98 protein-coding genes (2 of these 98 cut by a window edge) are annotated in these 113,267 nt (G+C 74.8%); 45 read left to right on the top strand and 53 right to left on the bottom strand.

The annotated features are described in order from the left end of the window. The 5 genes in view from ACGFXC_RS07385 to ACGFXC_RS07405 are tightly spaced (at most 5 nt apart) and all read right to left on the bottom strand, a layout consistent with a single transcriptional unit that may run on beyond the window. A protein-coding gene (locus tag ACGFXC_RS07385) for an HAD family hydrolase (RefSeq protein WP_393710409.1) crosses the window boundary here: on the bottom strand, positions 1–559 show its 5' portion. The gene continues 161 nt to the left of window position 1, outside the view; only the first 559 of its 720 coding nucleotides appear in the window; its start codon is at positions 557–559; its stop codon lies beyond the left edge, outside the window. Then, positions 556–1,650: an ABC transporter ATP-binding protein gene (locus tag ACGFXC_RS07390; RefSeq protein ID WP_393710411.1), complete on the bottom strand. Its 1,095-nt coding sequence runs from the start codon at positions 1,648–1,650 to the stop codon at positions 556–558. Before ACGFXC_RS07390 ends, ACGFXC_RS07385 begins: the two co-directional genes overlap by 4 nt. 5 nt (positions 1,651–1,655) lie before the next feature. Then, a complete protein-coding gene (locus ACGFXC_RS07395; RefSeq protein ID WP_393710413.1) occupies positions 1,656–2,570 on the bottom strand; it encodes an ABC transporter permease in 915 nt (304 codons plus the stop codon). Beyond that, positions 2,558–3,460, bottom strand: a complete 903-nt coding sequence (locus ACGFXC_RS07400) for an ABC transporter permease (protein ID WP_393710414.1) — start codon at positions 3,458–3,460, stop codon at positions 2,558–2,560. Before ACGFXC_RS07400 ends, ACGFXC_RS07395 begins: the two co-directional genes overlap by 13 nt. Then, the gene (locus ACGFXC_RS07405) at positions 3,460–4,632 is read right to left on the bottom strand and encodes an extracellular solute-binding protein (protein ID WP_393710416.1); all 1,173 of its coding nucleotides are present in this window, start codon (positions 4,630–4,632) and stop codon (positions 3,460–3,462) included. The genes ACGFXC_RS07400 and ACGFXC_RS07405 overlap by 1 nt, the downstream gene beginning before the upstream one ends. A gap of 248 nt (positions 4,633–4,880) precedes the next feature. Here ACGFXC_RS07405 and ACGFXC_RS07410 point away from each other — a divergent pair, with 248 nt between their 5' ends. Then, entirely contained in the window at positions 4,881–5,633 is a 753-nt protein-coding gene (locus tag ACGFXC_RS07410) for a GntR family transcriptional regulator (protein WP_393710418.1), read from the top strand. A gap of 59 nt (positions 5,634–5,692) precedes the next feature. Here the strand turns inward: ACGFXC_RS07410 and ACGFXC_RS07415 are convergent, their stop codons facing one another. After that, complete coding sequence (locus ACGFXC_RS07415; protein WP_393710420.1) at positions 5,693–6,604, bottom strand: NAD-dependent epimerase/dehydratase family protein; 912 nt, start codon at positions 6,602–6,604, stop codon at positions 5,693–5,695. 80 nt (positions 6,605–6,684) lie between these two features. Between ACGFXC_RS07415 and ACGFXC_RS07420 the strand changes: the two genes are divergently transcribed. Continuing rightward, positions 6,685–7,575 (top strand): LysR family transcriptional regulator, encoded by an 891-nt coding sequence (locus tag ACGFXC_RS07420; protein WP_393710928.1) that lies wholly within the window; start codon positions 6,685–6,687, stop codon positions 7,573–7,575. Here the strand turns inward: ACGFXC_RS07420 and ACGFXC_RS07425 are convergent. Further along, entirely contained in the window at positions 7,572–8,429 is an 858-nt protein-coding gene (locus tag ACGFXC_RS07425) for a hypothetical protein (RefSeq protein WP_393710422.1), read from the bottom strand. The two genes, ACGFXC_RS07420 and ACGFXC_RS07425, sit on opposite strands and share 4 nt — an antisense overlap. 160 nt (positions 8,430–8,589) lie before the next feature. Here ACGFXC_RS07425 and ACGFXC_RS07430 point away from each other — a divergent pair, with 160 nt between their 5' ends. Beyond that, entirely contained in the window at positions 8,590–9,021 is a 432-nt protein-coding gene (locus tag ACGFXC_RS07430; RefSeq protein WP_393710424.1) for an STAS domain-containing protein, read from the top strand. 93 nt (positions 9,022–9,114) lie between these two features. On the opposite strand, the gene ACGFXC_RS07435 is transcribed toward ACGFXC_RS07430, so the two are convergent. Next, positions 9,115–9,846 carry an ABC transporter ATP-binding protein gene (locus ACGFXC_RS07435; RefSeq protein ID WP_393710426.1) on the bottom strand — a complete coding sequence of 244 codons (732 nt, stop codon included), beginning with the start codon at positions 9,844–9,846 and terminating at the stop codon, positions 9,115–9,117. A 187-nt stretch (positions 9,847–10,033) separates the two neighbouring features. Here ACGFXC_RS07435 and ACGFXC_RS07440 point away from each other — a divergent pair, with 187 nt between their 5' ends. From ACGFXC_RS07440 to ACGFXC_RS07455, 4 genes are all read left to right on the top strand, one after another. Further along, complete coding sequence (locus tag ACGFXC_RS07440) at positions 10,034–13,297, top strand: FtsX-like permease family protein (RefSeq protein ID WP_393710428.1); 3,264 nt, start codon at positions 10,034–10,036, stop codon at positions 13,295–13,297. Next, positions 13,294–16,131, top strand: a complete 2,838-nt coding sequence (locus tag ACGFXC_RS07445) for a hypothetical protein (protein ID WP_393710429.1) — start codon at positions 13,294–13,296, stop codon at positions 16,129–16,131. The genes ACGFXC_RS07440 and ACGFXC_RS07445 overlap by 4 nt, the downstream gene beginning before the upstream one ends. Continuing rightward, positions 16,128–17,102, top strand: coding sequence for an ABC transporter ATP-binding protein (locus tag ACGFXC_RS07450; RefSeq protein ID WP_393710431.1), 975 nt, complete (start codon positions 16,128–16,130; stop codon positions 17,100–17,102). Before ACGFXC_RS07445 ends, ACGFXC_RS07450 begins: the two co-directional genes overlap by 4 nt. Positions 17,103–17,222: 120 nt before the next feature. Continuing rightward, complete coding sequence (locus ACGFXC_RS07455) at positions 17,223–18,689, top strand: condensation domain-containing protein (RefSeq protein ID WP_393710433.1); 1,467 nt, start codon at positions 17,223–17,225, stop codon at positions 18,687–18,689. Here ACGFXC_RS07455 and ACGFXC_RS07460 read toward each other — a convergent pair. Further along, positions 18,679–19,923, bottom strand: coding sequence for an RNA polymerase sigma factor (locus ACGFXC_RS07460; RefSeq protein ID WP_393710435.1), 1,245 nt, complete (start codon positions 19,921–19,923; stop codon positions 18,679–18,681). The two genes, ACGFXC_RS07455 and ACGFXC_RS07460, sit on opposite strands and share 11 nt — an antisense overlap. Before the next feature lie 69 nt (positions 19,924–19,992). After that, positions 19,993–20,349, bottom strand: a complete 357-nt coding sequence (locus ACGFXC_RS07465) for a YciI family protein (RefSeq protein ID WP_393710437.1) — start codon at positions 20,347–20,349, stop codon at positions 19,993–19,995. Positions 20,350–20,615: 266 nt separating this feature from the next. Between ACGFXC_RS07465 and ACGFXC_RS07470 the strand changes: the two genes are divergently transcribed. Continuing rightward, a complete protein-coding gene (locus tag ACGFXC_RS07470) occupies positions 20,616–21,008 on the top strand; it encodes a hypothetical protein (RefSeq protein ID WP_393710439.1) in 393 nt (130 codons plus the stop codon). A 136-nt stretch (positions 21,009–21,144) separates the two neighbouring features. On the opposite strand, the gene ACGFXC_RS07475 is transcribed toward ACGFXC_RS07470, so the two are convergent. The 3 genes from ACGFXC_RS07475 to ACGFXC_RS07485 are packed head-to-tail and all read right to left on the bottom strand — an operon-like array spanning position 21,145 to position 23,348. Continuing rightward, positions 21,145–21,414: a hypothetical protein gene (locus tag ACGFXC_RS07475; RefSeq protein ID WP_393710441.1), complete on the bottom strand. Its 270-nt coding sequence runs from the start codon at positions 21,412–21,414 to the stop codon at positions 21,145–21,147. A gap of 51 nt (positions 21,415–21,465) precedes the next feature. Further along, positions 21,466–22,710, bottom strand: a complete 1,245-nt coding sequence (locus tag ACGFXC_RS07480; RefSeq protein WP_393710443.1) for a Dyp-type peroxidase — start codon at positions 22,708–22,710, stop codon at positions 21,466–21,468. Continuing rightward, positions 22,707–23,348 carry a molybdopterin-dependent oxidoreductase gene (locus ACGFXC_RS07485; protein WP_393710444.1) on the bottom strand — a complete coding sequence of 214 codons (642 nt, stop codon included), beginning with the start codon at positions 23,346–23,348 and terminating at the stop codon, positions 22,707–22,709. Before ACGFXC_RS07485 ends, ACGFXC_RS07480 begins: the two co-directional genes overlap by 4 nt. Positions 23,349–23,582: 234 nt before the next feature. Between ACGFXC_RS07485 and ACGFXC_RS07490 the strand changes: the two genes are divergently transcribed. From ACGFXC_RS07490 to ACGFXC_RS07510, 5 genes are all read left to right on the top strand, one after another. Beyond that, positions 23,583–23,921 carry a thioredoxin family protein gene (locus ACGFXC_RS07490; protein WP_393710446.1) on the top strand — a complete coding sequence of 113 codons (339 nt, stop codon included), beginning with the start codon at positions 23,583–23,585 and terminating at the stop codon, positions 23,919–23,921. Positions 23,922–24,065: 144 nt separating this feature from the next. Then, positions 24,066–25,277 (top strand): cytochrome P450, encoded by a 1,212-nt coding sequence (locus tag ACGFXC_RS07495; RefSeq protein WP_393710448.1) that lies wholly within the window; start codon positions 24,066–24,068, stop codon positions 25,275–25,277. Positions 25,278–25,282: 5 nt separating this feature from the next. After that, the gene (locus ACGFXC_RS07500; protein WP_393710450.1) at positions 25,283–25,477 is read left to right on the top strand and encodes a ferredoxin; all 195 of its coding nucleotides are present in this window, start codon (positions 25,283–25,285) and stop codon (positions 25,475–25,477) included. Positions 25,478–25,589: 112 nt separating this feature from the next. Further along, on the top strand, positions 25,590–25,943 hold the full coding sequence (locus ACGFXC_RS07505) for a DUF1304 domain-containing protein (protein WP_393710451.1): 354 nt from the start codon (positions 25,590–25,592) through the stop codon (positions 25,941–25,943). A 119-nt stretch (positions 25,944–26,062) separates the two neighbouring features. Continuing rightward, the gene (locus tag ACGFXC_RS07510) at positions 26,063–26,599 is read left to right on the top strand and encodes a TetR family transcriptional regulator (protein WP_393710930.1); all 537 of its coding nucleotides are present in this window, start codon (positions 26,063–26,065) and stop codon (positions 26,597–26,599) included. Positions 26,600–26,641: 42 nt separating this feature from the next. Here ACGFXC_RS07510 and ACGFXC_RS07515 read toward each other — a convergent pair whose 3' ends face one another. Both ACGFXC_RS07515 and ACGFXC_RS07520 read right to left on the bottom strand, forming a co-directional pair. Continuing rightward, a complete protein-coding gene (locus ACGFXC_RS07515) occupies positions 26,642–26,848 on the bottom strand; it encodes a cold-shock protein (protein ID WP_393710453.1) in 207 nt (68 codons plus the stop codon). Positions 26,849–26,960: 112 nt separating this feature from the next. Further along, positions 26,961–27,329, bottom strand: coding sequence for an HGxxPAAW family protein (locus ACGFXC_RS07520; RefSeq protein ID WP_393710455.1), 369 nt, complete (start codon positions 27,327–27,329; stop codon positions 26,961–26,963). Positions 27,330–27,419: 90 nt separating this feature from the next. Between ACGFXC_RS07520 and ACGFXC_RS07525 the strand changes: the two genes are divergently transcribed. Beyond that, a complete protein-coding gene (locus ACGFXC_RS07525) occupies positions 27,420–27,914 on the top strand; it encodes a MarR family winged helix-turn-helix transcriptional regulator (RefSeq protein WP_393710456.1) in 495 nt (164 codons plus the stop codon). Between the two features lie 186 nt (positions 27,915–28,100). Next, on the top strand, positions 28,101–29,606 hold the full coding sequence (locus tag ACGFXC_RS07530; protein ID WP_393710458.1) for a DEAD/DEAH box helicase: 1,506 nt from the start codon (positions 28,101–28,103) through the stop codon (positions 29,604–29,606). A 69-nt stretch (positions 29,607–29,675) separates the two neighbouring features. On the opposite strand, the gene ACGFXC_RS07535 is transcribed toward ACGFXC_RS07530, so the two are convergent. The 6 genes from ACGFXC_RS07535 to ACGFXC_RS07560 form a co-directional block, all read right to left on the bottom strand. Beyond that, the gene (locus ACGFXC_RS07535) at positions 29,676–30,614 is read right to left on the bottom strand and encodes a class I SAM-dependent methyltransferase (protein WP_393710460.1); all 939 of its coding nucleotides are present in this window, start codon (positions 30,612–30,614) and stop codon (positions 29,676–29,678) included. A 151-nt stretch (positions 30,615–30,765) separates the two neighbouring features. Further along, entirely contained in the window at positions 30,766–31,683 is a 918-nt protein-coding gene (locus ACGFXC_RS07540) for a TIGR04222 domain-containing membrane protein (protein WP_393710462.1), read from the bottom strand. Between the two features lie 76 nt (positions 31,684–31,759). Next, the gene (locus ACGFXC_RS07545) at positions 31,760–32,389 is read right to left on the bottom strand and encodes a hypothetical protein (protein WP_393710464.1); all 630 of its coding nucleotides are present in this window, start codon (positions 32,387–32,389) and stop codon (positions 31,760–31,762) included. A 66-nt stretch (positions 32,390–32,455) separates the two neighbouring features. Further along, positions 32,456–33,190, bottom strand: coding sequence for an SDR family oxidoreductase (locus ACGFXC_RS07550; protein WP_393710466.1), 735 nt, complete (start codon positions 33,188–33,190; stop codon positions 32,456–32,458). Between the two features lie 101 nt (positions 33,191–33,291). Then, positions 33,292–33,813, bottom strand: a complete 522-nt coding sequence (locus ACGFXC_RS07555) for an SRPBCC domain-containing protein (protein WP_393710468.1) — start codon at positions 33,811–33,813, stop codon at positions 33,292–33,294. Positions 33,814–33,866: 53 nt separating this feature from the next. Further along, the gene (locus ACGFXC_RS07560; protein ID WP_393710470.1) at positions 33,867–34,874 is read right to left on the bottom strand and encodes an NUDIX domain-containing protein; all 1,008 of its coding nucleotides are present in this window, start codon (positions 34,872–34,874) and stop codon (positions 33,867–33,869) included. A 535-nt stretch (positions 34,875–35,409) separates the two neighbouring features. On the opposite strand from ACGFXC_RS07560, the gene ACGFXC_RS07565 reads away from it, so the two are divergent. The 6 genes from ACGFXC_RS07565 (at position 35,410) to ACGFXC_RS07590 (ending at position 46,076) form a co-directional block, all read left to right on the top strand. Continuing rightward, positions 35,410–35,871: a hypothetical protein gene (locus tag ACGFXC_RS07565; RefSeq protein ID WP_393710471.1), complete on the top strand. Its 462-nt coding sequence runs from the start codon at positions 35,410–35,412 to the stop codon at positions 35,869–35,871. 88 nt (positions 35,872–35,959) lie between these two features. Next, entirely contained in the window at positions 35,960–37,765 is a 1,806-nt protein-coding gene (locus tag ACGFXC_RS07570) for an RNA ligase family protein (RefSeq protein ID WP_393710473.1), read from the top strand. Then, complete coding sequence (locus ACGFXC_RS07575; RefSeq protein ID WP_393710474.1) at positions 37,765–40,632, top strand: poly(A) polymerase; 2,868 nt, start codon at positions 37,765–37,767, stop codon at positions 40,630–40,632. Before ACGFXC_RS07570 ends, ACGFXC_RS07575 begins: the two co-directional genes overlap by 1 nt. 343 nt (positions 40,633–40,975) lie before the next feature. Further along, positions 40,976–43,135: a discoidin domain-containing protein gene (locus ACGFXC_RS07580; protein WP_393710476.1), complete on the top strand. Its 2,160-nt coding sequence runs from the start codon at positions 40,976–40,978 to the stop codon at positions 43,133–43,135. 92 nt (positions 43,136–43,227) lie between these two features. Then, entirely contained in the window at positions 43,228–44,298 is a 1,071-nt protein-coding gene (locus tag ACGFXC_RS07585; protein WP_393710478.1) for a DUF1996 domain-containing protein, read from the top strand. 47 nt (positions 44,299–44,345) lie between these two features. After that, the gene (locus ACGFXC_RS07590; protein ID WP_393710480.1) at positions 44,346–46,076 is read left to right on the top strand and encodes a discoidin domain-containing protein; all 1,731 of its coding nucleotides are present in this window, start codon (positions 44,346–44,348) and stop codon (positions 46,074–46,076) included. Positions 46,077–46,185: 109 nt separating this feature from the next. On the opposite strand, the gene ACGFXC_RS07595 is transcribed toward ACGFXC_RS07590, so the two are convergent. From ACGFXC_RS07595 to ACGFXC_RS07615, 5 genes are all read right to left on the bottom strand, one after another. After that, the gene (locus ACGFXC_RS07595; protein WP_393710932.1) at positions 46,186–47,103 is read right to left on the bottom strand and encodes an NADP-dependent oxidoreductase; all 918 of its coding nucleotides are present in this window, start codon (positions 47,101–47,103) and stop codon (positions 46,186–46,188) included. A 172-nt stretch (positions 47,104–47,275) separates the two neighbouring features. Continuing rightward, positions 47,276–48,613, bottom strand: coding sequence for a GH1 family beta-glucosidase (locus ACGFXC_RS07600; RefSeq protein WP_393710934.1), 1,338 nt, complete (start codon positions 48,611–48,613; stop codon positions 47,276–47,278). Between the two features lie 77 nt (positions 48,614–48,690). Continuing rightward, entirely contained in the window at positions 48,691–49,554 is an 864-nt protein-coding gene (locus tag ACGFXC_RS07605; protein ID WP_393710481.1) for a carbohydrate ABC transporter permease, read from the bottom strand. Continuing rightward, positions 49,541–50,569 carry a carbohydrate ABC transporter permease gene (locus ACGFXC_RS07610; protein ID WP_393710483.1) on the bottom strand — a complete coding sequence of 343 codons (1,029 nt, stop codon included), beginning with the start codon at positions 50,567–50,569 and terminating at the stop codon, positions 49,541–49,543. The genes ACGFXC_RS07605 and ACGFXC_RS07610 overlap by 14 nt, the downstream gene beginning before the upstream one ends. Positions 50,570–50,583: 14 nt before the next feature. Further along, complete coding sequence (locus ACGFXC_RS07615) at positions 50,584–51,906, bottom strand: ABC transporter substrate-binding protein (protein WP_393710484.1); 1,323 nt, start codon at positions 51,904–51,906, stop codon at positions 50,584–50,586. 193 nt (positions 51,907–52,099) lie between these two features. Here ACGFXC_RS07615 and ACGFXC_RS07620 point away from each other — a divergent pair, with 193 nt between their 5' ends. Further along, complete coding sequence (locus ACGFXC_RS07620) at positions 52,100–53,398, top strand: ROK family protein (RefSeq protein ID WP_393710486.1); 1,299 nt, start codon at positions 52,100–52,102, stop codon at positions 53,396–53,398. 48 nt (positions 53,399–53,446) lie between these two features. On the opposite strand, the gene ACGFXC_RS07625 is transcribed toward ACGFXC_RS07620, so the two are convergent. Both ACGFXC_RS07625 and ACGFXC_RS07630 read right to left on the bottom strand, forming a co-directional pair. Further along, positions 53,447–56,083, bottom strand: coding sequence for an ATP-binding protein (locus ACGFXC_RS07625; RefSeq protein WP_393710487.1), 2,637 nt, complete (start codon positions 56,081–56,083; stop codon positions 53,447–53,449). 30 nt (positions 56,084–56,113) lie between these two features. Beyond that, on the bottom strand, positions 56,114–56,413 hold the full coding sequence (locus tag ACGFXC_RS07630) for a winged helix-turn-helix domain-containing protein (protein WP_393710489.1): 300 nt from the start codon (positions 56,411–56,413) through the stop codon (positions 56,114–56,116). 200 nt (positions 56,414–56,613) lie between these two features. On the opposite strand from ACGFXC_RS07630, the gene ACGFXC_RS07635 reads away from it, so the two are divergent. From ACGFXC_RS07635 to ACGFXC_RS07645, 3 genes are read left to right on the top strand one after another with little or no spacing between them, the layout of a single operon-like run. After that, the gene (locus ACGFXC_RS07635) at positions 56,614–57,966 is read left to right on the top strand and encodes a zinc ribbon domain-containing protein (RefSeq protein WP_393710491.1); all 1,353 of its coding nucleotides are present in this window, start codon (positions 56,614–56,616) and stop codon (positions 57,964–57,966) included. Between the two features lie 38 nt (positions 57,967–58,004). Then, entirely contained in the window at positions 58,005–58,376 is a 372-nt protein-coding gene (locus ACGFXC_RS07640; protein WP_393710492.1) for a hypothetical protein, read from the top strand. Continuing rightward, positions 58,376–59,047: a hypothetical protein gene (locus tag ACGFXC_RS07645; RefSeq protein ID WP_393710493.1), complete on the top strand. Its 672-nt coding sequence runs from the start codon at positions 58,376–58,378 to the stop codon at positions 59,045–59,047. The genes ACGFXC_RS07640 and ACGFXC_RS07645 overlap by 1 nt, the downstream gene beginning before the upstream one ends. A 41-nt stretch (positions 59,048–59,088) precedes the next feature. Here ACGFXC_RS07645 and ACGFXC_RS07650 read toward each other — a convergent pair whose 3' ends face one another. From ACGFXC_RS07650 to ACGFXC_RS07660, 3 genes are all read right to left on the bottom strand, one after another. Further along, on the bottom strand, positions 59,089–60,189 hold the full coding sequence (locus tag ACGFXC_RS07650) for a LacI family DNA-binding transcriptional regulator (protein WP_393710495.1): 1,101 nt from the start codon (positions 60,187–60,189) through the stop codon (positions 59,089–59,091). A 34-nt stretch (positions 60,190–60,223) separates the two neighbouring features. Continuing rightward, positions 60,224–62,788 (bottom strand): glycoside hydrolase family 3 C-terminal domain-containing protein, encoded by a 2,565-nt coding sequence (locus ACGFXC_RS07655; RefSeq protein WP_393710497.1) that lies wholly within the window; start codon positions 62,786–62,788, stop codon positions 60,224–60,226. A gap of 122 nt (positions 62,789–62,910) precedes the next feature. Continuing rightward, the gene (locus tag ACGFXC_RS07660) at positions 62,911–63,987 is read right to left on the bottom strand and encodes an RNA ligase (ATP) (RefSeq protein WP_393710499.1); all 1,077 of its coding nucleotides are present in this window, start codon (positions 63,985–63,987) and stop codon (positions 62,911–62,913) included. Positions 63,988–64,129: 142 nt separating this feature from the next. On the opposite strand from ACGFXC_RS07660, the gene ACGFXC_RS07665 reads away from it, so the two are divergent. Next, positions 64,130–64,873, top strand: a complete 744-nt coding sequence (locus tag ACGFXC_RS07665; protein WP_393710501.1) for an SDR family NAD(P)-dependent oxidoreductase — start codon at positions 64,130–64,132, stop codon at positions 64,871–64,873. Positions 64,874–65,115: 242 nt separating this feature from the next. On the opposite strand, the gene ACGFXC_RS07670 is transcribed toward ACGFXC_RS07665, so the two are convergent. From ACGFXC_RS07670 to ACGFXC_RS07680, 3 genes are all read right to left on the bottom strand, one after another. Beyond that, positions 65,116–65,796, bottom strand: coding sequence for a peptidoglycan-binding protein (locus ACGFXC_RS07670; RefSeq protein ID WP_393710503.1), 681 nt, complete (start codon positions 65,794–65,796; stop codon positions 65,116–65,118). Between the two features lie 862 nt (positions 65,797–66,658). After that, on the bottom strand, positions 66,659–66,865 hold the full coding sequence (locus ACGFXC_RS07675; protein ID WP_393710505.1) for a hypothetical protein: 207 nt from the start codon (positions 66,863–66,865) through the stop codon (positions 66,659–66,661). Positions 66,866–66,962: 97 nt separating this feature from the next. Continuing rightward, positions 66,963–68,204 (bottom strand): MFS transporter, encoded by a 1,242-nt coding sequence (locus ACGFXC_RS07680; protein WP_393710507.1) that lies wholly within the window; start codon positions 68,202–68,204, stop codon positions 66,963–66,965. A 502-nt stretch (positions 68,205–68,706) separates the two neighbouring features. Here ACGFXC_RS07680 and ACGFXC_RS07685 point away from each other — a divergent pair. Both ACGFXC_RS07685 and ACGFXC_RS07690 read left to right on the top strand, forming a co-directional pair. After that, entirely contained in the window at positions 68,707–69,183 is a 477-nt protein-coding gene (locus ACGFXC_RS07685) for a hypothetical protein (protein ID WP_393710509.1), read from the top strand. A 72-nt stretch (positions 69,184–69,255) separates the two neighbouring features. Then, positions 69,256–70,089, top strand: coding sequence for a MerR family transcriptional regulator (locus ACGFXC_RS07690; protein WP_393710511.1), 834 nt, complete (start codon positions 69,256–69,258; stop codon positions 70,087–70,089). On the opposite strand, the gene ACGFXC_RS07695 is transcribed toward ACGFXC_RS07690, so the two are convergent. Beyond that, positions 70,058–70,393 carry a hypothetical protein gene (locus tag ACGFXC_RS07695; protein ID WP_393710513.1) on the bottom strand — a complete coding sequence of 112 codons (336 nt, stop codon included), beginning with the start codon at positions 70,391–70,393 and terminating at the stop codon, positions 70,058–70,060. The genes ACGFXC_RS07690 and ACGFXC_RS07695 overlap by 32 nt on opposite strands. A 94-nt stretch (positions 70,394–70,487) precedes the next feature. On the opposite strand from ACGFXC_RS07695, the gene ACGFXC_RS07700 reads away from it, so the two are divergent. Next, entirely contained in the window at positions 70,488–70,943 is a 456-nt protein-coding gene (locus tag ACGFXC_RS07700; protein ID WP_393710514.1) for a hypothetical protein, read from the top strand. An 89-nt stretch (positions 70,944–71,032) separates the two neighbouring features. On the opposite strand, the gene ACGFXC_RS07705 is transcribed toward ACGFXC_RS07700, so the two are convergent. Then, positions 71,033–73,762: a DNRLRE domain-containing protein gene (locus ACGFXC_RS07705; protein WP_393710516.1), complete on the bottom strand. Its 2,730-nt coding sequence runs from the start codon at positions 73,760–73,762 to the stop codon at positions 71,033–71,035. Between the two features lie 205 nt (positions 73,763–73,967). Here ACGFXC_RS07705 and ACGFXC_RS07710 point away from each other — a divergent pair, with 205 nt between their 5' ends. Then, on the top strand, positions 73,968–74,675 hold the full coding sequence (locus tag ACGFXC_RS07710) for an HAD family hydrolase (RefSeq protein WP_393710518.1): 708 nt from the start codon (positions 73,968–73,970) through the stop codon (positions 74,673–74,675). Positions 74,676–74,693: 18 nt separating this feature from the next. On the opposite strand, the gene ACGFXC_RS07715 is transcribed toward ACGFXC_RS07710, so the two are convergent. Beyond that, entirely contained in the window at positions 74,694–76,637 is a 1,944-nt protein-coding gene (locus ACGFXC_RS07715) for a glycoside hydrolase family 5 protein (protein ID WP_393710520.1), read from the bottom strand. 629 nt (positions 76,638–77,266) lie between these two features. On the opposite strand from ACGFXC_RS07715, the gene ACGFXC_RS07720 reads away from it, so the two are divergent. The 3 genes from ACGFXC_RS07720 to ACGFXC_RS07730 all read left to right on the top strand — a co-directional run bounded on the left by ACGFXC_RS07720 (position 77,267) and on the right by ACGFXC_RS07730 (position 78,898). Beyond that, positions 77,267–77,569, top strand: a complete 303-nt coding sequence (locus ACGFXC_RS07720; RefSeq protein ID WP_393710521.1) for a hypothetical protein — start codon at positions 77,267–77,269, stop codon at positions 77,567–77,569. A gap of 199 nt (positions 77,570–77,768) precedes the next feature. Continuing rightward, on the top strand, positions 77,769–78,230 hold the full coding sequence (locus tag ACGFXC_RS07725; protein ID WP_393710523.1) for a Crp/Fnr family transcriptional regulator: 462 nt from the start codon (positions 77,769–77,771) through the stop codon (positions 78,228–78,230). A gap of 224 nt (positions 78,231–78,454) precedes the next feature. Then, positions 78,455–78,898: a subtilase-type protease inhibitor gene (locus tag ACGFXC_RS07730; protein ID WP_393710525.1), complete on the top strand. Its 444-nt coding sequence runs from the start codon at positions 78,455–78,457 to the stop codon at positions 78,896–78,898. A gap of 112 nt (positions 78,899–79,010) precedes the next feature. On the opposite strand, the gene ACGFXC_RS07735 is transcribed toward ACGFXC_RS07730, so the two are convergent. Next, a complete protein-coding gene (locus ACGFXC_RS07735; RefSeq protein ID WP_393710527.1) occupies positions 79,011–79,868 on the bottom strand; it encodes a GNAT family N-acetyltransferase in 858 nt (285 codons plus the stop codon). Between the two features lie 58 nt (positions 79,869–79,926). Continuing rightward, on the bottom strand, positions 79,927–80,373 hold the full coding sequence (locus ACGFXC_RS07740; RefSeq protein WP_393710529.1) for a hypothetical protein: 447 nt from the start codon (positions 80,371–80,373) through the stop codon (positions 79,927–79,929). Between the two features lie 168 nt (positions 80,374–80,541). On the opposite strand from ACGFXC_RS07740, the gene ACGFXC_RS07745 reads away from it, so the two are divergent. Then, complete coding sequence (locus ACGFXC_RS07745; protein WP_393710531.1) at positions 80,542–81,267, top strand: NAD-dependent deacetylase; 726 nt, start codon at positions 80,542–80,544, stop codon at positions 81,265–81,267. A 20-nt stretch (positions 81,268–81,287) separates the two neighbouring features. Here ACGFXC_RS07745 and ACGFXC_RS07750 read toward each other — a convergent pair whose 3' ends face one another. The 6 genes from ACGFXC_RS07750 to ACGFXC_RS07775 all read right to left on the bottom strand — a co-directional run bounded on the left by ACGFXC_RS07750 (position 81,288) and on the right by ACGFXC_RS07775 (position 87,822). Next, complete coding sequence (locus ACGFXC_RS07750; protein ID WP_393710532.1) at positions 81,288–81,770, bottom strand: VOC family protein; 483 nt, start codon at positions 81,768–81,770, stop codon at positions 81,288–81,290. A 120-nt stretch (positions 81,771–81,890) separates the two neighbouring features. Beyond that, positions 81,891–85,445 carry a CDP-glycerol glycerophosphotransferase family protein gene (locus tag ACGFXC_RS07755; protein WP_393710534.1) on the bottom strand — a complete coding sequence of 1,185 codons (3,555 nt, stop codon included), beginning with the start codon at positions 85,443–85,445 and terminating at the stop codon, positions 81,891–81,893. A gap of 184 nt (positions 85,446–85,629) precedes the next feature. After that, a complete protein-coding gene (locus ACGFXC_RS07760; protein WP_393710936.1) occupies positions 85,630–86,004 on the bottom strand; it encodes a hypothetical protein in 375 nt (124 codons plus the stop codon). A 119-nt stretch (positions 86,005–86,123) separates the two neighbouring features. After that, the gene (locus tag ACGFXC_RS07765) at positions 86,124–86,576 is read right to left on the bottom strand and encodes a roadblock/LC7 domain-containing protein (RefSeq protein ID WP_393710535.1); all 453 of its coding nucleotides are present in this window, start codon (positions 86,574–86,576) and stop codon (positions 86,124–86,126) included. Between the two features lie 71 nt (positions 86,577–86,647). Then, positions 86,648–87,412, bottom strand: coding sequence for a transcriptional regulator (locus ACGFXC_RS07770; protein ID WP_393710537.1), 765 nt, complete (start codon positions 87,410–87,412; stop codon positions 86,648–86,650). Then, positions 87,409–87,822, bottom strand: a complete 414-nt coding sequence (locus ACGFXC_RS07775) for a hypothetical protein (RefSeq protein WP_393710539.1) — start codon at positions 87,820–87,822, stop codon at positions 87,409–87,411. Before ACGFXC_RS07775 ends, ACGFXC_RS07770 begins: the two co-directional genes overlap by 4 nt. 274 nt (positions 87,823–88,096) lie before the next feature. Between ACGFXC_RS07775 and ACGFXC_RS07780 the strand changes: the two genes are divergently transcribed. Continuing rightward, positions 88,097–89,350: a PucR family transcriptional regulator gene (locus ACGFXC_RS07780; RefSeq protein WP_393710541.1), complete on the top strand. Its 1,254-nt coding sequence runs from the start codon at positions 88,097–88,099 to the stop codon at positions 89,348–89,350. Here the strand turns inward: ACGFXC_RS07780 and ACGFXC_RS07785 are convergent. Beyond that, positions 89,262–91,208 carry an APC family permease gene (locus ACGFXC_RS07785; protein WP_393710543.1) on the bottom strand — a complete coding sequence of 649 codons (1,947 nt, stop codon included), beginning with the start codon at positions 91,206–91,208 and terminating at the stop codon, positions 89,262–89,264. The genes ACGFXC_RS07780 and ACGFXC_RS07785 overlap by 89 nt on opposite strands. A 152-nt stretch (positions 91,209–91,360) precedes the next feature. Between ACGFXC_RS07785 and ACGFXC_RS07790 the strand changes: the two genes are divergently transcribed. Continuing rightward, positions 91,361–91,774, top strand: coding sequence for an SHOCT domain-containing protein (locus ACGFXC_RS07790; protein ID WP_393710544.1), 414 nt, complete (start codon positions 91,361–91,363; stop codon positions 91,772–91,774). Between the two features lie 67 nt (positions 91,775–91,841). On the opposite strand, the gene ACGFXC_RS07795 is transcribed toward ACGFXC_RS07790, so the two are convergent. Together ACGFXC_RS07795 and ACGFXC_RS07800 are read right to left on the bottom strand one after the other, a co-directional pair. Further along, entirely contained in the window at positions 91,842–92,297 is a 456-nt protein-coding gene (locus ACGFXC_RS07795; protein ID WP_393710546.1) for a (2Fe-2S)-binding protein, read from the bottom strand. A 12-nt stretch (positions 92,298–92,309) separates the two neighbouring features. Then, positions 92,310–94,589, bottom strand: coding sequence for a molybdopterin cofactor-binding domain-containing protein (locus ACGFXC_RS07800; protein ID WP_393710548.1), 2,280 nt, complete (start codon positions 94,587–94,589; stop codon positions 92,310–92,312). A gap of 540 nt (positions 94,590–95,129) precedes the next feature. On the opposite strand from ACGFXC_RS07800, the gene ACGFXC_RS07805 reads away from it, so the two are divergent. Further along, complete coding sequence (locus tag ACGFXC_RS07805; protein ID WP_393710550.1) at positions 95,130–96,560, top strand: PP2C family protein-serine/threonine phosphatase; 1,431 nt, start codon at positions 95,130–95,132, stop codon at positions 96,558–96,560. 68 nt (positions 96,561–96,628) lie between these two features. Here ACGFXC_RS07805 and ACGFXC_RS07810 read toward each other — a convergent pair whose 3' ends face one another. Further along, positions 96,629–98,125 (bottom strand): hypothetical protein, encoded by a 1,497-nt coding sequence (locus tag ACGFXC_RS07810; protein WP_393710552.1) that lies wholly within the window; start codon positions 98,123–98,125, stop codon positions 96,629–96,631. Between the two features lie 232 nt (positions 98,126–98,357). Here ACGFXC_RS07810 and ACGFXC_RS07815 point away from each other — a divergent pair, with 232 nt between their 5' ends. Further along, a complete protein-coding gene (locus ACGFXC_RS07815) occupies positions 98,358–99,488 on the top strand; it encodes an aminoglycoside phosphotransferase family protein (RefSeq protein ID WP_393710554.1) in 1,131 nt (376 codons plus the stop codon). A gap of 207 nt (positions 99,489–99,695) precedes the next feature. Then, entirely contained in the window at positions 99,696–101,504 is a 1,809-nt protein-coding gene (gene kstD / locus ACGFXC_RS07820; protein ID WP_393710555.1) for a 3-oxosteroid 1-dehydrogenase, read from the top strand. A 10-nt stretch (positions 101,505–101,514) separates the two neighbouring features. On the opposite strand, the gene ACGFXC_RS07825 is transcribed toward kstD, so the two are convergent. After that, a complete protein-coding gene (locus ACGFXC_RS07825) occupies positions 101,515–102,015 on the bottom strand; it encodes a hypothetical protein (RefSeq protein ID WP_393710557.1) in 501 nt (166 codons plus the stop codon). Between the two features lie 401 nt (positions 102,016–102,416). Between ACGFXC_RS07825 and ACGFXC_RS07830 the strand changes: the two genes are divergently transcribed. Genes ACGFXC_RS07830 through ACGFXC_RS07845 form a run of 4 tightly spaced genes read left to right on the top strand, consistent with a single transcriptional unit; the run spans position 102,417 to position 106,163 of the window. Next, positions 102,417–103,016, top strand: a complete 600-nt coding sequence (locus ACGFXC_RS07830) for a hypothetical protein (protein ID WP_393710559.1) — start codon at positions 102,417–102,419, stop codon at positions 103,014–103,016. Between the two features lie 14 nt (positions 103,017–103,030). Continuing rightward, complete coding sequence (locus ACGFXC_RS07835) at positions 103,031–103,561, top strand: toxin-antitoxin system, toxin component (RefSeq protein ID WP_393710938.1); 531 nt, start codon at positions 103,031–103,033, stop codon at positions 103,559–103,561. A gap of 2 nt (positions 103,562–103,563) precedes the next feature. Continuing rightward, positions 103,564–104,754: an MAB_1171c family putative transporter gene (locus ACGFXC_RS07840; protein ID WP_393710561.1), complete on the top strand. Its 1,191-nt coding sequence runs from the start codon at positions 103,564–103,566 to the stop codon at positions 104,752–104,754. Beyond that, positions 104,751–106,163 carry an FAD-dependent monooxygenase gene (locus ACGFXC_RS07845; RefSeq protein ID WP_393710563.1) on the top strand — a complete coding sequence of 471 codons (1,413 nt, stop codon included), beginning with the start codon at positions 104,751–104,753 and terminating at the stop codon, positions 106,161–106,163. The genes ACGFXC_RS07840 and ACGFXC_RS07845 overlap by 4 nt, the downstream gene beginning before the upstream one ends. A gap of 590 nt (positions 106,164–106,753) precedes the next feature. Here ACGFXC_RS07845 and ACGFXC_RS07850 read toward each other — a convergent pair. Both ACGFXC_RS07850 and ACGFXC_RS07855 read right to left on the bottom strand, forming a co-directional pair. Beyond that, positions 106,754–109,645, bottom strand: a complete 2,892-nt coding sequence (locus ACGFXC_RS07850; protein ID WP_393710565.1) for an ATP-binding protein — start codon at positions 109,643–109,645, stop codon at positions 106,754–106,756. A gap of 100 nt (positions 109,646–109,745) precedes the next feature. Continuing rightward, a complete protein-coding gene (locus tag ACGFXC_RS07855) occupies positions 109,746–110,153 on the bottom strand; it encodes an ACT domain-containing protein (protein ID WP_393710567.1) in 408 nt (135 codons plus the stop codon). A 377-nt stretch (positions 110,154–110,530) separates the two neighbouring features. Here ACGFXC_RS07855 and ACGFXC_RS07860 point away from each other — a divergent pair, with 377 nt between their 5' ends. Continuing rightward, complete coding sequence (locus ACGFXC_RS07860) at positions 110,531–111,214, top strand: hypothetical protein (protein WP_393710569.1); 684 nt, start codon at positions 110,531–110,533, stop codon at positions 111,212–111,214. A gap of 115 nt (positions 111,215–111,329) precedes the next feature. Here ACGFXC_RS07860 and ACGFXC_RS07865 read toward each other — a convergent pair whose 3' ends face one another. Beyond that, the gene (locus ACGFXC_RS07865) at positions 111,330–111,983 is read right to left on the bottom strand and encodes a hypothetical protein (protein ID WP_393710571.1); all 654 of its coding nucleotides are present in this window, start codon (positions 111,981–111,983) and stop codon (positions 111,330–111,332) included. Between the two features lie 458 nt (positions 111,984–112,441). Here ACGFXC_RS07865 and ACGFXC_RS07870 point away from each other — a divergent pair, with 458 nt between their 5' ends. Beyond that, positions 112,442–113,267 carry the 5' end (the start) of an ATP-binding protein gene (locus tag ACGFXC_RS07870; protein ID WP_393710573.1) on the top strand. The gene runs 1,763 nt beyond the window's last position, so 826 of the gene's 2,589 nt are visible here — the first part of the coding sequence; it begins with the start codon at positions 112,442–112,444; its stop codon lies off the right edge, out of view.

The following is a 113,267-nucleotide window of genomic DNA, read 5'->3' on the forward strand; positions in this document are numbered from 1 at the left end:
AGGGCACCACGAGGACGGGGCAGCCGGCGGCCTCGGCGGAGGCGGCCCCGTCCGGGGAGTCCTCCACGGCGACGCACCGGGCCGGCGTGCTGCCCAGGCGCGCGGCGGCCTCCCGGTAGGGGTCGGGATGCGGCTTGGTCCGTACGGTGTCGTCGGCGGACACGGTGAAGGCGAAGGGGACGTGCGCCAGGGCGCCCCCGACCACCTGGTCGACGACCACCCGCGGGGAGGCGCTGACCAGCGCGAAGGGGATGCCCTCGGCTTCCAGGGCGGTGAGCAGCCGCTGGACCCCGGGGCGCACGGGCGCCCCGGCCGCGACCCGGCGGAAGAAGCCCTCGGTGAGTTCGGCGGCGACCTCCCCGGCGGTCCCGCGCCCGGTCACCCGTACGAGGTGGGCGGCGGTGTCGGGGACGGCGCGGCCGACGACCTCGGGGGCGTCGGCCGGTCCGAGGCGGTGTCCGAGCCGCTCCGCGGTCCGGGCGGTGGTCTCCCACCACAGCACCTCGGTGTCGACGAGGGTGCCGTCCATGTCGAAGAGGACGGCGGCGAGTGCGTTCACGCGGTCCTCGCCACGACGAGCACGGGGCGCTGCGCCGGTCCTACGGCGGCCCGCGCGCCCGGGGCCAGGTCCGCGGCGTCGCGCGAGGCGAGGTCCGCCTTGACGCGGGTGCCGTCGGCGAGGTCGAGGTGGAGGCGGGTGACGGCGCCGAAGAAGGAGGCGGCCGTGACGGTGGCGTTGCCTTCGGGGTCGGCGGCGACCGTGAGGTTCTCGGGGCGGACCAGCACCTCCACGTCCGGGGTGGCCGGCACGGGGCCGTCGACGGGCAGCCGGGTGCCGGAGACCTCCACCAGCCCGGAGTCCGTGAGGCGTCCGGGGAGCCGGTTCATGGTGCCGACGAATTCGGCGACGAAGGGCGTCGCGGGGCGTTCGTAGAGTTCGGCGGGGGCGGCGCACTGCTCCAGCTTCCCGGCGTTCAGCACGGCGACCCGGTCGGCCATGGACAGGGCCTCCTCCTGGTCGTGGGTGACGAACACGGTGGTGATGCCGAGGTCGAGCTGGAGGCGGCGGATCTCCTCGCGCAGGTTGGCCCGTACCTTGGCGTCCAGGGCGGAGAGCGGTTCGTCGAGCAGGAGCACGCGCGGGCGCAGGGCCAGCGCGCGGGCGAGCGCGACGCGCTGCTGCTGGCCGCCGGACATCTGGTGCGGGTAGCGCTCGCCGTGGTCGGGCAGGCCCACCAGGTCGAGGAGTTCGGCGGCGCGTGCGCGGCGCTGCGCGGCGGGGACCTTGCGCACGCGCAGGCCGAAGGCGACGTTGTCGCGGGCGCTGAGGTTGGGGAAGAGGCTGTACGACTGGAAGACCATCCCGGCGTCGCGGCGGTTGGCCGGGACCCGGGTGATGTCCTCGCCGTCGACCAGGACCTCGCCGGAGTCGGGCGTCTCGAAGCCGGCGAGGACGCGCAGGGCGGTGGTCTTGCCGCAGCCCGAGGGGCCGAGCAGGGCCAGGAGTTCGCCGGGTTCGACGCTCAGGTCGAGGCCGTCGAGGGCGACGGTGGAGCCGAACGCCCGGCGCAGGCCGCGGAATTCGACGCGCGCGCCCGCGGGGGCGGCGGGGTCGGCCTGCTTCCGCGGCGCGGGGAGGGTCGTGGACATGGGGGTCAGGACTCCTTGCGGGAGGTGGCGGGGGCGGAGGAGACCGTGGCGGGGGCGGTTCCGGCCCGCGAGAGGACGAGCAGCAGCAGCCAGGTGATGAGGAGGCTGAGGATGGAGACGGCCACCGACATCCGGGCCTGGGCGCCGGAGATGGAGACGATCCACACGGCGAAGGGCTGGAAGCCGAGGAGCGAGGCGATGGTGAACTCGCCGAGCACCAGGGCCAGCGTGAGGAAGGCGGCTCCGGCGAGCGAGGCCCGCAGGTTGGGCAGCAGCACGCGCAGGACCACGTGGGGCCAGCTCGCGCCGCAGCTGCGGGCGGCCTCCACCAGGGTGGGGACGTCGACGGCGCGCAGGCCCGCGTCGAGCGAGCGGTAGACGAAGGGCAGCGCCAGCACCGTGTACGCGAGGACCAGGACGACGGGGAAGTCCTCGTTCTGGACGGCGAGGAAGGTCTGGTAGAGCGGGGTCCGCGAGAGGTGGTCGGGCCCCCAGCGCAGCACGGTGGTGATGCCGGTGACCAGGGCGATGGGCGGTACGACCAGCGGCAGCATGCACATCACCTCCACGACGGGCCGCAGCCTCGGCGAGCCGATCCGTACGGCGACCAGCGCGGGCACGGCCAGCAGCAGGGACAGCGCGATGGTGGCGGCGGCGAGGCCGAGGGAGAGCATGAGGCTCCGCGCGAAACCGTCGGCGCCCAGCAGCTCGGTGTACGCCTCGAAGGTGACGCCCTGGCCGGGCACGTGCACGGTGAAGACGAAGGAGGCGACGAGCGGGAGCAGGAAGTACGCGCCGGCCAGGCCGAGGACGGCTCCGCGCCAGACCCGGGGCCGGGGGCGGCGGGTCCGCGCCGGGGTGGCCGTGGCGGCCGTTTCGGCGCTGTCCGCCCGGGGGGCGGTCGGGGTCATCGCAGCCATCGTGCGCTCCGTCGCTGGAGGGGCAGGTAGACCGCCATGACCAGGCCGGCGATCAGGATCATGTCGAGGCCGAGGGCGAGCGCCACGTTCTCCTGGCCGGTGAGGACGTTGCCGGAGAGGGCGTCCGCGATCTTCAGCGTGACCAGCGGCACGGAGCCGCCGACGAGGGCCGCGGCGGTGGCGTGCGCGGCGAAGGCGGTGCCGAAGAGCAGGACGAACCCGCCGAGCAGGGAGGGCGCGAGGACCGGCAGCCCGACGTGGCGCCAGAACTGCCATCCGGTGGCCCCGTTGTTCTGGGCGGCCTCGCGCCATTGCGGGCGCAGTCCGTCCAGCGCGGGGACGATCACCAGGACCATCAGGGGGATCAGGAAGTACAGGTAGACGACGGTCAGGCCGGTGAAGGAGTACAGGTCCCAGCCCAGGTCCGTGAGGTCCGCGAGCTGGGTGACGACCCCGGAGATGCCCGCGGTGGCGATGAACGCGAAGGCGAGCGGGACCCCGCCGAAGTTGGCGAGGACGCCGGAGGCGGTCAGCGCCGCGGAGCGCAGGGCGGTGGAGCGGGAGGTGACCAGGGCCTGGGCGATCAGCACGCCGAGGACTCCGCCGAGGAGTGCGGTCAGGGCGGAGAGCTGGACGCTGCCGGCCAGCGAGTCGAGGTAGGGGCCCTGGAGGGAGCGCGCGAGGTGCTCGCCGGTGAGGCGGGTGGCGCCGGTGGCCGGGTCGGTGCGGGTGACCGCGCCGAAGGCGATGGCACCGAGCGGGACGCCGAAGCAGAGCCCGGTGAAGACGAGGAGCGGGAGGGCGGCGAGCCAGGTGCGCGGCCCGCGCCGCCGGCGGCGCGGGGTGGTGCCGCCGGCGGTCCCCTGCTGGGGGGTGGTGGGTGCGGGCATCAGCTGAGGGCCTTGTCCCACTTCTCGGCGAGGGTGGCCTTGGCCTTGTCGAGCTCGGCGGAGGCCGGGAAGGTCGGGGTGCCCTGGACCTGCGGGAGCTTGGTGACGGCGTCCTTGTCCGCGGTGCCGTCGGCGGCCATCACGGGGAGCAGTACGGGGCGGGCGTGGCCCTGGAGCCAGATGTTCTGGCCCTCGGCGCTGTAGAGGAACTCCATCCACAGGCGGGCGGCCGCCGGGTTGGGGGCGTCCTTGTTGATGGCCTGGGAGTAGTACTGGGCGTAGACGCCGTCGGAGGGGACGGAGACCTTCCAGTCGACGCCCTTGCCCTTGAACTGCTCGGCGTAGCCGGCGTTCAGGTAGTCCCAGTCGATCGAGATGGGCGTCTCGCCCTTCTCGACGGTGGCCGGGGTGGACTCGACGGGGATGAAGTTGCCGCTCTTCTTCAGCTGGCCGAAGAAGTCGATGCCGGGCTGGATGTCGGCGAAGGAGCCCTTGTTGGCGAGGGCGGCCGCGTAGACGCCGCCGAAGGCCGAGCCGGACTTGGTCGGGTTGCCGTTGAGGGCGACCTTGCCCTTGTACTCGGGCTTGAGGAGATCGGCGAAGCTCTGCGGGCAGCTGGGGATGCGCGCGGCGTCGCAGCCGATGGAGACGTAGCCGCCGTAGTCGTTGTACCAGCGGGCGTCCGCGTCCTTCTGGGCGGCGGGGATCTTGTCCCAGGCGGCGACCTTGTAGGAGGCGAAGAGGTTCTCGTCGGCGCCGCTGCGGGCGAAGGCGATGCCGAGGTCGAGGACGTCGGGGGCGCGCTTTTGGCCCTTGCGGGACTTGACGGCGGCGATCTCGTCGGCGCTGGCGGCGTCCGGGTTCTCGCTGCTGATCTTGACCTTGGGGTACTTCGCCTGGAAGGCCTTGATCATCTGGCCGTAGTTCGCCCAGTCCGGCGGCAGCGCGATGACGTTGAGCTGGCCCTCCTTCTCGGCGGCGGCGACCAGGGCCGCCATGCCGCCGAGGTCGGCCGCCGAGGCCGCGGTGCCCGGCTGGGCGTTGCCCTTGGCGTCGCCCGGGGCGGCGGCGCCGGGCTTCGGGTCGGGCGCTGCGCCGCACGCGCTGAGCGTGGTCAGGACGGCGGCGCTGAGCAGTACGGCCGCGCCGCGGCGGGCGGAGGAACTGAGCACGGTCTCTCCCGGAGACGAAGGGGGCTGCGCTTGTCAGATTCACTTGTCTGAACAAGTTGGCTCCAGTTCGCCCGGGCCGGCTGTACGGACGGTGAACGGCGCCTGGACCCCGGAGCACGGCTCGAGGAAGAGAAGAGAATGACCGAAAGGCGTCGTGACAGAACGGGTCCGGACGATCCTCGATGATGATCAAGACCTTCGGGTTTCCCGGAGGCCGGCCACGGCAGGACGCAGCGAGGGGGAACGGCATGGCAACGGTGCGGTATCTGGAGATCGCGGAGGAACTGCGCCGGGCGATCCTGTCCGGCGTCTACCCCGTGGGGGGCCGGCTGCCCTCCGAGAGCGACCTCGCCGCCCGCTGGTCGGCCTCGCGCGGCACGGTGCGCCAAGCCGTCGCCACCCTCGCCGCGGAGGGGCTCATCGGCTCCAGCCAGGGTGCGCGCAGGATCGTCCTGCGCCACGAACGCCGCCACAGCTTCGGCGAGTTGAACAGCTTCGCGCAGTGGGCCGACGGGGTGGGCCACGAGGTGCGCAGCCGGTTCCTGACGCGCATCCGGCGGCCCGCCAGCGCCGAGGAGGCCGAACGGCTCGCGCTGCCGCCGGGCACGCAGGTGCTCGCCGTGCTGCGACTGCGGCTGCTGGACGGGGAGCCGACGATGGTGGAGCGCACCGCCTACGCGGACTGGGTCGCGGCGGCGGTGGAGGCGCTGCCCGAGGACTGCCGCTCCGTGATGGACAGCCTGGCGGCGGACTCCGGGATCGTGGCGCACTACGGGGAGCACCTGATCGACGCGCTCGCCGCGGGCAGCGAGGACGCGAGGCTGCTGGAGATCCGGCGGGGCAGCCCGGTTTTGCGCCAACGACATGTCTCCGCGACGCGCACGGGCCGCCCGATCGAGTGGTCCGACGACCGCTACCGGGCCGGTAGCGTCACCTTCAGTGTGAGCAACTCGGCAGTAGCCACCCCCCTGGAGCGGCATCCGGGGGGCGGCGAGCGCTGAGGCGGTGGCCGGGCCGAACGCCGGCGCCGCGGCGAACCGTCAGCGGGGCGGCAGGGTCGTCAGCGGGGCGGCCGGATCTCGTCGATCGCGCCGGGGAGCCAGTCCCCGGTGTGGCCGAAGGGGAAGCCGAGACGGACGGCGCGGCCGTTGTCGAGGGCGTAGGCCCGGTCGAAGGAGAACGGCGAGGCCTGGCCCCCGTCCGCCACGACCCGGTGGCGCGGCGCGCGTCCCAGCCGCTCCCCGACCGCCCCGGTCAGGCCGGTCACGCTGAGCGGGCCGTGCGAGGCGGCGTTTACCGGCCCGGTGAAGGTCCCCTCGGCGGCCCAGGCCAGGAACCGCGCGATCTCCAGGTGGTGGATGAAGGAGGTGCCGTACGGAGCCCCGTGCACGTCGACCGGGAGCCCGGCTCCGACCCGCTCGACGTAGTGCGCGAGGCGGCCGGTGAAGTCCTGCGCGCCGCCGCCGAGGACGTGCGCGGAGCGGACGCTCACGTACGGGAGGGCGGGCTCGCGCAGGAACACCGCCTCCGCCCGCCGCTTGTCCCCGGCGTAACGGGCGGCGGCGCCCCCGGCGGCGGCCGGAAGGGGGCGCGAGGGGTCCAGCGCGCCCTCGGCCATCCCGCCGGCCGGGGCCTGCGCACGCGGGGCGGCGAAGGTGGCGGGGTCGTACACCTCCATGGTGGAGGTCATCACGTACCGGCCGGTCCGGCCGCCGGCGAAGACCCGGCGGGCGACCTCGGCCTGGTGCGGGGTGTAGCAGACCTGGTCGACGACGGCGTCGAAGCCGCGGGCGCCGAGCGCGGCGCGCAGCGCGTGTTCGTCGTCGCGGTCGGCGGCCAGGTGGGCCACCCCGGGCGGCGGCGCCGTGGAGCCCCGGTTGAGGACGGTGACCGCGTGGCCCGCGTCGCGCAAGAGGGTGATCAGGTGCCTGCCGAAGTACCGGCTCCCGCCGATGACCAGGAATTCGCTCATGCCGTCGATCCTGCCGCTCTAGGATCACCGGCAGAACCGATCGGATGCTGAACACGTATGAAGGAAAACTGTTGATCGACGTGCACCGGCTGCGCATCCTGCGGGCCGTGGCCGCGCACGGCAGCTTCAACCGCGCGGCGGCCGCCCTGCGGCTGACGCCCTCGGCCGTCTCCCAGCACATCGCCACCCTGGAGCGGAGCCTCGGCCACGCCGTGGCCGAACGCAGCACGCGCGGGGTCACCCTGACCGCGGCCGGGCGGCTGCTGGTGGAGGCCGCGGACACGATCACCGCCGAGATCGACCTGGTCCGCACCCGGATCGACCGTCTGGCGGCCGGCCGGCCCCGGCTGACGGTCGCCACCTTCACCAGCGGCGGCAGGCACCTGCTGCCGCGCGCGCTCGCCGCGTTCGTGGCCGCGCGGCCGGAGGTGGAGCTGACGGTCGTGGAGGCCGAGCCCGAGGACGCGCTGCCGATGGTCCGCGGCGGGGCGGCGGACCTCGCGCTGGCCTACCACTTCGACGGACCGCTGCCGTCCGGCGGGGCGGGGCGCGCGGGCCCCGACTGGCTGCCGCTGCTGGAGGACCCCCTGTACGCCGTGCTGCCGCCGGGGCACCGGCTGGCAGGGCGGCAGGTGTTGGAGCCCGCGGAGCTGGCGGCCGACCGGTGGGTGCTGGGCTGCCTCAAGACGGAGGCCTTCCTGCGGCGGTACGCGGACCGGGCCGGGTTCGAGCTGCGGACCGCTGCCTCGACCACCGACTACTTCTTCGCGCAGACCCTGGTCGGGGCGGGCGTCGGGGTGGCGCTGGTCCCGCACATCGCCCTGTCCGCGGCCGCCGGATCGGCGGTGGTCTCGCTCGCGGCTCCCCGTCCCGCCCGGCACATCGGCGTGGCCACCGCCCCCGGCACCCCCGCCGGCTCCCCCGCCGCCACCCTGGCCGCCGTCCTCCGGCAGACGGCGGCCACGGCCTAGCTTCCGCGCCGTCCGGGCGGGTCGGCGGCGCGGCGGGCATCCTGGGCGGCGCGGGTGGCCTCGCGCAGGCGGGTCTCCGCTTCGCTCACGGCCGTGTAGGCGCGGTCCCGCTCCGCGCGGGCCCGTCCGGCGGCCTCCTCCAGGCGGGTGAGTTCGGCGTCGGCCGCGGCCGCTCGGTCCACCGCCCGTTGCCGGGCCCCGTCGGCCTCCTCCGCTTCCGCTTCCGCCTCCCGGGCGGCCGCCTCCCGGGCCGCCCCGTCACGGGCCCGGGCGCCGGCGGGGTCCGGGGAGCCGGCCGGGTCCGCCTCCGCGGCTTCCCCTGCCGGCCCGCCCGGCGGGCGGTGGTCCCGGACGGCGGACGGGTCGGCCTCCGGGAAGGACGCCGCCTCGGCGGGCGCCCGGGTGAGCCGGGCGGAGGCCCACGCGGTGGCCGCGTCCGGGTCGGCCAGCGCGGTGTAGAGGATGCGCTCCACCTCCCGCACCACCGGTTCCGACACCGGCGTGCCCGCCTCCCCGGCCAGCCTCTGCGCCTCCCGGGCCAGGGCCCCGACGACCACGTGCTGCTGGTGCGAGAGCTCCCGCAGCTGCTCGCCGTCGAGCGAGCGGTGGGCCTCGCGCAGCGCCTGCCCGAGCTGGAGGAACTGTTCGACCTCCTCGGGCTGGGCCCGGACCAGGGTGTTCGAGACCCATGCCGCCAGCGTCGGCCGCCGCAGTCCCGCGACCCGCTCGGCCGTCGCCGCGTCGCCGTCCGCCTTCGCCCGCGCCACCGCGGCGTCGCGCGCGGCCGTGAACCCGTCCGGGGGGTCCGCGTACAGCGCGTCGACGACCTCGTCCGGGCTTCCGTCCGCGTCCACGCGCCCACTCTCGGGCATCGGCGCCGGCCGGAGCCCCCGGGACGCACCGGGGGCCCGGGCGGGTGACGAAGATCGCCGGAACGGGTCAGCGGGCCGCCCCGCGCGGGTGACGTGCGCTCCCGCACCCGTTCCCGACCGCATCCGGGACCGTTGGAGGGGCATGAAGGCTCCCACGAAGGCGATAAGCGCCCCGATACTGCCCGCGGCCGGACGTCCCGACGCCCTCACCGCCCCCACCCCCGCGGCCACCGCCCCCGCGGCCAGCGCGCCGCCCGACCCGGTGCCCCGCATACGCTCCACGCTCCGCGACGGCGTCCTCGCCGTCAGCCTGGCCGGGGAGTTCGACCTCCACACCTGCTCCCCCCTGCGCGGCCTCCTCGACGAAGCCGCCGCCCGCGGCGCCCGCCGCCTCCTCCTCGACGCGGCCCTCGTCACCTTCTGCGACTCGTCCCTCCTCGACGTGCTCGACGCGTGGGTCCGCGCCGGACGCTCCTGGGAGACGGCCACCACCTCGCCGTCCCTGCGCCTCCTGCTCGACCTCGCCGCGCGCGTGCTGCCGCCGCCGGCCGGACGCGAGCGGGTGGACGCGTGACCTTCACGGCGCTCACCCTCGTCCCGCTGGTGCTGGCCCTCCTCCTGGCCCGGCGGCTCCCGCCGCCGCCCCGCCCGCCCCGCCCGGTACCGCTCAGCCGGCCGCCGGGGCGACCCGGCCGTCGCGCAATTCCACCACCTGGTCGGCGAGTTCCATCAGTTCCGGATCATGGGTGGCCACCAGGGCGGTGACCCCCTCGCTGCGCACCACCGCGCGCAGCAGCCGCATGATCGAGCGGCCGGTCTCGGAGTCCAGCTGGCCGGTGGGTTCGTCGGCGATGATCAGATCGGGCTCGTTGGCCAGCGCGCGGGCCACCGCGACGCGCTGCTGCTGACCGCCGGACAGCTCCCCCGGGCGCTGTCCGGCGTGGTCGGCCAGTGCGACCAGCGCCAGCAGGGTGCGGACGCGTTCCTCGCGCTGTCTGGCCGGCACCCCGCGCATCCGCATCGGGACCCCGACGTTCTCTGCGGCGGTGAGCATGGGGATCAGCCCGAAGGACTGGAACACGAAGCCGATCCGGTCACGGCGCAGGGCGAGGCGGCCGGTCTCGTCCAGTGCGCTCAGATCGGTGCCGTCCAGTTCGACGGTGCCGCCGGTGGGCAGGTCGAGTCCGCCGACCAGGTTCATGAGGGTGGTCTTGCCCGATCCGGACCGCCCCTTGAGCGCGGTGAGTTCGCCCCTGCGGGCCTCGAACGAGACTCCGCGCAGGGCGTGTACGGTCCGCTCCCCGGTTCCGAAGCTGCGCCGGAGGTCGCGGACGACCACCATGGGCGGGGCGGTGGACGTGGTCCCGGGACCGGTCCTGCCGGGTTGCTGCTGCGTCATGGTGCTCCCCCTCGACTCGGCCGACGGCGGCGCCGCCGCGAGAGCGCCCGCGGCGTTCTCCCGCCCTCGCTTCCGATTCTGCTCATCTGTCACATCCTCACCGCAAGTCCCTTCCGATACCTGATCGAATCTGACAGCATCGTCCGCTATCCGGGGCCTGTGGTCCGGATGGGGGAGGAACAGGCACATGCTCGGATTCGTCATGCGCCGGCTGCGCGGGCGATGGCCGCTCGCGGTCGCCGTGCTGCTGACCGTGCTCATCACCACCACCGCGCTGACCGCCCTGCTGGCGTTCACCCGCGGCGTGGGCGACGCGGGCATGCGCCGGGCCCTGACCGGACCCGACCGGGCGCGCACCGCCGTCGTCCTGACGGGCGAGCACGCCCTCCCCGCCCGCGCCGCGGACGACGCGGCCGTACGGTCCTTCGCGGAGCGGCTGTTCGGCTCGTTGCCGGCCGGTGTGCAGAGCGTGGCGCGCAGCCGCTCGTACGGCCTGCCGGCCGACCCCTCCCGCGCCGGACGGACCGACCTCACCCTGCTCGCCGGCCTCGCCCGCGAGCGCGTACGCCTGCTCGCGGGCCGGTGGCCCGACGCCGTCGGCCCGGATCCGGTCCGGGTGGCCGTCGCCGCGCCCGAGGCGGCGCTGACCCGGCTCGGGCTGAGCGCGCAGGCGCTGCCCGCCGGGATCCGCCTGGAGGACCGGCTCGGCGGCCCGGCGCTGGAGGTGCTCGTCACCGGGGTCTACCGGGCCGCCGATCCGCAGGACCCGTACTGGCGCCTCGACCCGCTCGGCGGGAGGGAGTTGCAGGTCGGCAGCTTCACCACCTACGGCCCCCTGCTCGTCGACGACTCCGCCTTCACCACGGGCGGGCTGGCACAGGGCAGCCGCGCCTCGCTGCTGACCCCGGACTTCGCGGGCGCCTCGCGCACCGAGGTCGAGGCCGTGCGCGCCCGGGCCGCGCAGTCGGCCGCGGCCCGCCCCTCCGGGCTGACTGTCACCACCGAACTCCCCGCCTTCATTGCGGACTTGCAATCGGGCCAGCGGGTCTCGCGGTCGACCCTGCTGGTCGGCGCGCTGCAGCTCTCCGTCCTGGCCGCGGCCGCCCTGCTGCTGGTGGCTTCCCTGCTGCGGGAACGCCAGGAACCGGAGCGGGTCCTGCTGACCGCGCGCGGGGCCTCCCGGCGCCGGCTCGGCCTGCTCTCCACGGCCGAGTCCCTGCTGCTCGCGCTGCCCGCCGCCGTGCTCGCCCCGCTGCTCGCCCCGCCGCTGCTGCGGCTGCCGGCCCGGTACGGCCCGCTGGCACGGGTCCCGTTCGACCCGGGCGGCTCCTGGCTGCTGTGGCCCGCCGCGGCGCTCTGCGCGCTGCTGTGCGTGCTCCTGACGGCCCTGCCCGCCGTCCTGCGCGGGGTCACGGCCGCGGCCCTGGGACGCGGCGGCCGACGCCGGGCCCTGGTGTCCGGCTTCGCTCGCTCCGGTGCCGACCTGGCCCTGGTCGCGCTCGCCGTCCTCGCCTACCGCCAGCTGTCCCGGTACGGGGCCGGCGAGGGCGCCGGGCCGGGCGGCGGCCCGCTCGGAGTGGATCCCGTCCTGGTGGCGGCGCCGACGCTGGCGCTGTGCGCGGGCACCCTGCTGGTGCTGCGGCTGCTGCCCTTCGCGGCGCGGCTCGGCGGACGGATCGCCGCCCGGGGGCGCGGGCTCGGTCCGGCGCTGGTCGGCTGGCAGCTGGCCCGCCGGCCGCAGCGGGCCACCGGGCCCGTCCTGCTGCTGGTCCTCGCCGTGTCCAGCGGGGTGCTCGCCCTCGGTCAGCACACCGCCTGGTCCGCCTCCCAGCGCGACCAGGCCGACTTCGCCACCGCCGGCGGCCTGCGGATCACCGGCGGGGACCTGACCCCGATGGGCCGGGCGGGCCGGTACGCGGCCCTGCCCGGCGGCGACCGCGTCCTCCCGGTGATCCACACCGGGCTGGACCTGCCGGACGGCACGACCGGCCGCCTGCTCGCCTTCGACACCCACGCCGCCGACCGGCTCCCGCTGCGCGCCGACCTGCGCGACGGCCGCCCGATGCGCGACCTGTTCGCCCCGCTCGGCGCCGGGGCGGACGCCGGCCGGGGCGGGGCCGACGGGATCGCCCTGCCGGGAGCGCCCCGACGCATCGACCTCGACGTGTCGGTGCGGGCCGACGCCGAAGCCGGCGGCCGGCCGTCCCTCGCCCTGCTGCTGCGCGACCGGTACGGGCTCACCTACCGGACCCCCGCCTCGACGCTCCCCGAGAGCGGCGACGGCACCGTCTCGATGCGCCTCGACCCGCTGACCGGCGCCCCCGTGGGATCCGCCGCCGGGCCGCTGCGCATCGTCGGGCTGCTGATGTCGTACGGGACCGCGCCCTCCTACTTCAGCCCGGGCGAGGGCCTGGCCCCGGTGAGCGGGGAACTGGCCCTGCGCCGGGTCGCCGTGAGCGAGGCCGCGGACGGTCCCGGCGTCCCCGTGGCGGCCCCCGCACCCGACTGGAAGCTGCGCGCCCCCGTCGCGGACGGCATCTCCGAAAGCCTCCTGGCCCCCGACCTGCGGCCGGCCGGCCCGGACCTGCTGCGCCTGGGCTACCGGGGCCCGCCCGGGACCCCCCTGCAACTCTCGCTGAGCGCGGGCGGGCCGCCCGCCGGGCTCCTCGGGGTCGCCACCCACGGGTACCTGCGCTCCGTGGGGGCCGCCGTGGGCGACGAGGTGCCCGTCCGGATCGGCGTCAGCACCGTACGGGTACGGATCACCGGCGCCGTCGGGTCCCTGCCGGTGGCCGGGGACACCGCCCTGGCCGTGGACCTGGGCGCGGCCGGCCGGCTGCTCGGCGCGGAGGGCGCGCAGGAGCTGCCCGCCGCCGACGAGTGGTGGCTGCCCGCCGCCGCCCCGGGCGATACCGGTCCGGAGCGCGCCGCCACCGAGCTGCGCGCCGGGGCCGCCCCGCCGAAGGTGCTGGTGCGCGAGGAGGTGGCCGCGGCGCTGCTGGGCGACCCGCTGAGCGCGGGCCCGCAGGCGGCGCTGGCCGCGCTGGCCGTGGCCTGCGCGGTGCTCGCCGCGATCGGCTTCGCCGCCTCGGCCGCGTCGTCCGGCCGCGAACGGGCCCGGGAACACGCGATCCTGACCGCCCTCGGCGCCTCCCGGCGGCGGCTCGCCGGGACGACCGCCGCCGAGGGCTGCCTGCTGGTCGGGCTCGGCACGGCCGTCGGCGTGGGTCTGGGCGCGGCCATCGTCCACCTGGTGGTGCCGCTGATGGTCCTGACGCCCGCCGCGCGGCGTCCGGTGCCGGAGGTCCTGGTGGACCTGCCGGGCGGCCCGACGCTGCTGCTGGCCGCCGCGGTCGCGGTGCTGCCCCTGCTGTCGGCGGTGCTCGGCGGCCGGGCCGACCGCACCAACCGAGGCCCGGCCGCCCGGCTGCGGCACGTGGAGGACATGTGACCACCCCGCCCCCCACCCCCGAACCGACCCCGGACACGGCCACCGCCCCCGACAACGCCCCGCCCCCCGCCGGTACGGGACCTGCGCCGGACGGCGGGGCCGGAGCGGTGCCCCGGCCCGGCGGGCGGGGCGTCGGGGTGGCCTGGGTGCGGACGCGGCTGCGCGCGATGCCGATGGCGGCGGTGCTCGCCGCCGCGCTGGCCTTCGTCGCCGTACTGCTGGCGGCCGCCCTGCCACGGGCCCTGGACCGGGGCGCGGACGACGCCCTGCGCGCCTTCCTGCGCCAGCAGGGTCCCGCCCCGACCAGCCTGTACGCCAGCGCCCGCCCCGTCCCCGGCCAGCGGACCCCGCAGGCGCTGGACTCCGTACTGGAGGCACTGCGCGCGCGCACCGGCCCGGGCACCGGCATCGACCTGGCGCCGACCGGCCCGGTCCACGGCACGGTCACGCTCACCCCGCGGGCCCTGACCAACCCCGAGCTCAGGCAGATGCCGGGCGATCCGCCCCCGCCCACTCTGCTGAACCTCCTCCACCTGCCCCGCATGACCTCCCACGCCCGCATCGTCGAGGGCCACTGGCCCGGCGCCGCTGCCGAGGGCGCACCGCTGCCCGTCGCCCTGGCCAAGAGCGCGGCCGACACCCTGGACGCCAAGGTCGGTACGGTGCTGCGCACTTCCCCCGGCGTCGGGACGCCCTTCCTCGCCGAGGTCGTCGGCCTCTACACCGCCGACGACCCCGCCGACCCCTACTGGACCGGCCTGCCCTGTCCCACCGCCGCCTGCCTGTCGCCCAGCTGGCGGGTCACCGCGGTGACCGGGGCCGAGGGGCTGGAGCGGTTCGGCTCCTGGGGCGGCTCCGTCCAGGACTTCTGGCGGCTGCCGCTGGACACCGGGACGCTGCGCGCCGACCGGCTGCCGGCCGTGTCCGCCGCCGTGTCCTCGTACGTGGCCGGGCCCACCGCCACCGCACTGCGCCGGACCACCGACCGGGTGGAACTCCAGATCACCTCCGACCTGCCCCGGCTGTTCGCCCAGGCGCAGGCCCGCCAGCAGGCCGCCGCTCCGCTCGCCGCGCTCGGCCCGGCCGGGCTGGCCGGGGAAGCGCTGGTGGTGCTGTGCCTGGCGGCCGGGCTCGGCGCGGACCGCCGCACGGCCGAACTGCTGCTGCTGCGCGCCCGGGGCGCCTCCCGGTGGGGCGTCCTGCGCAGGCTCCTCGCCGAAGGGGCCGTCACCGTGCTGCCCGCCGCCGCGCTCGCCACCGCCCTGGCGGTGGCGCTGCTGCCGGTGCCGCGCCTGGCGCCGACCCTGCTGGCGGCCGGGGCCGTCACCCTGCTGGTCCTGCTGGCCTTCCCCGTACGGGCCCTGGTCCTGCTGTCCGGACCGGGCGGGGCGGCCCCGCGCCGCCGGCTGGTCGGCGAACTGCTGGTGCTCGCCGCGACGGTGGCGGCCGTCGTCCAGGTCGGCCGGCGCGGGGTCGCCCCCGCCGGGGCGGGCCCGGACCCGCTGCTGGTGGCCGCTCCGCTGCTGATGGCCCTGTGCGGGGGGCTGCTGCTGGCCCGGGTGCTGCCCCTGCTGGTCCGGGCGCTCTCGCGGGCGGCCGGACGCGGGCGCGGGGTGATCGGCTTCCTCGGGCTGGCCCGCGCGGCGCGCGGCGGCGGGGGCGGGGGCTCCTCCCACCCGTCCCTGCTGCCGTTGACGGCGCTGCTGCTGGCCGTGACCACCGGCGGGTTCGGGGCCACCGTCCTGGACTCCGTGGACACCTCCCGCCACCAGGTGGCGCGGGCCGCCGTCGGCGGCGACGCCGCGGTGACCGCGCCGCCGCAGGCCACGCTGCCCGCGGAGTTCACCCGGGCCGCCGCCGCGCTGCCCGGCGTACGGACCTCCGTACCGGTGTGGATCGACACCTGGGGCATCGTCCTCGGCACCTCCCAGCAGGGCACGCAGGTCACCGTGATCGTGGCCGACCCGCAGACGTACGCCGAGCTGTCCGGGGCCGTGGGCCGCGGCCGGTTCGACCCCGCGGTGCTGGCCGGCGGGACGGGCGGCGGCGACGCGCCGCTGCCCGCGCTGTTCGGCCGGGCACTGGCGGCGCAGGTCACCGGCGGGGGCGTGCAGGAGCTGCGCTTCGGCGACGGCACGACGCTGCCGGTGCGGGCCGCCGCCGTGATCGACGGCACTCCGGCGCTGCCCGGCGGCGGGACGCTCACGATGGTCCTCCCGGCCGGTCCGACGGCGGTCCGGCTGCCCCGGGCGGAGCGGCCCACGCACTGGTTCGGCCTCGGCTCCGTCGAGGAGGCCCCGCTGCGCGGGCTGCTGGACGCGTCGGTCCCGAAGGGCGACGCCGCGCAGTACCTGGTGCGCACCAGCGCGGGAGCGGCCGACCGGCTGGCCCACGACCCGCTCCAGGCCTCGGCGGCCCGGCTGTTCTGGGGTTCCCTCGCCGGCGCGGCCGCCTTCGCGCTGCTCGCCGTCCTGCTGAACCTGCTACGGGCGGCGCCCGAACGGGCGGCCCTGCTGGCCCGGTTGCGGACCATGGGGCTGCGGCCCCGCCAGGGGCTGGCGCTGATCCTGGCGGAGTCGCTGCCGCAGGCCCTGGCGGCCGCCCTGGGCGGCGGTCTGGTCGCGGCGGCGGCGGTCGCCCTGCTGGGGCCGTCCGTGGACCTGTCCACACTGGTCGGCTCCGCCGTGCCCACCGGCGTCCGGCTCACGGTGCGGCCCCTGCTCACGCTGACGCTGGGCCTGGCCGCGCTGCTGGCGCTGGCCGTGTTCGCCGAGGCGGCGGTCTCGGGGCGGCGCCAGATCACCACCGAGTTGAGAGCGGGAGACCCACGTTGAACACCGAAGCACCCACGTACGAGGAGCTGCGGCGCGAGGCGCTGGCCGCCGCCGCGCCCCGGGCCGGTGCGGCGGGCACCGCCATCGCCTGCGACCGGCTCGTACGGATCTTCACCTCGGCCGGTGTCGAGGTGCAGGCCCTCCAGGGGCTCGAACTGACGGTGGCCCAGGGGGACCTGGTGGCCCTGGTCGGCGCCTCCGGCAGCGGCAAGTCCACCCTGCTGAACATCCTGGCGGGCCTCGACGTGCCGACGGCCGGAACGGCTTCGGTGGGCGGCCACGACCTGCTGGAGATGTCCGCGCGGGAGCGGCTGCGCTACCGTCGCGAGACGGTGGGCTTCATCTGGCAGCAGACGGCCAGGAACCTGATGCCGTTCCTGACGGTCACCCAGAACATCGCCCTGCCGATGCAGTTGAAGGGCGGGCGGCGTCCCGGCGCGGCCGCGCGCCGGGCGAAGCGGGTGGCGCGGCTGCTGGAGGCGCTGGAGATCGGCCCCCTCGCCCGGCGGCGTCCGCAGGAGCTCTCGGGCGGCCAGCAGCAGCGGGTGGCCATCGCGGTGGGCATGGCCAACGAGCCCGCGGTGCTGCTCGCGGACGAACCGACGGGCGAGCTGGACTCGCAGACCGCGGCCGCCGTCTTCGAGGCGCTGCGCACCGTCAACCGCGAGCTGGGCGCGACGGTGGTGATCGTGACCCACGACCCGATGGTGGCGGGCGAGGTCCGCCGGACGGTGGCCATCCGCGACGGGCGCACGAGCAGCGAGGTACTGCGCCGGACGGTCACCGACGAGCACGGCACGGAGTCGGTGAGCGAACGCGAGTACGTGATGCTGGACCGGACCGGCCGGGTCCAGCTGCCGCAGAAGTTCCTGGAGGCGCTGGGCATGGAGCACCGGGTCGCCGTCGACCGGGCCCACGACCACATCGAGATCCGCCGCGACGACGCGGAGGACCCCGACGGCGCTCCGTAGCCCCCTCCCGTCTCTTCTCCCCTCCCGTGTCCGTACCGGTCACCGGGGCACGGGCGTCACTTCCGCGGCCCGGGTGTCGTTAGGCGCTCGGGGTTGACTCGGGGGCGAAGGGATGACGGAATGCGGCAGTTTCCTCTGGAGATGCGCCACGTGGCGCCGGGGCGCGTGGTCGAGTGGCGGTTGCGGTCCACGGCCGAGCCGCAGGACACCGGCCGGGGTGACGCGGCGGGCAGATGGGCCTCGTTCAACCAGGACAAGCACTTCACCGTCGCCGAGGAGAGCCGCGGCGCCGACGATCCGGTCGCCTCGTGGCTGGCCGTCACCTTCGAGGTGGAGGGCGCCCTCGACGAAGGGGCCCTGGCCCGGTCGCTGCTGGCCTTCGTCCAGCGGCACGAGGTGCTGCGCTGCGCGTTCCGGCGGCTGGCGGGCGAGGTGGCGTGCGAACCGCTGGCGGCCGGCGAACTCGCCCTGGAGGCGGCGGAGGTGGCCTCCTTCGACTCCTCCGAGCGGCTGGGCGAGTTCCTCGTGGAACGCTTCAAGCGCAGCATCGACACCCTGTCCTGGCCGCTGTTCACGATGGGGGCGGTGCTGCGCCCGGACTCCGCGACCGTCTACCTGGCCTTCGACCACATCGTCTGCGACGGCATGTCGATGCCGATCGTCGTCCGCGAGGTGATGACCGCCTACGAGGCCCTGCGCGACGGCGCTGACCCGGCGCCGGAGCCCGTTCCCAGCTACCTCGACTTCGCCGAGGAGCAGCGCGGCCGCTACCTGTCCATCGACGGCGACGACGCGCGCCTGGACTACTGGAAGTCGTTCATCGCCCGCAACGGCGAGTTCTTCCCCCGGTTCCCGCTGGACCTGGGCGTGGAGCCGGGGCGGATGTACCCGATCGTCAACGAGGCCTCGGCCCTGCTGGACGCCGCCGAGGCCGAGGTGTTCGAGAAGGCCTGCCGGGAGGCGGACGCGAAGCCGTTCATGGGGCTGCTCGGTGCGGTCGCGGTCTGCCTGCGCGAGGCCGGGGGCCCGGGGGTCTACCGCGGGTTCATGCCGGTCAGCGAGCGCGGGCGCGGCTCGTGGAACGATGCGGTGGGCTGGTTCGTCAACACGATGCCGATCGAGTTCGACGCCTCGCCCGGCCAGGACTTCGCCCAGGTGATGGGGGCGGTCCGGGCGGGCTTCGGCGAGATGATCGCCCACATCGACGTGCCGTTCGTACGGGCCTGGGAGCTGCTGGCACCCGAGGAGTTCGCGGCCCGCTCCTGGCCGTACCCGGTGAACTTCTTCTCGTACATCGACATGCGCCGGTGCCGGGGCGCCGAACGGCACCCCGAGTGGCGGCCCGCGACGCACGTGTGGTCGGCGCGCGCGAACGGGGCCTGCTCCTGGTACCAGCGGGACGCGGACGGGCTGCACATGAATTCCCTGTACGTGGACACGCCCGCGGCCCGGCGCACCATGGGCGACTTCCAGGAGGCGCTGCGCCGCACGGTGCGCAGCGTCGCCCGCTCGGGAGGCTTCGGCCGGCCCGTCGCGCTCGGGGCGCCGCGGCGCTCCGCGGAGACGCCGGCCCGGGTCAGGGGCTGACGGGCGGGAGGGCGGCGGCGCGGGCCAGCAGCAGGTCCCGTTCGCGGGCGTTGCGGGTCAGCGCGGCCGCCTTCTCGAACTCGGCGCGGGCTTCCGGTCCGCGTCCGAGCCGCTCCAGCAGGTCTCCCCGTACGCTCGGCAGCAGGTGGTAGGTGCGCAGGGCGTCCTCCCGGCCGAGGGCGTCGACCAGGGGCAGCGCGGCGGCGGGGCCCCGGGCCATGGAGACGGCGACCGCCCGGTTGAGTTCGACCACGGGTGAGGGGACCAGCCGGACGAGCTGCCCGTAGAGGGTGGCGATGGCCGTCCAGTCGGTGTCCTCGTAGCGGACGGCCGCGGCGTGGCAGCCGGCGATGGCGGCCTGGAGCGCGTAGGGGCCGGCGCCGGCGCGGTGCAGGGCGTCGACGCCGCGCCGGATCAGGAGCCGGTTCCAGCGGGAGCGGTTCTGGTCGGCGAGCAGCACGGGTTCCCCGTCGGGGCCGGTGCGGGCGGCGGTGCGGGAGGCCTGGAACTCCAGCAGCGCGCAGAGGCCGTGCACCTCGGGTTCCGCGGGCATCAGGGCGGCCAGGACCCGGGACAGGCGCAGGGCGTCCTCGCACAGGGCGGGGCGCAGGAGGTCGTCGCCCGCGGTGGCCGAGTACCCCTCGTTGAAGACGAGGTAGAGGACTTCCAGGACGGAGGCGAGCCGCTCGGCCCGGTCGGCGCCGTAAGGGACCTCGAAGGGCACTCCGGCCTTGGCCAGGGCCCGTTTGGCGCGGACGATGCGCTGCGCGACGGTGGGCTCGGAGGCCAGGAAGGCACGGGCGATCTCCTGGGTGGTGAGGCCGCCCACCAGGCGCAGGGTGAGCGCGATCCGGGCCTCGGCGGCGAGGACGGGGTGGCAGGCGGTGAACACCAGGCGCAGCAGGTCGTCGTCGATGTCGTCCGGGTCCGCGGGCTCGGCGGGCGGGGGCACGTCCTCCAGGGTGCGGCCGACCTCGGCGAGTTTGCGGGCGTAGGTCTCCCGGCGCCGCACGAGGTCGACGGCGCGGTGCTTGGCGGTGGTCATCAGCCAGGCGCCGGGCCGGTCGGGGACTCCGGTGCGGGGCCATTGTTCGAGGGCGGCGACCAGGGCGTCCTGGGCGAGTTCCTCGGCGATGCCGACGTCCCGCACGATGCGGGTGACGCCGGCGATGATCCGGGCGGATTCGATCCTGAAGACCGCTTCGACCGTCCGCTCCGTGCTCTGTTCCGTCACGGCCACCCATCAGAGCAGCCGTGACGGAGCAGGGCAAACCCGGCGCCGGTCGCCCGGGCCGGGTGCGGGTCACATCTCCTGGATCTGGCGGAGCTCGGCGCCGACGTGCCAGCTCTCGGGGTGGATCGACAGGAACCGCTTGGTCCACTCCAGCGCCTCGGCCTTGTCCTTGCACTGGAGCAGGGCGTAGCCGCCGACGACCTCCTTGGTCTCGGTGAAGGGGCCGTCGGTGAAGCTGAGCTTGCCCCCGGACCAGTCGACGCGGGTGGCCTCGGAGGTGGGGAGCAGTCCGGCGGTGTCGAGCATGACCCCGGCCTTGGTGATCTCCGCCATGAGGGCGCCCATCCGCTCCTCGAAGTCGGCGGGGAAGCTCTCGGGGGGCAGGTCCTGCTCGTCGATGCGGATCAGGCTCAGGAAGCGCGGCATGGTGACTCCTCGGTCGGGAGGGCGGGGTCCCTCCCCGCCTCTCACCCCTGCGTCGAACGGGAGGCGCCCGGATCGACAGGTCCGGGAAGAATTCTTCGGAGAATTTTCCGGCTCGGCCACCGGACGGCCCGAGCCGGGTAGGGGCCCGGTACGAACCCCGGGCGCTACGGGGCCTGGGCCCGGGAGCTACTCATGAGTAGGATCACGGACCCGGGCTTCGCCCCCGGCGCCAGGCTCGACGCCCCCGCGAGAGGATCCGCATCCCGATGCCCCGCACCCCCTCCTCCCCCCTGCTGCTCGCCGGACTGCTGGCCGGCGCGGCGCTCGCCCACGCGGCCCTGCCGCAGCAGTTCGACGCGATCGTCCCCCGCTCCCTGCCCGGCACCCCGCGCCGCTGGACGTACGCGAGCGGTGCGGCCGAACTGGCCCTGGCGGCCGGGGTGGCCCACCCGCGCACCCGCCGGGTGGCGGCGCTGGCCGCGGCGGGGTTCTTCGTCGGCGTCTTCCCCGCGAACGTGAAGATGGCCGTGGACGCGCGCCGGCGCTCCCCCGCACACCGGGCGGTGGCGATCGGGCGGCTGCCGCTCCAGGTGCCGCTGGTGCTGTGGGCGCGCAGCGTGAGCCGCTCGGCGGCGCCGGGCCGGACCGCGGCCCGCTGAGCCGTCCGGGGGATCCTCCCCCGCCGGCGCATCCGGTCACGGCGCGGCGGGGGAAGAGCGCATCGAGCCCCCGGTCGCACGTCGGCGGACCGGGGGCTCACCCCCGCCCGGCCCGGCGGGACCGAAAGGAACCCGGCTAGCGGCTGTCCCCCGACCAGTCCCAGCGGTCCGGCTCGGCGGCCCTGCGGCGGTAGTGGGCGCGCCCGCCCGGTCCGTAGCGTCCGATCTCGGTGGGGAGCCGGGCCTCCTCCGTCAGCTGCCGCCCGCTCCATCCGGTGACGTCGAGGAGCAGGCCGTCGAGGGGGCCGCCCACGAGTTCGCCGTAGGCGTGTCCCGGGCGCGGGCCCGGATCGGGGTCGTCGTGGTCGGCGCCGTAGACCCGGCGCCGCAGCATCCTGTCGTCCATGGGCCCAAGCTTCACAGCCGGCACTGACAACGCCGCCCGGCCCGGGCCCCGTCAGCCCTCCAGCAGGGCCTGGCCGATCCACTCCCCCTGCGCTGCCCCGCGCGGTGCCACGAACAGGGCGGACGCCTCGTGCTCGACGTAACGGGCCAGCGCGTCGCCCCGGGCGAGCCGGCGCTGGACGGGCACGAACCCGGTGGCCGGGTCGGCCTGCCAGGCCACGAACAGCAGGCCCGCGTCGGGGCTGCCGTCGGCGCGCGGCCCGTCGTAGTACGACCAGCCGCGCCGCAGCATCGTGGCGCCGGAGTTCGTCCGCGGAGCGGCGAGCCGGATGTGGGCGTTGGCGGCGATGACGGGGACCCCGTCGGGGCGGGCCGCGTCCAGGTCCACCGGGGTGCGCTCGGTGCCGCCGGTCAGCGGCGCCCCGTCCGCGACACGGCGTCCGACGGCCTGTTCGCGGTGGTGGACCGGCAGGCCCTCCCAGTGGTCCAGGAGCATCCGTATCCGGCGCACGACGACGTACGAGCCGCCGCGCAGCCAGCCGGGCGCCTCCGGGCCGGTCACCAGGATCCGGTCGCGGGCCGCCACGTCGGTGGCGGGCGCCGGGTTGGCCGTTCCGTCGATCTGGCCCATGAGGTTGCGGTGGGTGCCGTCCGCGGCGCCGGTTCCGGGCGGCCGGGTGAAGCCCGTCATCTCCCAGCGGGTGGCCGCCGTCCCCCGGGCGATCCGCTGGAGGGCGCGCAGCGCGTGCACGGCGGCGAACGGATCGGCGGCGGCGACCTGCACGAAGAGGTCGCCGCCGCTGCGGGCCGGGTCGAGGCGGTCGTCGGGGAACGCGGGCAGCGGGGCGAGTGCCGCGGGCCGGGCGGCGCCCAGGCCGGTCCGGTCGAAGAGGCCCGCGCCGAAGCCGAAGGTGACGGTCAGCGAGGCGGGTCCGGCGCCGAGGACCATCCCGGTGTCGGCGTCGGCGTCGCCGGGCGCCTCCCCCCGGCTCATCCGCTCGGCGGCGCCGGTCCAGGACCTCAGCAGGGCGGCGGCCCGCAAGCGGTCGGTGCCGGGCGCGAGGTCGAGGGCGGCGAGGCGGGCGCAGGCCTGCCGCGGGGTCAGGATCCCGGCCTGCTGGGGGCCGTGGAAGGGGATCAGGCCGGACGGCGCAGGGGCGGGGCCGGGCTTCCCGGCCGCCGCGCCGTCCGCCACCAGGGCCGCGCCGCCCGCGGCGCCCGCGGCGAGCGCGGCCAGCGCCCCGGCGCCGAGCAGGGCCCGCCGTCCCGGCGCCCCGGCCCCGGCCCCGGCCGTCACTTCACACCGTCGACCACCGGGTCGACCACCCCGACCCACAGCTGGTTCAGCTCGGAGACGTAGCGGCCGCCCTTGGTGTCCTGGGGGACGACCAGCCGGGGCCCGGCGGCGTCGTCGAAGGGCACGCCGTCCTCGGAGACCGCGATCAGCACCTGGGTCCGGGCGAAGGCGGGATCGATCTCGGCCCAGGCGAAGACCGCGCGGTAGTCGCCGCCGCCGGTGGCGGCCACGAACCCGCGCAGCTGGCCGTTCTTCTTGCCCTGGTCGAAGCGCGGTTCGGCGGTCTTGAGGACGTCGTCGAGCAGGACGCCCTGGTAGGTGTGCTCCTGCTCGCCCTTGGCGCTGGTGAACTTCACCGCGGCCGAGGTCTGCGGCAGCTTGCGCAGGTCGGCGAGGCCGAGCGTGTACGGCTTGCCGACGTCACCGGCCACCCGGACCTGGCCGGGCGCCGGCGGCGGGCCCGAGGTCCCGGCCGCCGGCGGCGGGGCGGGCGCCGCGGCGGAACCCGTGGCCGCCGGGGAGGCGGCGGCGTCCTTCCCCCCGCTCCCCGTACCGCCGCCCTGGCCGCATCCCGCGAGCAGCAGCACCCCCGTCCCGATGGCGGCCGCCGCTCTCACCCCAGTCCCGCGCACGCTCATGACCGACCCCTCCCGACCCGCCGGCCCCGGCGGCAACTGCCGTGAATACCAGCCTGGTTCGCCGTAAATGCCGTGCGAAACCTACAGGAGAACCCGCAGCTGCCCCATGGCCCGGAGCGCATCCTGGAGCATCCACCGGCCGGTCCCGGCCCGCGCGGCCTGCGGCGGCGCGCGGTTTGTCGCAACCACCTACGCTGGCGGTCACGACGGACACGGAACCGAGGAGCACCACCCATGACCAGTCGGGCACACCGGCCGCTGGAGGACCAGGAATTCGACTTCATCGCCGGTTTGGCGCCGGGGCCGGTCCTCGCCTACTTCACCGGCAGCTGGCCCAAGGCCGCCGCGGCGTGCGCGGCGATGGACGCCGTCGTCGCGGAGCTGCTGACGGAGTACGGGAGCCGGCTGACGGCCGTCCGTACGGACATCACCCGCTGCCCGGCCACCACCCGCCGCTACGAGGTGACCGGCGCGCCCACCGTGGTGCTGATCCGGTCCGGCGAGGCGGTCGCGACGCACGCCGGCCCGCTGACGGGGGAGGAATTCCGGACGTTCCTCGACGGCCACCTCTGAGCCCGCTCCCCCTGCGGGGCCCGGAACGCGCGCCCGGGTGAACTCGGGCAGACTGGCCGAAACTGGCATGGATGAGATAGGTGCCTTAGGCATGTAATGGAGTCCGGCGTGAACGGAACCATCGCTTGCGAGGTGTTGCTTTCCATGACCGAGGCCATGTCCGATGCCATGTCCGGTGCCGTCGCCTTCCCCCAGGACCGCACCTGCCCCTACCACCCGCCGGCCGCGTACCGGCCCCTGCGGGAGAGCCGCCCCCTCTCCCGGGTCACCCTCTTCGACGGCCGCTCCGTGTGGGTCGTCACCGGCCACGCCGAGGCGCGCGCCCTGCTCTCCGACGGGCGGCTGTCCAGCGACCGCACCAAGGAGGACTTCCCCACGCCCACCCGCCGCTTCAAGGGCCAGACGGGCCGTCGCACCGCCCTGCTCGGCGTGGACGACCCCGAGCACAACCGGCAGCGCCGGATGCTGATCCCGAGCTTCTCGGTCAAGCGCATGGCGGCCCTGCGGCCGCAGATCCAGCAGACCGTGGACCGGCTGATCGACGAGATGGTGGCGCGGGGCCCGCGGGCCGAGCTCGTCGGCTCCTTCGCCCTGCCGGTCCCGTCGATGGTGATCTGCGCCCTGCTGGGCGTGCCCTACGCGGACCACGAGTTCTTCGAGGAGCAGTCGCGGCGGCTGCTGCGCGGCCCCGAGTCCACCGACGTCGAGGATGCCCGCAACCGCCTGGACGCCTACCTGGAGGCCCTGATCCGGCGCAAGCGCACCGCCCCGGGCGAGGGGCTCCTGGACGAACTGATCGCCACCCGCCTGGAAACCGGCGATACCGACGTGGAGGAACTGGTCGCCCTGGCCCTGATCCTGCTGATCGCGGGCCACGAGACCACGGCGAACATGATCTCCCTCGGCACCTTCACCCTGCTGCGCCACCCCGGGCAGCTGGCCGAGTTGCGCGCCGACCCCTCCTTGATGTCCGAGGCGGTGGAGGAGCTGATGCGCTTCCTGTCGATCGCCGACGGCATGCTGCGGCTGGCCACCGAGGAGATCGTGATCGGCGGCGCGACGATCCGCCCGGGCGACGGGGTGGTCTTCTCCACCTCCGTCATCAACCGCGACGAGGCGGTCTTCGCCGAGCCGGACTCGCTCGACTGGAACCGGCCCACCCGCCACCACCTGGCCTTCGGCTTCGGCATCCACCAGTGCCTGGGCCAGAACCTGGCCCGCGCCGAGATGGAGATCGCCCTGGACACCCTCTTCCGGCGGCTGCCGGGCCTGCGGCTGGCGGCCGAACCGGACGAGATCCCCTTCAAGCCCGGGGACACCATCCAGGGCATGCTCGAACTCCCCGTGGCCTGGTGAGCGGCGTGCGGATCTCCGTCGACCACGACGTCTGCATCGGCGCCGGCCAGTGCGCGCTGACCGCGCCCCAGGTGTTCACCCAGGACGACGACGGCCTCAGCGAGGTGCTCCCGGGACGTGAGGACGGCCACGGCAGCCCGCTGGTCCGGGAGGCCGCCCGGGCCTGCCCCGTCTCGGCGATCACCGTGAAGGAGGGCTGACTCCCCCGCCGCCTCCCCCACTCCCGGCACCCGTCGACCGTGATCCGACTTCCTGTACAGTTGTCCAGGAAATCGGATCCGTTCCGGATCACGCGAGGAGAGGGGGGTGGCCGTGGACACGGTCGCTCGGATACTGATCGGCCTCGTCGCCGCGCTCCACCTGTACTTCCTGGTGCTGGAGATGTTCCTGTGGCAGCGGCCGCCGGGGCGGGCCCTGTCCGGGTTCGACGCGGACACCGCCCGCCTGACGGCGCCGCTCGCCGCCAACCAGGGGCTCTACAACGGCTTCCTGGCCGCGGGCCTGGTGTGGGGGCTGGCCACCGGCGCCCTCGCCACCCAGGTCTTCTTCCTGATCTGCGTGATCGTCGCGGGGCTGTACGGCGCCGCCACCGCGAACCGCCGGATCCTGTTCGCCCAGGCCCTGCCCAGCGCGCTCGCCCTGGGCGCCGCGCTCCTCGCCGCGTGAACGCCGACGACGCCCCCGCCGGCACCCCCGTCGGCACCCCCGCCGGTCCTCCGCCCGGCACCACGCCGTCCGCCGCGCCCCGTGCGGCGGACCCGCGCACCACCCGCACCAAGGCGCGGCTGCGCACGGCACTGCTCGCCGAGTGCGCGGGGGGACCCGGGCTCGCCGAGGTCAGCGTCTCGGCCGTGGTGCGCCGGGCGGGTGTCGGCCGGGCCACCTTCTACCTGCATTACGAGGACCTGCCCGCGCTGGCCGTCGACGCCTGCGCGGACGTCGTGCACGCGGCGGTCGACGCCCTGCACGCCTGGCAGACCGGCCCGGCGGCGCTCCCGCCGGCGCGTCCCCCGGCCGCCCTCGCCGGCTTCCTCGCCGGCGCGGCGGGTCACGGCGCCCTCTACCGGACCCTGCTGCCGCCGGGCGGTGGCGGCCCGCTGGGCGAGCGCCTGCACCGGGAGCTGCGCGCCCGGGCCCGCGCCGAACGGCTGGCGGCCGGCGCACCGAACGCGGACCTGGTGGCCTCGGCGGTGGCGGCGGCCTTCACCGGCGTGCTCGCGGACTGGCTGCACGGCCTGATCCCGGCCGGCCCCGAGGGGCTCGCGGAGCGGATCTGGCCCCTGCTGCTGGCCCTGCACCGCGCGGGAGCCCCCGCCGGATGACCGACGGGGGCTCCTCTCACGGGCCGGGCTCGTGAAGCGGCGCTAGGAGATCGGAACCACCTGCTCCGCCTGGGGCCCCTTGGGCCCCTGGGTGACGTCGTACTCGACCTTCGCGCCCTCCGCCAGCTCCTTGAAGCCGGTCGTCTGGATCGCGGAGAAGTGCACGAACACGTCGGGGCCGCCGTCGTCCTGCTGGATGAAGCCGAAGCCCTTCTCCGAGTTGAACCACTTCACGGTGCCTGTTGCCATCTGGCTGATCCTTCACAACGTTCCACTCGGGCCGCACGTGCGGCCGTCTCGATCCTGCCCAACCGGCCCGCCCGCCACACTCCGAGCGCGGCCAACCGGGGCGGCGGGGCGCTCAGGCGCCGCCGTCGGGGGCGGACCGGTGGACGGCGGGCCGACCGGCCGGAGCCGCGACCGCGGCCCGCCGCGGACCGCCCGCCCGGCAGCCCAGGCAGTCCGCGTGCCCCGTACGGGCCCCCGCGTCCCGGACCCGCCAGTCCCACTCGGCTTCGGGGCGCGGCCCCGTCGGCTTGCCCCAGCCGGCGAGGTGGAGCAGCCAGGTGACCACCCCCGCCGCGAGGACCAGCCCGAGGCCGAGCCAGACGCCCGGGGTCCAGGCGGCGCACACGGCGGCGCCCGCTCCGGCACAGCCCAGCAGGGCGAGGGTGGTGCCGGTCCAGCCGGCGACGGTGTGGCCGAGGTCGACGTGACCGTGCGCGCTCATGGTTCTCCCTGGAGGGGTGGTCGGCAGTACGCTCGGAGAAGGATCTTTTATCTCACGAGCTAAGTAACTTAGATGCTAAGGAGTATTCGGTTGCAGGGCAAGTCCCGCCCCCCGGCCACGGCCGCGGAGGCGATCTCGCGCATGGACCAGTACGTGGCCCTCGGCCTGATCGGCCAGCAGGAGGTGGCGCAGCTGCTCGGGCTGAACGTCACCGACCTCACCTGCCTGGGCCACATCCTGGGCGCCGGGGAGAGCCCGCTCGCCGCCGGCGACCTCGCCGGACTGACCAACCTGACCACCGGCGCCGTCACCGGTGTGCTCAACCGGCTCGAACGCGCCGGGTACGCGCACCGGCAGCCGGATCCGGCCGACCGGCGCCGCGTGCGGGTGGTGGCCGACCCGGCCGCCGCCGTCCGCGTCTTCGCCGTCTACGAGCCCTTCTACGCCCGACTGGGCGCCCTCTTCGCCACGTACTCCCCCGACGAGATCGCCGTCATCGCCGACTGGTTCGACCGGGCGACGGGCGAGATGCGGGCCCACCTGGCCCGGGTGCGGTCCGGCGAGCTGGGCTCCGCCGCCCCGTAGGCACCGCCCCGGAGGCACCGTCTCCGACTGGTAAAATGGGCGGGAAACTTGAAGCGCGGGGCGCCTTCGCCCGGTGCGGACACGTACGACGAGCCGGGGCCGTACCGAGGGGTACGGGCCCCGGCTCGTCGCCGTTCACCACCCGTGTCCGCGTTCCGCGTGCGCACTCCTCACGGAAGGTTCTGCATGAAGAACCCGTCACCTCATGGGCGTTTCGGCATCAAGGCCGGAGCGAAGGCAGGCTCCAAGTCCGGGGCCAAGGGCTCCGGCAAGACGCCGCGGACCCTCGGGCCGCAGGGCGAGTTCGCCATGCCCGCGACGACCACCCCGGCGCTGCCGCCGGTCGCGGCGTTCGAGGAGCTGGACCTGCCCCCAGAGCTGGTGACGACCCTGGCCGCGCAGGAGGTGCGCGCGCCGTTCCCGATCCAGGCCGCGACCCTGCCCAACTCCCTGGCGGGCCGCGACGTCCTCGGCCGCGGCCGCACCGGCTCCGGCAAGACGCTCGCCTTCGGCCTGGCCCTGCTCGCCCGCACGGCGGGGCAGCAGGCCGATCCGAAGCGGCCGCTGGCGCTGGTCCTCGTCCCCACGCGCGAGCTGGCGCAGCAGGTGACCGAGGCGCTGGACCCGTACGCCCGGGCGCTGAAACTGCGCATGGCCACCGTCGTCGGCGGGCTGTCGATCGGCCGCCAGACGGGCGCGCTGCGGACCGGCGTGGAGGTCGTCATCGCCACCCCGGGCCGGCTGAGCGACCTGGTCGGGCGGCGTGACGTGCACCTGGAGCGGGTCAAGATCACGGTGCTGGACGAGGCGGACCAGATGTGCGACCTCGGGTTCATGCCCCAGGTCACCGAGATCCTGGACCAGGTCCACCACGCGGGGCAGCGGATGCTGTTCTCGGCCACCCTGGACCGCAACGTGGACCAGCTCGTGCGCCGCTACCTGAAGGACCCGGTCTCGCACTCCGTGGACCCGCAGTCCGCCTCGGTCGGCACGATGGACCACCACGTCCTGCACATCCACGCGGCGGACAAGGTCTCGGCGGCGACCGAGATCGCCGCGCGCGAGGGCCGGGTGCTGATGTTCCTGGACACCAAGCACGGAGTGGACCAGTTCGTGAAGCACCTGCGGGCCATGGGCGTACGGGCGGAGGGCCTGCACAGCGGCAAGTCCCAGCCGCAGCGCACCCGGACCCTGGGGCAGTTCAAGGACGGCCTGGTCACCGTCCTCGTCGCGACGAACGTGGCGGCTCGCGGCATCCACATCGACGACCTCGACCTCGTGGTCAACGTGGACCCGCCCGCCGACAGCAAGGACTACCTGCACCGCGGTGGCCGCACCGCCCGGGCCGGGGAGTCCGGCAAGGTCGTCACGCTGATCACGCCCAACCAGCGGCGCGACATCACGCGCCTGATGGCCGACGCGAAGATCCGGCCGACCATCACCCAGGTGCGCTCGGGCGAGGCGGCGCTGAGCCGGATCACCGGCGCCAAGGCGCCCTCGGGCGTCCCGCTGGCCGGGGCCGCGCCGACCGACGCGAAGGGCCGGCCGAGCGGCTCGGAACTCGGGTTCCGCGGCATCGGCACCCGTCCGGGGCGGCCCGGCAAGGGCAAGGAGTCCCGCAAGACCATCGAGGCGCGCCAGGCGGCCGAGGCCCGGCGTGCGGCCCGGGTCCGCAAGGGCCTCACCCCCTGACGGACGACGCGTACGGCGCCGGTTCCCCGGGTGGGGGCCGGCGCCGTGCGCGTCGCGGGTGTCCGCCGCTCAGGCCCGGCGGCGGCTCCGGGCCACGATCGCCCGGGTGACCAGCGGCGGCAGCAGGTCCTTGGCCAGCCGGCGCCAGCGGGCCGGCTTCGGGGCGGGCGGTTCGGGGGCGGGCGCCGGGGCCGCGGCGGGCTCGGCGGGCGGGCGCAGCAGCCGTGGCGCGGCGGGCGCCGTCACCCCTTCGTCACCGATGCGCACCAGCGGGTTTCCGGCCACCACGTCCACGCCGTGCCACAGGTCGGTCCGGCCCTCCAGCCAGCCGAGCAGGGCCGCCTGGTGGGGTGCCGGGTCGCCCCAGGTCGCGTACAGCTTCGAAGCGGACACGGCGATCACGCGCAGTCCCCCGGTGGCCACCGCCGCCCAGACGGCGGCGGCGACGCCGGGGCAGTGGGCGGAGCGGTAGTCGTCGAAGACGACGACGGCGTCGGGGGCGGCGACGGTGCGCGAGGAGGCGATGTCCTGGACCACGTGCTCGTGCAGGTGGGAGGCGTCGACGTGCACGAAGCGGCAGCTGCCGGGGCGCACCCGGTCCGCCACCACCGCGGTCGGGGCCTGGATGACGGTCGGCAGGGCCGGGTGGAAGGCCAGGTAGTTCGTCTCGAACCCGCGCCGGGTGAGCGTCGGGTAGGAGTCCTTCATCTCCGCCAGGTTGAAGTCGTCGGGCGCGGGCGAGTCGAAGAGGTCGCAGATCGTGAACTCCTCGCCCTCCCGGAGGTATTGGGCGAGGAAGATCGCGCTCTTGCCCATGAACGCGCCCAGTTCGAGGATGTCGCCCGGGGAGCCCGGGGAGCGGGCTTCGTTCTGGCGGGTCAGGAACCAGTCGAAGAGGACCTGGTCGTACGCCGAGAACCACCCCTTGACCTCGCTGAACGCGCGGGGCTCGGGCGGTGCGGGCTCCGCGTCGGGGGTGGTGGCGGAAGCCTGTGAAACATGCTGCACGGAGAGTCATCCTCCAGCGGAATGGCATCGGTTCAACGCTGATACCCGGCCAGGTACGGAGAAGATAAACTGCCCGGCGGCCTTATGGCGACCCTCTCGGCACTACGCCCTCCGGTTCCCCCGGTCCCGGTCCGCCCCGATCCGGCCGGTCTCACAGGCCCCCTCCGCATCCTCCGCACCCGCCGCAGCCGCCTCCGCACCCGACGCCGCCCAGGCCGGGCGGGTCCGAGACGTGCGGGGTGGTGGCCGTCCCGGCGGTCGCCGTGCGTACGGGCGGCGGCGGGCCGGCCAGGGCGTGGGTCAGCTCGGGCAGGCGGCCGGAGCCGTCGAGCCCCTGCAGGCTGACCGCCGCGACGTCCGCCCTGTTCCCGGAGGGGAGTTGCACGGACCAGGCCGGGCGCGGCTCCCAGCTGTCGTCCTCCCTCGTCGCCCGGTACAGCGCGCGCCCCTCGCGGGTGCCGTGGCCCAGGGCGAAGCGGCGGGGACGCTTCGCGCGCGCCACGGCCCAGCAGCCCAGCAGCAGGGCGAACGCGACGGCCGGCCGGGCCGGGCCGTCGCCCGCCTGGACGGACCACACGACGGCGCCGGCTCCCGCACAGCCCGCGAGCACGGCCGCGGCGACCTCGTCGGTCTCGGTCCGCCCGACCCGGCCGGCGAGCGCCACGTCGGTGGCCAGACCCTGCGCGACCAGCCGGGCGGCGACCCGGTGGACGGCGGGCGAGGCGGCGACGCCCAAGCGGATCACCCGGGCGTCGCGGCTTTCACCGCCGCCCTTCGCGATCAGGACCGCCGCCTGTACGTCCTCGTGCGGCTGCGGTCCGGTCGCGGCGAGCCGGTACTCGTCCACGACCGGGAGGCGGCCGGCGAGGTGGAGCACCGCCATCGCCGTCTCGGCGACGGCCTCGCGGCCGTCCCTCAGGTAGGCGGCCTCGTACGCCGTCAGCGGGCGGCCGGGCGGCCGGGGCGTGCGCACGGGTGGCGCCGCCATCCGCCGGTAGGTCAGGACCCGGCGGGCGCAAGCCGCCCCCAGGAGCAGGGCGGCGGGAGCGAACAGGACGATCGGCCACATGTGTACCCCCCGGTGACAGGTGCCTGAGGGTGAGTGTGCGGCCGGGTACGGGGCGGGGCAACACCCCGTACGGGTTTCACGCGGCCCGTCTGCGCAGCCGCTGGGCAGCCGTGTTGCGCACGCGACGGGTGCGTGCGCGAGAGGCGAGCAGCACCAGTGCCTCCGGGGCGTCGAGGGAGCTCGCCGCGGTGTGCTGGCACCAGTCGGAGGCGGCGGTGAGTTCCGCCGGGGACCAGGGCCCGCCCGCCGCGACGGCCTTGAGCAGGGTCCACTCGCGCAGCCGGCGGGCCGGGAAGGCGTGGTCCGCGAGTACGGGGTGCAGGGCGCGGGCCCAGTCGGGGAACTCGGTCCCGGGCGGCAGGCCCGCGGCGCGCCGGTCGAGGTGGGTGACCACGGCGCTCTCGGCCATCACCGGGTCCGGATCGCGCAGGACGGCGGCCACCGCCGCGGCCTCCCCCGCCCGCCCGGCGGCCCCGGGCGCGGCCGCGACCGCGGCCAGCCGGTCGAGGTGGAGGGCGTAGCGCCACCGCCCGGGCGCGCCGCTGTCCGCGGGCACCGCGGGAACGGGCAGCGGGGCCGGCACGGGCCGGACCGCGGGCCGGTCGGGCCGGCGGGAGGCCTGCTCGCGGTCGGCGCGCGCTGCCGCCGCCGGGTACGCCGGGCCGCTCCCCGGCGTCCGGCTCGTCTGGTGATCGCGTCTCCCCATGGGTCCCATTCCACACGATCCGGGTGAACGGGGGGTGCCCCGGGGTGCCCGGACCGGCGGCGGCGGTCAGACCTGCTCGAAGTGGAACGACTTGATGAAGCAGTCGCGGGGCTGGCCGATCGCGAAGAACACGCAGTCCACCAGCGACTGGGCGGTGAGCGGGTCCTTGGCGGTGCGCGGGGCGCCCTCCCACTGCGGCGACAGCGGGTCGTGGTTGTCGAAGTCCGGCGGGTAGAGGGAGATCACGCGGACGCCATCGCCCCGGAGCCGACGGGAGAGGACCTCGGTGAATCCGGCCTGGGCGCTCTTGGCCGCGTAGAAGGAGTCGTGCGCGTCGGAGCGCTGGTTCCCCTTCTCCCCGCAGCCGGAGACCATGGTCACGATGTCGGGCTTCCCGGAGTTCAGCAGGAGGGGGAGGAAGGCCTTGGTCGCCAGGACGGTGCCGGTGGCACCGGCGGCGAGGGTCTCCACGACGTCCTCGTCGGAGGCGGACAGCAGGTCCGTCCCGTGCTGGTAGCGGGCCCCGTTGTTGACCAGGACGTCGACGTGCCCGGTGCGGGCGCCGACCGAGGCGGCGAAGTCCCGCACGGACGCCGGGTCCGTCAGGTCGCAGGCGTAGGCGTGGACGCGGGTGGCGTCGTGGCCCCGTGCGGCTATTTCGCCGCGCACCCGTTCGGCGGCTTCCAGGCTGCGGGCGGAGAGGTGGACCTCGGCACCCCGCGCGGCGAAGCTCAGGGCCAGCGTCCGGCCGAAGTCCCGCCCTGCCGCGGTGATGACGACGCGGTGGTGATCAAAGGTCATGTCAGCGCTCCCGTTCGATGCCGTGCGGCACTCATTCATGATCACATCCACCGCGCGCTGCCCCGGCCGGACGGCCCCGGCCCCTCCGGCCGCGCGGGACGTCAGCCGGGATGCGCCCCCGGGCCCTGGTGGGGCTCGTGTCCCGGATCCGGCAGCGGGGCGCCGGTCTCCAGCAGGGTCTTGAGACTGGAGGCGAGCATCGGCCAGGCCCGGGCGCACATCCCGATGAGGGTGCCGCCGGGCCGGAATCCCTCGTGCCGGATGGTCAGCCGGGCGAGGGTGTCGCCCACCGGCTCGATCTCGTACGTCACCGTCGTGCGCGGTTCGGCCGCCAGCTCGGCCCGGAGCTCTTCCGTGACGCCCGCGGCGGCGGCCCACTGGGGGGTGAAGGTGTGCCAGGTGTAGGAGAGCAGGCGGTCCGGTACGCAGCCCAGGACCACCTGGGCGGGGTCGCTGGTGCGGGCGCCCCGCTCGACCCAGTCCATGCGCGAGCCCACCGCCCAGTCCGTCTCGAAGCCGAGGCCCCAGTAGCGGCGGGTGAGGGCCGGCTCGGTCAGGGCCTGCCACACCCGGGCGGGATCGGCCTGGACGTAGAGGGTGTAGTCGATCACGGTGTCGGTCATGCCCCCCATGCTGCGGGACCGGCCGGCGCGGACGCGGGATTGCGGCGGGGGCGTCACCAGCGCAGGCCCTGTCCGGGGAGTTCCGTGGGCGGGGTCCGGGGCGGGGCCGGGAGGCAGAGGTGGGCGCGGGCCGCGTGCACGGCGGCGAGCTCCGCGCGGCCGGCCGGGCCCCAGTCGCTGAGCTCGCGGACCTGTTCGGGGGTGGCCAGCAGGCGTGCGTACGCCGGGTCCGCGGCCGGGGACACCGCCGTGAGCCGGGCCGCGGTGCGGGCCGCCGCGGCCCCGTCGGCGTACCGGTACCCGAGCGGGACCGCCCCCGTGGCGGGTTCCGCCGCGGGGGCGGGCAGGTGTGCGGCGCCGGTGGCGCGGGCGACGAGCAGCAGGACCCGGCCGTCGGGGGCGAACAGCCATCCGGAGCGTTCGCGTACCGGCAGGTGCGCGGGGACGGGGCCGGGGCGCCAGGGGCCGCGCTGCGGGGTGCGGCGGGTACGCAGGACGCCGAGGCGGTCCAGGGCGGTGGGGTTGGTGGGGCGCCCGTCCTCCAGCAGGGCGGGGCCGGAGCCGTTGATGCGGGCCCGCAGGGCGGACAGGGCGCGGCGGGCGTCGCCCGGATCCATCAGGGCGGGCAGGTCGGCCGGCTCGGCGAAGTCGATGCCGGTGATCTCCTGCGCGGGCAGCCGGACGGAACCGATCCGGTCCGCGGTCCAGGTGCCGCCGTCGTAGACGTGCAGGATCTCGCCGGGGAAGCGCATCTCGGGCGGGAAGCCCGGGGTGTCGGCGGGGATCCAGTCGACGGCGAGCCCGCGCGGGTAGTGACCGTCGATGCCGAGCTCCTCGCGCACCTCGCGGGCGGCGGCCGCGGCGGGCGCCTCCCCGGCGTCCACGGCGCCGCCGGGCAGCAGCCGGTCGGAGCGGTAGTCGACGCTCTGGACGAGGACGCGGCCGTCGGGGTCGGTGACGAGGACGACCGCGGCGGTCCAGACGGCGGCGCGGGAGGCCCCGTACTCCTCCGGGGTCATCCAGGTGCCCGCGCGCTCGGGGTCGTCGGTCAGCTGGGGCATGGGAACTCCGTTCACCGTGGGTGGACCCGCCGGCTGTGCAACAGCGGCCGCCCGTCCCGGGTTACGGCGGCGCGCCCATCGTCGGCCGGATTCGCTTTGCCGCCCCTATACCTCCTTATTACCCGGTTATGCCGATCTTGCTACTGTGCGCGGTGCGGACTGGCGGTGTGAAAACCGCCGGTCCGACCACGTCACCGCCGACGGCCCCCGGGCGCTGCGGCGCCCCGGTTCCGGCCGCGGTGGGCGCGCGGCCCCCGGGCGCTCCGCTCCTCGGCACCCGCGCGCGGCCGGGGCCCTGCCACCCCGCACCGCACGGCGGAGGGGCTCGTGACGACCGGACGTCCACGGGTGCGAAGCACACGGCATCGCCTCCGCCCGGCCGGAGCCGCGCCTCGCCGCGTCGTCGAGGCGTCGCCCCTCCCCCGCTGTCCGGACCGGGAGCCGACGCCGGCGTCCGTACGGGGCGCAGCGGGGCGCTCACCCGTCCGTGTGAGCGGGTGCGGGCGGTGGGGGCGGGGTGCGGCAGGGTGGGCGCATGCCGTTCCACCGGGTCCTGCCGCCGTCCCGTTCCGTGCCGTTGGCGCTCGCGCTGCTGGTGCTCGCCACCGGGTGCGTGACCGTCCGGGCGGCGCCCGCACGGGTGCCCGCGTCCGCCCGGGCGGACGCGTCCGCTCCGGCCCGTCCGGTGGTGCGGGAACTGCCGCTCGGGCCGCTGCCGTTGCCGCCGCCGTCGCAGACCCCGGTCCCGGGTGCTCCCGTCCCGCGGGCCCCGGCCGCGGCCGGGCCGGAGCGGGACGACGCGCCCGCCGCCGGGCCCCGTACGCACCGCAAGCCCGCCGCCGCTCCGGCGCCCGCCGCGAAGCCGCGCGGGCGGGAACCCGTGCGGCGCCCGGCCCCCCGTCCCGCGCCCGCGCCGCGGCGCACGTACGACATGGCCCCCTTGTGCGAGGCCGCGCGCGGCACGGTCTCGCCGGCCATCGTCGCCCTGTGCCACTGACCGGACGGGCGGCCGCCAATTGGGTGGATCCGGGGCGCCCGGATACCTAGAGTGACCGGGCACCCCCGTCACGAGCTGGAGCCCGGCCATGCGTACGCACTACCCCCGCACGGCCCACCTGCCGTGGTCCCCCGGCGCCACGCCGGACGACGTGCGCGCGAGCGGGCCGTCGGCGCTGGCCGGGCGCGAGGTGGTCGTCACCGAGAAGCTCGACGGGGAGAACACCACGCTCTACGCGGACGGCCTGCACGCCCGCTCCCTCGATTCGGGCCACCACCCCTCGCGGGCCTGGGTCAAGGGACTCCAGGGCCGGATCGGCGCCGGCATACCGGCCGGCGTGCGCGTGTGCGGGGAGAACCTCTACGCCCGCCACTCGCTCGCCTACGAGGAACTCGACAGCTGGTTCTACGGGTTCTCGGTGTGGAACGGCGACCACTGCCTGGACTGGGACCGCACCGTGCGCTTCCTCGGCCGCCTCGGGATCCCCGCGCCGCGCGTCCTGTGGCGCGGGACCTACGACGAACGCGCGCTGCGCCGGCTGCGCGTCGACACCTCCCGCCAGGAGGGGTACGTCGTCCGGACGGTGGCGGGCTTCGGGCACGAGGACTTCGGCCGGTACGTCGCCAAGTGGGTGCGCGGCGGCCACGTGCGGACCGGCACCCACTGGATGTACGCCCCCGTCGTCCCCAACGGGCTCGGCCCGGACGCCCCGCTGTGGGCGGTCCGTTCGGGCGCCGAACCGGACGCGGCCGGGCTGCTGCGCGCGGTCGGCTCCGGCCCCACCGGCGGCGCGAGCGACGGGAGCGGGACCGGGAACACGGCCGAGGGCGGGGCCGGCGACGCCGTGCGCGCCGTCGCCGACGTCACGGCCCTCCTCGACGGCGCCGGCCGCACCGGGGACGCCCGGCTGACCGGCGTACTGGCCGCGCTGCTGCACCACGAGCCGCGGGCCGCGCTCGCCGCCCGGCTGGCGGCCGGACCGCTCGGGATGCGGACCGCCCGCCGGGTCGCGGACCTGACCGGCCTGTACCCGGCCCTGCGCAGGCCCTTCCCGGACGAGGAACGCCGGGCCGGACTCGTACGGATGGCGGCGGCGGCCGACCTCGGCGTGCTGCACGCGCTGGCGGCGGCCCTGCCCGGGCCGCCCGGCGCCGACGGGGCCGCGGCGCGGGAGTGCGTGGAGTGGTCGGCGCTGTCCGCCGAGGACGCGGGGCTGCTCACCGCCGACCCCCTGGGCGCGCTGCGCACCGGTTTGCGGGAGGCCCTCGCCGGGCTGGACGCCGACGCCGCCGACCGGTGCTGGGCGCAGGCCCGCGAGGCCTTCGGGCGGGGCGCCGTCTCCACCGCCCGGGAAGCCGTCGCGGCGACCTGGCGCTGGCGCGACCCGGCCTCCTTCCCCCGGCTGGTGCAGCTGTGCGGCCCTTCGGGCAGCGGCAAGAGCACCTTCGCGCGGAGCCTGGAGGGCGTCGACGCGTACGTCGGCCTCGACGAGCTGCGCTCCGCACGGGGAGCGCGCGCCGACCAGCGGGCCAACCCCGAGGTGCTGCGCGAGGGACTGGAGCGGCTGGACCGGGCGCTGCGCGCGGGCGGCACGGTGGTGTGGGACGCCACCTCGCTGACGGACCGGCAGCGGGCCCTGGCCGGCGCGGTCGCCCGGCGCCGGGACGCGCTGGTGACCCAGGTGGTGGTGCTGGTCGGGGAGGCGGAGCTGGCGCGGCGCAACGCCGTGCGCCCGCACCCCGTACCGCGGGCCGTCCTGGCGGCGCAGCTGCGCCGGTTCGCCCCGCCGTACCCGGGGCAGGCGCACCGCACCCGTTACGTGGGTGCGGGCGGAACCGTCGAGGACACCGCGGGCGGCCTGGGCCCGGCGGACGGCGAGGGGGAGGACCTCTGATGCGCACCAGTGAACAGCTCTACCACCAGGTCCGCTGGGACCCCCGCTTCGATCCCGCGCGCTTCACGCTGGGGCTGCTCCAGCGCGGGGCCGCCCCCAAGCGGGTGCCGCTGCCGTCCTTCGTACCGGGCGGGGACATCCCCTGGCACCGGGTGCTGTTCGTCGAGGCGGACGGCGAACTCGTCTGGGACCGGGCCTCCGGAACGGACCTGATCGACACGACGCGCGCCGGGCGGGTACGGCAGGCCCCGCAGCTGGCGCCGCCCTTCTTCACCGCCCGGACCCCGCACGCCTGGGACCCCTCGGACGGCGGCGGCTGGCGTCCGGACCGGGCCCGGACCGGGGGACAGCCGCCGGACGCCGTCCGGCTGCTGACCTGGAACACGCTGTGGGACCGCTACGACGCCCCGCTCATCGCCACCGCCCGGCGCAGGCCGCTGCTGCTGGCCGCCCTGGCGGCGGCCGACGCCGACGTCATCGCCCTCCAGGAAGTGGAACCGGCCCTGCTGGCCATGCTGTTGGCCGCACCGTGGGTACGGGACGGCTACGCGCTGGGCACCGATCCGGCCGGCCCGGACGTGGCCGAGCACGGGCTGCTGATCCTGAGCCGGCTGCCGGTACGGGAGGCGGGCGTGCACGCGCTGCGCCCGCACAAGGCGCTCACCGCCGTCACCGTGGACACGGCGGCCGGGCCGCTGGTCGTCGCGGCGACGCACCTGACCAGCGACCACACGCCGGACGGCGGCGCCCGCCGGGAGGCCGAACTGGCCCGGATCCAGGAGGGGCTGGCGGGCGTCGGGGCGGAGGTCGCGCTGCTCGGCGACTTCAACGACGGCCGGTCGGGGGCCGCGGGGCCGGCCGCCGCGCTCGGCCTGCGGGACGCCTGGAACGAGGCGCACGGCCCGGCGGACGACACCCCGACCTTCGACCCCGGGGTGAACCCGCTGGCCGCCGTCGGTTCGCTGTCGGGGCGGGCGGCCCGGCTGGACCGGATCCTGGTGCGGCCGTCCGAGGGCGCCCGGGTGCGGCGGGCCGCGCTGCTGGGCGAACGGCCCGGCCCACAAGGGCTGTTCGTCTCCGACCACTTCGGGGTGGAGGCGACCGTCGGCTACGGGCCCGGGGCGGCCGGCGGCCCGGCCGGCGGCCCGGGCGGCGCCGAGGGGCCCGCGCGGCTCGGCGTACCGGCGACGGCACGGACGGCGGTGGCCTGGCCGGCCCCCGGGGACCCGGCGGTCGGGGAGCTGCGCCGGGCGTACGACCCCCAGGTGGACCGCTGGCCCGCCCATGTGAACCTGCTGTTCGGCTTCGTGCCGGAGTCCGACTTCGAACGGGCGCTGCCGCTGCTGGCCGAAGCCGCGGCGGGGGTGGCGCCGTTCACCGCCCGGCTGGAGGGGGTGCACTCCTTCGGGCGGCGCGAGGACGCGACGCTCTGGCTGGACCCGGCCGCGGGCAAGGACGGCGGGGCGCCGTGGCGGCGGCTGCGGCGGGCCCTGGCCGACCGGTTTCCGGGCTGCCGGGGCCGGGCGGGCGAGTGGACCCCGCACCTGACGCTGGGCCGCAGCGCGGACCCGCAGCGGGACCTGCGTGCCTGCGCGGCCCGGCTCGGTGGCGCGCGGCGGGTGCCGGTGGGCTCGCTGGCCGTGCTGTCGCGGCGCGGGGACGGGCCGATGGAGGTCCGCGCGACGGTGGCGCTGGGTACGGGCGAGGTGCGGTGGACACCCGGAGCTCCGGCGGAGGCGGCCCCGGCGGTCCCGGCGGGGCTCGCCGCCCGGGTCGAGGAGCGGATAGCGGCGGCCCTGCCCGGGGCCCTCGTCCGGGTGGCCGGGTCACGCCGGATGGGCTGCGCCCTGCCGGACTCCGACCTCGACCTCGTGGCGGTGCTGCCCGGCGCCCCGGACGGCGGTGCGGTACGGGCCCGGCTCGCGGCGGCCCTGCCCGGGGCGGAGCGGCTGCGGGAGGTGGCGGGGGCCCGGGTGCCGGGGGTGCGGCTGCGGGTCTCCGGGCTCGACGTGGACCTGGTGCTGGTCGGGGCCGACGCGCGGGCGGAGCCGGACGGGCCCGCGGCGGTGGCGCTCGGCGCGCTGGGCGATGCGGACGCCGTACGGGAAGCGGTGGGGGCGGACCACGCCGCGTTCGCCCGGCTGGCGCGGGAGGTGAAGGCCTGGGCCCGGGCGCGCGGTCTGGACGGGGCGCCCTTCGGCGGGCTGCCGGGGCTGGCCTGGGCGGTGCTGGCGGCGCGCACGGTGCGCGAGGCCGGGGACCTGGCCCCGGGGGCCCTGCTGCTGGACTTCTTCGGTACGTGGGCGGCCTGGGACTGGACGCGGCCGGTGGCCCTCGACCCGGATGACCCGCGTGCGGCCGTGGTGGCCGGTCGGTCCGGCCTCGCCCCGGATCCCGTCACCGTCCTGACGCCCTCCGCGCCCGTGCGCAGCTGTACGGGGCAGGTTGGCGAGGGCCTGCGGGACCTGCTGGTGCGGGAGCTGTACGGGGCCTGGGAGGCGCTGGAGGCGGATCCGGCGGGCTTCGGGCGGCTGGTGTCGGCGCCGCCGCTGCACCGCCGGCACGCGGCGTGGGCGGTGGTGGACGTACGGGCTCAGGCGCCGGCCGAGTTCGAGGCGCGGCTGGGCCGGGCCCGGGGGCGCCTGCGGGCCCTGCTCGGCGCCCTCGACGGCGCGGGCTGCCGGGACGCGCACGCCTGGCCCCGCCCGTTCGAGCGCACCGGGACGACGGCCCGGTACGCGATCGGCCTGGGCTCCACCCCGCCGGACGCCAGCGCCCTCGCGGCCCTCGCGGCGCCCTGGTCGGCGGGGCTGGCGGGCGTGACGGTGGGCTGGGCCCCGGGCGGCGAGGTCCCGGACCTCCCGTAGCGGAGACCGGCGCCGAACTGACAGCGACTGTCGACAAGCAACGAAGGCGCCACCGCCCTCGGGCCCCCGGAACGGTCATTTCCCGAAGGCGGTGGCGAGCTCCGTCACGCCCCAGCGGGCACGGCGGGACGGAGCCGTCCTGGGCGTCAGTACAGCCTCACGGGGAATTTTCGTCAACACTTTTCACAAGGATTGAAGAAACCCCGAGTTCACAGCACCGAAGGGGAGTTGACACACCGTCTGACCTTCAGTTCATGAACGCTCAACCCCTTGACGCCCCCGGCCACGGGCAGTTCACTCACGCTTCGATCCCCCCGGATCCTCACGTCAGGAGTGACCCCGCATGCCCCTCCTTTCCGATCGCCCGCCGCGGCTCACCGCCGCGGCGCTCGCCGCCGTGCTGGTCGCGGCCCTCCTCGCCCTGCTCCCCGCCACGGCCGCCACCGCGGCGCCCGCGCTGCTCTCCCAGGGCAAGCCGGCCACCGCCTCCAGCGTGGAGGGCGCCGGCACCCCGGCCGGTGCCGCCGTGGACGGCGACAACGGCACCCGCTGGTCCAGCCAGTTCGCCGACCCGCAGTGGATACAGGTCGACCTCGGCGCACCCGCCCAGCTGAGCCAGGTGGTCCTGCGCTGGGAGACCGCGGCCGCCAAGGCGTACCGCGTCGAGCTGTCCACCGACGGCAGCAGCTGGTCCACCGCGTACTCGACCGCCAACGCCACCGGTGGCACCGTGACGCACGACATCACGGGCACGGCCCGCTACGTGCGGGTGTACGGCACCCAGCGCACCACCGGCTACGGCTACTCCCTCTGGGAGTTCCAGGTCTACGGGACCGCCGGCGGCACCGGCCCCCAGCTCCCGGGCGGCGGCGACCTCGGCCCGAACGTGATCGTCTTCGACCCCTCGACGCCCAACATCCAGGCCAGGCTCGACGAGGTCTTCCACCAGCAGGAATCGGCCCAGTTCGGTACCGGCCGCTACCAGTTCCTCTTCAAGCCCGGCACCTACAACGGACTGAACGCCCAGATCGGCTTCTACACCTCGGTCTCGGGCCTCGGCCTGAGCCCGGACGACACCACCATCAACGGTGACGTGACCGTCGACGCCGGCTGGTTCAACGGCAACGCCACCCAGAACTTCTGGCGTTCGGCCGAGAACCTGGCGCTCAACCCCGTCAACGGCACCGACCGCTGGGCCGTCTCGCAGGCCGCCCCCTTCCGGCGCATGCACGTCAAGGGCGGTCTCAACCTGGCCCCCGACGGCTACGGCTGGGCCTCGGGCGGGTACATCGCGGACTCCAAGATCGACGGTCAGATCGGCAACTACTCGCAGCAGCAGTGGTACACGCGGGACAGTTCCATCGGCGGCTGGTCCAACGGCGTCTGGAACCAGGTCTTCTCCGGCGTCCAGGGCGCACCCGCACAGGGCTTCCCCAACCCGCCGTACACCACCCTCGACACCACCCCGGTCTCCCGGGAGAAGCCCTTCCTCTACCTCGACGGCGCCGAGTACAAGGTGTTCGTCCCGGCGAAGCGCACGGGCGCCCGGGGCACGTCCTGGGGCAACGGGGCACCGCAGGGCACCTCGATCCCGCTGAACCGCTTCTACGTGGTCAAGCCGGGCGCGAGCGCCGCCACCATCAACCAGGCGCTGGCCCAGGGCCTGCACCTGCTGTTCACCCCCGGCGTCTACCACCTGAACCAGACCCTCCAGGTCAACCGCGCCGACACGGTGGTCCTGGGCCTGGGCCTGGCCACGCTGATCCCGGACAACGGGGTGACGGCGATGAAGGTCGCCGACGTGGACGGGGTCAAGCTGGCCGGTTTCCTGATCGACGCGGGCCCGGTCAACTCGCCGAGCCTGCTGGAGGTCGGCCCGGCCGGCACCACCACCGACCACGCCGCCAACCCGACCACCGTGCAGGACGTGTTCATCCGCGTCGGCGGGGCCGGGCCCGGCAAGGCCACGGCCGGCATGGTGATCAACAACCACGACACGATCGTCGACCACACCTGGATCTGGCGGGCCGACCACGGTGACGGCGTCGGCTGGGAGACCAACCGCGCCGACTACGGGTTCCGCGTCAACGGCGACGACGTGCTGGCCACCGGCCTGTTCGTGGAGCACTTCAACAAGTACGACGTGGAGTGGAACGGCGAGCGCGGCCGGACGATCTTCTTCCAGAACGAGAAGGCCTACGACGCCCCCAACCAGGCCGCCGTGCAGAACGGTTCGGTCAAGGGCTACGCGGCGTACAAGGTCGCCGACTCGGTGAACACCCACGAGGGCTGGGGCCTGGGCAGCTACTGCTACTACAACGTCGACCCGACGATCCGCCAGGACCACGGCTTCGAGGTGCCGGTGAAGCCGGGCGTGCGGTTCCACGACCTGCTCGTGGTGTCACTGGGCGGCAACGGCCAGTACGAACACGTCGTCAACGGCACCGGGGCCCCCACCTCGGGCACCTCCACCGTCCCGTCCACGGTGGTCTCCTTCCCCTGATCCCCCCACCGACCCCCGCACAACGCGGGGCGGCGCCGCCGCCCCGCGTTTTGCGGATCGAACGAGAGAGCGCTCTCCCAAGGAGGAGCAACATGAAACTCCGTTCACGCACCCTGTCCGCCCTGCTGGTGTCCACGGCCTTCGCCGTCACCGTCGCCGGGCTGGGCGGCCTCTCCCTGACCGCCCAGGCCACCCCCGACTCCGGCGCCGCACTCCCCCACGCCGCGCACGCCGCCGCCGCGCCGCTCGCCACCGGCGACGACCCCGACGGCGACGGCTACATCCCCGCGGTCCCCCAGGTCACCGGCGTCAGCCCGTCCTGGAACAACCCGCCGGACCGCTACTTCCACGAGTTCCAGGCCAACTGCGCGGTCTCGCGGACCGCGCCGGACGACCCGATCGTCTTCGCGGGCCGGCCGGGCGCCTCGCACGACCACACCTTCATGGGCAACACCACCACCGACGCCTTCAGCACCACCGCCTCGCTCAGCGCCGGCGGCACGGCCTGCAACGCGCCCGGCGACCTGTCCGGGTACTGGATGCCGTCCCTGTTCAACGGCGCCACCAAGGTGCTCCCGACCGGGCCGCAGGTCATCTACTACAAGACGGGCGTCACCGACTACACCAGCGTGCGCCCCTTCCCCAAGGGCCTGCGCTTCGTCGTCGGCAGTCCGACCCAGACGGCGGCGGAGTTCCGCGGCCACCGGGGCTGGGTCGAGGGCTGGGAGTGCGGGGACAGCTTCAAGAACGTCGAGTTCCCGGCCAACTGCCCGGCCGGAACCCAGCTCAACATCCGTATGCAGTCGCCCAGTTGCTGGGACGGCAAGTACCTCGACACCCCGGACCACAAGGCGCACATGGCCTATCCGGTGGTCAAGCCCGGCACCAACGACAACGTCTGCCCCGCCGACCACCCCGTCGCCCTGCCTATGGTCGAGTTCAAGATGGCCTTCCCCGTCAGCGGGGACATGTCGCAGGTCAGGCTCTCCAGCGGCAGCGGGCACTCCTTCCACTACGACTTCTTCAACGCCTGGGACGACCGGACGCTGAACGCCCTGGTGGAGCACTGCATCAAGGGCGGCCTCCAGTGCAACGCCCGCGGCTACGACGAGACCCACCCGGCGGCGGGCGCCGTCCTGGGCCCCGACTACCGGCTCCCGTGACGGGCGCGCCCCCCTCCCTCCCCCCACCCCCTCCAAGGAGGCCCTGCATGCACTCCCGCATGCGTTCCCTCGTCACGGCCGCGCTGCTCGCGGGCGCCGTGACCGCACTTCCCGCCGCTCCCGCGCAGGCAGCCGGCAGCGTGGTCAAGGTGACCGGCGGCCAGGGCAACTGGCAGCTTTCCGTCGACGGTTCCCCGTACACGGTCAAGGGCGTCACCTGGGGCCCGTCCCCGGCGGACGCGGCCCGGCTGCTGCCGGACGTGAAGTCCCTCGGCGCGAACACGATCCGCACCTGGGGCACCGACGGCACCAGCCGCCAGCTCTTCGACGCAGCCGCCTCCAACAACATCAAGGTGGTGGCCGGTTTCTGGCTCCAGCCGGGCGGCGGCCCGGGCAGCGGCGGCTGCACCAACTACGTCACCGACACGGCCTACAAGAACACCATGCTGGCCGAGTTCAGCAAGTGGGTGCAGACCTACCGCGACCACCCGGCCGTGCTGATGTGGAACGTGGGCAACGAGTCGGTCCTCGGGCTGCAGAACTGCTACGCCGGCACCGAGCTGGAGAACCAGCGCAACGCCTACACCACCTTCGTCAACGACGTGGCCAAGGCCATCCACGCCATCGACGCCAACCACCCCGTCACCTCCACCGACGCCTGGGTGGGGGCCTGGACGTACTACAAGCGCAACTCGCCCGCCCTGGACCTGTACTCCGTCAACTCCTACAAGGAGGTCTGCGGCATCAAATCGGCCTGGGAGCAAGGTGGTTACACCAAGCCGTACCTCGTCACCGAGACGGGCCCGGCCGGTGAGTGGGAGGTGGCGAACGACGCCAACGGGGTCCCGCTGGAGCCCGGCGACCAGGCCAAGGCCGACGGCTACACCAACGCCTGGAACTGCGTGAGCGGCCACCGCGGAGTTGCCCTGGGCGCGACGCTCTTCCACTACGGCACGGAGTACGACTTCGGCGGTCACTGGTTCAACCTGACCCCGGCCGGCGAGCGCCGCGCGTCCTACTACGCGGTCAAGCGGGCGTTCGGCGGGAACACCGCCGGGGACAACCTGCCGCCCACGGTGCAGGTCCCGGCCGTGGCCGACGCCTCCGCCGTCCCGGCGGGCCAGGAGATCACCGTCCAGGCTCCGGCGAGGGACCCGGAGAACGACCAACTGGCCTACGAGGTCCTGTGGGGCGGCAAGTACGTGGACGGCGGCAATGGTCTGGTCTCCGTCCCCTCGGTCCACCTCGGCGGCGGCACCCTGAAGGTCACGGCGCCCGCGAAGACCGGGGTGTGGAAGCTGTACGTCAAGGTGAAGGACGGGCGGGGCAACGTGGGCGTCGAGCAGCGGTCGGTACGGGTGGTCCCGCCCCCGGTGGCGGGTACCGACGTGGCCCTGAACCGGCCCACCACGGCGTCCACCTACCAGAACGACGGGTACGGGGGCTGCCCCTGCGGCCCCCAGCTGGCCACCGACGGGCGCGCCGACACCCGCTGGGCGAGCACCTGGGCCGATCCGCAGTGGCTCCAGGTGGACCTGGGCTCGGTGAAGCAGCTGAAGCACGCCCAGCTGGTGTGGGAGACGGCGTACGGGAAGGCGTACACCATCCGGGTGTCGGACGACGGCCAGAACTGGCGGACGGCGTACGCGACCGCGGCCGGTGACGGCGGGATCGACGACTTCGGCCTCGCCGCCTCGGGCCGCTACGTCCGGCTGGAGCTGACGCAGCGCGGGACGGGCTACGGCTACTCCCTGTTCCACTTCGGCGTCTACGCCTGAGGTCCGCGCCCGACCGTCCGGCCGGGCCCACCACTCCGCGCGCCGCCCCCGTACCCCGCCGGGCGGCGCGCGGTCGTGCGTCCGGGGCCGGGGCCGGGCCCGGGCCGGCTCAGACCTCGATGACGATCTTGCCGGCGGTGTGTCCGGCCTGGCTGAGGGCGAAGGCGGCCGCGAGGTCGGCGAGCGGGAAGGTCTCGGCGACCGTGACGGTCAGCTGCCCCGCGTCGGCGAGGGCGCCCAGGGCCCTGAGGTCGAGGCCCGCGGGGCGGACCCACATCCACTGACCGCCCGCGCCGAGGACGGCGTCGTCGGCGATGGAGGCGTGCCGGCCGCCTTCGGCCAGCACGGCCCGGGTGACGTCGAGGACGCCGCCGACGAAGTCGGCGACGACGGACACGCCGTCGGGGGCGAGGGCGCGGACCCGCTCGGTGAGGCCGTCCCCGTAGGCGACGGGTTCGCAGCCCAGTTCGCGCAGCCGGTCGTGGTTGCGCGGGGAGGCGGTGCCGATGACGCGGGCGCCGAGGGCCCGGGCGATCTGCACGCCGAGCGAGCCGACGCCGCCGGCCGCTCCGTGGACCAGGACGGTGTCGCCCTCGCCGGCGCCGAGCCGGGTGAGGAGCTGGTAGGCGGTGAGTCCGGCGAGCGGCAGACCGGCCGCCTGCTTCCAGCTGAGCGCGTGCGGCTTGGGCGCGAGGGCCCGGACGGGGACGGTGACGTACTCGGCGAAGGTGCCGCCGTGCACGTAGTCCTTGCGGGCGTAGGCGATGACCTCGTCGCCGGCCGTGAACTCGGGGGTGTCGATGCCGACCCGCTCGACGGTGCCGGCCACGTCCCAGCCGGGGACGACCGGGTGGACGACGTCCATCAGGGCGTCGAGGCCACCCGCCATGATCTTCCAGTCGACGGGGTTGACGGAGGCGTAGCGGACGCGGACGAGGACCTCGCCCGGGCCGACCTTGGGCACGGGCTGCCTGGTCTCGGAGAGCACCTCCGTCCCGCCGTAGGTCTCGTACGTCATCGCCCGCATGGTGGCCCCGGTGTCCTGCGGCATGAGTGCGCCCTTTCGTCCGGCCGTGTGGAAGAACCCCTTCCCCATCCCATCACGAAAGGCCGCACCCGCCCCGGGAGGCGGGGCGGGTGCGGCGCGGCGGGTGCGGTGCGGCGGGGGTCCGGTGGGTGGCTGCGGCGGGGCCCCGGGCTCACAGGGCCCGGTGGGCTGCGATCACCTCCGCGTAGTGGCGGCCGCTGGACTTCACGGTGCGGCGCTGGGTGGCGTAGTCGACGTGGACGAGGCCGAAGCGCTTGTCGTAGCCGTAGGCCCATTCGAAGTTGTCGAGCAGCGACCAGGCGTAGTAGCCGGCCAGCGGGGCGCCGCGGCGGGCCGCGCGGGCGCAGGCGGCCAGGTGGGCGGTCAGGTACGCGGCCCGGTCGGGGTCGTGGACGCTGCCGTCGGGGCCGACGGCGTCCGGGTAGGAGGAGCCGTTCTCGGTGACGTGGATGCGGCGGGCCCCGTACTCCTCGGTGAGGCGCATCAGGAGGGTCTCGATGCCGCTCGCGTCGACCTCCCAGTCCATGCCGGTGCGCGGGACGCCGGGCCGTTCGATCTGCCGGGCGTGGGGGGCGGGGCCGGCCGGGTCGGCCGTGACGACCTGGGGGAAGTAGTAATTCAGTCCGGTCCAGTCCAGGGGGGCGGCGATGGCGGCGAGGTCGCCGGGGCGTTCGGGGAGGTCGACGCCGTAGACCTCGCGCATGTCGGCGGGGAAGCCCCGGCCGTGGACGGGGTCGAGCCACCAGCGGTTGACGTGGCCGTCCATGCGCCGGGCGGCCTCGTGGTCGGCGTCGGTGTCGGTGGCGGGTTCGACGGTGGAGAGGTTGTTGACGATGCCGATCCGGGCTCCGGGGGCGGCGGCCCGGACGGCCTGGACGGCGAGGCCGTGGCCGAGCAGGAGGTGGTAGGAGGCGCGGACGGCGGCGGTCAGGTCGCGCAGGCCGGGCGCCATCTTCCCCTCCAGGTGGCCGATCCAGGCGGAGCACAGGGGTTCGTTGAGGGTGGCCCACTGGGTGACCCGGTCGCCGAGCCGGGCGGCCACCGTGCCCGCGTAGGCGGCGAAGTGCTCGGCGGTGGCCCGCTCGGGCCAGCCGCCGCGGTCCTGGAGGGTCTGGGGCAGGTCCCAGTGGTAGAGGGTGACGGAGGGGGCGATGCCGGCGGCGAGGAGCCCGTCGACGAGCCGGTCGTAGAAGTCGAGGCCCCTGGCGTTGACGGGGCCGTCGCCGCCGGGCAGGACGCGGGGCCAGGCGACCGAGAGCCGGTAGGCGTTGGTCCCGAGCCCGCGCATCAGGGCGATGTCGTCCTGCCAGCGGTGGTAGTGGTCGCAGGCGGTGTCGCCGGTGTGACCGCCGTGGACGGCGCCGGGGGTGCGGCAGAAGGTGTCCCAGATGGAGGGGGAACGGCCGTCCTCGGCGACGGCGCCCTCGATCTGGTAGGCGGAGGTGGCGGTGCCCCAGGCGAAGTCGCGGGGCAGGGCGGCGAGGTCGATGCCGCTCGCGTGCTCGGCCGGGGCGGCGGGGCGGGCTGTGGTGGGGCGCGCGGTGGTGGGGAGGCTTTCGGAGAGGGTCACTTGACGGCTCCTGCCGTGAGTCCGGCCACCAGGTAGCGCTGCAGCAGCAGGAATCCGGCGACGACGGGGATGCTGACGACGAGCGAGGCGGCCATGATCTGGTTCCAGTACACGTCGTTCTGCGTGGAGTAGCCCTGCAGTCCGACGGCGAGGGTGCGGGTGGTGTCGTTGGTCATGACGGAGGCGAAGAGCACCTCGCCCCAGGCGGTCATGAAGGCGTACACGGCGACGGCGACGATGCCGGGGACGGCGGCCGGGACCACGACGCGGAAGAGGGCGCCGAGGGGGCCGCAGCCGTCCACGGTGGCGGCTTCGTCCAGGTCCCTGGGGACGGAGTCGAAGTATCCGATGAGCATCCAGATGGAGAAGGGCAGCGAGAAGGTGAGGTAGGTGAGGATCAGGCCGCCCCGGGAGCCGTAGAGCGCGACGCCGGTGGTGTTCCCGATGTTCACGAAGATGAGGAACAGCGGGAGCAGGAAGAGGATGCCGGGGAACATCTGGGTGGAGAGGACCGTGACCGTGAAGAGGCGTTTGCCGCGGAAGCGGTAGCGGCTGACGGCGTAGGCCGCGAAGACGGCGACGACGACGGAGCAGACGGTGGCGGCGCCCGCGACGATCAGCGAGTTCACGAAGTACTTCGCGAGCGGGATGGTGTGCCAGATGTCCACGTAGGGGCGGACGGTGAGTCCGCTGGGGATCCAGCGGAAGCTTCCGGCGACGTCCTCCAGCGGCTTGAGGGAGCTGGTGACCATCACGTAGACGGGCAGCAGGACGAATCCGGCGAGCAGGGTCAGGAAGACGGCCCGCAGGGCCCGGAAGGACGCGGGCGGGCGGAGCGGATCGCGTTCAGCGGCCGGCATCGTCGTGCCTCCTTCCTCGGGTGGTGACGACCAGGTAGACGGCGGTGACCAGCAGCAGGAAGAGCAGCAGCAGGACGGACATGGCCGAGCCGGTGCCGAAGTTCCAGGTGACGAAGCTGGACTGGTAGATGTGCAGGGAGATCAGGTCGGCGGCCTCGGGGGCGGACTTGCCGAACAGCACGAAGGGCGTGTTGAAGTCGTTGAACGTCCACAGGAACAGCACCAGGACCAGGACCTGGTTGACCGGGCCGACGGAGGGCAGGGTGATCCGGCGGATCTGCTGCCAGGTGTTCGCGCCGTCCAGCGCGGCGGCCTCGTACAGCTCCCGGGGGATGTTCTGCAGTGCGGCCGTCACGATGAGGAAGGCGAAGGGCCAGCCCTTCCAGACGGAGACGGTCAGCAGGGCCCAGAAGCTGTTGTCGCCGAGCAGCCAGAAGGTGTGTTCGGTGCCGCCGATGCCCAGCTGGTCGTGGATGACGTGGTTCACCAGGCCGTTGTCGCGCTGGAACATGAACGACCAGGTGATGACGGCCGCGTACACGGGCAGCGCGTACGGGACCAGGAAGAGGGCGCGCAGGATCCCGCGGCCGCGGAAGGTCTCCTGCATGAACACGGCGGCGGCCGTGCCGATCAGCCAGCACAGGGCCACGGAGAGCAGGGTGAACAGGCAGGTGGTGAGGAAGGAGCGGAGCAGGGCCTCGCCGACGGGCCGGTTGACGTCGACGGCGAGCCGGTAGTTGTCGAAGCCGGCCCAGGGCGCGCCGGTCCAGTCCCGGATGTGGAACTGGGTGAGTTCGCGGAAGCTCGCCACGATGCCCATGACCATCGGGACCAGGTGGACGAGCAGTTCGAGTACGAGCGCGGGCAGGAGCAGCAGGTAGGGCAGGGCGGTGCGGCGGGCCCGGCCGGGGTGGCGCGGGCCGCCCCGGCGGCGGGGGCGCCCGGCCGGGGGTGCGCCGCGGCGCTTGGAGGGGGGCGTGGTGCCGGGGGGAAGGGTGGTGGGCGCGGTGGTCATCGCGGGGGCCGGGCTCAGTTCGACATCTGCTGCTGGGCCTTGGTGAGCTTCGCCTTGACCGATTCGGTGGTCACGGGGCGGCCGGCCGCGGCGTCGGCGAAGAGCTCCTTGACCGCGGTCCCGACCGCGGTCTCGAACTGGGATTCCTGCGGCACCTGCGGGAGGGGCGCGGCGCTGGTGGCGAGGGTCTCGCGGAGCACGGTGAGGTCGTCGGCGGCGAAGGCGGGGTCGCTCTGGGCGGCCTTGACGGGCGGGACGGAGCCGTAGGTCTTGTTCAGGAGCTTCTGCTCCTCGTCGCCGGTCATGAACTTGACGAACTTCAGGGCGCCGTCGAGGTTGTCGGTGTTCTTGAAGACGGCCATGTTGATGCCGGCGACCATGGAGTTGGTGTTCGTGCCGGAGCCGGGGGTCCCGCCGGCCGGGACGGGTACGGGGGCGACCCCCCAGTCGCCGTCCTTCATGCCGTTGGCCTTGAAGCTGGTGGCGGCGCTCTGCCACAGGACCATGGCGGTCTTGCCGTTGGCGAAGTCCTGGAGCGACTGGTTCTTGTCGTACTCCGCGTTGCCCGGAGCGATGATCTTGTCCTTGGCCATGAGGTCGACGTACTGCTTGACGGCGTCGACGTTCGCCGGGCTGTCGAAGACGGGCTTGCCCGCGGCGTCGAAGAAGGCGGCCCCGTGCTGCTGGGAGAAGACGAAGGCCTGGTGGATGTTGTTGGAGAGGTTGGAGCCCTCGGCGCCCAGGGCCCACTTGCCGTCCTTGGAGAGCTTGCGGCCCGTGCTGACCATCTCGTCCCAGGTGGCCGGGGGCTTGTCGACGCCCGCCTCCTGGAACATCTTCTTGTTGTAGTAGAGGGCGTACGCCATGGAGTAGAGGGGGACGGCGGCCGGGTCCTGGCCGACGGCGCCGGCGGATCCGATGGCGGAGGCGACGAAGCGCTCCTTGCCGCCGATGGCGTCGAAGTTCTTCGCGTCCCAGGGCAGCAGGGCGCCGGTGGCCTGGAGGGAGGAGGACCAGGTGTTGCCGATGTTGAGGACGTCCGGTCCCTGGCCGGAGGCGGTCGCGGCGAGGATCCTGTTGAGCAGGTCCGACCAGGGGACGACCTCCAGCTTCACCTTGATGCCGGTCTGCTGCTCGAACTTCTTCAGCTCGGGGCCGAGGACCGCCTGGTCCGCCGCGATGTCGGGGCCCTGGTTGGAGGCCCAGTAGGTGAGCTCCTTGGGGGCGGTGTTGGATCCGCCCCCGCTGTCGGCGGTGCCGCCGCCGCACGCGGTGGCGGTGGCGGCGAGGAGGGTGGCTGTCACGGCGGCGGTTGCGGCGGCTCGGGTTCTGCGCATGGCGGATCGGCCCCTTTCGTCAGGGTCGTGGGAAGGCCGGCGGGCGGGCGCCGGGGGTGTGGCCCCTGGCCCCGGTGGCGCCCGTTTGCGTCCAGGCCTTAATTTAGGACGTGAGTTAAGCCTCGGGAAAGGGTCGCGTCAAGGGGTCCCGCAGGGGTATGTTGCGAGCGAAGTCACGGGCGGAAGGGGCCAGATGACCACATTGCGGGGCGGACGGACGGTACGGGACCTGCGGCGCGGCAACCGCAGCGCAGTGCTCCGGCAGCTGTACTTCGGCGGGCCGATGAGCCGTCAGGAACTGGGTCCGGCGACCGGACTGAGCTCCGGCTCCGTCAGCAACGTGGTCGGGGAACTGATCGCGGACGGACTCCTGGAGGAGGCCGGCGTCGTCGATTCCGACGGCGGACGGCCCCGTACGCTGCTGCGGGTCTCCCCCGCCAGCGCGCACATGATCGGCGTGGACGTCGGCGAAACCCGGGTCCGGGTCGAGCTGTTCGACCTCACCCTGACCGAACTCGCCCGCACGGACCTGCCGTTGTCGCCACGCGGCTGCTACGACGTCGGACCGATCGTGGACCACGTCCGCACCGGCATCGCCACCGTCCTCGCGGAGGCCGGCGTGAGCACCGAGCGGCTGCTCGGCGTCGGGGTGGGCGTGCCCGGCATCGTCGACCGCGACGCCCCGGGCGGGACCGTCGTGCACGGGCAGACCATCGGCTGGGACGCGGTGCCGCTGGAGGCACTGCTGCGCGCCACGCGGGCCCTCCCGGACGAGGTCCCCTACCTCATCGACAACGGCGCCCGCACCCTGGGCCAGGCCGAGATGTGGTTCGGGGCCGGCCGGGGCGCGCGGGAGGCCGTGGTGGTCCTGTTCGGTTCGGGCGTCGGCGCCAGCCTGATCACCGACGGCTCGGGCACCGCCCTGGAATGGGGCCACCTCACGGTGTCGGTGCGCGGGCGGCGCTGCCGCTGCGGGGCGCTGGGCTGCCTGGAGGCCTACACGGGAGCGGAGTCGGTGCTCGCCCGCTGGGCGGAACGGGGCGGTGGCGCGGCGTACGCGGCCGGTGCGGCGGCCGACGAGGAGGAGGCACTGGCCGCCCTGCTCGCGGCGGCGGGGGCGGGGGACGCGCTCGCGCGGGAGGTGCTGGAGGAGACGGCGGAGTACCTGGGCGCGGGGCTGTCCGACCTGATCAACCTGTTCAAGCCGGAACGGATCCTGATCGGCGGCTGGGCGGGGCTGATGCTGGGCCCGCACGTCCTGCCCGCGGTCCGCGAGCACGCCACCCGCTACGCGCTGCCGCATCCGGCCGCACGGGTGTCGATCGACCTGAGCGCGCTGGGCCCGGACGCCGTCACGGTGGGCGCGGCGACCCTCCCCCTGTCGGCGTTCTTCACGGCGGGCGGCCGCCGCCCGCTGCCCGAACCGCCGGTGGAGCAGCCGGGCTGGCAGACGTCCCTGGAGGTCCGCGGCGGGGGGCGGGCGACCGGGTAGCCCGCGGACGGCCGGGTTGCCCGCCCCGGACGGCCGCCGCCGCCGGCCTCACGGAGCCGGGGAGGCCTCGCACTCCCGCAGGCCGGCGAGAGCGAGCGCCCGCTCCGCGGGGTAGGAGCCCGCACCGGGGAACCCGAGGACGGTGCGGAACTGCTGCCCCGCCTCGCGGACCCGGCCCGTCGCCGCGTAGGCGCGGCCCAGCCTGCCGCGGATCTCCATCTCCATCCGGGTCCGGTCGGGTTCGTTCGGCGGGGACAGCGACCGGATCCACGACAGCGCCTCCGGATGGAGGGCCAGGGCCGCCTCCGGGTTGCCCTCGCCCAGCTCCGCCGTGCCCAGCATGCTCAAGGTGATCGCGGTCAGCGGGATGTCGCCGGCCCGCCGGACCAGGTGCGCCGCCCGCACCAGCAACGCCTTGGCCTCGGCGAACCGGCCGAGGCCGAGGTGGACCTCGGCCGCGCAGCCCAGGGCCCTGCCGATCATCGTGGGACGGCCGTTCGCCTCGGCGCGGACGGCGGCCTCGTCCAGGCAGCGCAGCGCGTCACCGGTCCGTCCCAGCGCGCGGTGGGCGGTGCCCAGCACGCAGAGCGCCGTCGCCGCCAGCCATTCGTCCTCCAGCCGCCGGGCCAGCTCCACCGCCGCGGTGACGGGGGCGACGGCCCGGCCCGGGCGGCCCTCGTTCAGTTCGGCGGTCCCGATCCCGGTGAGGGCGCGCGCTTCCTCGCCCCGGTCCGCGTACCGCCGGCTCAGCTCCAGGGCCTCGGCGAACGCCGCTCGGGCCCGGGCGGGCGCGCCCTGGTAGATGCCGATGACGCCCGTGCAGTTGCGCAGCGCGGACGCCATCCGCCGGTCGTCGGCGCGCTCCGCCTGGGGGAGGGCCGTCTCCAGGGCGGTACGGCCTTCGTGGTAGCGGCCCCGGCGCACGAAGTGGTCGGTGAGCGCCTCGGCGATCCAGCACGCGAGGTCGGCTTCGCCGAGGTCCGCCGCGTGGCCGACGACGTCGGCGAGTTCCGGGCCGGCGGCGTCCAGCCAGGCGCTGGCCTCGGACCAGTCCGCGAACGTGCCCGTCGCGGACGGCCCGGTGCGGAAGCCGCCGGAGCCCCAGTCGCTGGCGCTGCGGCCGGCCTCGACGTAGAGGCGGAGCACGGCGCCGCGCGCCGCATCCGCTTCGGCCGGGGAGGCCCGGGCGAGCCGCCGGGCGTGGACCCGTACGAGATCGTGCAGCCGGTAGCGCCCCGGACGCGGCTGCTGGACCAGGCTCGTGTCGACCAGGCCCTCCAGGAGCCGCTCGGCCTCGCGGGCCGGCCGGCCCAGCATGGCCGCCGGGGTCAGGACGTCGAACTCGCTGGTCGGCGTCAGTCCCAGGGCACGGAACGCCTGCTGCTGGAGGGGGGTCAGCTGTTCGTACGACAGGCGGAAGGCCGACTCCACGCTGCGGTACCCGGCCTGGAGCTCCCCGAGCCTGCGGTCGTCGTCCGCCATGCGGTCCACGAGATGGGCGAAGGTCCACGCGGGACGGGTCTGCAGGCGGGTCCCGGCGATGCGCAGGGCCAGGGGCAGGCCGCCGCACAACCGGGCCAGCTCGCGCGTCGCCGGCCGCTCCCCGGCCGCGCGCTCCTCGCCGACGAGGTGCCCCAGCAGGGCCTGTGCGTCGTCCGCGCCCAGCGGATCCAGCGTGATGCGCCGGTCGGCGTCCAGTTCGGACAGCCGCTGCCGGCTGGCCACGATCACCGTGCTTCCCGGTCCGGCCGGCAGGAGCGGCCGGACCTGCGCGCTCGTCAGGGCGTCGTCCAGGACGAGGAGCAGCCGCAGCGGGCTGGTCGCCGCACGCCAGGCGGCGGTGAGTTCGTCCAGATCGGTCGGCACCTCACTGCCGGCGGTGCCGATCGTGCGCAGCAGCCGCCGCAGTGCGCGCTGGGGCGAGAACTTCTGCCGCCGGGGGCTGTGGGTGCCCAGGTCGACGAAGAGGCAGCCGTCGGGGTGGCGGTCGCGCAGGTCGTGGGCGCCGTGGACCACGAGCGCCGTCTTGCCGACCCCGGCGATGCCGTCGACGGCCACGACGCCCACGGAGCCGGACCCGAACGGGGCGGTCAGCAGGTCCCGTTCGCGCTGCCGTCCGACGAGGAGGCCGCTGCGGCCGGGGAGTTCACTGACCGGCCGGCGCGGCGGCGGCGGGACGGGGAGGGGCGGCGGGCCGGCCGGGGGCAGGGCGGCCGTCGGGCCGAGGAGGAACGCTTCGTCGCGGCGCAGGACCGCCTCGTAGACCCGGACCAGGGCCTCGCCGGGGCTGACTCCGAGCTCGTCGCGCAGCCGTTCCCGCATGCCCTGGTAGGCGGTGAGGGCCTCGGCCTGGCGCTGCCCGGCGTACAGGGCGCGCATGTGCAGGGCCAGCAGCGACTCGTCGTACGGCTCGGCGGCGGACAGCGCGGCCAGACCGTCCAGGGCCTCGGCCGCCCGGCCCAGCAGCAGGAGGCATTCGAGCCGCTCCGACCGCAGCGCCCGCTGCCGCTGCGCCAGGCGCCGCCGTTCGGCCCGCGCGTACGGCCCCGGAAGCCCGGCCAGGGGCTCCCCCCGGAACAGCGCGAGGGCGTCGGTCAGCCGGGCCAGCGCCGTGACCAGGTCACCGCCGTCCTTCACCCGACGGGCCTCCCTGGCCTGCACGGTCAGGTCCGCCAGGTCGGCCACGTCGACCCGGATCCGGTCGCGGGCTAGGCCCTACCGGCCCTGGCTGCTGCGGATCACCGAATCGTCGAGCCCCGTCCCCCGGGGGTCGAGGGCTTTGCGCAGCGCGTAGACGTAGGTCGCCAGCACCCGGTGGCCGGAGCCGGGCGGCTCCGTCCCCCACACCCTCGCGAGCAGGTCCTCGTGGCTCACGGTGGTGCCGGGGCGCAACGCCATGGCGGCCAGCACCGCCTGGCGGCGGACGGGTCCCAGGGGCAGCGGCGTCCCGCCCCGCCGTGCCCGTACCGGTCCGAGCAGCCCGATCGTGAGCGGCTGCGGAGATTCCCCCTCCACGTGGTCCCCTTCGAGCGCGTCATCGGAAATTCATCAGCATTGCAGTGCCCCCCGGCACGCTCGGCGAAGCACTGGGTGAACGGGCGGCAGGGGAATGGCTTGAACGGGAGGGCGTCATGACGGGTTCGGCCCCCGCGCGTCGCGGCACGGCACCGGGATGGGGCGGCAGCCGGGAAGTGACGAGGTATTTGTGTGCGGCCGTGTACCTGGACCGCGCCTACGCGGACGCCCTCGTGAAAGGGGTGGCCGCGGAGCCGCATCTGGCGGTGGCCCCGGCCCCGGCGTGCGACGTTCCGGTGGTGCTGAGGCACGCGTACTTCGCCAACGCCCGCAGGCACGCGCGGGACATCGTGCTCGCGCTCCTGCTGCTGTTCCTCGTCGTCTTCTTCCTGGCCGTGGGGATCCCCCAGATCACGGTGCTCCTCCTGCTGCTGGCCTGGCTGACGGTGTTCTCGTTCGAGTACGCCACCCGGTACGGGCTCCCCATGCAGAGCCTGCGTCCGGACCTCTTCGACCCCGCGGCCGCTCCCGACCCGATCAGCGCGACGGTCGCCGCGCGGCTGCGCGAGACCGCCGCGTACGCGGAGGGGAACGTCACCACCTACAGCGGCTATTCGCCGTTCGACGGGTACGGGACGGCCCGTGAATCGTGGTCCCTGGCCTTCGACGTCACCTCGCCGAGCCGCCCCGGGACGGAGCCGGAGGACTTCGACGTCACCGACCTGTACGCGCACGTCGCGGCACGGGCCGCCACGCTGGGCCTGCCCTGTCTGGAGATCGAGGAACGGCTCTTCGTCGACGGCTCGGCCGTCCGGGAGGACCGGCGCCTCCTTCCCGACCCGCTCGGGCGGCCCGTCGCCGCCGTCAGCGCCCGGGTGATGGAGGGGCTCAAGCGCGCACCAGAGGAGAAGGTCCGGCCCTACCTCGCCGTGCACTCCACGGGCTGGGGAGGCGAGCTGGTGACGTCGCTGTTCGTCCGCTTCGTCCGCTCGGACTCCAGCCTCGTCGTGGAGGCGGTGCCGACGGTGCTGTTCCCCCCGCGCGACGCCTACCGGGTCATCGACACCCTGATGCCCGGCCCGCCGCTGTCCGCGGTCCTGAAGCTCGCGCTCGACACCGTGCTTCCCACGGTGGCCATGCTCCTGGCCTCCCCCGTGCGCGCGATCACGGGATTCGCCCCCGACTTCTGGATGTATTTCCGCGTCCGGAAACAGAACAGACTGATCACGCAGATGCGCCGTTTCGACTACGGGGCCCGGCAGGCGGTGCGCCGCAACGTCGCGGACAACGGCCACCAGCGGTATTTCCAGGAAGCGGACAGCGTCATGGTCCTCAAGGCGATCGAGAAGAGGGTGCTGAACGCGGTCGTGGAATTCGCCGAGGCGCACGGCATCCACACCGACGAGCTCGTACAGCGGCAGGAATTGATCATCAATCACGGGATCATCGCGAGTCACGGGGCGAGCGTGCAGGCCAGTTCGGTGGCCTCGGGCGAGAATTCCAAGGTCTCGTCGAAGATCCTCAAGATGATTCCGCGCGTGAAACTGGACTGACCGGGACGAGGGACGAGGGACGAGGGACGAGGATGGACATGCGGAACAACGACGGGATCGTCGCCACGGGGGGTTCGCAGGTCGTCCCCTCCGCGGTGGCCAGCGGCAGGAGCGCGCGGGCCGAGGTGCGCAGCAGCGGCTCGACGGAGATCGGCGACGGCGGCCGGCCCCCGGCCCACGAGATCCGGGACATGGTCTCCCGGCTGATCGACGAACTGGGCCGTTCCGACCACCCCGACCGTGCCGATCTGATCGAGATAGCCGAGGACGCGCGCGAGGAACTCGGCTCCGAGGGGCGGCGCCTGGGCAAGCTGCGGATGCTCGCGCGGGCGCTCCTGAGCGCGGTGACGGGCTTCACCGCGCTGGTCTCCCTCGCGCAGCCGATCGACGAGGCGATCAGAGCCCTGTGATGACCAGGCCGTCCTCGCCGTCGCCGTCTTCCCGGCCCGACGGGTCCGAGTACGTCCGCGTCGGATTCACCGTCCTGCCCCGGTGGCTGCCGTGGCTGGTGGCAGCCCTCGTCGTGGTGGGCGGCGGGGGCGCGGCGGTCCTCATCGCCTCGACGCCCACGCCCGGAGAGCGGGTGGCGGGTGCGCCGAGCGGGCTGCCGGAGGAAGGGGGCGCCGGCGCGTGGACGCCACCGGCCGCTCTCCCGCCCTCCGTCCCGGCGCCGTCCATGCCCACCGAGCTCCCGTCCGTCACTCCTTCCGACCTTCCCTCCGCAGCGGTGAGCGGGCCCGCCCCGGCCCCGGCCGAGCCGAGTCCCGGCGATCCGGACGATCCGGATGATCCGGACGAGAACCGGGTCGTCGAGGCCTACTACCGCGAACTCGCGGACGGGGACTTCGCGGCGGCCTGGGAACGCGGCGGCAAGTACATCGCCCACACCTCCTACGCGAAGTGGGTGGCGGGCTACGACACGACGGCTTCGATCTCGCTCGGCCGGGCGGACGCGGTGGGCGGGGGCCGGGTCCGGGTCGTGATCCGTGCGCTGCAGACGGACGGCACGGCACGGACGTACGGGGGGACGTACACCGTGTCCGGCGGCGTGATCGTCGGCGCGGACGTCAGCGAGCAGTGAGGGGCACCGGCAGCAGCCCCCCGGTGGGGGTCAGGCGGGGGTCAGGCCGAGTCGCGGACGATCAGGGACGGGGCGAACAGCACCTCCGCCGGGGGTGCGGCGGGGGACGCGAGGCGGTCGAGGAGCAGGCGGACCATCTCCGTCGCCATCGCCTCCACCGGCTGGCGGACCGTCGTGAGCCGGGGCCGGCCGGCCGTGGCGGCGCTGGAATCGTCGAAGCCGACCACCGCCACGTCGTCCGGGACCCGCCGCCCGTGCTCCCCCAGCACCAGACAGGCCCCCTGGGCCATGAGGTCGTTGGCGGCGAACACCCCGTCCAGATCGGGCCGTTCGGCGAGCAGTCGGCGCATCGCCCGCTCACCGCCCTCCACCGTGAAGTCGCCCTCCACGACGGGCGTCGCCGGCCCGGCCCCGCCCAGGAACCCCGCCACGCGCTCCCGGCTCGCCGCCAGCCGCCCCGGGCCCGCGATCACCGCGAGCCGTCGCCTGCCCCGCCCCGCCAGGTGCCCGGCGGCCAGGGCCCCGCCCTCGCGGTGGCGCAGGTCGACCCAGTCCAGCGGTGGCGCGCCGGGCTCCGGGCGGCTGAACCGCACCGCCGCCAGACCGGCCCCGGCGAGCATCCCGGGCAACGGGTCGTCGGCGTGCGTGGTGACAAGCAGCGCCCCGTCGGCGCCGCCCTGCCCCAGGTACGCCAGCACCTGCGCCCGGTCCTCCGCAGCGTCGGCGAACATCAGCACCGGGTGCACCCCGCGCGGCCGCAGCGCCTGGACGACGGCACCGGTGACCCGTCCGAAGAACGGGTCCTGGAAGACGCGCGCGACGGCGTCGGAGTCGCCGTCCCGGCCCGCTCCGGCCCCGGCTCCGCTTGCGGCTCCGGCTCCGGCTCCCGTCCCGGAGACCACCAGGGCCACCGCCCCGGAGCGCCGGGTCACGAGCGAGCGGGCCGCGCGGTTGGGCACGTACCCGGTCGCGGCGACGGCCCGCCGGACCGCTTCCCGGATCGCCGGGTCAACGTTGCGGACCCCGTTGACCACGCGGGACACCGTTGCCCGCGACACCCCGGCCGCCCGGGCCACGTCCTCCAGGGTCGGCGCCGACCCCGTCGCCGCGCCCGTGCCCGTACGCCCCCGCCCCGTGTCCATGGCGGCACTGTAGCGCCGCCCGCCCGTCCCGGTGTCAGCGGCTGCGCCGCGCCCCGGTGTCGAGGACGGAGCGCAGCGGGAGGTCGCCCGCGGTGCGACCGGCCAGCAGCGTGAAGCGGCCCGGCTCCAGCTCCCAGCCGCGGGTGCGCGCCGACCAGTGCTCCAGGGCCCGCAGGGGTACCCGTACGCGGGCGGTGACCGCCGCTCCCGGGTCCGCTTCCACGGCCGCCCAGCCGGCGAGCCAGCGGGCGGGGCGCTCGACCGTCGAGCCGGGGCGGGCCAGGTGGAGCTGGACCACCTCCCGGCCGCGCCGGCCGCCCGTGTTGCGCAGCAGCACGGGGACCTCGTAGCCGCCGGGCGCCGGCTCGGGGCTGCCGATCTCCTCGAACTCCCAGGTGGTGTAGCCCCGTCCGTGCCCGAGCCAGTAGGCGGGCGCCGTGCCGGAGCGCAGCCAGGCCCGGTACCCGATGTGGAGGCCCTCCTCATACGGGAGGACGCCCCGGCGGGGGCGGGTGGTGCGGACGGGGGCGTCGTCGAGGGCGGCGGGCCAGGTGGTGGGGAGCCGGCCGCCCGGTTCGGCGCGGCCGAGGAGCACGTCGGCGAGGGCGGCGCCGCCCTCCTGGCCGGGGAACCAGGTGAGGAGCACGGCGGCGGGGGCCGCGCGCCAGGGCAGTTCGAGCGGCCCGCCGCAGTTGACGACGACGACCGTACGGGGGTTCGCGCGGGCGATCTCGCCGATGAACCGCCCGTACCCGGGGTCCAGGCGGAGCGTGTCACGGTCGCGCCCCTCCGACTCCCCTCCCTCGTCGGTGCCGACGACCACCACGACGGCGTCGGCCCCGCGGGCGGCCTCCAGCGCGGCGGCCGACGCCCGGGCGGGACCGACGGGCGGCGGAGCGGCGGCGAGGACGGTGGCGCGGCCGGTGCCGGGGGCCAGCCCGCGGCGGGCGACGACGCGGACGGGGCGGCCGGCGGTGAGGTGGACGCGGGCGGTGTGCAGGGGCGGCCGGACGTGGATGACGGCGGGGTCGTCCGTGCCGGGCGGGAACTCGCCCTCCAGGACGGCCGCCCCGTCCACGGTGAGCCGGAGCGGGCCGAAGCCGCCGAGGGCCAGGGTCCAGGGCCCGGTGACGTCGGGGTGGAGCAGGGCGGTGAGCTCGACGGTGGCGGATCCCGGGGGCAGTTCGGGCTCCAGGACTCGGCCGCAGGGCTGCGCGCGGGCGGCCAGCTCGGCCCCGTCGGCGTCGAGCACCCGCAGCCGCACCCCGGGGGCCCCGGTCGCGGGATCCCGGGCGTGCCGCGGGCCGACCGGCTCCGGATCGGCGGCGGGCTGCGGCCCGGGCTCGTACGCGATCCGGACCCGGTCGGGCAGCGCGGCCCGCAGCCCGGCGAGGGGGGTGACCGCCCCGTGGGGGAACACCTCGGAGCTCCCCCCGCCCTGCACGCGCGGCGCGACGGCGTGCCGCCCGATCACGGCGACCCGCCGCAGCGACCCGGAGTCGAGCGGCAGCAGGCCCCGGTTCTCCAGCAGCACGAAGGACGCGGCGGCCGCCTCCCGCAACCCCTCCCGCACCGGGTCCCCGTCTCCCCCGGCCGGCGCGCCCCCGCCCGCCGGCCGGGGGCCCGGTCCGGCGCCCCCCGGGACTGCGCCCGCCGGGGCGCCGGCCGCGGCGCCCGTGGACGCCGGGCCCGCGCCCGCCGGGGCCGGGTGCGGGGTGGGTCGCGGGCCGGCGGCCGCGAGGGCGCCGACACGGGTGGCCAGGCGCAGCAGGCGGCGGACCTTCTCCGTCACCGCTGCGACGGGGACATCGCCGCGCTCCACCGCCTCCGCCAGGGCCTCGCCCCAGGGCCCCCCAGGCCCCGGCATGACCAGGTCCTGCGCCGAGAGCGCCGCCGCGGCCGTGGAGCGTACGGCGCCCCAGTCCGAGACGACCACGCCGTCGAAGCCCCACTCCCCCTTCAGGGGCTCCGCGAGCAGGGAACTCTCGCTCATGGTTGCGCCGTTGACCTTGTTGTACGCCGACATCACCACCCACACCCCGGCCCGCACCGCCGCTTCGAACGGCGCGAGGTACACCTCGCGCAGCACCCGCTCCTCGACCCGTACGTCGAGGGTGAGCCGCTGCGTCTCGGAGTCGTTGGCGACGTAGTGCTTGGCCGTCGCGGCCACGCCCCGCGACTGGACGCCGCGGATCAGTGCCGCCCCGGTACGGCCCGCGAGCAGCGGGTCCTCGGAGAAGCACTCGAAGTGGCGGCCCGCGAGGGGGCTGCGGTGCAGGTTCAGGGCGGGGGCGAGCAGGACGTGGACGCCCTTGCGGCGGGCCTCGTCGCCGAGGAGCTCGCCGAGCCCGCGGACGCGGTCCTCGTCCCAGAGGGCGCCGAGCGCGCTGGGGCACGGCAGCAGGGCGGAGGTGTCGCAGGCGTCCCAGCCGGGCCCGCGCACCCCGGCCGGGCCGTCGGAGAACACCAGCGGGGCCAGCCCGAGGGCGGGTTCGGGGTGCGTGCGCCAGGTGTCGGCGCCGGTGAGCAGCCGGATCCGGCGGCGCAGGTCCAGCCGGCCGGTGAGCCGGTCCACTTCGCCGCCGTCGCCGTCACGCATGTACGGGCCCCTCGTTCCGGTCGTCGCGGGCGCTGGGAGAGCGCTCTCCCTCATGATTCCGACGCATCCGCGGTCCTGTCAACGCCCGGGCGAGAGGGGTGCGTTCGCGTGCGGCCCCCCGCTCACTCGTACTCCGTGCCTCCCTTGCGGGTGAGGTAGGCCGGGCTGACCGCCTTCGCGAGGGCGCGGCCGCCCGTGACCGGGCTGTGGCGTTCCGTCGCCGCGCGGATCACGACCCCCTCGCGCAGGTGCAGCCCGCGCCCCGAGACGGTCTCCCGGCCGTTCGCCAGCTCCAACACCTCCGCCAGGACGTACGGCCCCTCGAAGAGCCTCGGCACCAGAGGGAGTTCGCCGTCGGCCAGCACCAGCGCCGGGTCCAGCCAGCGCACCTGCCCGTCGATCTCGGCGGACACGTCGAAGACCGCGTACCCGGGCGGCGCGTCGGCCGCGCCGCCCCGGGCGCCGTAGGCCAGGTCCTGCACCCCTGATCCGTACACCTCCGCGAAGATCCCGACCCGGGTCGCGCCCAGCCGGTCGGCCAGCCGGGCGGCGGCCCCCGGGACGCCGTGGCCGCGTACGGCGCGCCAGTAGAGGTTGCGGTCGTCCTCCTTGAGGCCGAGGCCCTTGGCTCCGAAGCCCTTGGAGGAGACCAGGACGCGCCCGTCCCCGGCGACGTACGTCAGCAGGCACGCGGTGCCGTGCAGCTTTTCGGTCACGACGACGGGCTCGCCCTCCTCGAAGACGTGCGGATGGCGCCGCAGGTTCTCGACGTCCGTCCACGGCAGCAGCTCGGGGGCCGGCTCGACCTCCCCGTTCATCGACGTGGGCACGGGTGGCGACCATTTGACGATGCCCAGCGCCCCGGCGAAGTCGACGCCCTCCTTCGCCGCGAGCTCCAGGTCCACGGCGGCCAGGGCACGCGGCCGGCACACCAGGCCCTGCGAGAGCTCGCCGCGCAGCCGGACCGCCCGGACCCGGTCGTGGGCACTGCCGGCGAGCCGTCCCGTCAGCCCCAACTCCTCGATCAACGCTGCGGGCAGGACGGCCTGTTCGGGTATATAGAGCGCGAAGTCCCCGGTACGGAAGGCACCTTTGGCGACGACGGCCCGGTAGAGGCCGACCTGGGCGAGCTCCAGGGCGTCGGCGTTCGGGTGTGCGAGGACGGTGAGGCGTTCGACGGTGACGCGCAGCGTGGACATGGTGCGGCTCCTCATGAGGGGTGGGGTGGGTGCCGCACCACTGTCCGGCGGTCCTTTTGCGCTGGTCCAGCGAATATCGCGGTGTTAGCCTGCGGCGCCCGAAGGGCCGGCGGGCCCGACGTCCAGCTCTCAGGAGGCCCTCATGTCTTCTCGTCCGGTCACGGTCGTCACCGGCGGCGGCCGCGGCATCGGCGCGGCGACCAGTGTGCGGCTCGCCGCCGACGGCCACGACCTGGTGCTCGGCTACGCGCACGACCGTGCGGCGGCCGAGGCCGTCGCCGAGCGGGTACGGGCGGCCGGCGCCCGGTGCGTGACCGTACGCGGCGACACCTCCGAGGAGTGCGCGGTGGAGCGGCTCTTCGACATCGCCGGGGCCGAACTCGGCGCGGTCACGGGCCTGGTCAACAACGCCGGGGTGACCGGACCGCTCGGCCGGCTCGCCGACGCCCGCGCCGAGGACCTGCGCCGGGTGGTGGAGGTGAACCTGCTCGGCTACCTGCTGTGCTGCCGGCGGGCCGCGCGGGACATGGCGGAGGGCGGCGGCGGTGCCATCGTCAACGTGTCCTCGGCCGCCGCGACCCTCGGCAGTCCCGGGGACTACGTGCACTACGCGGCGACGAAGGCGGCCGTCGACGCGCTGACGGTGGGCCTGTCCAAGGAGCTCGGACCGGACGGCGTCCGGGTCAACGCGGTGGCGCCCGGCATGATCGAGACCGGCATGCACGCGGCGATGGGCGATCCCGGCCGGCCCGCCCGGGCGGCGGCGGGGATCCCGCTGGGGCGGCCCGGCAAGCCGGAGGAGATCGCCGGGGCCGTCGCCTGGCTGCTGTCGGCGGACGCCTCGTACACGACCGGGACGGTCCTGCGCGTCGCGGGCGGCCGCTGAGCGGCTCGACTACGTGGGCGGGATCCTGGTCGTCACTCAGTCGGTGCTGGTGGAGCGGTACTGGACGGAGATCCGCACGGGCTTGGAGGGGGCCGGGGTCCCCGTCCGCCACTTCGTCCTGGACGCGGACCGGGACACCCTGGTCCGGCGGATCGAGCCGGACACCGTGGAGGCGGGCGCCCGACGGTGGCGCCCGGCTCATCGCCGCCCGGGCGGTGTGAACGGGACCGGGCCGCACCCGCTCAGCCGAAGGCGGCGCGGGTGGCCGGACCGTAGGTCCCGCTCGGGTCGCCCTTGATGTCGCGGTCCCGCTGGAGCTGCGCGACGCCGCGCCGCGTCTGCTCGTCGTAGACCCCGTTCGGGGAGACGTACGTGAACCCCTGCCCGTAGAGCCGTTCCTGGAGGGCGCGCACCTCGGGCCCCCGGTCCCCCGGACGCAGGGTTCCCGAGACCCCGGCCGGCGGCTTCGCGGCGGGGGCGCTCGGGGACCCCGGGCCGGACGGACGGGTCCGGGGGTCGCCCGACGGCCGGGCCCCGGCGGGCGGAGACCCCGGGGAGGCCGCCGCGCCGGAGCCGGACGGCAAGGAGGAGGGCGCGCCGGTGCGCGGGGTGGCGCCGTCGCCGGGCTCGGCGGAGTCCTCGGCGCCGGGGCTGCGGGCGGGCAGCTCGGGCAGCGCCAGTCCGGGGTGCGGAACACCGGGCGCGGGCTCCGGCGCGGGGTCGCGCAGCAGGAACAGCAGCCCCGCCACCGAAGCCAGCGCGAGCAGGGCGAGGGCGGCCATCGGCAGCCGGTGACCGCGCCGCGCGGCTCCGCTCTCGGGTGCCGACGGAGCGGGCGGGGCCGGGGCGACGGCCGGTCCGAGGGACCAGTCGGGCCCGGCCGGTCCGGGCGCGGCGGCTCCCGCGACGAGCCGCGGGCCCACGGCCGGATCCAGGGGCCAGGCCGGCAACGCCGGACCGGGCGCGGGCGGGCCCGCCGTGAGGACGGTTCCGGGAAACGGCGGGGCGGGCCGGGCGCCGGCCAACGGCGAACCCCCGGCCACCGTGACCCGAGCCCGATGCTCGGGGCCCTGCCCGGCGGGATGCGCGAGGGCATGGTCGGGGGCGGTGCCGGCAACCTGCCCGGCAGTACGCCCCGCGGCCTGTCCGGAGGCAAGTCCGGCGGGATGCCGGGGGATGCGGTTGGGGGCGTGACCGGCAACCTGCCCGGCAGTACGCCCGGGGGCTCCGCCGGCATGCCCAGAACCGTGGCCAGCGGCAGGTCCGGTGGCACGCCCGGAAGCGCGGCCACCTGCCTGTCCGGAGGCGAGCCCGGCGGGATGCCCGGGGGCACCGTCGGGGGCGTGACCAGCAACCTGCCCGAGGGCACGCCCAGCGGCTTGACCGGCACCGTGCCCGGCGGCAGGTCCGGGGGCGTGACCCGGGGCTTGGCCGTCAGCGTGCCCGGGGGCATGGGCAGCGGCCTGGCCGGCGGGCTGCCCGAGGGCACGGCCAGCGGCTTGACCGGCACCGTGCCCGGGGGCAGGTCCGGCAGCGCGTCCGGGGGCGTGACCCGGGGCTTGGCCGTCAGCGCGCCCGGGGGGTTGACCGGCAGCCCACCCGGCGGTACGACCACCGGCCTGGTCGGCGGCGTGCCCGGGGGTGGGGGCGGAGGGGGTTATGTAGGGGCGCACGAGCGGGGGGTCGGCGGGGTCGGGCCCGGTCTCATCGGGGTGTGGGGACACGATCGTCTCCCGGCACGGTCGGGGCCGGCGCGGCGGTGCGGAACCGGCCCCGTCCCGCCGGTCAGGCCCCGCGCCGCCGGGCGGCGGGGGCCGTGCCCGGACCCGCGGCCGGCGCGGTGGCGCCGCCGATCGGGACCGGGACCGTCGTGTCCGCGCCGGCCGGCGCGGGGTCCGCGGAGGGCCCGCCGGACCGGCCGCCCGTCACGGCCCGGGCGGGCGCAGCGCCGAGGAGGGCCCGACCGGGTGCGGGGCGGACGGTCGTCGACATGCCAGTCATCTCCGAAGTGCAGCTCATACGGTGCTTCTTGACCGGGCGTCTCGACCGGGCTTCCTGAGCGGACTCTTTCCGTCCGGAGCCACTCCGGTCAAGCCGGATGTCCGATCCGCCCCATCTTTCCCTTCGGGGCGGTACGGCCCCGCGCGCCCGGCACCGTCGCCCCGGCCTCCGGACCTTGCGGAAGCTGACCCTCCGATCCTCCGGGCCCGGGGCGGCGGCGCCCCCGCCGCAGCGCGGTCCCGACCGTGCCCGCCGCGATCACCATCAGCCCGGCCCCCGTCAACGGCGCGGCCGGGACCGAGATCCGGTCGACGGCGAGGCCCCCGACGAGCGCGCCCGCGGCGATGGCGAAGTTGAACATGGCCACCATCAGCGCCGAGGCGGCCTCCGGGGCCCCCGGCGCGGCCTTGAGCATCCAGCGTTGCAGGCTGACCGACACCCCTCCGTACGCCAGCCCCCACACCAGCAGCAGCCCCGTCCCGGGGACGGGGCCCGGTACCAGGGCGATCGCCGTCAGCACCGCCCCCAGGGCGACGCTGACGGCGAGCAGCGTCCGGCGGGGATCGCGCGGGCCGGCCAGGAAGTTCCCGGCGACTCCGGCGAGCCCGTAGCCGAGGAGCAGGGTGCTGACGTAGCCGGCCTCGACTCCGGAGACGTCCCGCAGGACGGGCCGCACGAAGGTGTAGGCCGCGAACTGGCCGGTCACCACGAGGAAGGTGACGGCGACTCCGGTCCGGACCCCGCGGTTGCGCCGCAGCACGTCGGGCAGTTCGCGGGCGCTCACGCGGCGGGACGGGGGCAGCGGGGGCAGCAGCAGGAGCAGCGCGGCCAGGGAGACGGCGCCGAGGGCGCCGACCGCGGCGAAGGCGGTCCGCCAGCCCCCGAGTTCGCCGAGCAGGGTCCCCGCGGGCACGCCGAGCACCGAGGCGGTGGGGACGCCGCCGAAGATCAGGGCCGTGGCCCGGCCGACGTGCCGCGGCGGTACGAGGCGCACGGCGAGGCCGCCCGCGACGGCCCAGAACCCGCCGACGCTGACGCCGACGAGCAGCCGGGCGGCCAGCACCACGGGGAAGGTCGAGGCGAGCGCGGCGGCGGCGTTGGCGGCGGCCATCAGGGCGATCAGCACGCACAGGACGTGACGCCGGTCGACGCGGGCGGTGCCGACGGTGACCAGCGGCGCGCAGAGCCCCGCGACGACCCCGGGGACGGTGACCATGAGGCCCGCGGTCCCCTCGGAGACGCCGAGCGCGTCGCCGACGGGGGTGAGCAGTCCGACGGGCAGCAGCTCGGAGGTGATCAGGCAGAAGATCCCGAGGGAGACGGCTCCCACGGGCGCCCACCCCTTCCGGCCGGCACCGATATCGGGGCCGGAGGGGCCAGCAGGACCAGCGGGGCCAGCGGGGCCAGCGGGGCCAGCGGGGCCAGCGGGGCCAGCGGGATCGACGGGATCGGGGGCGGGGGCGTCCGGCGCGGTGGGGTCGGGCATGTGCGGGTCTCCCTCGGGTGGCGGGCGGATGACGTCGGGGACCGGAGGTCGCGCCTCCCCCGGCCCGTGCCGTCGGCGTGCGCGCCCATTGTGCGACCGGGCGCGCCCCGGCGGCCCACCGCGTGCGGAATCGATTCCGCAGGCCGTCCGAGGCCGCCCCCGCGAAGGCACACCCCGGGCCCGCTCCGGATACCCGCCGGAACCGCTCCGCGGTCCCCCGGCGAATCCCACCCGGCTCCCCGTCGCCTCCCCCAATGCTCCCCTCGGTTCCGCCGGTTCGCCCCCGTTTCACCCGGACGCGTGAGGAGCGCCGCCCGGCCGCCCCCGACTACGGCATGGTGGTCGGATGCAGTTACGCCGGGCCGCCCTGCCCCTTTCCCTCCTGGCGCTCCTCACGAGCGCCGGCTGCGTCGGCGTCGGCCCCGAGTCAGACGGTCCCGGCCCGGCACGCGGCTCCGTACCGCCCCTCGGCGCCCCGGACGCGCCCGACGCACCCGACGCGCCCGACGCACCCACGGGACGGCACGCCGCGGCGCCGCCCGCCCCGCTGCCGTTGGGCGAGCTCCCGGACCCGGTGGCCGAGCCGTCCCCCGGTGCTCCAGGTCCGGGGCCCGCCCGCACGGCCCGGCCGCCGGCGGAGCGGGCGCCGAAGCCCGCCGTGCCCCGGCGCGCCCGGCCGCTCGGGCCCGCGCCGCCGCACACGCCCCACGTGCCCCGGCCGGCGGCTCCGCGCCCGCTGCGCGGGGAGGAGCTGTGCGCGGCGGCCGAGGGGGCGGTGCCACCGTCCGTCGTCGATCTCTGCGTGCGCCAGTACGGCCGCTGACCTGCGGGCCTTCCCCAGGTTCCGGGCAGACTTGACCCTCACACGGTGTCAGGCCGTCCACTGGAAGGCGTCATGTTCACCATCGGAGAGTTCGCCAAGCACGGCCGGGTGTCGGTCCGCATGCTGCGCCACTACGACGCGCTCGGACTGCTGCGCCCGGCACGTGTCGACCCCGTGACGGGCTACCGGTCCTACGCGGCCGGCCAGCTCGCCCGCCTCAACCGCGTCATCGCGCTCAAGGAGCTCGGCTTCAGCCTGGAGCAGGTGGCGGCGCTCCTCGACGAACGGGTGGGCGCGCAGGAGCTGCGCGGCATGCTGCGGCTGCGGCGGGCGGAGCTGGAATCCGCCGCGGCCGAGGCCGCCGCACGCCTCGCCCGGGTCGAGACGAGGCTCCGGACCATCGAGAGCGAGGGAACCATGCCCACCGAAGAGGTCGTCGTCAAGAGCCTGCCGCCCGTCCGCCTGGCGGAACTCACCGGGGTGGCCGCCGGGTACGCCCCACAGGACATCGGGCCGGTGATCGGTCCCTTGTACGAGGAGCTGTGCGGCCGCCTCGACCGCGCCGGGGTGGTCCCGACCGGTCCGGGCCTCGCCCACTACGAGCCCGCGCCCGGTGGCGGGCCCGGCTCCGTGCTGGTGCACGCCGGGCTCCCCGTCGCCGGGGCCGTCCGTGCCGAGGACCTCGGGGGCGGGGTGCGGATCGTCGTGCTGCCCGCCGTCGAGCGGGCGGCGACCGTGGTGCACCGGGGGGCGATGGACGGGGTGCTGCCGTCGGCACAGGCCCTGGCCCGGTGGATCGACGAGAACGGGCACCGCGGCACCGGGTACGCCCGGGAGCTCGCGCTGGCCTGCCCCGAGGACCGGGACCAGTGGGTCACCGAGCTCCAGGAGCCGCTGACGGCCTGAGCCGGGCCGCGCGGGACACGGTCCGGCGGGTCCGCAGGGCCGTGTCCCGGCGGACGGTGCGCAGCCGACGCGCCGTGAGGTGGCCCCGGCGGCGCCACTCGGCGCGCGGCAGCCCGGCGCGCTGCCCGCCGCCGGTGATGAGGGCGTTGACCGGGGCGTGCGGGTCGGCGGCCAGCCCCTTGGCGACGAGCACGCCGACCACCAGCGGTACGAGGGCCACGGCCAGTGCGGATCCGGCGGCGCTCACGTTGCGCAGGCGGGGGTGGGTGCCGGGCCCGGCGCCGGGGGTGGTCTCGGTGGTCATGGCGCCATTCCAGCAGCGGGGGCGCGCACGGGAATCGGCGCGCATACTCAGGCCGTTGCGTACGGGGTACTCAGCTGAAGGGTGGGTGGTTGCGGTGCCGGAGCCCGGGGAGCGGACGTTCGAGCCCGCGAGCGGCGACGGTCCGGAGCGGGCGGACGGCGGCGCGCGGGCGGCCGAGCTGCGCACCGCGTACGAGGGGCTCGTACAGATCCGGCGCCTGCTGGGCGGCGGCCCGGAGGTTCCCGCCCCGTGGGAGCGGCGGCTGGTGCCGCGCGCGGTGGCCCTCGTACTGGAGGCGGCCGGGTTCCCGCCGTCGGCGGTGGACGCGCGCGGGATGCGCTGCCGGACCGGCTACCGGGTGGCGGCGCCGGAGCCCGGGACGGGCCGGGTGGAGGTGAGCTGGCAGGGGCCGCCGGGGAGCGGGGCGGCGCGGGAGGAGCGGGAGCGGCTGACGGCCTGCGCGGCGGAGCTGGAACGGCACGGCTGGGAGTGCCTCCTGTACCGGGGCCCGCGCGGCCGCCGCTTCCTGGAGGTGGAAGCGCCCCGCTGACCACGTCCGCCCCGCCGACCACGGCGCCCGCGCGGGACGCGGGGGCCGTGGTGGGGCCGTGGTGGGGACGCTGTGGCGGCGCGGTCCGCCTACGGGGCGCCGAAGGTCAGCGTCAGCCGCGGGGTGCCCTCGTTCGCCGCTGCCTCCGAGGACCACAGCCACAGCGCGTCCGTCCCTGCGCCGGTGAGCGCCAGACCGTACGGGCCGCCGAGGGCGCCCGCGAGGGGCGCCGGGTCGAGGCCCGCGGTGTGGACCGCCGAGCCGTCCGGGATGCCGGGGAAGTTCCCGAGCGCCGCGCCGCCCAGGGCCGGCCGGCTGTTGTAGGTGGTCCCGGCCTCCGACCAGGAGCCGGTGACCGGGACGACGGAAACGGTGTCCGCGGTCCCGGCGCCGGTCATGGTGCTGGTCTTCACGCTCAGCGAGGCCGACTTGAGCACGGTGCCGGCGGGCGCGGCCGGCAGGTCGAAGCGCAGGTAGCTCGCGTACAGCGGGGTACCACGCACCGCCAGGGAACCGGAGCCGCCGAAGTTGCCGTCCGGGGCGCCCGCGTTGGCGTACGTGTCCTCGGCCGCGGTGAGCTGGACGACGGAGTCGGCCGGGGCCGAGGCGAGGGCGTGGTGCTGCTCGACCTGGGCGGCGCTCAGGACGGCCGGGTAGACGGCGGTCTCGTCGATCAGGCCCGCGAAGTGGTCGCTCGCCGGACGGTCCGGCCAGCCGTTGAGGTTGTCGTAACCGACCCGCCAGTAGCCCGAGTAGTTCTCGTGCGTGGTGACGCCGAGCGTGCCCTTCGCGGCTCCGTCCACGTAGAGGGTCATTCCCGCGGGGCCCTGGGTGGCGACGACGTGGTGCCACTGGTCGTCGTTGTAGGCGGCCGTGGTGGTGATGGTGCGGGTGGCGCCGGTGTAGACGCCGTACACGAGCCGGCCGTCGTCGGTCATGTAGACGTGCTTGTCGTACTGGCCGCTGCCGTTGGTCTGCTGGTTGCCGAAGCCGACCAGCTTGCCGCCCTGGGTGGTGGCCGTCTTGAACCAGGTCTCGATGCTGTAGGTGCCGCCCACCGTCTGCCGACGGTCGCCGTAGACGTGGCTCGTCGTGCCGTTGAAGCCGATCGCCGTACTGGGCCCGCCGACCGCGCCGGGCGACTGGCGCAGCGCCGGGGCGTTCTGGTGCACGCCCGCCTGGTTGCCGTCCGAGGAGTCCGCCACGTACGGCAGGGCGGTGTCGTCGTAGCGCCAGTAGAGCTGGGCGCCGTCCGCGCGGATCCGGCTCGGGTAGGCGTCCACCGAGGCCGGGACGCTCACGCCGACGGTGCCCGACGGGGCGCTGACGTTGCCGGCCGCGTCCGTGGCCGTGACCCGGTAGGTGTAGGACTGGCCGGCCTGGGCGGTGGTGTCGGTCCAGGAGGCCTGCGGTCGCCGGAAGAACAGCGAGTCGGCGGTGACCGTGCCGATCGGGGTCGCCGCGCCGTTGCGGTAGATCCGGTAGGTGAGCGCGCTGTCGTCCAGGTCGAGGCTGGTGCGCCAGCGCACCTGGACCTCGCCGGGCCGGAAGGCGGCCGCGCTCGCCACGGGGGTGGTGGGCGCGCCGGTGTCACCGGTGGAGGAGAAGCGGGTGAGGCTCTGCTGCGCCGCGCCGTTGACGGAGGTGAACTCGCCGCCCACCCACAGGTAGGGGGTGCCGTTCTTCGCGCCGACCGTCATCACGCGCGGGCCGATGCCCTCGCCGATGCCGTCGTTGGTGTCGGGGGCCCAGCCCAGCTTGCCGACGCTGGTGGTCGGCTGGGCCAGGAGGTGGTGGCGCTGGCCGTCGGGGTACTCGCCGACGCTGGAGCAGTCGTGCGCGTGGGAGGCGCTGTAGAGCACGTTCTGGTACGGCAGGACGGCCTGGGTGGCGCCGAGGCAGGTGTCGCGCCAGCGCTGGCCGAAGCCGGCCAGGTCCAGGGCGATGCGTCCGTCGAAGACCCCGCCGCCGGTGCCCTCGTTGGCGGTGTAGAAGCCGGTCGCGTCGGTGGCGATGTCCTTGACGACGGAGTTGGTCTCGATGAAGCCCGGATAGGACTTGGTGAGGTTTCCGCTGGTGGCGTCGACGACGGCCAGGGCGTGTGTGTTCGTCCCGTTGACGGTGAAGAAGTCCCCGCCGAGCAGCACGTTCTCGCCGTCCGGGGTGACCTCCACGGCGCGGCCCGGGTCGTCGGCGTCGGCCCGGAAGGGGCGCAGTGCTCCGTCGGCCGCGTCGACGGCGGCGAACCGCTGGCGGGGCTGGCCCGCGACGGTCAGGAAGTCGCCGCCGGCGTAGACGGTGTCGCCCGTGACGGCGATGGCCCGGACGGTGGCCGCGAACGCCGGGCGGAAGGAGGGTTTCACGGCGCAGGTCGCCACGTCGATGGCGGCGATGCTGGAGACCGGGGTGCCGTTGACGGCGCCGAAGTAGCCGCCCGCGTAGAGGGTCTTCTTGTCCGGCGAGAGGGTGAGCGCGCGGACGGTGGCGGTGCCGCTGCCGATGGTGAAGGACAGCTGGCAGGAGGTGGGGGCCCCGGTTGCGGCGTCGAGGGCGGCGAAGTTCACCGCCGTCCGCTCGCTGCCCGCGCCGCCCGCGGGCGGGCGGAGCGCGGAGAAGGTGCCGCCGGCGAAGACGGTGCCGCCCGTCTCGGCGAGGGCCCAGACGACGCCGTTGGGCTGCCAGGTGGGCAGCGCGTCGGCGGTGAAGGCGACGGGCGGGGTGATGGCCGCCGCCTGCGGGACGAGGCCGGCCGCGACGAGCGCCGCGGATCCGGTCAGGGACAGGGCGAGAGCGGCCGCCAGCCCTCTGGACCTACGCATGGGTCTACGCATGAACCCCCCAGTTCGGTGTGCGTGGTGCCGCGCGCGCGGGGTGCGCGGCGGCACGGCCCTACATACGCGCGCACCCTAGGGCGAAACGACGGCCCGGACACCACACTTGACGCATCTCATGCCGAACGCGGCGGGCTGCGGCGCGGGTCACGGCCCTGGAGGGGCCGTCGCCGGGTGGCCTACCCTGCACTCCATGATCAGGGAAACCGAACCCGTCCAGCTGGTGATCTTCGACTGCGACGGGGTGCTCGTCGACAGCGAGCGCATCGCCGCCCGCGTGCAGGTGGAGCTGGGGGCGCGGCTGGGCTGGCCGCTCACGGAGGACGAGGTGGTGCGCCGCTTCATCGGACGCTCCAGCGCCTCGGTGCGCGAACAGGTGGCCGCCCGGCTCGGGGCCGGGACGGCCCGCGAGTGGGAGGAGTCCTTCGCGCTCCTGCACGCGCGGGCCGTCGACGCGGGCCTCTCCCCGGTCGACGGGCTGCCCGAGGCCCTCGACCGGATCACCCTGGCGACCTGCGTCGCCTCCAGCGGATCCCACGAGAAGATGCGGCACACCCTGGGCCGTACCGGCCTCTACGAGCGCTTCGCGGGCCGGATCCACAGTGCCACCGAGGTCCCGCGCGGCAAGCCGGCCCCCGACCTGTTCCTGTACGCGGCCGCCCGCATGGGGGTCGATCCGTCGGCGTGCGTGGTCGTCGAGGACAGCCGGCCGGGCGTCGAGGCGGCCCGCGCGGCGGGCATGCGCGCGCTGGGCTACGCGGGCGGGCTGACCCCGGCCTCCGCACTGGCGGGCCCCGGCACGACCGTCTTCACCGACATGCGCGAACTGCCCGCGCTGCTGGGGCTGGACACCGGGCGTCCGGCCGGGGACGGAGGGATCCCGGCCGGACTTCCGGTCTGACGGTGCCTCCCGGCGGGCTCAGCCGGCCCCGAGGGGGCGGCACAGGAGGGCCGCCGGGCCCGGGCGGGCGCCGACGCGCGTGGTGAAGGCGATGCCCGCCGCGTACTCGGCGGGCAGGCACTGGCCCTTGAGGTTCCCGGTGGCGAAGTCGCCGCCCCCGGCGCCCGCCGGGCGGTTGTCGCCCCGGTCGAACCAGACCGTACGGCCGCCGCCCGCGGGCAGCGCGGTACGGGCCGGGGCGCACAGGGCGGCCGAGACGCGCTCGCCGCGCAGGCTGTAGCCGATGAGGAACTGCCCGTCGGGGCACTGGAGTTTGGTGTAGCCGCCGGCCCAGTCGCCGCCCGGCGGGACGTACGTCTCGTCGCGGACCACCGTCTGCCCCGCAGTGGCGGCCCGCAGCTCCGGGGTGGAGCACAGGCCCCGGCCGCCGGTGTGGGCGAGTCCGGCCAGCCGGGCGCCGTCCGGGCAGACCGCCTTGCGGGCGCCGCTGTCCCAGTCCCCGGCGGCGCGGGTGCGCAGCGAGGCGTTGTGGTCGCGGTGGTCGGTGCTCAGCTGGTACCAGGCGACGGTGGCGGGTACGGGGCCGGTGCGGCCGGAGGCGGTGGTGAGGGACGTCCAGGGGGCGGTGCGCCAGTCGGCGGGGTCGAGAAGTCCGCTGCGGCGGCCGGTGGCGTCGTAGCGGAGCAGGGCCCAGCTGTCGCCGCCCGGGGCGCCTTGCGCGGTGGTGCTCCAGCCGACGAGCGGCCAGTAGGCGAAGTCGGCGTCGGAGGCGGCGAGGTCGGCGGTGACGTTCTGGAACCAGGCGCGCGGGAGGGCGGCGCCCTCGTCGGCGCCGATGCCGAACTCGCTGATCCAGACGGGGGCGGTGAAGTGGGTGCCGGTTTCGGCGGAGACGAAGAAGGCCTGGTCGTAGAGGGTCTGGCGGAGTTCGGCCGGGGTCATGTCCTGGTAGCGGGCGTCGTGGGTCTCGCCGAGGCCGGTCGCGCCGCTGTGGTGGGGGCCGGTGTACCCGTAGAAATGGGCGGAGTACACGAGCTTGCCGGACACGACGAGGGTGTGGGAGAGGGCGCGGACGGGGGTGAGCACGGGCCGGCCGTGGGGGAGGCCGTCGAGGGGGATGCCGGTCCAGTTGATGCCCTCGATGACGATGAGGAGGGCCGGGTTGGCCTCGGTGAGGATCCGGTCGGCGGCCTCCTGGGCGGCGGCCTGCCAGTCGTGGGCGTCGCCCAGGCCCCAGTTGGGGTCGTCCCAGGTGTCGCGGCGGACCTCGTTGTAGAGGTCGGCGCCGACCACGCGCGGGTTGTCGCGGTAGCGGCGGGCGAGGAAGACCCAGTCGTCGGCCCACTGGGCGGTGGAGCGGCCGCTGTTCCAGCGTTCGTTGCCGTCCAGGCCGCAGCACCAGCGGGTGCTGCCGGTGTGGTTGTTCAGGATGACGGCGAACCCGGCGTCGGTCAGCGCCCGTACGACGGCGTCGTACACCTGGAGGGGGGTGCGGCCGCGCAGGGCGGGGTTGGCGGCGACGGCCGCGTCCGGTACGGGGGCGGTCGCGTGGAGCATCTCGTTGGAGAAGGGCAGCCGGACGCTGTTGAGGCCGAGGGCGCGGAAGTCGGCGAGCAGGGTGGGCAGGGCGGCCCGGTCCAGGCCCAGGGGGATGCCGTGGGAGTCCTGGCCCGCGTGGTGGTTCGCGGGGTCGCCCTGGTCACCGGAGCCGTTCCACGAGCCCTGGGCGCCGTCCCAGTTGCCGGAGCGCAGGCGGAAGCGGTTGCCCTGGGCGTCGACGATGTAGCGGCCCCGGGTCGAGAGCGGCGGCGTCCAGGGCGCGTCCACCGGGGCGGAGCCCGGCGCCGGACCGGCGGCCGCGGGCGCCGCGGGGACGTCGGCGGCGGCGCTGCCCGTGGCGGCCGGCAGCGCGCCGCCCGCCAGGAGCAGCACGCTCAGCACCACCCGTACGAGGCTCTTCATGTCGGCTCCCGCCGGCTCCGGCCGCCCCGGTCCCGGGCGGCTGCGGCCGACAAGTTACCGCCCGGTCGCCGACGGGGGAAGGCGCGGGACGCCGGCGGAACGACCCGCCGGACCGGCGCCGGGACGACCCGGAGCCGCCCGGGCCGGAGCCACCCCGGCCGGGGCCGCCCGGGGCGGGGGCACCCGGGGCGGAGCCGTCAACCGGGGCCGGAGCCACCCCGGCCGGAGCCACCCGGGGCGGGGCACCCGGGGCGGAGCCGTCACCCCGGGGCCGGAGCCGCCTGACCCGGAGCCACCCCGGCCGGAGCCACCCCGGCCGAAGCCACCCCGGCCGAAGCCACCCGGGGCGGGGCCGCCTAACTCGGAGCCGCCCGGGCCGGAGCCACCCGAGCCGGAGCCACCCGGGCCGGAGCCGCCTGACCCGGAGCCACCCCGGCCGGAGCCACCCCGGCCGGAGCCGCCCGGGGCGGGGCCGCCTGACTCGGAGCCGCCCGGGGCGGGGACGTCAACCGGGGCCGGGCCCGCGCCAGCCCCGCGTACGGCCCCGGGCCGCCGAAACGCCCCCGCGCGCGGCCCGCTCCGCCTACGGTGCCCCAAGGGCTCGGCACAGACGTCGGAGGGTGGGGCTGATGGACGAGGAAGAAGACATGCGGCTGGCGGGGATGACCCCGGAGATCTCCCGGCGCACGCTCGCGATGCTGCGCGCCCTGGCCGGGCTGGAGCCGCCGGAGCAGGTGCCGGAGGAGGCCATGCTCGTCGCCGACGCGATCCTGGCCGAACACGGTACGGACGGCTTACGGGTCCTGGTGATGACCCTGGCCGCCTGGGCCACGGCGCAGATCGAGAACGTCGCGGAGCTCAGCGGGCGCAGCCACGAGGCGGTGCTCGACGCGATGGAGCTGGCCTGCCTGGAGGCGGGCGCCGAGGAATAGCCGCCGAACCCGGCCGGAATGGTTTGCTCCGGTGTGCTGCGGGTGACCCTCCGGAGCGGGAGCCGCCCGCCTCGGCGGGCGGCGGGCGACCGACCGCACCGGTCCGCCCCGACCCGGGCCGCGGCGTGCCGTCGTCCCGGACCGGGGTCGGCGACACTGGGGGGACCAGCAGGTTCGGGGGGCGTGATCGGAGGCTGTCGTGAGCACACCTTCCCCCATCCGGATCTCCGCCGTGCTGTCCGCCGAACACCGCGGGCGACTGATGTCCCAGGCCCGTGAAGTCAATTTCCGCGAGGGTGCCCGGCTCTTCGACGAGGGCGGCCCGGCGGATGCGTTCTGGATCGTGCGCTCCGGCACGGTGACGCTGGAGACTCCGGTGCCCGGCCGCCGGGCCGCTCCGGTCGAGAGCCTGGGACCGGGCGAGCTCGTCGGCTGGTCCTGGCTGTTCCCGCCGTACGTGTGGCAGCTGAGCGCCGAGGCGATGACCCCGGTGCGGGCCTACGCCTTCGACGGGGCGGCCGTACGGCTGCTCATGGACGCCGATCCCGCCTTCGGTTCGGCCGTCGGCCACTGGGTGGGGCGGGTCCTCGCGGTACGCCTCCAGCAGACCCGGACCCGGCTGCTGGACCTCTACGCCCCGCGCTCCGGGGCGACCCGCTGACCACCTCCTGACCCTCCCGCAGCGCGCCAACCCCTTTTCGGGGGGTGTGTTCGGCCGATTCGGCGGACCGCTCCCCCACAGGTCACGGCGGGTGGCGCCGCTGCGGTCTGCACACGCGCACTCACGATCGGTGACGGAAAACAGCGGTACGAACGGGCGTTCACGCTCCGGATCGGCAAGACTCCCGTCCGTTATCCGAAACACCGACCCGAGGAGTGTTCGAAATGCGGTCCATCACCAGGAGTCTGGGACTGGCCACCGGAGCCATGGCGCTCACCGCCCTCACCGCGCTGGCCGGCACCGGCGCCGCCGACGCGGCTCCGACCGGTACGCAGAGCCTGTACGCACCGTCCGCGCTCGTGGTCAGCGTGACGGCCGGACCGGACGCCGCCCACGGTACGGTGCTGCGCGCGGCGACCCTGGTCTGCGCGCCCCGCCCCGGCGGCACGCACCCCGACCCCGCCGCCGCCTGCGCCGAGTTGAAGGCGAACGGCCCCGCCCTGGACGCCCTCACCGCGCCCCGCGCGAACGTCCGGTGCACCAGGGAGTGGGACCCGGTCACCGTCACCGCCGACGGCGTGTGGCAGGGGCGCCGGCTGAGCTACACGTACACGTTCGCCAACCCGTGCGGTCTGCACGCCAGCACCGGAACGCTGTTCGGCGTCTGAGGACGGCCGAGCACGACCCGAGCACGACCCGGGGACACCTGCGGACACCTGCGTGCCGGGCGGCGACGTGCGACCGCCGTCCGGCCCCGCCGCCGCGGCGGCGGCCCGGCCGTCAGCCGAGTTCGAGGCTGGTGACCCCGTACAGGCCGGCGGTGTCCACCTCGGGCGCCGGGCCGGTGTACATGCGGGCCGTCTCGAAGGACGGCACGAGCCCGAGCCCGGCCAGCACCGCGGCCGCGGCCGGGTTGACGTCGGGTGCGTCCACGGACACCTCCCCTCCGGGGGCGTACCCGGCGAGCCGCCCCACCAGGGCGGCGGCGACCTGCGGGGTGGCCGCGTACAGCGGCCCGATCCGGGAGGCTCCGGCGCAGGGGCGGATCACCCCGAGTCCCTCGATCCGCCCGTCGCGGACGGCGGCCAGGGCGGTCCTGCCGGGCAGGGAGGTCCAGGCGGACAGGAAGGCGTCGCGGGGGGCCGGGAAGAAGCGGCGGTCGTAGGCCGCGAGCCGGGCGAAGGGCAGCGAGGCGGCATCGACGGTCTCCACCCCCGCGCCGCCGGCGCCGTCGTCCCCACCGGGCTGCGGCACCCCCTCGAAGCGCAGGTTGGTCCAGGCGGAACGGAACCCGGACCTGCGGTAGTTGTCCTGCTGCTCGACGACCCCGTCCAGACCGGTCAGCCGGCCGGCCAGCCGCTCGGTGGCGGCGTTCCACACCTGGATCCCGTACCCCCGGCCGCGCAGGCCGGGGCGGACGATGTAGTGGCCGATGAAGCCGTGCGCGTCCCCGTAGCGGACGGCGGAGACGCAGGCCACCGGCTCCCCGTCGAGCCGGCCGACGAGGAAACCCGCCGGGTCGGCGACCGCGAAGGCGAAGCGGTCGGTGTCCCCCGGGTTCCAGGCTTCCGCCTCGGCCCAGCCGCGGAGCATTTCCATGTCGGCCGCGCTCGCGGCGGCGATCTCCCATCCCGTCATGTCCGGTGTTGTACCAGAAGGAGCGCGGCCGCCGCAGGAGTGCCCGGCCGGCCGGGGCTCAGCCCGCGCAGATCACGTCGTCGAGCTGGATCGGCACCGAGTCCAGGCGCACGTAGGCGGTGAAGGTGTCGGTCTTCCCCGACCCCCAGACGGTGGTGACGGTGGCCCAGCCGACGCGCGCCGTCATGAGGACGGTGGCCGGGCCGACGGTGATGCGGCGCGGCAGGTCCTGGGCGCAGAGCAGCTCGTCGAAGTCGGGGGTGCGGTCCTGCTTCTCGCTCAGCTGCTGCGAGATCCGCAGGGCGCGGTCCTGCTCGGTGGGACCGTGCTGGCGGTAGAAGGAGTGGAGGAAACGTTCGATCTCCTTGGCGGTGTGGAGGTGGCGGTGGCGCAGCGGTCCCGGATCGGCGGGGGCGGCCGCCCGGGACGGGGACGCGAGCAGGGCGGAGAGGAGCGCGGACAGGATGAGGAGCAGGGCGCCGGAGCGGCGGGGCGTGAGCGTCATGTCCGGGTTGTAGCGGCTCGTCCGCCCGCACCGGCAGGGGCGCGGCGCGGGCTCACTCCGGTGGGCGCGGAGATTCACCGCAGGAACGTCCCTGCGCCTGTGCCGCCCGGCCCCGGACCACCCGAAATGGGGTCGCGGGCCGCGCGGGGGGCTGCGTAGGGTCGGCGCATGGGGAAGCCGCTCGTCGCAGTGTTCAGTGGGGCCGGGATGTCCACCGATTCGGGGATCCCCGACTATCGGGGGCCGCAGGGGCTGTGGCGCCGCGAGCCCGGCGCCGAGAAGCTCGTGACGTACGCGCCCTACATGGCCGATCCGGAGATCCGCCGCCGGTCCTGGCTCATGCGCGCCGAGATCTGGGCGGCCGCGCCGCGGCCGAACGCCGCGCACCTGGCCGTCGCCGAGCTGGAGCGCGGCGGCACTCCGGTCCGGGTGATCACCCAGAACGTGGACGGGCTGCACCAGCTCGCCGGGATGCCGGCGCGGAAGGTGTTCGAACTGCACGGCTCCGCGCGGTCGGTGGTCTGCACCGGCTGCCACGCCCGGTCGGGGCTGGAGGAAGTGCTCGCCCGGGTGGCCGCCGGGGAACCCGATCCGTCCTGTACGGCCTGCGGCGGGATCCTGAAGACGGCGACCGTGATGTTCGGCGAGCGGCTCGACCCGGAGGTGCTGGCGCGAGCGGTGGCCGTGGCCAAGGGGTGCCAGGTCTTCCTCGCCGTCGGTTCGACCCTCCAGGTGCAGCCCGCCGCCTCGCTCGCCGGGATGGCGGCGCGGGCGGGGGCCCGCCTGATCATCGTGAACGCCGAGGAGACCCCGTACGACTCCCTGGCCGACGAGGTCGTCCGCGAGCCGATCGGCACCGCCCTGCCCGCCCTGCTGGCCCGCCTCTCGGCCTGAGCCTCCGTGCGCCGGGGGCCTCAGGCGGCGTCGGCCGCGCGCCGCATCTCCGCCACGTCCAGCTTCTTCATCTTCATCATGGCGGCGGTCGCGCGGGCGGCCCGCCCCGGGTCGGGGTCGCTGATCAGGTCGATGGCCTCGTCCGGGGTCACCTGCCAGGACAGTCCGAACTTGTCCTTGACCCAGCCGCAGGCGGACTCCTCGCCGCCGTCCTTGGTCAGGGCCTCGTAGTAGTAGTCCGCCTCCGCGTCGTCCGCACAGCGGATCTGGAAGGAGACGGCCTCGGAGAAGGTGAACTGGGGGCCGCCGTTGAGACCGATGAAGCTCTGCCCGTTGATCTCGAACTCGACGACCATCACCGCCCCGGGCTCCCCCGGGCCCTCCGCGGTGTAGCGGCCGATCCGGCCGGCCTTGCCGTCCTTGAACACGGACAGGTAGAACGCGGCCGCGGCCTCCGCGTCGCCGTCGAACCACAGACAGGTGGTGAAACCCTTGCCGGCCATGACTGCCTCCCGAGGGGTGGGCGTGCGGGGCGGCGGCTGCCGTCCCCACTCCTACAGACGGGTTCCGCGCCCGAAACTCATCGGTGGCGCGGAACCGGTCCGTACGTTCACCCCTGCGGGCTACATGGCGAGCATGCGGTCGACGACCCGCTCCGTGGCCCGGCCGTCGTCCAGGTCGCAGAACTCGGCGCGGAACGCCTCCCGCGCCCCGGCGTACTCGGCGCCCACCGCGTCGGCGTCGCGCACCGCCGCGATCAGGCTCTCGGAGTCCTTCAGCAGCGGTCCGGGGGCCTTGGCCTCCAGGTCGAAGGTGAAGCCGCGCAGGGTGTCGCGGTAGTGCTCCAGGTCGTACGCGAACAGCAGGATCGGCCGGTCGGTCAGCGCGAAGTCGAAGAGCGCGGAGGAGTAGTCCGAGATCAGCACGTCGGCGACGAGGAGCAGGTCGGTGGTGTCGGGCCAGCGGGAGACGTCGATGACGAAGCCGTCGCGGACGCCCTCGCGGACCTGCTCCCCCACGGAGTGGTGGCCGCGCACCAGCAGCACGTGGTCCTCGCCGAGCTCGCGGCGGGCGGCGTCCAGGTCGATGCGCAGGTCGAGCTTGTAGCCGCCGGTCCAGCCGAGCCGGTTCTCGCGCCAGGTGGGCAGGTACAGGACGACCTTCTTGCCCTCCGGCAGGCCGAGCCGGCGGCGGACCTCCGCGATCCGTGCCGCGTCAGGGCGCACCAGGGCGTCGGCCCGCGGGCTGCCGGCCTCCACGACGGGGCCGTCGTAGCCGAGGGCCCGCTTGAGGACGGGCGTGGCGTAGGAGCTCGGGGAGGCGAGCAGCGACCACTGGGCGCTGTCGTGCCGGAGCCCTTCCAGGACCTCGGGGCTGGTGTAGTAGTCGTGCGTGAAGTCGTAGCCGATCTGCTTGAGCGGCGTGCCGTGCCAGGTCTGGACGACGGTCTGGCCCGGGCGGCGGAAGAAGGGCAGCGGCACGCTGTCGTTGACGACGTAGTAGCGGGCGCGGGCCAGTACGTCCCAGGCTTCCAGGCTGCCGTACTGGACGGCGCGGGCGGTCGCCGGGACCTCGGCGCGGCCGTCGCGCACCAGCCAGACGTGCTCCAGCTTCTCGCCGCGGCGCAGGAGTTCCTCGTGGATGGCGCGGGGCGAGTCGCCGGCGCCGTTCCCGCGGAAGGTGTCGTAGACGACCATGTCCTTGACCGGCAGGGCGCGCTGGGCCGGGTAGGTCACGTCGCGCGCGACGCGCTGGGCGTAGGCGGAGCGGTCGTGCGGGCTCAGGAGCGGGTCGGCGACGAGCGCCATCCGGTCGTGGAGGCGGGCTTCGACGCGCATCCGGCGGCCGAGGACGGTGAGGGTGTGCGGTCCGGAGGCCATGACGGACGGGGCGAGCTGTACGTGCACCCCGCGGTCGACGCCGAGCAGTCCGGCGGTGTCGCCGCCCCGGCCCGCCGGGCGCAGCGTGGGCCACCAGCGGCCCTTGGGCAGGGTGGTGCGGCCCGCGTACGGCTCGGGGAGGACGGGCTCGAAGGTCGCCTCGAAGCGGTCGCCGTCGCGGGTGACGGGGTAGCTGAACTCCATGCCGTACTGGTTGTGCAGCACCAGCTCGTACGGTTCGCCGGCCGTGGAGGCGGGCGCGCGGAAGCTGCCCCCGAGGGTCAGGGTGCCCTCCCGGGCGCTGACCGTGTCGACCCGCGGCGGCGAGGGCTGGACGGAGAGGATCAGGTGGCCGCTCATGCCCCGCTTGGCGTAGACGGTGCGTTCCCCGGGGTCGCCGGGGAGGGGGACCACCAGGCCGGTGAAGCCGCCGCGCTCGTCGTGGGCGACGGGGTGGCGGGTTCCGTCGGCGCGGACCACGGACAGGTTCCAGGGCTCGGGGCTCCACGTCCCGGGCTTGCGCCGGGGTACGGCGCCCAGGGCGGCCAGCGGGACGGCGGCGGTGAAGGGGATCCGGCCGCCGGGGCGGGCGGCCGCGGTGGCGAGCGGGAAGGTGAGGACGCTCTGGCCGTGCTTGGCCTGGAGGGTGGCGTCCGCGCCGACGTCGGCGGCCAGCTCGCCCGTCAGCTCCAGGGTGTCGCCGTCGATGGCGCGGACGTCCAGGACGCGGGCGCGGACGATCTCGACCTGGACGGTGAGGACGTTGTTGACGGTCGGCAGGATGCGGACGTCGGGGGTGGCCCAGTAGGCGGGCGGGGTGAGGGCGCTGTCGTGTTCGCCGCCCTTGAGGCGGGCCCGGTGCAGGCCTCCGGCGCCGGTGACGGCGATGGAGGTGGACCATATGCCCTCGCGCCACTTGCCGCCCGACTGGAAGACGGTGGGGTCGACCACGGCGCTGAAGCCCGCCCAGTCCGCGTGCCGCAGGGCGAGGTGCGGGCTGTTGACGGTGGCCATCGGGGAGGCGACGGTACGGGTGTTGACGACGGTGCGGCGGCGCTTGCCGTTCTCGCGGAAGATCAGCATCTTGCGGGAGCCGAGGCGGCTCTCCGCGCCCATGTGCCCGGGCAGGGCGTAGCCGCGCAGCAGCAGTTTGCCGTCGCTCCACGCGGCCTGCTCCAGCCGGCTCACCACGCGGCGCTCGCGCGGGCCGAGGGTCAGCAGCTTGGCCGGGACGGGTGCCGTGAGGAAGGGGTAGTCGGCCTGCGGCCGGGCCAGTCCCTTGACGGGCACGCTGTAGGTGAAGTCCCGCTGGTGGCGCAGGAGGGCGATGAACTCCTCGACGCGGCCCTCGCGGGCCAGGTACGCCTTGAGCCGGTCGGCGACGGTGAGGTCGTTCCAGGGGTCGGTGCCGATCTCCCGGATGAGGCCGCCGACCTCCTTGACGAAGGCGGCGCGGAAGTCGGGGCCGCCCTCGGCGACGTACTTGTAGATGAGCGGGAGCTCCTCGCTCAGCACGTTGCGGTCGTACTCGCGCAGGTAGCGGGCGTACTTCTCGCCGGACTTGGCGAGGAGCGCCGCGCGGACCAGGCGGACAGAGGTGACGCGGTCGATGACGGAGACCGGGTCGGTGGAGCGCTGGGTGATGGAGCGTTCGCCGGTCTCGCGGACCCGCCAGTGGTAGACGACGTCGCCGATCACGTCGACGCTCTTGGCGAAGTAGTGCGCGGGAATGCTGACGGGGGCGTCCTCGTAGAGGATGCCCTCGGGGTAGGCGAAGCCGTGCTCCTCCCAGAAGCTGCGCCGGTAGACCTTGTTCCACGCGGTGCGGTCGGTGACCAGCGCCGGGAAGGTGGAGATGTGGGTCTTCAGCCGCGTGTTCGCGAATGCGAGCCGGTGGCCCCAGGACTGCTGCATGCCGACCGAGCGGAAGCGCCTGACGTTGCCGGCGGCGAAGTCGGAGCCGGTCTCGTCGAGGGCCGCGATCAGGCGCTCATAGGCGTGGGGCGGCATGGTGTCGTCGCTGTCGACGAAGGCCACGTACTCGGCGCCGTCGGCGGCGTGCCGGAAGCCGACGTTCCGCGCGGCGCCCAGGCCCGCGTTCTTCTGGAGGACCACCCGGAACCGTTTGTCACGCTCCGCGAACGCCTGCGCGAGGGCGGCACTCGTGTCGGTGGACCCGTCGTCGACGATCACGACCTCGAAGTCGTCGAACGTCTGAGCTGCGAGGGACTCCAGGCACTCGTCGAGGTAGAGCTCGACGTTGTAGACGGGGACGACGATGCTCAGGCGCGGGGGCATGGGTGGCGGGTTCTCCAGCGTTTTTTGCTTTGTCGATGGGTTGATGATCAGCTGATTACAGCATCTTACTCTGTAACAGGATGATAAAGTCCGCCCATCTCGGACATATACCCGGGGGCCGCCGGGGCGGACGGCAAAGAATTCGACCGCCCGCCACCGCGCCGTCGCGGCCCCCTCGGACGGCTCAGATCTCCAGGTCCGCCTCGATCTTCTTCAGCTGGTGCCTGGCCATGGCGAGATTGGCCCGGCCGCGGTCGAGCGCGAGGTAGAGGAAGAACCCGCTGGTGCCCTTCGCCTTCATCAGCCGGATCAGGTGGTACTGACTCCCGAGCGTGATCAGGATGTCCTCGATCGCGTCGTTGAGGCCGAGCATCTCCATCGCGCGGACCTTGGCGCGGACCACGTCGGTGTTGCCCGCCGCGGCGACCGAGAGGTCCAGCTCCTTGCCGCCGCCGATGGTGCCGAGGGCCATGCCGCTGCCGTAGTCGACGAGGGCGGCGCCGATGGCTCCGTCGATGGTGGCGGTGGCTTCCTTGAGTGCGGTCTCGACGTTGACCATGAGGGGTTCCTCTTTCTGCTGTGGCATGTCCCGGGACGGGACGGACGGACGTGCTGTCGTTTGCTGGGCGAGAAGACGGAAGAAGAGCGGAAGGAAGGGGGAGGGGTACGGGAACGGGGTCAGGACGCCGGTCCGATCGCGGCGGGGGGCGGCGGGAGCCGGCCGGGCCCGCGCCGCCCGAGGCTGTGGTCGATGAGTTCGGTGATCCGCAGGCTGGAGCGGCGCGCCTCCAGATGGAGGCGGCCGACGTTGACGCGCGGCTCCGCGATCAGGGTCAGCACCGCCGCGTCGCCCGCGGCGTAGGTGGCGACGTACCCGTGTTCGCCGCGCACGAGGAGTTCGCGGAAGCCGCCCTGGCCGGTGCAGTCGCTGAGCCGCTGGGCGACGCCGAGGGCGGCGGCGGTCAGCGCGGCGACGGACTCGGCCTCGGTGGCGGCGCTGTCCTGGGCGAGCACCAGCCCGTCCGCGCTCGCGGCGAGGGCTCCGGTGAGCTGGGGCACCCGGGCCCGGAGCCGGCGGAGCTCGGCGAGTATCTCGGCTTCGGCTTCGGCGGGCACCATCGCCGCACTCATCTCGGCGCTCCTCCCTTCGGGCAGCCTCCGCTCGGAGCGGTCGGCTCGCAGAACCGGTCGCAGCGGGAGCCTCACAGACTTGCCTCCAGTGCGTCGCGTAACCGGCGGAGCAGAGCCACGTCCGGGGATTGGGCCTCGGTGATCCAGGCGGGCAGGGGCGGGGCCGGCAACGGGACCGGCCGGGTGTGCGGAGTCTCGACCAGTCCGGCGGCGGCGAGTCTTCGTACGTCGAGCAGGGTGTGGAAGGCGGGCCGGCCGAGCGCCCAGGCCAGGTCGGCAGGGGTCCGTACGCCGTCCGCCTGGGCGAGCAGGAGCCGCTGGCGGGCGGTGACGGTCTGCCCGGGCGCGGCCCGGCGGGGCACCACCGGGGAGATGTCCAGCAGCGGGTACGGCCAGACGGCGTCGAGCAGTTCGCGGCGGCGGCTGGTCTCGCGTTCGACGGCCGCCGCCGGGACGGAGCGGACGGAGCCGATCCAGTGGGTGGCGCCGCGCCGGAAGCGGGAGGGCCCGCTGCCGGGGGACAGGGCGAAGAAGGCGGCGTCGAAGATCGCGGCGAGATGACAGATCTCCAGCTCGCCGCCGGCGAGGCCGCCGCTGTCGACGAGGAAGCGGGCGACCTGGCGACGGGCACCGGCCTGGTTCACGGCCTCCTTCCAGCGTTCGGGGGCGAGTCCCCCGCCGGTGGTGAGCAGGACGTCGAGGCCCGGGGTGGCGGGGCTCTCGGCGTGCACGATGCGGCCGTCCTCCAGGAAGAGGGTGCCGCGGTCGCGGAGCAGGGCGCCGGTGGCGCGTTCGGCGGCGAGGCGGGTGAGCAGGGGGGAGACGGCGGTGGTCATCTGAGCACGAGTCCTTCGGCCAGTGCGCGGAGTCTGTGGCGGGCGAGGGCGAGGTTGCCGTCGGTCCGGTCCAGCCACAGGTGGAGGAAGACGCTGCTGTCGAAGCTCGTGTCGACGAAGCGGAGCACGTGGTAGCCGGAGCGGGTGGTGACGATCAGGTCCTCTACGGGGGGTCCGGACGCCGGGGGTCCGTCGGTGGATCCGGGTTCGCCCGCCGCCGGCGCGAAGGACTCGTACTCGGCCGCCGCCCGGGCCAGTTCGGCGGTCTCGGCAGCGGTGGTCTCGTGGTCACCGACGGGTGAGTCGCCGGCGGTGCCGAGGGCCAGTCCGCTGCTCCAGTCGACCAGCGCGGCCCCCCGCGCACCAGGCAGCGCCATGGCTTCGAGCAGGCATTCGTCGATCCCGGGCACGCGGGCTCCCCTCCCGGCCGCACGTGCTGTATGCACGGTCGTACGGCGCGACAAGAAGGGAACTTACTCAACTTCCACTCTGCGAAAGGGCGTTCTGGCATTTTCCGCTGGAACATGCGCGTTACCGCGCGACAGCTTGGCCGGAACGCATCCGTTTTTGATCAAGAGTGCGATCGTGAGAGCGATCGAGACCGTTCTCCCTCCCCCATCCTGCCCGAAACGGAGTCCGCCCGGGGCTCCCCCGCGCCCCCTCGCCCGTGTCACGCTGCCCGTCATGGAGCGGATCATCGAGGAGATACGCGAGGACCTGAACCGCCGGATCGCCGTCGCGGCGGACCGGCTCGCCGACCGGACGCTGACCGAGGATCCCGCGTACGCCGCCCTGCTCGGGCGGCCCGAACTGCGCGAGCGGATCCACCTCACCCTGAACCAGGCGGTCGAGGGCCTGGTCCGCGGCGCCCGGGGGCTGCCGGCCGAGCTGGACGACGCCCGGGCCACCGGCGCGCTGCGGGCCGGGCAGGGGGTGCCGCTCGCTTCCGTGCGGCGGACCTACCGCTCCGGCGGGCGGCTGCTGTGGCAGTCCCTGACCGAGGCGGTGGCCGCGCACGACCGGGCGGAGCTGCCGCGGCTGCTGCCGGGGGCGGTGGCGCTGTGGGACGTACTGGACCAGATGGCGGACGCCGCGTCGGAGGCGTACCTGCGGGTGGAGGCCGAGCGGGGCGAGCGCGACCGGGAGCTGCGCGCGGCCCTGCTCGACACCCTGCTGGAGGGCGGCGTCCCGCCGGCCGAGGCCACCGCGGCGGCCGTCCGGCTGGGCCTGCCCGAGCGGGGCCGCTTCGCCGTGATCGTCCTCGCGGCGGCCGGGCCGGGCGCGGCCGGGCTCCCTGCGGGCGCGGACGGGGCCGACGACGGACCCCGCGTCCTGTGGCGGGTCCGCGCCGACGGGGAGACCGGCCTCGCGGAGCTGGGCCACCATCCGCTGGAGTCGCTCCGCGGCCTCCTCGGTCCGCTCGCGGTGCGCGCGGGGGTCAGCCCGGTCGTGGCGGCCCCGGCCGAGCTGACCGGGGCCCGGCGGCTCGCGGCCCTCGCCCTGCGCACCGCCCCGGCGGCGGCCGGGCCCGGGACCGCGCTGCTCGACGAACGGCTGCCGGCAGCGCTGGTGGCGGCCGACCCCGAACTCGCGGCCCGGCTGCTGCGGGTGGTGCTGGGCCCGGTCCTGGCCCTGCCCCCGGAGGACGGCCGGGTGCTGCTGGACACGCTGGGCACCTGGCTGGCCTGCCGGGGCTCGACCACGTACGCGGCGCAGCGGCTGTACTGCCACCGCAACACGGTCTCCAACCGGCTGCGGCGCCTGGAGCAGCTCACGGGCCGGGCCCTGTCGGACCCGGCGCACGTGGTGGAGCTGGCGCTGGCCCACGCGGCGGTGCGCCAGCGCCCGGCTACGCCTCCTGCGACTGCGGCTGCTGCGGCTGCTGCTGGGCCGACTCCAGCAGGTACGGCACGTCGATCACCGCGACCCCCGGGGTGAACAGCAGCCGGGCCTTGAGCCGGAAGGCGTTCTGGTTGTGCAGGGGCTGTTCCCACCAGTGGCCGACGACGTACTCGGGGATGACGACCGAGAGCATGTCCGTGCCCTCGGCGGCGGCCTGCTGCTCCACGTACGCCATCACCGGTCCGACCACTTCGCGGTAGGGCGAGTGCAGGATCTTCAGCGCCATCCCCGGATCGTGCGCGGCCCACGCCGCCCGCAGCCGGTCCGCGTCCTGCTCGTCGGCGGCGACGGACAGCGCGGTCAGGGTGTCGGGCCGCAGCCCCTGGGCGTAGCCGAGGGCCTTGAGGGTCGGGGCGTGGACGGAGGCGACGAGGACGATGACGTGGTGGCGGGCGGGTTTGCGGGGCCGGACCCCGGGGGCCACGGACACCTGCCGGGCGACGGTGTCGTAGTGGCGGCGGACGCCCTTCATCCCGATGAACAGGGCGGGCATGGCGATGACGACCAGCCAGGCCCCGTGGGTGAACTTGGTGATGAGGACGATGACCAGCACGACGGCGGTCATGCAGGCGCCGACCGCGTTGATGGCGAGCCGGCGGTGGATGTGGACCCGCTCGTCGCGGGGCGTGGCCGGTGAGGCGAGCGCGCGGCGCCAGTGCCGGACCATCCCGGCCTGGGAGAGGGTGAAGGAGACGAAGACGCCGATGATGTAGAGCTGGATGAGGCGGGTCAGTTCGGCGTCGAAGGCGACGATCAGGGCGATGGCGGCGAGGGCGAGCAGGACGACGCCGTTGGAGTAGACGAGCCGGTCGCCGCGGTTGAAGAGCTGGCGGGGCGCGTACCGGTCCTTGGCGAGGATCGAGGCGAGCATGGGGAAGCCGTTGAAGGCGGTGTTCGCGGCGAGGACCAGCACTCCGGCGGTGACGGCCTGGAGCAGGTAGAAGAGGAAGTGCCAGCTCCCGAAGGTGGCGCGGCCGATCTGGGCGAGCGCGGTGGACATCGGGGTGCCGGGGGCGAGTCCCAGTTCGGTGGGGTCGGCCGCGACGTGCACCTGGTAGGACATGGCGAGGACGGTGATGCCGGCGAACATCGTCACGGACAGGACGCCCATCGCGGCGAGGGTCGTGGCCGCGTTCTTCGCCTTGGGCTTCGCGAAGGCGGGGACGCCGTTGCTGATGGCCTCGACGCCGGTCAGGGCGGTGCAGCCGGAGGCGAAGGCGCGCAGGGCGAGGAGGATCACCGCGAAGCCGGTGTAGGTGCCGGCGGCGGTGATGGGCAGGTGGGCGGACTCGGCCCGGATGGTGTCGCCGGTCGCGAGGCGGACGGCGGCGAAGGCGAACATCACGTAGATGACGAGGACGAAGCCGTAGGTGGGGATGGCGAAGACCCGGCCCGACTCCCGCACGCCGCGCAGGTTCATGAGGGTGAGCAGCACCACGAAGGCGACGGACAGGGCGACTTGGTGGTCGCTGAGGGAGGGGATCGCGGAGGTGATGGCGGCCACCCCGGAGACCACGGAGACGGCGACGGTCATCACGTAGTCGACGAGGAGGGCGCTGGCGGCGGTGAGGGCGGCGGTCGGGCCGAGGTTCTCGGAGCTGACGACGTACGCGCCCCCGCCGCCGGGGTAGGCGTGGCAGGTCTGCCGGTAGGAGGCGATGACGACGACCAGCAGGAAGACGATGGCGGCGGCCGCATACCACGTGAGGTGGAGCAGCGCGACCCCGCCGAGGGCGAGGATCAGGAGGATCTCCTCCGTGGCGTAGGCCACGGAGGAGAGCGGGTCGCTGCAGAAGATGGGCAGGGCGAGCCGTTTGGGCAGCAGGGTCTCGCCCAGGCGCGCGGTGTCCAGGGGCTCACCGACCAGCACGCGTTTCAGATTGATACGCCTCATTCCGGCATGATCGTCCATTTATGGCCGATTTGCGGGGAAGCTGCCGGTCCATTCGGCCCAGTGGCGATCTTGTGCGGCCGCTGCGATGGTGATCACGTCGGCCGCCCGCGCGCTTCGGGCACGGGCGACCGCCCGAACGAAGGAGGGCGGCCATGGACGCATCCGTCTACCTGGCCTACGACTACCCGGTCCTGGGTGCCTTCTGGACCGTGATGTGGATCTTCCTCTGGGTCATGTGGCTGATCCTGCTCTTCCGGATCATCGTGGACGTCTTCCGCGACCACGAGATGAACGGCTGGGTGAAGGCCGCGTGGCTGCTGTTCCTCCTGCTCATCCCGTTCGTGGGCGTCCTGGTCTACGTGATCGCCCGGGGCAGGAACATGGGCCGGCGCGAGATCAAGCACGCGCAGGAACAGCAGGAGGCCTTCAACAGCTACATCCGCGAGACCGCCGGGACCACCGGCAAGAACACCACGGACGAACTCGCCCGGCTCTCCGAGCTCAAGGCGAAGGGCGACCTGACCGAGGCCGAGTTCCAGCAGGCCAAGCAGAAGCTGCTGGCCTGAGCACCGCGGACCCGGGCCACGGCGCTCCCGTCCGGGGCCCCGCCCCTCGTGTCCGGGGCCCCGCCGCTCACATCCGGGCGGCGGCGCTGCGGATCGCCTCGCGGATGCGGAAGTAGGTCCCGCACCGGCAGATGTTGGCGATGGCGTCGATGTCGGCGTCCGTGGGCCGCGGGGTCCGCTTCAGCAGCGCCACGGCCGCCATGATCTGGCCGGGCTGGCAGTACCCGCACTGGGCCACGTCCTGCTCCAGCCAGGCCTCCTGCACCGGGTGCAGGGTGTCCCCGTCGGCCAGGCCCTCGATGGTGGTGACCTCCTTGCCCGCACAGGCGGACACCGGCACCACGCACGGCCTGACGTCGACGCCGTCGAGGTGGCTGGTGCAGGCCTTGCAGACGTCCACCCCGCAGCCGTACTTGGGACCGGTGATGCCCAGCAGGTCGCGGAGCACCCACAGCAGGGGCATGGAGTCGGGCGCGTCGACGGTGACGCCGCGCCCGTTGACGGTGAAGGTGTGGGACGGCACGGGAGCTCCAGGTCAGCGCGGGTAGGGGGTGAAGTCGACGTCGAAGTCGAGGGGGAAGCTGCGCGGCTTCGAACCGGTGGCCCGGGCCCAGGCGTTGGCGATGGCCCCGACGGCCGCCGGCACCCCGAGCTCGCCCGCGCCGCCCGGCTCGGTCCCCGTCGCCGGGAGCACGAAGACCCGTACGTCCGTCGGGGTGTCCCGCTGCTGCGCCCAGTGGAACTGGCTGTAGCTGCCCTCCAGCGGCAGCCCCCCGTCCAGGTGCAGACCGGCCCGCAGGGTGGTGGAGATCGCGTCGGTGAGGGCGCCGGCCATCTGCGCCTCCAGTCCGCGCGGGTTCACGGGCAGGCCCACGTCCACCGCGATGACCGCCCGGGTGACCCGCGTGCGCCGCGGATCGCGGGTGTCGATCTCCACCAGGCAGGCGGTGCGGGACTTGTACTCCTCGTGGAAGGCGATGCCCTGCGCGCAGCCGGCCGGCAGGGAGCGGCCCCACCGGCCCTCGGTGGCCGCCTTGTCCAGGACCGCGCGCTGGGCGTCGGTCTTGAGGAAGGTGCGGCGGAACCGGTACGGGTCCTTGCCGGTCGCGGCGGCGAGCTCGTCGACCACGATCTCCTCGGCGCCCCGAGTGTTGGCCGAGTACACCGACCGCCAGGACCCGGTGGGGATCCCGGTCGGCACCTCCGACAGGACCTGCGTGGTCAGCCCGAAGTGGTAGGGGGACTTGACCGTGGTGAGGAACAGGGTCTGGGCGAGGGTGGCGTTGCCGATGCCGGAGGGCAGGCTGGCGGCGGTGGCGGTGATGATCTCGCCCAGCCCGTGCCGGAAATCCGTCTCGGCGGCGGCGACCCGGTGTTCGAAGCTGAGCACCTCGCCGAGCAGGTGGGTGGCGCGGATCTTGTGGTGGGTGGCGGGGCGCATCCGGCCGTGCCGGGTGTCGTCGACGCGGGTCCACATCAGCTTGACCGGGCGGCGGCAGGCCCGGGAGATCCGGGCGGCCTCCAGGGCGGCGTCGAAGAACAGCCTCCGGCCGAAGGAGCCGCCGGCCTGGACGACGTGCACCGTGACCCGGTCGAGCGGCAGGCCGAGCTCCGCCGCGATGGTCTCGCGCGCCACGATCGGGGACTTGAGCCCGGACCAGATCTCGGCCCGGTCCTCGCGGACGTCGGCGACCGCGGAGTTGGTCTCCATGGCGGCGTGGCTGACGAAGGCGAAGTCGAACTCGGCGTCCACGTACGGGGTGAGCAGCGGGGGCACCAGCAGCGGCCCCGTCGCCGCGCGCAGCTTCGTACGGATCTGCGCGTCCGAGAGCCCGTCGGCGGGGCCCGGGCCCCAGACGACCTGGAGGGCGGTCTTGGCGTCGAGTGCCTGGCCGAAGGTCTCGGCGACGACGGCGACGCCGGTCGGGACGCTCACCACGTGCAGGACCCCGGGCATCGCCCGGACGACGGCGAGGTTGGTGACGGCCCGGACGGATCCGCCGAGGGTGGGCGGGCGCCGCACCACACAGGGCTTGGCCCCGGGCACGTCCAGGTCCAGGGTGTAGCGCTGGGCACCGGTGACCATGGCGCGGGCGTCGATCCGGCCGGCCGGGGTGCCGACGAGGGTGTGGCGCGCGGCGGGCTTGGGGGTCGCGGCCAGGACGGTCAGGGCGGGCGAGGCGGCGGCCGCGGCGAGCGAGCCGTAGCCCGCGCTGCGGCCGTCGGGGGCGCGTACGGCGCCGCCCGCTGTGCTCAGACGGGCGGCGGGCAGGCCCCAGCGCTCGGCGGCGGCCGCGACCAGGCGGGCCCGGGCGGTGGCGGCGCACTGGCGGACCGGGCCGTAGAGCGAGCGGATCCCGTTGGAGGAGCCGGTGAGCTGGTTGAACAGCAGCTCGGGGCGGGCGTCGTCGAGTTCCACGCGGACCGCGTCCAGGGGGGCGTCGAGCTCCTCCGCGACCAGCATGGCCACGGCGGTGGTCAGGCCCTGGCCGACCTCCTCGCGGGGCAGCCGGAAGCGGATGGTGCCGTCCGGGTCCACGGCGAGCGCCAGCAGGGCGGAGGTGGGGGCGCCGGCCAGGATGAACAGGTCGCCGAGGTCGATCAGGTCGGCGATCGCGGGGAGGCTGGGAACGACCGCGTGCGCCGGCTGCGGGGCGAGGGCGTCGGCCGCGGCGCGCGTGACCAGCGCCAGGGTCGGCGCGGCGACGAGGTGGGTGAGGAAGGAGCGCCGGCTCCGGCCGGGTGCGGCGGGGCTGCCGTCGGCGCCGCCCGGTGCGGCCGCGCCCGGTGCGGCCGCGCTGCTCTGTTCGGTCATCTGGTCGCGTCCCCGCCCTGCCCCCGGTCCGCCGAACGGACCGGCGCCGCCTCATTACCGACACGTAGAGTAGCGATCAGTCGGTGGGGTGGGAAGCGCGGGAGCGGCGGGACGGGCGGGACCCTTGTGACCACAACCCGCAGCGCTGGATGCTCCGTTCGAAGGATCCCCCACACGGGGCGATCCGCGGCTCCGGCCGTGCGCGGGCGGCGGCCGACGCTTCGCACACCTCGGCCGTACGCTCGACGCACCGCGCCGGGGACGCCGTTTTCCGGCCGTCGGCGGCGCCGTCCGGGCGGGCCGGCCGGCCGCCGGAGCCCCCCGGGCGGCCGTCGGGCCGGGCTCCGACACGGCTGACCGGATTCGTTCGTACGCGCGCGGCACGCCCGGATCGCCTGCGGCATATGCCAGGAGCAAGGCCGTTACGGATGTTGCCAAACGCCTTACGGCCCCTCGTGGGCTGTGCCACAGTCGTAACCGGTCCCGCTCACGGACCTGGCCGTGACGCGTTCGTACCGCCGCGCCTGCATCGGAGTGCCCATGCCGTCCCATCTGTACGCGGACCGCCCCGCGCAGTCGCCCGAGCCGGGCACTCTGGACGCGCTGATCTCCCTGGCCCGCCGGCTGCGGGGCGACGTGGCCGCGGTACGCCGCGACAGCACCGCGGACGGGGACGACGCCCGGGGACGCTGGCAGCGCGCACTGTGCGACCTGGCCGTGCACCACCTCGACGACCTCGGCGAGCAGCTCGGCCAGCTCAAGGAGGGCCCACCGCCCTCCCCGGAGCCCGCCGGGCTGCCCGCGGCGGACCCCGAGACCACACCCGAGGAGCGCCGGGGACGGGTCGGCACCGCCGAGTGGAACCTGCTGACGGACGAGGTCACCTGGTCCGGGGAACTCTTCGAGATCTTCGGCCGGCCTCCCGCCGCGGGCCCGCTGCCCCTGGACGAACTGGGCTCCACCCTCTTCTGCGAGGACCGGCCGCTGCTCACCGCGATGGTCACGGACTGTCTGGTGGACGGCAAGCCGATCGACGGCGAGTTCCGCATCGTCCGGGCCGACGGCCGCGTCCGGACGCTGCACATGAGGGGCGAGCCGGTGCTCGACTCCGACGGCTGCACGGCCACCATGTGGGCCGTGCTGCGCGACGTGAGCGAACTGCGCCGCAGCCGGCGGGCGGTGCGCGAGTCACACGACTCGCTGCGTCGCCGGCAGGAGGTCGCGCGGACGGAGCACCGGCTGGCGGTCGAACTGCAGGAAGCCGTGCTCCCCCCGTGGCGCGGCTCCCTGCGGTTCCCGCGCGAACACCCCTCCTGCCTGGACGTCGCCGCGCACTACCTGCCCGCCACGACGCGCGCCCTGATGGGCGGCGACTGGTACGACGCCCTCGAACTCCCCGACGGCCGCTCCCTCCTGACCGTCGGCGACCTGACCGGGCACGGGGTGAGCGCCACCTCCGGAATGGCGATGGTGCTCGGCGCCCTGCGCGGGATGGCCATGGCCGGGATCGAACCGGGCCCGCTGATGGGCTGGCTCAACCAGCTGCTGGAGAACTCCGTCCGCCCCGCGCTCGGTTCGGCCGTCTGCTGCCGCTACGAGCCGGCCCGCCGGGTCCTGTCCTGGGCGCAGGCCGGCCACCCCGCGCCGCTGCTGTTCCGCCACGGCCGGGGCCGGGCGCTGCGGCCGCCCGAGGGCGTGCTGCTGGGCGCGACGCCGGGAGCCGTGTACGGGCAGGCCGAGGAACGGCTCGAACCGGGCGACGTACTCGTCCTGCACACCGACGGACTGACCCCGCGCGGAGCGGAGTTCGCCGGGGGCGGGCCGGACGCGGCCGAGCGGCTGCTGGCCCTCGCCCCGGGGTTCTCCGCGGCCCCGTCGGCCGGGGAGTGCGTACGGCTGGTGACGCGGGAGTTCGGCGGGGGCGAGCGCGAGGACGACGCCTGCGTCCTGGTCGCCCGGATCGGCGGCTAGCGGCGGGACGGCAGTCCCGTCCGGCCCGTCCGCGCGGGGCCCCTCCCCCCGCGGGCCACCCCCCGCCGCTACGCCTGCGCACCGCTGGCCGAGCTCCGCGCCGGGGCGTCGGGCAGCACCCGCTCGATCTCCTCCCGCAGGTCCTCGACGCGTCCGTAGCCCGCGTACTGGCCGGTCAGCCGATACATCTCGCGGAGCCGGTCCCACGTGCGGAGCGAGGAGGTCTCGTTCATGGAGACCAAGGCCAGCCGGGCGTAGCGGTCGGCCTGTTCCGGGTCGTCGGCGATGAAACAGGCCGAGGCCAGCGAGATGTAGTCGAAGATCTGGGACCGCTGGTAGCCGTCCCCGCGCAGCCGCAGCGCCTCGCGGGCGTGCCGGGCCGCGACGGGCGCGGCGGTGGCGTCGTGGTCGGCGAGCGTGCGGTACGCCAGTGCCTGCATGCCGTGCAGGTCGGCCTCGTCGAAGTGCTGCATCCACGACGGCGGCGGCACGTCGCCCTTGTCGGAGACGAAGAGGTCCTCCGCCTCGCCCAGGGTGCGGCGCATGGCCTGCCCCTTGCCCATGGCGGCCTGCGCCCAGGCCTCGATGGTGTGCAGCATGGCGCGGGTGCGCGGCAGGGTCTGCTCGCCGGAGCCGGACTGCGCCAGCTTCATCAGGTCCAGGGCCTCGTTCGGCTTGCCCAGGTGGACCATCTGGCGGGCGGCGCGGGAGAGGGCCTCGCCGGCCCGCGGCCGGTCGCCGCCCTCGCGGGCCGCGTGCGCGGCGATGACGAAGTACTTCTGGGCGGTGGGTTCGAGGCCCACGTCGTGCGACATCCAGCCCGCGAGGACCGCCAGGTTGGCCGCCACCCCCCACAGCCTGCGCTGGAGGTGGTCGGGGTGGTGGTAGGCGAGCATCCCGCCGACCTCGTTCAGCTGGCCCACGACGGCCTTGCGCTGGAGGCCGCCGCCCCGGGAGGCGTCCCAGGCGCGGAACACCTCCACCGAGCGTTCCAGGGCCTCGATCTCCTGGGAGCCGATGGGGGCGGCCTCGTAGCGGTCGTAGCCCGCCTGGTCGGCCTGGTAGGGGTCGCCGAAACGCTGGGCGTCCTTGGCGGCGGCGGGGTCGGTGTGCAGCCAGTCGAACATGGCGTTGCTGAGGGCTGAGCCGGCGGTGAGCGCGGCTCCCGCGCCCATCAGGCCGCGACGGTTGAGCATGAGGTCCATTCCCGTGAATTCGGTGAGGACCGCGGCCGTGCGTTCGGGCGCCCAGGGCACTCCGTCGGGGTTCTCCTTCACCCCGTCCGGCTGCCGTTTGGTGGTGCGCCGCTGCCGTACGAACCCGAGGTCCTCGATGGTCACGACACGACCGAGCCGCTCGGTGAACAGTGCTGCCAGTACCGTGGGCACCGGTTCGCGCGGGGTCTCCCCCATGTCGATCCAGCGCCGTACCCGCGAGGTGTCGGTGGCCAGCTGGTGGTGACCCATGGCCGCCGCCTGCCGGTTGACCATCCTCGCCAGTTCGCCCTTGGACCAGCCGGCCAGGCCGAACAGGTCGTTCAGACGGGTGTTTGGACCTTTGCTCACGTCAAGCCCCCAGGTTCTCGGCTGAGTTGACAGTAGCCCCCTGTCAGTTCCCAGTGGACTATTCGCCAGGGTTCGCCAGGGCACGCCCCGTGGTTCGCCAGGGACCCCCGGGTGTCAGGTAGGAATGCGCCTCCCCGACCCGGTTCACCGGCGGAACTCCCCAGGGTGAAGTACGGGATCCGGCGGGGCGGCGTACGCAACTCGTCGGCGCACGAAGGGAACCGTAAACGCCATGTACGCAGCAACGTCCTCCGTGTCCGCCCCGGTCCGCCAGCACCGCACCCTCCAGGCGGGGGGCGGCCCCTACCTCGAACCCGGCCGCGCGGGGGGCCCGGCGCAGGGCGCCGGCGCCGTACGGGCCCGGCGGATGCCGGGCGGCGGAACGCAGCCGCTGAGCGGAAGGATCGACCTGTCGGGACCGCAGGGGGCGCAACTGCGCACCGCGCTCGCCTCGGTGCAGCGGATCTGTCCGGAGTTCGCGCCGGTGCAGGTCCTGCGGCGCAGCGGCCGCTCGGTCCTCCTGGTGGGGACGACGGGGCGGATGACCGCCGTCGCGAAGGTTTTACTGGACCACTCCCCCGAATGGCGCGAGCGGTACCGCCACGAAATAGCGACGTACCGGACCTTCGTCCGGCACCGCCCGCCCGTCCGGGTGCCGCGGCTGATCGCCGCCGATCCGGAGAACTGCGTCCTGGTCGTGGAGCGGATGGCGGGCCGGGTCGCGGCGCTCCAGCGGCATCCGGTGGAGGCCCCGCCGCGGACCGACGTACGGGCCGCCCTCGGCGCGGTGTGCCGGGTGAACCAGTGGCGGCCGCCGGCCGACCTGTTCGGGCACCCGGTGGACTACGCGCGCCGGATCACCCGGGACCACGAGCTGGGGCTGCTGACCGACCGGGACTTCGGTGACCTGCAGAAGCTGCTGCACGGTCTGCGGCCGGCGGGGATCCCGTGGCAGTTCAACCACGGCGACGCACTGCTGTCGAACCTGCTGCTCTCCCCCGCCGGGCCGGTGCTCCTGGACTGGGAGCACGCGGGCTGGTACCTGCCGGGCTACGACCTGGCGACGCTGTGGACGGTGCTGGGCGACGCCCCGGCGGCGCGCGGCCAGATCAGCCGGCTCGCCCAGTCGGCGGGCCCGGCGTCACGGGACTCCTTCCTGGTCAACCTGATGCTGGTGCTGACCCGGGAGATCCGGATGGCGGAGACCGCGGTGCAGCGGTCGATGGCGGCGGCCGCTCCGGCCCACCCGCTGCCGGCGGGGGCCCTGTCCTCGGGGGAGGAGCAGCGCCTGCTGCTTCGCCGCCTGCACGACGACGCGGGGATGGCCCGCAGAGCGGTCCGGGCGGCGGTCGGCACCCGCTGAGACCGCGACCCCGACGCGCGAGGACGCCCGTGGCCCGCACACCCGGTGTGCGGGCCACGGGCGTGCCGCGGGCCGGACGCGGAGTGGCTCGGGTGGGCGGGCGTCGGGTGCGTGTGCCTTGACATCACATGATCCCCCGAAGACCTTTTCTGACTCAGCATCAGAATGCTGGAGCGCCGCCCCCTCCCACCCCGCTGGAGCCCGCCCATGACGCAGATCCAGGACCGCCCGCCGACCGGGAACACCGCCGGCACCCTGCCCCGGCCGCCCTCCCGCCGTACGGTGCTCGCCGGGGCGGGGGCGGGCGCGCTCGCCGCCACCGTGCTGCCCGGCGCCGTCGCACGGGCGGACGGGGCCCCGCTCGGCGAGTACGACGTCGTGGTGGTCGGGTCGGGGGCGTCGGGAATGACGGCCGCCCTGACCGCGGCCCGGCGGGGGCTGAGCGTGCTGGTGGTGGAGAAGGCGCCCACCTTCGGCGGCTCGGCGGCGCGTTCGGGCGCCGGGATCTGGCTGCCGAACAACTCGGTGATCCTGGGCGCCGGGGTCCCGGACACTCCGGAGAAGGCGGCCGCCTACCTGTCGGCGGTGGTGGGGCCGCAGGTGCCGGCGGAGCGGCAGCGGGCGTTCCTGGCGAACGGCCCCCGGATGCTGGACTTCGTCATGGCGAACAGCCCGCTGAGGTTCCGCTTCATGGACGGGTACAGCGACTACTACCCCAACCTCCCGGGCGGACTGCCGAACGGCCGCTCCATCGAGCCGGACCAGATCGACGGGAACGTCCTGGGCGCCGAACTGGCGCACCTGAACCCGGCGTACATGCCGGTGCCCGCCGGGATGGTGGTGTTCAGCCAGGACTACAAGTGGCTCAACCTCGCGGCGGTCAGCGCGAAGGGGCTCGCCGTGTCCACGGAGTGCCTGGCGCGCGGGGCGAAGGCGGCGCTGCTCGGAGAGAAGCCGCTGACCATGGGCCAGGCGCTGGCGGCCGGGCTGCGGGCCGGGCTGCAGCGGGCGGGGGTGCCGGTGTGGCTGAACAGCCCGCTGGTGGACCTGGTCCAGGAGGGCGGCCCCGACGGCGCCGTGACCGGGGTCGTGGTGGAGAAGGAGGGCGTACGGGGCGTGGTGCGGGCCCGCAAGGGGGTCGTCATCGGTTCGGGCGGCTTCGAGCACAACGCGCAGATGCGGGCGCAGTACCAGCAGCAGCCGATCGGTACGCAGTGGTCGGTGGGCGCGAAGGAGAACACGGGCGACGGGATCCGGGCCGGACAACGGGCGGGCGCCGCGCTGGCGTTGATGGAGGACGCCTGGTGGGGTCCGTCGATCCCGCTGCCCGGGGAGCCGTACTTCTGCCTGGCGGAGCGGACCCTGCCGGGCGGTCTGATGGTGAACCGGGCGGGGACCCGCTTCGTCAACGAGGCGGCGCCGTACAGCGACGTGGTGCACGTGATGTACGAGCAGGACCGGGGCACGGGTTCGCACATCCCGGCCTGGCTGATCGTGGACCAGAACTACCGCAACCGGTACCTCTTCAAGGACATCCTGCCGACGCTGCCCTTCCCCGACTCCTGGTACGAGGCGGGGGCCGCGAAGAAGGCCTGGACCTGGGACGCCCTGGCGGGCCAGATCGGGGTCCCGGCGGCCGCGCTGCGGGCGACGCTGGGCCGGTTCAACGCGCAGGCGTGGAACGGCACGGATCCCGACCAGCACCGGGGCGACACGGCGTACGACCACTACTACACGGATCCGGCCGTGCGGCCCAACTCGTGCCTGGCGCCGGTCTGGGTGCCGCCGTTCTACGCGTTCAAGATCGTGCCGGGTGACCTGGGGACGAAGGGCGGGATCGTCACCGACGCCCGGGCCCGGGCGCTGCGGGCGGACGGTTCGGTGATCCGGGGGCTGTGGGCGGCGGGCAACGCGAGCGCGGCGGTGATGGGCCACAGTTACGCGGGCGCCGGTTCGACGATCGGTCCCGCGATGACGTTCGGCTACGTGGCGGCGAACGACATCGCGGACTCCTGACTCCGGGTGCCTAGCCCTGCTGGAAGAGCTCGGCCGGGAGGGGCTTCAGCAGCGCGTACAGGTCGTCGGTGATCGGGCGGTCCCAGCTCGCGATGGTCACCAGGACGTTGTCGCTGCGATCGAACTGCACGCAGGAGATCCGGGTCTCGGAGAGCTTGACCTTGCGGACGATCAGGAGGTTGTCGCCCTGCATGACCGGGCAGTCCTCGGAGCCGGTGACCTCGACCTCCTCCTCGTTCTCCAGGGCGGCGAGGAGCTGGGCCACCTCGAAGGGAACCTGGCCCTCGGCGAGGTCCCGGGCCGGCGATCCCTCGGGGAGGTTCCCGATGATCATCGCGGGGCCCCGGCCGCCGAACAGGTCGTAGCGCAGGAAGACACCCTGGCAGCTGCCGTCGGGGGCGGGCAGCAGCCCGGCCCCGAGGTTGCCCGGCCAGTCCCCCGGGTCCATGGCGAGGACGTCGAAGTCCGGGCCGGCGGGAGTGGCGGCGCGGTGGCGGCGGAGGAAGGACATGCCGCCATGGTACGTGGCCGCGCACCATTTCCGGCCCCGGGGGCCCCGCGCGGGCGACGGGCGGCCGGCCGGCGCCCGGCGGGGCGGGAAGGGTCGCGCGGGGCCGTGGCGGGACGGCGGGCGGACCGGCCCGAAGATCCCGGACCTGCGGGTATGGACCGTCCGGGCCGGGTACTCCTTACCCGCGGGGCGCCCGGGGCCGGGGGACCGGTTGGACGCTCCCTTTCTCGCCACAGTCCAGCTCACTGGCTGTATCTTGCTGTCCGTCCCACCATCGGTCCGCAGCCGTCCTCGGAAACGACGACGGCCCGGCCCGCTGATGTGGATCTTGAAGCTCGGGGTGCTCACGCCCCCGGGCGCGCAGCCGGACCTGCCCTTCGGACGTATGGGAGTACAGACAGATGGCGGAGTCTGTCCTGCCCCTCGCCGCGACGCTCGCCCGCATACGGGCGCTCGCCAAGGAGAGGCAACTGGACGTGGACGAGATCCTGAACGTGGAGGCACTCGCGGAGCGGACCGGTGTCCCCGCCGGGCTGACCGCCGCCCTCCTGCGGGGCGAGGAGTTCGCGGATCCCACGCCGGACGAGGCAGCGGAAACGGTCCGCCTGCGGGCCGCCCACCTCTACGCCGCCTCCCGCGACACCGACGGCCGGCCCTACGCCGTCGCGGACATCGCGGCGGCCATCGGCGCCGCCCCCTGGTGGGTCAACCAGCTGGTGTCGGGCGGGAAAGTGCCGCACCTGCGGCACTGCGCGCAGTTCGCCGCCTTCTTCGGCCGTGAGGCCGCCTTCCTCACGGACACCCCGGCCCAGGCCGTGAACCGGGCCCTCCAGCCCGCGGTCCAGTCCCTCAACAACGGATCGGGCGATCTGATGGCCGACCTCATGGACCAGTACGGGCTGGTCTCGATATCGACCCGGGGGAAAGCCCTCACCCGTACACAGGAGACACTTCTCCTGGGCATGATCACCTCGATGCTGTCCGCTGAGGAGGTCCGGTGAACGTCTCCCGTTCGATGCGCAAGCTGTGCACCGCGCTGACGTCGTCGCTCGACCTGGAGGCGCCGGTCGATCCGCAGACCCTCTTCCGGGCCCTGTGCGACGCGATGAGCCGCTCGCGCGGCGGCCGTCCCATCGTGCTGCGCTTCGAGCGCTTCCCGACCGAGCTGACGACCTCCGGGCTCTGGCTGAACATGGAGGAGTACGACATCGTCGTCGTGGAGAAGTACACGACCGCGGACCACCAACTGGTGATCCTCGGACACGAGCTGTGGCACATGAAGGCGGGCCACTGCACCGAGCACGGACGCGGGGCGGCGGCCGCCGCCCGTTCCCTGCCGGACGCCTCGGACCTGACGTACGCCAGCGTCGCCGCGCGCTCCCACTACGAGGACGCCCAGGAGATCGAGGCCGAGAGCTTCGGCCTGATGCTCGGCGACCGCTGCCGTCCGTGGCTGGTGGGCGGCGACGCCCCCGGCGCGGTCCGCAGGAACGACGTGGCGGGACGCATCGGCAACGCGCTCGGCTACCGCGGACCGATCGGCTGACGGTGAATTCCGACAAGTACTACATCCCCTACCTCATCCCGGCCGCGATCCTCACCCTGGCCTTCGCGATCCGGCTGCCCGTGATGATGAGGTTCTGGCGCATCGATCCCAACGTGCGCTCCGTCGGCGGCCTGCTCCTGCTCGCCTCCGCCGTCTTCTACTTCGGGCGGCCCGACACCCTCGCGGCGATGAACCGCGGGACGGGCGTGCCGAACTTCGCGGCGCCGGTGCTGTACACGCTGCTCACGCTCTTCTGCGCCTCCTGCCTGGTGATGATCATCCACTGGCGGGGCGGGGACCCGCGCCGGGTGCGGCGGACCAGCTGGACGATCGGGATCGTCTACTCGGCGGTGGTCGCCGGGCTCTGGACCACCTTCGCCTTCGCCGACGTACCGGTGGAGCGGCTGCGGGACCTGGACACGTACTACGCCAACACCCCCTGGATGCGCGAGCACATCCTGCTCTACCTGGCCGCCCACACCATCGCCTGCGCGATCACCTCGGTGGTCACCTGGTCCTGGCTGCGCCAGGTCTCGGGCTGGCTGCGCTCCGGCCTGGTGCTGCTGGTCATCGGCTTCCTGCTGAACCTCTGCTACGACACCGTGAAGCTCATCGCGGTGGTCGCCCGCTGGACCGGCAACGACCTGGACTGGCTCAGTACATACGTGGCCCCGCCGATCGCCGCCGTGTGCGCGCTGTTCATCGCCGTGGGCTTCATCCTCCCGCACGCGGGCGAGGCCCTCCAGCGCATCGGCACCGACTACTACCACTTCCGCGCCCTCGCCCCGTTCGTCCGGGAACTGGAGCCGCTCGACACCGGCTCGCTGCGGCTGCCCCGGCGCTCGCCCATCAGCCGGCGCCTGGTGCAGCGCAGGACCCGGATCAGCGACGGGCTGCTGCGCCTCCAGCCGTACATGGACCCCGAGGTCCGCGAACGGGCCCTGGCCGAGGCCCTCGGCCAGGGCGAGGCCCCCGGCCGGGCGGCGGCCACCGCCGACGCCGTCTCCGTGGTCGCGGCGCTGCGCCGGCTGCGCGGCGGCGGCGCCCCCGCCGAGGACGGCACGGCTCCCACGGGCCCGGCCCAGGCCCCGGACCTGGTCGCGGTCTCCAAGGCCCTGCGCCGGTCCGCCGTCGTCACCTCCTTCCGTGCCCGGACCGGGCCCGCAGACCATCCAGAGAGCGTGAGTTCATGAGCAGCACTTCACCGCCCGGCAGACCGCGCACCTCGGTCGTCATCGGCGGGAGCCTCGCCGGGATGCTGGCGGCGGCCGCGCTCGCCGAGTCGGGCGACGTCGTCGTCGTGGAGCGCGACGCGCTGCCCGACGGCCCCCGGCCCCGCCGGGGGCTGCCGCAGGCCCATCACGCCCACCTGCTCTGGTCGGGTGGGGCCGCGGCGATCGACAGCCTGCTGCCGGGCACCGTCCGGCGGCTCATGGACGACGGCGCGCACCGGATCGCACTGCCCACGAACATGGTGGGCTACTCCCCCGAGGGCTGGTTCCGGCGCTGGGCGGAGGCCTCGCACTACGTGGTCCTCGCCAGCCGTGACCTCCTGGACTGGCACGTGCGCCGGGCCGTCGCGGCGCTGCCCCGGGTGAGCGTCGTCGACCGTACGGAGGTGCTGGTCCTGGAGGGCGACGCGGACCGCGTCACCGGGGTCCGGATGCGCGAGCGGGGCGGCGAGGAGCGGGTGGTGGAGGCGGACCTCGTGGTCGACGCCTCCGGCCGGTCCTCGCACACCCCGGCCTGGCTGGCCGCCTTCGGCGTGCCCGAGCCCGCGGTGCGGACCGTCGACCCGGGCCTGGTCTACGCGAGCCGGATCTTCCGCGCCCCCGAGGACCTCGCCCGTTCCTTCCCCGTCATCGTCAACGTCCAGGCCGACGCCCGCGAGCCGGGCCCCGGCCGGTCGGCGACCCTGGTCCCGATCGAGGGCGACCGCTGGCTCGTCACCCTCTCGGGGACCCGCGGCGGCGAACCCACCAGGGACCCGGACGCCTTCGAGGGCTTCGCGCGGGACCTGCGCCACCCCGTCGTCAGCGAGCTGATCGCGCAGACCGAGCCGCTGACCGACGTGGTGCTCACCCGGACGACCGTCAACCGCAGGCACCACTACGAGAAGGCGGCGATGCCCCGGCGGTTCGTGGTCATCGGGGACGCCGTCGCCGCCTACAACCCGGTGTACGGGCACGGCATGTCGGTGGCGGCGCAGAGCGCGCTGGCCCTGCGGTCCGTGATCGCCCGGTACGGCTGGTCCGACGAAAGGCTCGCCGCGCGCGTCCAGAAGGCGGTCGCGGGGCCCGTGAGCGCCGCGTGGGCGCTGTCCACCGGCAACGACGTCTTCTACCCGGGCGCCACCGAGAGCGGCCCGACCCTGGCCGAGCGGGTGGGGGCGGCCTACGTACGGCGGCTGCTGCACACGAGCACCGGCAACGGGCGGGTGGCCCGGGCGGTCACCGACGTGATGACCCTGGAGCGCCCGGCCGCGCGCCTGTTCACCCCGCCGGTGCTGCTGGCGGCCGCGCTGGGCCCGCGCCGCGCCCAGCTGACCGCCCCGCCGCTGGCCGCGACGGAGCTGGCGGCGATAGCGGCCCTGCGCGCGTAGGCCCCGCCGGGGGTGCGTCAGACCGGCGGGACCGGCTCGAAACGGCGGGCGAACAGGGCGTGGCCGCCGGTCAGCCGCGGCTGCCGGACGGGCCCGCGCCGCCACAGGAGCAGCATCAGGTCCGGGGCGTCGGCGGCGATCGCGGAACTCCACCGTCCAGGTCTCGGGACCGTCGGTGCGCCGGGAGCGGTAGCGCTCCCCGGTCCCGGCCGGGGCCGGTATCCAGCCGCGCCGGGCGGGGGCCGGCACCTCGAAGGTCTGGGTCACCGCGTCCGTCGCGAGGGCCGGGTCGAAGGGGGCCGGGGCGCCGCCCACCGGAGTGTCGGGTCCGGCCGTCCGCAGGGCGGCCTCCAGGGGGCTCGACGAGCCGCTCGCGCAGGACGTGGATGAGCAGCCGCTGGACGCTGCCGAGATGTCCGGCCAGGCCCGCGACGGACCAGCCGGGGCACGACGGCACCAGCGGCGGCCGCCCTCCCGCGTCGACGGCGCGCCGCAGGGCGCGTTCGACGGCGGCCGCTTCGCCGCGGAACAGTTCGAGCCGGGTGGGGTGGTCCATGGCGCCCGGCCTGCCCGGCCCGGGCCGCGCGGGGTCAGGTTGCGCTGCGGGCGAAGGGCGCGAGGGCGTCCGGCAGGCCGGACAGGTCGGTGCCGAGTTTGCGGCACAGGGCGGACAGTGCGGGTCCGGGCGCCGCGTCGCCGCGCACGGCGGCGGCGCCGGCGGCGAGTTCCTCCGGGGCCGGCCGGTCCTCCCGGGCAGTGGCGCCGGGCAGGGGGGCGCCGAGCTCGCGGAGCCGTTCGGCGGTGGTCGCCGCCAGGGCGTCGGCGCCGCACTCCCGGCTGGTGACCAGCGCCCGGGTGAGCAGTCCGGGGTCGCCCAGCGCCTCGCCCAGGGCGGCCAGCGCGCGGGCGAGTTCGTAGCCGGCGGGCGAGCGGGACAGCAGCGCCACGGCCTCCCGCAGCAGCGCCGTCCGCTCCTGCGGGCCCTCGGCCACCTCGGCCGCGACGCGCAGGGCCTGGCCGATGGCGGAGGGGGCGCCGAAGGCACGGGCCCGCCGCACCGCTTCCTCGGCGAGGGCGCGGGCCCCGGCCGGGTCGTCGGGGGCCACGGCGCGGGCCAGGTGCAGCCGCCACGGGCACCAGGCGGGGTTCTGGATGCCGCGCGGGGTGAGCCGGCGGTCGACGGCTTCGAGGGCGGCGACGGCCGCCTTCGTCTCGCCGCGGGCCAGCAGGAGTTCGGCGTAGACGGTCTGCGAGTCGGGGAAGACCACGGCCGCCGGGAAGGGCTCGCCGTAGCCGTGCTCCCCCGCCAGCTCCCAGGCCTCGTCGGTGCGGCCGCGCGCCAGCAGGGTGGTGACCAGGATGGCGATGGCGTACCAGTGCACGGGCGTACGTCGTCCCACCCGCTCGGCGAGCCGCAGCCCGGCGCGGGCCAGTTCCTCGGCGTCGGAGAGCCGCCCGCGCCGGTAGCGGATGTAGGCGCGCAGACTGTAGGCGAAGGAGAGGTGGGCGCCGCGCCAGCCCTCGCGTTCGAACTCGGCGGTGCCCGCGTCGAAGAGCTCCTCGGCGCGGCCCGGCCGGTCGGCGTACATGTGGACCATCGCGGCGAGGACCGGGACCTCGAAGCCGCGGTCGGCGTAGGCCCAGCTGAAGGGTTCGTCGAGGACCCGGCCCGCGTGGTGCAGGACCGTCTCGACGGGCTCGCCCCGCAGGCAGGCGTCCCAGGAGCGCAGGCCGATGACGTAGCGCTCGGTCAGGTCGCGGCCGCCGAGGCGGTCGGCGAGCTTGGCGAGCCGGCGCGAGCGCGCCGGGGAGTCGGGTTCGGCGGCGTCGAAGGCGTCCCACATGAACTGCTCGGACTGCAGGCGCAGCCGGGCGCGGGCGTCGGCGGTGTGGGGTATCTCGCGGGCGAGGAGCGCGGAGGCCTCGGCGAGGTGGTCGCTGTGGGCGAGGACCTGGGCGAGCCGGATGACGATGCCCTGGCGCAGGGCGGGGTCGTCGAAGGGCTCGGCGAGGGCGGCCCGCAGGTGGTTGACGGTGTTGGCGGGTTCGGTGAGGAGGGAGGCACAGCCGAGTTCGTAGAGCACGGCGGCGCGTTCGCCGAAGTCCGGGGGCTCCTGGAGGGCGCGGTCGAGCTGGCGGCGGGCGGCTTCGGGGGCGCCCGCCCGGAGGTTCTCGGCGGCGGCCTCGCGCAGGGTGCGGACCACCCAGGGGTCGCTCTCGGGGTGGGTCTCCAGGAGGTGGCGGGCTGCGGCGGGGGCGCCGAGCCCGGCGTCCAGGACGGCGGCCGCCGCCTTGCCGTGGAGTGCGACGCGCAGGGCGTCGGGGATGGCCCGGTAGATGCGGGTGGCGAGCAGCGGATGCACGAACTCCAGCCCTGCGCGGTCCGCTTCGCCGCGGCCCGCGCCGCCGTACGCGCCGGGGGCCGCGTCGGGGCGGGGGTCTTCGGCGGGGGCCGACAGGATGCGGGCGTCCCGCAGGCGGGCGGTGGCGTCGGCGGCCTCCTCGGTGCCGAGGCCGGCGACGCGGGCGGCGATCCGCTGCGGGATGTCGGTGCCGAGCACGGCACAGGCCCAGGCGAACCGGACGGTGGAGGGGCCGAGGCCGTGCAGGCGGGCCACGAGCCCGCTGCCGCGCTGCGCCGCCGCGAGGTCGCGCAGCAGCGGGGCACTGGCCTCGACCGGCTCGACCCCCTTGGCACGGACCCGGGCGGCGAGTTCGACGGCCTCGAAGGGGTTGCCGGTGGTGACGGCCCAGGCCTCGCGGCAGAAGGCCTCCTCCGCGTGCGCGCCGACCGACTCGCGGACCAGCGTGGAGACGGCGGCCTCGCTGAGCGGGGCCAGGCTCAGCGGCCGCTGCCCCGCCCGGCCGGGCAGCGTACGGAAGGCCTCGGCGTGCGCGGGGAGTTCGTCGGGGCGGTAGGCCACCACCAGGAGCAGCGCGAGGTGTTCGGCGCGCGGGGCGAAGGCGGCGAGCCAGCCGAGGGATTCGGGGTCACCCCAGTGGGCGTCGTCGAGGACGAGGACCACGGGCGGGCGCTGGACGGTGAGCTGGGTGAGGATCCAGTCCAGCCCGTCGCGCAGGCCCTGGGGGTCGGGCGGGGCTCCCGGGCCGGGGGCGAGCAGGCCGAGGGCGGGGCCGACGATGTCGTACCAGCCGCCGAGCACCTCGCGCAGTTCGGCCTCGGGGCGTCCGGCCAGCCGGGGCTGGATGAGCTGGCGGGCGACGTGGAAGGGCTGGGCCTGTTCCTGTTCCCCGCCGCGGGCGGCGAGCAGCGTGCAGTCACGGGCGAGGGCCCGGCGGCGCACTTCCGCGAGGAGGGTGGTCTTGCCGAGTCCGGCGGGTCCGGACAGGGCGAGCAGTCCGCCGCCCGCGTCGGGACCGGTGGCGGTGAGCCGGTCCAGGGCCTCGTCGACGGCGACGAGTTCCGATTCGCGTTCGAAGAGCGTGCGCCGCGTACGGCTCTGACTCCGACGTTCCGTCATGGCTGGAACCCCCCTGGCCGGTTCGGGCCTCAGAGTACGCCCGCGCACGCGCCGGGGGAGGGCCAAGGTCGGGAAAGATCGGATTGTTTTCCGGATGCGCCTATTCCGTCGACCGGGCGGCCAGTTCCTCCAGCACGGAGACGGCTTCGGCGGCCCGGTCGGCGGCCACGAACAGGTGGTCGTGGTGGTAGCCGGCGATCACGTTGCAGCTGAGTCCGCGCTCGGCCAGCGCCGCCGCGAAGGCTCCGGTGAGGCCGACGGCGTCGAGGGCGGAGTGGATCCGCAGGGTGATCCAGCCGGCGGTGTAGTCGTAGGCCAGCCCGGCGGCGTCGGCTTCCTCCTGGCGCAGCACCAGGGTCAGTCCCTCGGCCTCGCGGACGGTGGCGACGGGCGCGAGGCCGTCGGGGACCGGTCCGGCGCCGGGGAGGGTGCAGAACACGTACTGCCCCTCGTTCAGTTCGGGGCGCATCCCGCTGAGGAGTTTGTGTAGGTCGCTCTCGCCGCTCATGTGCCCACGGTACCCGCCACCGTCTGGGAAGCCCCGGAGCCCCGTACCGGCCTTCGCCGGCTCGCTCGGCAGCGCCGAAGGCCTGCCGGGGTGCAACAACGGCCGTGTCGAGCTGTCCGGTTCGGGCAGCCACGGCCCGGGAAGCCACGACCACCCGGCCCGCGGCCGGAGCGGGCCGGATACGACCTGAAGCCATAACAGCCGCTCCGGGAGGGCCGATCTCGCGCATTCACCCCCACCGGAAAAACATCGGGGGGGCTGTACGGGGGAAAAGGCAACCTCTCCAGCGTGCCTGGTGATCGTTGAACCCCGGCCGTCGCCATCCTGTCGTCGGAGTCTAAGGATCCGGACTTCAGGGACGATGAAAGGTTGGCCGAGTGAAGCTCACCAAGCAGTTTGCCGCGATCAGCGTCGCCGCGACGGCGACGGTTCTCTTCAGTGCCGGCGGCGCCCAGGCCCAAGGCGAAGGGGAGTTCCTTTCATTTCTCGGAAACGCCCCGCTTCAACAGATCTCATACACGGTACAGCTCGGAGACGGCAACACCTACACCGGCACACAGAACAACAACACCAACAACAACAGCGGAAAGGGCACCGCCAACAACAACAATAACAACAACAACGGGGGCGGGAGCTCGTCGGCCCTAGGCAGCAGGGCGCTCCAGGAAATCTCGTACCCGGTGCAGGTCGGAAACGGCAACAACTTCATCGGCACACAGAACAACAACACCAACAACAACACCGGCGCGGGCACGTACAACAACAATAACAACAACAACAACAATGGCGGTGGTACGTTCAATAACAACAACAATAACAACAACGGAGGCGTGAACAACAATAACAACAACAACGGGGGCGGAACGAACAACAACAATAACAACAACAATGGAAAGGGCGCCCACCGCGCCATGCGTGCGCTGAGCAGCGGAAACTTCGCCCCATTGCTGAAGGAAGCGGCTCGCGCCAACCGCCAGGCCTGCTCCCCCTCAATGGGCCACATCGGGCAGAACAGCAACGTCATCTCGGGCGCCCTGAAGATGCACTGCGCCCAGAACTGAGGACTGCGGCCCACCGGCGCAGCCTGGGCCCTGAGGGGCGCCACCATCACCCCGAGAACACATGACAATCCGGCGGCCAGGTGACTTCACGCCACTGGCCGCCGGATTGCGAAGTTCAGTTGTTGTTGTTGTTATTGTTGTTGGCGCCTCCGCCCCCGCCGTTGTTGTTGTTGTTATTGTTGTTGTTCGCTCCTCCGCCTCCACCGTTGTTGTTATTGTTGTTGTTGTTCGCTCCTCCGCCTCCACCGTTGTTGTTATTGTTGTTGTTGTTGTTGTTCGCTCCTCCGCCTCCACCGTTGTTGTTATTGTTGTTGTTGTTGTTGTTCGCTCCTCCGCCTCCACCGTTGTTGTTGTTATTGTTGTTGTTCGCTCCTCCGCCTCCGCCGTTGTTGTTGTTATTGTTGTTGTTCGCTCCACCGCCTCCACCGTTGTTGTTGTTATTGTTGTTGTTCGCTCCACCGCCTCCGCCGTTGTTGTTATTGTTGTTGTTGTTCGCTCCACCGCCTCCGCCGTTGTTGTTATTGTTGTTGTTGTTCGCTCCACCGCCTCCGCCGTTGTTGTTGTTGTTGTTGTTGTTCGCCTTCCCCTTGCCGTGGTTGTTGTTATTGTTGTTGTTGTGCGCCTTTCCCTTGCCGTGGTTGTTGTTATTGTTGTTGTTGTTGTTCCCGCCACCTCCGCCGTTGTTGTTATTGTTGTTGTTGTTTCCTCCGCCTCCGCCGTTGTTATTGTTGTTGTTGTTGTTGTTCCCGCCGTTGTCGCTCGGCACCACGTGAGTCACCGTGGGCGTCGGAGCAGCAAATGCGGCGGAGGGGACCACCGCACCTCCTACGGCCAGAGCAGCCGATGCGGTCAGCATCGCCGCCCGCTTGGCAACCTTGTTGAGCATGACGATTCCCTTCGATCGGAATCCTGCTGATTCGCCACCCGTTTCGGCTCGTAAGCGGCTGCACGGCAACCCAGATGCGCCTTGCGCTCTTCGACCGGCCTGTTTGGACCGCGTGCCGACGAGACCCCCAGGGTGGGACTCTGCCGCCAGAATGCGGCCGACATAGCCGGGGACGCATCGGGCGTACACCCCATGTTCCGCGCCGGGCCGCCCCACATTCCCCCTTCCGGCCCCCCACATCCGCCCCGGCGTCTCCGCGACACCAATTGCGGCGGCCGGGGCGTCCTGGAGCGTCCTGGATCTTTTGCGCGGCCCTGGATGCGGGGAGAAAATGAGATGTGATGGACCTGCTAGAGCGAGAGGCCGAGCTCCAAGCCCTCGTCGGCCACCTGAAAGCGGCCGTGAGCGGTCCGGGACGTCTGGTCCTTTTGCGCGGAGAGGCCGGGAGCGGCAAGACCGCCGTCGTCCGCCGGCTGGAGCGGCTGACCGATCCGCACGTCCGGGTTCTCGTCGGCGCCTGCGACCCGCTGACCACGCCCCGCCCCCTGGGCCCCCTGATGGACCTCGCCCCGTACCTCGGCCGCCCGGTGCGCGCCGCTCTGGCCGGGGTGGGGACGGCCTCGTGCCGGAACGACGAGGTGTTCGACCTCCTGCTCGCGGACCTCGGCACCTGTCCCGGTCTGCTCGTCGTGGAGGACGTCCACTGGGCCGACGAGGCCACGCTGGACCTGCTCCGTTACCTGGTCCGGCGGCTGCCGAAGGCGCCGGCGCTGGTGGTGGTCACGTACCGCGACGACGAGATCGGCCGCACCCACCACCTGAACAACCTCCTCGGCACCCTGGCCGGCTACCCGTGGGTCTACCGCCAGGATCTGGCGCCGTTGAGCCTCCAGGCCGTGGCCCGGCTCGGCACTGGGCACGCTGTCGACGCCGAACTGCTCCATCGCCTCTCCGCCGGAAACCCGTTCCTCGTGGCCGAGGTCCTGGCCGCGCCCGCCGAACCCGTACCGGCCACGGTTCGCGAGGCCGTCACCGGCCGGCTGGCCGGGCTGTCGGCCGCCGCGCGGGCGGTCGTCGATGTGCTGGCCGTCCTGGGGCGCCGGGTTCCGCTGCGGTTGCTGGCCGACGTCCTGCCGGACCCGGAGAAATCCCTCGACGAGGCCGTGG

Source organism: Streptomyces sp. NPDC048507, assembly GCF_043199995.1.
Classification (GTDB): Bacteria; Actinomycetota; Actinomycetes; order Streptomycetales; family Streptomycetaceae; genus Streptomyces.

Coding starts and splice junctions, on each gene's coding strand:
- ACGFXC_RS07390 (WP_393710411.1), bottom strand. CDS start 1,650: ATGTCCACGACCCTCCCCGCGCCGCGGAAGCAGGCCGACCCCGCCGCC.
- ACGFXC_RS07395 (WP_393710413.1), bottom strand. CDS start 2,570: ATGGCTGCGATGACCCCGACCGCCCCCCGGGCGGACAGCGCCGAAACG.
- ACGFXC_RS07400 (WP_393710414.1), bottom strand. CDS start 3,460: ATGCCCGCACCCACCACCCCCCAGCAGGGGACCGCCGGCGGCACCACC.
- ACGFXC_RS07410 (WP_393710418.1), top strand. CDS start 4,881: ATGGCAACGGTGCGGTATCTGGAGATCGCGGAGGAACTGCGCCGGGCG.
- ACGFXC_RS07415 (WP_393710420.1), bottom strand. CDS start 6,604: ATGAGCGAATTCCTGGTCATCGGCGGGAGCCGGTACTTCGGCAGGCAC.
- ACGFXC_RS07430 (WP_393710424.1), top strand. CDS start 8,590: ATGAAGGCTCCCACGAAGGCGATAAGCGCCCCGATACTGCCCGCGGCC.
- ACGFXC_RS07435 (WP_393710426.1), bottom strand. CDS start 9,846: ATGACGCAGCAGCAACCCGGCAGGACCGGTCCCGGGACCACGTCCACC.
- ACGFXC_RS07440 (WP_393710428.1), top strand. CDS start 10,034: ATGCTCGGATTCGTCATGCGCCGGCTGCGCGGGCGATGGCCGCTCGCG.
- ACGFXC_RS07455 (WP_393710433.1), top strand. CDS start 17,223: ATGCGGCAGTTTCCTCTGGAGATGCGCCACGTGGCGCCGGGGCGCGTG.
- ACGFXC_RS07465 (WP_393710437.1), bottom strand. CDS start 20,349: ATGCCGCGCTTCCTGAGCCTGATCCGCATCGACGAGCAGGACCTGCCC.
- ACGFXC_RS07470 (WP_393710439.1), top strand. CDS start 20,616: ATGCCCCGCACCCCCTCCTCCCCCCTGCTGCTCGCCGGACTGCTGGCC.
- ACGFXC_RS07475 (WP_393710441.1), bottom strand. CDS start 21,414: ATGGACGACAGGATGCTGCGGCGCCGGGTCTACGGCGCCGACCACGAC.
- ACGFXC_RS07485 (WP_393710444.1), bottom strand. CDS start 23,348: ATGAGCGTGCGCGGGACTGGGGTGAGAGCGGCGGCCGCCATCGGGACG.
- ACGFXC_RS07490 (WP_393710446.1), top strand. CDS start 23,583: ATGACCAGTCGGGCACACCGGCCGCTGGAGGACCAGGAATTCGACTTC.
- ACGFXC_RS07495 (WP_393710448.1), top strand. CDS start 24,066: ATGACCGAGGCCATGTCCGATGCCATGTCCGGTGCCGTCGCCTTCCCC.
- ACGFXC_RS07515 (WP_393710453.1), bottom strand. CDS start 26,848: ATGGCAACAGGCACCGTGAAGTGGTTCAACTCGGAGAAGGGCTTCGGC.
- ACGFXC_RS07520 (WP_393710455.1), bottom strand. CDS start 27,329: ATGAGCGCGCACGGTCACGTCGACCTCGGCCACACCGTCGCCGGCTGG.
- ACGFXC_RS07530 (WP_393710458.1), top strand. CDS start 28,101: ATGAAGAACCCGTCACCTCATGGGCGTTTCGGCATCAAGGCCGGAGCG.
- ACGFXC_RS07540 (WP_393710462.1), bottom strand. CDS start 31,683: ATGTGGCCGATCGTCCTGTTCGCTCCCGCCGCCCTGCTCCTGGGGGCG.
- ACGFXC_RS07545 (WP_393710464.1), bottom strand. CDS start 32,389: ATGGGGAGACGCGATCACCAGACGAGCCGGACGCCGGGGAGCGGCCCG.
- ACGFXC_RS07550 (WP_393710466.1), bottom strand. CDS start 33,190: ATGACCTTTGATCACCACCGCGTCGTCATCACCGCGGCAGGGCGGGAC.
- ACGFXC_RS07555 (WP_393710468.1), bottom strand. CDS start 33,813: ATGACCGACACCGTGATCGACTACACCCTCTACGTCCAGGCCGATCCC.
- ACGFXC_RS07560 (WP_393710470.1), bottom strand. CDS start 34,874: ATGCCCCAGCTGACCGACGACCCCGAGCGCGCGGGCACCTGGATGACC.
- ACGFXC_RS07565 (WP_393710471.1), top strand. CDS start 35,410: ATGCCGTTCCACCGGGTCCTGCCGCCGTCCCGTTCCGTGCCGTTGGCG.
- ACGFXC_RS07570 (WP_393710473.1), top strand. CDS start 35,960: ATGCGTACGCACTACCCCCGCACGGCCCACCTGCCGTGGTCCCCCGGC.
- ACGFXC_RS07575 (WP_393710474.1), top strand. CDS start 37,765: ATGCGCACCAGTGAACAGCTCTACCACCAGGTCCGCTGGGACCCCCGC.
- ACGFXC_RS07580 (WP_393710476.1), top strand. CDS start 40,976: ATGCCCCTCCTTTCCGATCGCCCGCCGCGGCTCACCGCCGCGGCGCTC.
- ACGFXC_RS07585 (WP_393710478.1), top strand. CDS start 43,228: ATGAAACTCCGTTCACGCACCCTGTCCGCCCTGCTGGTGTCCACGGCC.
- ACGFXC_RS07590 (WP_393710480.1), top strand. CDS start 44,346: ATGCACTCCCGCATGCGTTCCCTCGTCACGGCCGCGCTGCTCGCGGGC.
- ACGFXC_RS07595 (WP_393710932.1), bottom strand. CDS start 47,103: ATGCGGGCGATGACGTACGAGACCTACGGCGGGACGGAGGTGCTCTCC.
- ACGFXC_RS07605 (WP_393710481.1), bottom strand. CDS start 49,554: ATGCCGGCCGCTGAACGCGATCCGCTCCGCCCGCCCGCGTCCTTCCGG.
- ACGFXC_RS07610 (WP_393710483.1), bottom strand. CDS start 50,569: ATGACCACCGCGCCCACCACCCTTCCCCCCGGCACCACGCCCCCCTCC.
- ACGFXC_RS07615 (WP_393710484.1), bottom strand. CDS start 51,906: ATGCGCAGAACCCGAGCCGCCGCAACCGCCGCCGTGACAGCCACCCTC.
- ACGFXC_RS07620 (WP_393710486.1), top strand. CDS start 52,100: ATGACCACATTGCGGGGCGGACGGACGGTACGGGACCTGCGGCGCGGC.
- ACGFXC_RS07640 (WP_393710492.1), top strand. CDS start 58,005: ATGCGGAACAACGACGGGATCGTCGCCACGGGGGGTTCGCAGGTCGTC.
- ACGFXC_RS07645 (WP_393710493.1), top strand. CDS start 58,376: ATGACCAGGCCGTCCTCGCCGTCGCCGTCTTCCCGGCCCGACGGGTCC.
- ACGFXC_RS07650 (WP_393710495.1), bottom strand. CDS start 60,189: ATGGACACGGGGCGGGGGCGTACGGGCACGGGCGCGGCGACGGGGTCG.
- ACGFXC_RS07655 (WP_393710497.1), bottom strand. CDS start 62,788: ATGCGTGACGGCGACGGCGGCGAAGTGGACCGGCTCACCGGCCGGCTG.
- ACGFXC_RS07660 (WP_393710499.1), bottom strand. CDS start 63,987: ATGTCCACGCTGCGCGTCACCGTCGAACGCCTCACCGTCCTCGCACAC.
- ACGFXC_RS07665 (WP_393710501.1), top strand. CDS start 64,130: ATGTCTTCTCGTCCGGTCACGGTCGTCACCGGCGGCGGCCGCGGCATC.
- ACGFXC_RS07675 (WP_393710505.1), bottom strand. CDS start 66,865: ATGTCGACGACCGTCCGCCCCGCACCCGGTCGGGCCCTCCTCGGCGCT.
- ACGFXC_RS07685 (WP_393710509.1), top strand. CDS start 68,707: ATGCAGTTACGCCGGGCCGCCCTGCCCCTTTCCCTCCTGGCGCTCCTC.
- ACGFXC_RS07690 (WP_393710511.1), top strand. CDS start 69,256: ATGTTCACCATCGGAGAGTTCGCCAAGCACGGCCGGGTGTCGGTCCGC.
- ACGFXC_RS07695 (WP_393710513.1), bottom strand. CDS start 70,393: ATGACCACCGAGACCACCCCCGGCGCCGGGCCCGGCACCCACCCCCGC.
- ACGFXC_RS07705 (WP_393710516.1), bottom strand. CDS start 73,762: ATGCGTAGGTCCAGAGGGCTGGCGGCCGCTCTCGCCCTGTCCCTGACC.
- ACGFXC_RS07710 (WP_393710518.1), top strand. CDS start 73,968: ATGATCAGGGAAACCGAACCCGTCCAGCTGGTGATCTTCGACTGCGAC.
- ACGFXC_RS07715 (WP_393710520.1), bottom strand. CDS start 76,637: ATGAAGAGCCTCGTACGGGTGGTGCTGAGCGTGCTGCTCCTGGCGGGC.
- ACGFXC_RS07720 (WP_393710521.1), top strand. CDS start 77,267: ATGGACGAGGAAGAAGACATGCGGCTGGCGGGGATGACCCCGGAGATC.
- ACGFXC_RS07730 (WP_393710525.1), top strand. CDS start 78,455: ATGCGGTCCATCACCAGGAGTCTGGGACTGGCCACCGGAGCCATGGCG.
- ACGFXC_RS07735 (WP_393710527.1), bottom strand. CDS start 79,868: ATGACGGGATGGGAGATCGCCGCCGCGAGCGCGGCCGACATGGAAATG.
- ACGFXC_RS07740 (WP_393710529.1), bottom strand. CDS start 80,373: ATGACGCTCACGCCCCGCCGCTCCGGCGCCCTGCTCCTCATCCTGTCC.
- ACGFXC_RS07745 (WP_393710531.1), top strand. CDS start 80,542: ATGGGGAAGCCGCTCGTCGCAGTGTTCAGTGGGGCCGGGATGTCCACC.
- ACGFXC_RS07750 (WP_393710532.1), bottom strand. CDS start 81,770: ATGGCCGGCAAGGGTTTCACCACCTGTCTGTGGTTCGACGGCGACGCG.
- ACGFXC_RS07755 (WP_393710534.1), bottom strand. CDS start 85,445: ATGCCCCCGCGCCTGAGCATCGTCGTCCCCGTCTACAACGTCGAGCTC.
- ACGFXC_RS07760 (WP_393710936.1), bottom strand. CDS start 86,004: ATGGTCAACGTCGAGACCGCACTCAAGGAAGCCACCGCCACCATCGAC.
- ACGFXC_RS07765 (WP_393710535.1), bottom strand. CDS start 86,576: ATGAGTGCGGCGATGGTGCCCGCCGAAGCCGAAGCCGAGATACTCGCC.
- ACGFXC_RS07770 (WP_393710537.1), bottom strand. CDS start 87,412: ATGACCACCGCCGTCTCCCCCCTGCTCACCCGCCTCGCCGCCGAACGC.
- ACGFXC_RS07780 (WP_393710541.1), top strand. CDS start 88,097: ATGGAGCGGATCATCGAGGAGATACGCGAGGACCTGAACCGCCGGATC.
- ACGFXC_RS07785 (WP_393710543.1), bottom strand. CDS start 91,208: ATGAGGCGTATCAATCTGAAACGCGTGCTGGTCGGTGAGCCCCTGGAC.
- ACGFXC_RS07790 (WP_393710544.1), top strand. CDS start 91,361: ATGGACGCATCCGTCTACCTGGCCTACGACTACCCGGTCCTGGGTGCC.
- ACGFXC_RS07800 (WP_393710548.1), bottom strand. CDS start 94,589: ATGACCGAACAGAGCAGCGCGGCCGCACCGGGCGCGGCCGCACCGGGC.
- ACGFXC_RS07805 (WP_393710550.1), top strand. CDS start 95,130: ATGCCGTCCCATCTGTACGCGGACCGCCCCGCGCAGTCGCCCGAGCCG.
- ACGFXC_RS07815 (WP_393710554.1), top strand. CDS start 98,358: ATGTACGCAGCAACGTCCTCCGTGTCCGCCCCGGTCCGCCAGCACCGC.
- kstD (WP_393710555.1), top strand. CDS start 99,696: ATGACGCAGATCCAGGACCGCCCGCCGACCGGGAACACCGCCGGCACC.
- ACGFXC_RS07825 (WP_393710557.1), bottom strand. CDS start 102,015: ATGTCCTTCCTCCGCCGCCACCGCGCCGCCACTCCCGCCGGCCCGGAC.
- ACGFXC_RS07830 (WP_393710559.1), top strand. CDS start 102,417: ATGGCGGAGTCTGTCCTGCCCCTCGCCGCGACGCTCGCCCGCATACGG.
- ACGFXC_RS07835 (WP_393710938.1), top strand. CDS start 103,031: ATGCGCAAGCTGTGCACCGCGCTGACGTCGTCGCTCGACCTGGAGGCG.
- ACGFXC_RS07845 (WP_393710563.1), top strand. CDS start 104,751: ATGAGCAGCACTTCACCGCCCGGCAGACCGCGCACCTCGGTCGTCATC.
- ACGFXC_RS07850 (WP_393710565.1), bottom strand. CDS start 109,645: ATGACGGAACGTCGGAGTCAGAGCCGTACGCGGCGCACGCTCTTCGAA.
- ACGFXC_RS07855 (WP_393710567.1), bottom strand. CDS start 110,153: ATGAGCGGCGAGAGCGACCTACACAAACTCCTCAGCGGGATGCGCCCC.